General features: G+C 64.4%; 108 protein-coding genes, 1 tRNA gene, 3 pseudogenes and 1 riboswitch (2 of these 113 running past the window's edge). Of the genes and pseudogenes, 54 read left to right on the forward strand and 58 right to left on the reverse strand.

The annotated features are described in order from the left end of the window. The 5 genes from gshB to NLM15_RS01025 form a co-directional block, all read left to right on the forward strand. A protein-coding gene (gene gshB, locus NLM15_RS01005) for a glutathione synthase (RefSeq protein ID WP_254114793.1) crosses the window boundary here: on the forward strand, positions 1-48 show its end. 897 nt of this gene lie to the left of the window's left edge; the window shows 48 of its 945 coding nt (coding positions 898-945); its start codon lies off the left edge, out of view; it ends in the stop codon at positions 46-48. A 444-nt stretch (positions 49-492) separates the two neighbouring features. Beyond that, positions 493-1,308 carry a Flp pilus assembly protein CpaB gene (cpaB, locus tag NLM15_RS01010; RefSeq protein WP_254114794.1) on the forward strand — a complete coding sequence of 272 codons (816 nt, stop codon included), beginning with the start codon at positions 493-495 and terminating at the stop codon, positions 1,306-1,308. A 13-nt stretch (positions 1,309-1,321) separates the two neighbouring features. After that, a complete protein-coding gene (locus NLM15_RS01015) occupies positions 1,322-2,839 on the forward strand; it encodes a type II and III secretion system protein family protein (RefSeq protein WP_254114795.1) in 1,518 nt (505 codons plus the stop codon). Positions 2,840-2,890: 51 nt separating this feature from the next. Then, positions 2,891-3,625: a CpaD family pilus assembly protein gene (locus NLM15_RS01020; RefSeq protein ID WP_254114796.1), complete on the forward strand. Its 735-nt coding sequence runs from the start codon at positions 2,891-2,893 to the stop codon at positions 3,623-3,625. Continuing rightward, positions 3,622-4,911 carry an AAA family ATPase gene (locus tag NLM15_RS01025; protein ID WP_254114797.1) on the forward strand — a complete coding sequence of 430 codons (1,290 nt, stop codon included), beginning with the start codon at positions 3,622-3,624 and terminating at the stop codon, positions 4,909-4,911. The genes NLM15_RS01020 and NLM15_RS01025 overlap by 4 nt, the downstream gene beginning before the upstream one ends. Positions 4,912-4,926: 15 nt before the next feature. On the opposite strand, the gene NLM15_RS01030 is transcribed toward NLM15_RS01025, so the two are convergent. Together NLM15_RS01030 and NLM15_RS01035 are read right to left on the reverse strand one after the other, a co-directional pair. Next, positions 4,927-5,700 (reverse strand): tetratricopeptide repeat protein, encoded by a 774-nt coding sequence (locus NLM15_RS01030; protein WP_254114798.1) that lies wholly within the window; start codon positions 5,698-5,700, stop codon positions 4,927-4,929. 79 nt (positions 5,701-5,779) lie between these two features. Beyond that, positions 5,780-6,025 (reverse strand): PilZ domain-containing protein, encoded by a 246-nt coding sequence (locus tag NLM15_RS01035; RefSeq protein ID WP_011083489.1) that lies wholly within the window; start codon positions 6,023-6,025, stop codon positions 5,780-5,782. Between the two features lie 225 nt (positions 6,026-6,250). Between NLM15_RS01035 and NLM15_RS01040 the strand changes: the two are divergent. From NLM15_RS01040 to NLM15_RS01055, 4 genes and pseudogenes are all read left to right on the forward strand, one after another. After that, positions 6,251-6,895: pseudogene (locus tag NLM15_RS01040) on the forward strand (magnesium chelatase domain-containing protein); the annotation flags it as partial. A gap of 47 nt (positions 6,896-6,942) precedes the next feature. Beyond that, positions 6,943-7,143, forward strand: a complete 201-nt coding sequence (locus NLM15_RS01045) for a hypothetical protein (protein WP_254114799.1) — start codon at positions 6,943-6,945, stop codon at positions 7,141-7,143. Between the two features lie 9 nt (positions 7,144-7,152). After that, entirely contained in the window at positions 7,153-8,769 is a 1,617-nt protein-coding gene (locus NLM15_RS01050) for a recombinase family protein (RefSeq protein ID WP_254114800.1), read from the forward strand. Continuing rightward, entirely contained in the window at positions 8,766-9,668 is a 903-nt protein-coding gene (locus NLM15_RS01055; protein WP_254114801.1) for a ParB N-terminal domain-containing protein, read from the forward strand. Before NLM15_RS01050 ends, NLM15_RS01055 begins: the two co-directional genes overlap by 4 nt. Before the next feature lie 930 nt (positions 9,669-10,598). Here NLM15_RS01055 and NLM15_RS01060 read toward each other — a convergent pair. From NLM15_RS01060 to NLM15_RS01070, 3 genes are all read right to left on the reverse strand, one after another. After that, a complete protein-coding gene (locus tag NLM15_RS01060) occupies positions 10,599-11,279 on the reverse strand; it encodes a hypothetical protein (RefSeq protein WP_254114802.1) in 681 nt (226 codons plus the stop codon). Positions 11,280-11,755: 476 nt separating this feature from the next. Beyond that, the gene (locus NLM15_RS01065; RefSeq protein ID WP_254114803.1) at positions 11,756-12,568 is read right to left on the reverse strand and encodes a hypothetical protein; all 813 of its coding nucleotides are present in this window, start codon (positions 12,566-12,568) and stop codon (positions 11,756-11,758) included. Positions 12,569-12,908: 340 nt separating this feature from the next. Further along, a complete protein-coding gene (locus NLM15_RS01070; protein WP_254114804.1) occupies positions 12,909-13,562 on the reverse strand; it encodes a hypothetical protein in 654 nt (217 codons plus the stop codon). A 459-nt stretch (positions 13,563-14,021) separates the two neighbouring features. Between NLM15_RS01070 and NLM15_RS01075 the strand changes: the two are divergent. The 3 genes and pseudogenes from NLM15_RS01075 to NLM15_RS01085 form a co-directional block, all read left to right on the forward strand. Further along, a pseudogene (locus NLM15_RS01075) lies at positions 14,022-14,930 on the forward strand (YifB family Mg chelatase-like AAA ATPase); the annotation flags it as partial. A 120-nt stretch (positions 14,931-15,050) separates the two neighbouring features. Continuing rightward, complete coding sequence (locus tag NLM15_RS01080; RefSeq protein WP_254114805.1) at positions 15,051-15,524, forward strand: hypothetical protein; 474 nt, start codon at positions 15,051-15,053, stop codon at positions 15,522-15,524. A 125-nt stretch (positions 15,525-15,649) separates the two neighbouring features. Next, on the forward strand, positions 15,650-17,875 hold the full coding sequence (locus NLM15_RS01085; RefSeq protein WP_254114806.1) for an ATP-binding protein: 2,226 nt from the start codon (positions 15,650-15,652) through the stop codon (positions 17,873-17,875). Between the two features lie 135 nt (positions 17,876-18,010). Here NLM15_RS01085 and coaA read toward each other — a convergent pair whose 3' ends face one another. The 7 genes from coaA to hisB form a co-directional block, all read right to left on the reverse strand. Continuing rightward, the gene (gene coaA, locus NLM15_RS01090; RefSeq protein ID WP_254114807.1) at positions 18,011-18,967 is read right to left on the reverse strand and encodes a type I pantothenate kinase; all 957 of its coding nucleotides are present in this window, start codon (positions 18,965-18,967) and stop codon (positions 18,011-18,013) included. Positions 18,968-18,992: 25 nt separating this feature from the next. Beyond that, positions 18,993-19,313 (reverse strand): phosphoribosyl-ATP diphosphatase, encoded by a 321-nt coding sequence (locus tag NLM15_RS01095; protein ID WP_254114808.1) that lies wholly within the window; start codon positions 19,311-19,313, stop codon positions 18,993-18,995. 89 nt (positions 19,314-19,402) lie between these two features. Further along, positions 19,403-20,176, reverse strand: a complete 774-nt coding sequence (hisF, locus tag NLM15_RS01100) for an imidazole glycerol phosphate synthase subunit HisF (protein WP_254114809.1) — start codon at positions 20,174-20,176, stop codon at positions 19,403-19,405. 3 nt (positions 20,177-20,179) lie between these two features. Further along, positions 20,180-20,926, reverse strand: a complete 747-nt coding sequence (hisA, locus tag NLM15_RS01105; RefSeq protein ID WP_254114810.1) for a 1-(5-phosphoribosyl)-5-[(5-phosphoribosylamino)methylideneamino]imidazole-4-carboxamide isomerase — start codon at positions 20,924-20,926, stop codon at positions 20,180-20,182. Beyond that, entirely contained in the window at positions 20,914-21,564 is a 651-nt protein-coding gene (gene hisH / locus NLM15_RS01110) for an imidazole glycerol phosphate synthase subunit HisH (protein ID WP_254114811.1), read from the reverse strand. The genes hisA and hisH overlap by 13 nt, the downstream gene beginning before the upstream one ends. After that, a complete protein-coding gene (locus NLM15_RS01115) occupies positions 21,561-22,091 on the reverse strand; it encodes a DUF2628 domain-containing protein (protein WP_254114812.1) in 531 nt (176 codons plus the stop codon). Before NLM15_RS01115 ends, hisH begins: the two co-directional genes overlap by 4 nt. 63 nt (positions 22,092-22,154) lie before the next feature. Further along, positions 22,155-22,748, reverse strand: coding sequence for an imidazoleglycerol-phosphate dehydratase HisB (gene hisB, locus NLM15_RS01120; RefSeq protein WP_254114813.1), 594 nt, complete (start codon positions 22,746-22,748; stop codon positions 22,155-22,157). 191 nt (positions 22,749-22,939) lie between these two features. Here hisB and hslV point away from each other — a divergent pair, with 191 nt between their 5' ends. From hslV to NLM15_RS01145, 5 genes are all read left to right on the forward strand, one after another. Next, positions 22,940-23,500: an ATP-dependent protease subunit HslV gene (gene hslV / locus NLM15_RS01125; RefSeq protein WP_254114814.1), complete on the forward strand. Its 561-nt coding sequence runs from the start codon at positions 22,940-22,942 to the stop codon at positions 23,498-23,500. 3 nt (positions 23,501-23,503) lie between these two features. After that, a complete protein-coding gene (locus NLM15_RS01130; RefSeq protein ID WP_254114815.1) occupies positions 23,504-23,989 on the forward strand; it encodes a GNAT family N-acetyltransferase in 486 nt (161 codons plus the stop codon). After that, positions 23,986-24,618: a DUF2585 domain-containing protein gene (locus NLM15_RS01135; protein WP_254114816.1), complete on the forward strand. Its 633-nt coding sequence runs from the start codon at positions 23,986-23,988 to the stop codon at positions 24,616-24,618. The genes NLM15_RS01130 and NLM15_RS01135 overlap by 4 nt, the downstream gene beginning before the upstream one ends. 52 nt (positions 24,619-24,670) lie before the next feature. Next, positions 24,671-25,975: an ATP-dependent protease ATPase subunit HslU gene (gene hslU, locus NLM15_RS01140; protein ID WP_254114817.1), complete on the forward strand. Its 1,305-nt coding sequence runs from the start codon at positions 24,671-24,673 to the stop codon at positions 25,973-25,975. A gap of 221 nt (positions 25,976-26,196) precedes the next feature. Next, the gene (locus tag NLM15_RS01145) at positions 26,197-27,321 is read left to right on the forward strand and encodes a hypothetical protein (RefSeq protein WP_254114818.1); all 1,125 of its coding nucleotides are present in this window, start codon (positions 26,197-26,199) and stop codon (positions 27,319-27,321) included. Here the strand turns inward: NLM15_RS01145 and NLM15_RS01150 are convergent. The 3 genes from NLM15_RS01150 to NLM15_RS01160 are packed head-to-tail and all read right to left on the reverse strand — an operon-like array spanning position 27,318 to position 30,149. Next, a complete protein-coding gene (locus tag NLM15_RS01150; protein ID WP_254114819.1) occupies positions 27,318-27,908 on the reverse strand; it encodes a Smr/MutS family protein in 591 nt (196 codons plus the stop codon). The genes NLM15_RS01145 and NLM15_RS01150 overlap by 4 nt on opposite strands. After that, on the reverse strand, positions 27,905-29,464 hold the full coding sequence (locus tag NLM15_RS01155; RefSeq protein ID WP_254114820.1) for a murein transglycosylase A: 1,560 nt from the start codon (positions 29,462-29,464) through the stop codon (positions 27,905-27,907). The genes NLM15_RS01150 and NLM15_RS01155 overlap by 4 nt, the downstream gene beginning before the upstream one ends. After that, positions 29,442-30,149, reverse strand: coding sequence for a Tim44/TimA family putative adaptor protein (locus tag NLM15_RS01160; protein ID WP_254114821.1), 708 nt, complete (start codon positions 30,147-30,149; stop codon positions 29,442-29,444). The genes NLM15_RS01155 and NLM15_RS01160 overlap by 23 nt, the downstream gene beginning before the upstream one ends. Before the next feature lie 417 nt (positions 30,150-30,566). Between NLM15_RS01160 and secB the strand changes: the two genes are divergently transcribed. Continuing rightward, positions 30,567-31,055 carry a protein-export chaperone SecB gene (secB, locus tag NLM15_RS01165; protein WP_254114822.1) on the forward strand — a complete coding sequence of 163 codons (489 nt, stop codon included), beginning with the start codon at positions 30,567-30,569 and terminating at the stop codon, positions 31,053-31,055. Here the strand turns inward: secB and dnaQ are convergent. Genes dnaQ through NLM15_RS01185 form a run of 4 tightly spaced genes read right to left on the reverse strand, consistent with a single transcriptional unit; the run spans position 31,052 to position 33,877 of the window. Next, on the reverse strand, positions 31,052-31,768 hold the full coding sequence (gene dnaQ, locus NLM15_RS01170) for a DNA polymerase III subunit epsilon (protein WP_254114823.1): 717 nt from the start codon (positions 31,766-31,768) through the stop codon (positions 31,052-31,054). The two genes, secB and dnaQ, sit on opposite strands and share 4 nt — an antisense overlap. 29 nt (positions 31,769-31,797) lie before the next feature. Then, positions 31,798-32,397: a dephospho-CoA kinase gene (gene coaE / locus NLM15_RS01175; protein WP_254114824.1), complete on the reverse strand. Its 600-nt coding sequence runs from the start codon at positions 32,395-32,397 to the stop codon at positions 31,798-31,800. Positions 32,398-32,420: 23 nt separating this feature from the next. Then, entirely contained in the window at positions 32,421-33,029 is a 609-nt protein-coding gene (locus tag NLM15_RS01180; protein WP_254114825.1) for a Maf family protein, read from the reverse strand. Between the two features lie 8 nt (positions 33,030-33,037). Continuing rightward, a complete protein-coding gene (locus NLM15_RS01185; RefSeq protein ID WP_254114826.1) occupies positions 33,038-33,877 on the reverse strand; it encodes a pyruvate, water dikinase regulatory protein in 840 nt (279 codons plus the stop codon). 459 nt (positions 33,878-34,336) lie between these two features. Between NLM15_RS01185 and hemJ the strand changes: the two genes are divergently transcribed. The 7 genes from hemJ (at position 34,337) to NLM15_RS01220 (ending at position 43,154) form a co-directional block, all read left to right on the forward strand. Continuing rightward, a complete protein-coding gene (gene hemJ, locus NLM15_RS01190; RefSeq protein ID WP_254114827.1) occupies positions 34,337-34,771 on the forward strand; it encodes a protoporphyrinogen oxidase HemJ in 435 nt (144 codons plus the stop codon). Positions 34,772-35,017: 246 nt separating this feature from the next. Continuing rightward, entirely contained in the window at positions 35,018-36,283 is a 1,266-nt protein-coding gene (rho, locus tag NLM15_RS01195; protein ID WP_166811593.1) for a transcription termination factor Rho, read from the forward strand. A gap of 314 nt (positions 36,284-36,597) precedes the next feature. Further along, positions 36,598-37,953: a tRNA uridine-5-carboxymethylaminomethyl(34) synthesis GTPase MnmE gene (mnmE, locus tag NLM15_RS01200; RefSeq protein ID WP_254114828.1), complete on the forward strand. Its 1,356-nt coding sequence runs from the start codon at positions 36,598-36,600 to the stop codon at positions 37,951-37,953. 611 nt (positions 37,954-38,564) lie between these two features. Beyond that, positions 38,565-40,445: a tRNA uridine-5-carboxymethylaminomethyl(34) synthesis enzyme MnmG gene (mnmG, locus tag NLM15_RS01205; protein WP_254114829.1), complete on the forward strand. Its 1,881-nt coding sequence runs from the start codon at positions 38,565-38,567 to the stop codon at positions 40,443-40,445. A gap of 141 nt (positions 40,446-40,586) precedes the next feature. Beyond that, on the forward strand, positions 40,587-41,228 hold the full coding sequence (gene rsmG / locus NLM15_RS01210; protein WP_254124115.1) for a 16S rRNA (guanine(527)-N(7))-methyltransferase RsmG: 642 nt from the start codon (positions 40,587-40,589) through the stop codon (positions 41,226-41,228). Between the two features lie 31 nt (positions 41,229-41,259). Continuing rightward, the gene (locus NLM15_RS01215; RefSeq protein ID WP_254114830.1) at positions 41,260-42,129 is read left to right on the forward strand and encodes a ParA family protein; all 870 of its coding nucleotides are present in this window, start codon (positions 41,260-41,262) and stop codon (positions 42,127-42,129) included. 137 nt (positions 42,130-42,266) lie between these two features. Then, positions 42,267-43,154, forward strand: coding sequence for a ParB/RepB/Spo0J family partition protein (locus NLM15_RS01220; RefSeq protein ID WP_254114831.1), 888 nt, complete (start codon positions 42,267-42,269; stop codon positions 43,152-43,154). Positions 43,155-43,439: 285 nt separating this feature from the next. Here the strand turns inward: NLM15_RS01220 and holA are convergent, their stop codons facing one another. The 3 genes from holA to leuS all read right to left on the reverse strand — a co-directional run bounded on the left by holA (position 43,440) and on the right by leuS (position 47,739). Then, positions 43,440-44,468 (reverse strand): DNA polymerase III subunit delta, encoded by a 1,029-nt coding sequence (holA, locus tag NLM15_RS01225; RefSeq protein ID WP_254114832.1) that lies wholly within the window; start codon positions 44,466-44,468, stop codon positions 43,440-43,442. A gap of 108 nt (positions 44,469-44,576) precedes the next feature. Then, entirely contained in the window at positions 44,577-45,128 is a 552-nt protein-coding gene (gene lptE, locus NLM15_RS01230; RefSeq protein ID WP_254114833.1) for an LPS assembly lipoprotein LptE, read from the reverse strand. Then, the gene (gene leuS, locus NLM15_RS01235) at positions 45,115-47,739 is read right to left on the reverse strand and encodes a leucine--tRNA ligase (protein ID WP_254114834.1); all 2,625 of its coding nucleotides are present in this window, start codon (positions 47,737-47,739) and stop codon (positions 45,115-45,117) included. Before leuS ends, lptE begins: the two co-directional genes overlap by 14 nt. Before the next feature lie 191 nt (positions 47,740-47,930). Between leuS and NLM15_RS01240 the strand changes: the two genes are divergently transcribed. Beyond that, positions 47,931-48,977: a GGDEF domain-containing protein gene (locus NLM15_RS01240; RefSeq protein WP_254124116.1), complete on the forward strand. Its 1,047-nt coding sequence runs from the start codon at positions 47,931-47,933 to the stop codon at positions 48,975-48,977. Here the strand turns inward: NLM15_RS01240 and NLM15_RS01245 are convergent. Next, positions 48,974-50,677 carry a diguanylate cyclase domain-containing protein gene (locus NLM15_RS01245; protein ID WP_254114835.1) on the reverse strand — a complete coding sequence of 568 codons (1,704 nt, stop codon included), beginning with the start codon at positions 50,675-50,677 and terminating at the stop codon, positions 48,974-48,976. The genes NLM15_RS01240 and NLM15_RS01245 overlap by 4 nt on opposite strands. A gap of 109 nt (positions 50,678-50,786) precedes the next feature. Between NLM15_RS01245 and NLM15_RS01250 the strand changes: the two genes are divergently transcribed. Further along, a complete protein-coding gene (locus NLM15_RS01250) occupies positions 50,787-51,476 on the forward strand; it encodes a YggS family pyridoxal phosphate-dependent enzyme (RefSeq protein WP_254114836.1) in 690 nt (229 codons plus the stop codon). A 135-nt stretch (positions 51,477-51,611) separates the two neighbouring features. Here the strand turns inward: NLM15_RS01250 and NLM15_RS01255 are convergent, their stop codons facing one another. Continuing rightward, positions 51,612-52,397: a 2-keto-4-pentenoate hydratase gene (locus tag NLM15_RS01255; protein WP_254114837.1), complete on the reverse strand. Its 786-nt coding sequence runs from the start codon at positions 52,395-52,397 to the stop codon at positions 51,612-51,614. A 6-nt stretch (positions 52,398-52,403) separates the two neighbouring features. Then, entirely contained in the window at positions 52,404-52,973 is a 570-nt protein-coding gene (locus NLM15_RS01260) for a L,D-transpeptidase (protein ID WP_254114838.1), read from the reverse strand. A gap of 203 nt (positions 52,974-53,176) precedes the next feature. Here NLM15_RS01260 and NLM15_RS01265 point away from each other — a divergent pair, with 203 nt between their 5' ends. Both NLM15_RS01265 and NLM15_RS01270 read left to right on the forward strand, forming a co-directional pair. Then, a complete protein-coding gene (locus NLM15_RS01265; protein WP_007598630.1) occupies positions 53,177-53,863 on the forward strand; it encodes a response regulator transcription factor in 687 nt (228 codons plus the stop codon). A gap of 59 nt (positions 53,864-53,922) precedes the next feature. Continuing rightward, complete coding sequence (locus NLM15_RS01270) at positions 53,923-54,366, forward strand: cyclic nucleotide-binding domain-containing protein (RefSeq protein WP_254114839.1); 444 nt, start codon at positions 53,923-53,925, stop codon at positions 54,364-54,366. 29 nt (positions 54,367-54,395) lie between these two features. On the opposite strand, the gene xth is transcribed toward NLM15_RS01270, so the two are convergent. From xth to NLM15_RS01335, 13 genes are all read right to left on the reverse strand, one after another. After that, positions 54,396-55,211, reverse strand: a complete 816-nt coding sequence (gene xth / locus NLM15_RS01275; RefSeq protein ID WP_254114840.1) for an exodeoxyribonuclease III — start codon at positions 55,209-55,211, stop codon at positions 54,396-54,398. A gap of 178 nt (positions 55,212-55,389) precedes the next feature. After that, positions 55,390-56,145, reverse strand: coding sequence for an outer-membrane lipoprotein carrier protein LolA (locus NLM15_RS01280; RefSeq protein WP_254124117.1), 756 nt, complete (start codon positions 56,143-56,145; stop codon positions 55,390-55,392). A 152-nt stretch (positions 56,146-56,297) separates the two neighbouring features. After that, a complete protein-coding gene (locus tag NLM15_RS01285) occupies positions 56,298-58,784 on the reverse strand; it encodes a DNA translocase FtsK (protein WP_254114841.1) in 2,487 nt (828 codons plus the stop codon). Positions 58,785-58,792: 8 nt separating this feature from the next. Further along, on the reverse strand, positions 58,793-60,007 hold the full coding sequence (locus NLM15_RS01290; protein ID WP_254114842.1) for an aminotransferase class I/II-fold pyridoxal phosphate-dependent enzyme: 1,215 nt from the start codon (positions 60,005-60,007) through the stop codon (positions 58,793-58,795). Between the two features lie 272 nt (positions 60,008-60,279). Continuing rightward, positions 60,280-60,684: a GFA family protein gene (locus NLM15_RS01295; protein ID WP_234684178.1), complete on the reverse strand. Its 405-nt coding sequence runs from the start codon at positions 60,682-60,684 to the stop codon at positions 60,280-60,282. Between the two features lie 136 nt (positions 60,685-60,820). After that, positions 60,821-62,419, reverse strand: coding sequence for a caspase family protein (locus tag NLM15_RS01300; RefSeq protein WP_254114843.1), 1,599 nt, complete (start codon positions 62,417-62,419; stop codon positions 60,821-60,823). A 217-nt stretch (positions 62,420-62,636) separates the two neighbouring features. Next, complete coding sequence (locus tag NLM15_RS01305) at positions 62,637-64,085, reverse strand: ammonium transporter (protein ID WP_254114844.1); 1,449 nt, start codon at positions 64,083-64,085, stop codon at positions 62,637-62,639. 37 nt (positions 64,086-64,122) lie between these two features. Beyond that, positions 64,123-64,461 carry a P-II family nitrogen regulator gene (locus NLM15_RS01310; protein ID WP_008142813.1) on the reverse strand — a complete coding sequence of 113 codons (339 nt, stop codon included), beginning with the start codon at positions 64,459-64,461 and terminating at the stop codon, positions 64,123-64,125. 456 nt (positions 64,462-64,917) lie between these two features. Next, positions 64,918-65,520 carry an ATP-dependent Clp protease proteolytic subunit gene (locus NLM15_RS01315; protein ID WP_254114845.1) on the reverse strand — a complete coding sequence of 201 codons (603 nt, stop codon included), beginning with the start codon at positions 65,518-65,520 and terminating at the stop codon, positions 64,918-64,920. A 102-nt stretch (positions 65,521-65,622) separates the two neighbouring features. Continuing rightward, entirely contained in the window at positions 65,623-65,979 is a 357-nt protein-coding gene (locus NLM15_RS01320; protein ID WP_254114846.1) for an SRPBCC domain-containing protein, read from the reverse strand. Next, positions 65,976-66,290, reverse strand: a complete 315-nt coding sequence (locus tag NLM15_RS01325; RefSeq protein WP_254114847.1) for a helix-turn-helix transcriptional regulator — start codon at positions 66,288-66,290, stop codon at positions 65,976-65,978. Before NLM15_RS01325 ends, NLM15_RS01320 begins: the two co-directional genes overlap by 4 nt. Before the next feature lie 39 nt (positions 66,291-66,329). After that, positions 66,330-67,631 (reverse strand): ammonium transporter, encoded by a 1,302-nt coding sequence (locus NLM15_RS01330; RefSeq protein ID WP_254114848.1) that lies wholly within the window; start codon positions 67,629-67,631, stop codon positions 66,330-66,332. 135 nt (positions 67,632-67,766) lie between these two features. Further along, positions 67,767-68,105: a P-II family nitrogen regulator gene (locus NLM15_RS01335; protein ID WP_008142802.1), complete on the reverse strand. Its 339-nt coding sequence runs from the start codon at positions 68,103-68,105 to the stop codon at positions 67,767-67,769. A 251-nt stretch (positions 68,106-68,356) separates the two neighbouring features. Between NLM15_RS01335 and NLM15_RS01340 the strand changes: the two genes are divergently transcribed. Together NLM15_RS01340 and NLM15_RS01345 are read left to right on the forward strand one after the other, a co-directional pair. Beyond that, the gene (locus tag NLM15_RS01340) at positions 68,357-69,253 is read left to right on the forward strand and encodes a GYF domain-containing protein (RefSeq protein WP_254114849.1); all 897 of its coding nucleotides are present in this window, start codon (positions 68,357-68,359) and stop codon (positions 69,251-69,253) included. A 32-nt stretch (positions 69,254-69,285) separates the two neighbouring features. Continuing rightward, complete coding sequence (locus NLM15_RS01345) at positions 69,286-70,155, forward strand: DUF4339 domain-containing protein (RefSeq protein ID WP_254114850.1); 870 nt, start codon at positions 69,286-69,288, stop codon at positions 70,153-70,155. A 24-nt stretch (positions 70,156-70,179) separates the two neighbouring features. Here the strand turns inward: NLM15_RS01345 and NLM15_RS01350 are convergent, their stop codons facing one another. Then, positions 70,180-70,956: an IclR family transcriptional regulator gene (locus tag NLM15_RS01350; RefSeq protein WP_254114851.1), complete on the reverse strand. Its 777-nt coding sequence runs from the start codon at positions 70,954-70,956 to the stop codon at positions 70,180-70,182. A 174-nt stretch (positions 70,957-71,130) separates the two neighbouring features. On the opposite strand from NLM15_RS01350, the gene NLM15_RS01355 reads away from it, so the two are divergent. The 4 genes from NLM15_RS01355 to NLM15_RS01370 are packed head-to-tail and all read left to right on the forward strand — an operon-like array spanning position 71,131 to position 76,116. After that, entirely contained in the window at positions 71,131-72,693 is a 1,563-nt protein-coding gene (locus tag NLM15_RS01355) for an acyl-CoA synthetase (protein ID WP_254114852.1), read from the forward strand. A 16-nt stretch (positions 72,694-72,709) separates the two neighbouring features. Continuing rightward, entirely contained in the window at positions 72,710-73,849 is a 1,140-nt protein-coding gene (locus NLM15_RS01360; protein WP_254114853.1) for a MaoC family dehydratase N-terminal domain-containing protein, read from the forward strand. Positions 73,850-73,873: 24 nt separating this feature from the next. After that, positions 73,874-75,097 (forward strand): CaiB/BaiF CoA-transferase family protein, encoded by a 1,224-nt coding sequence (locus NLM15_RS01365; RefSeq protein WP_254114854.1) that lies wholly within the window; start codon positions 73,874-73,876, stop codon positions 75,095-75,097. Positions 75,098-75,153: 56 nt separating this feature from the next. Next, positions 75,154-76,116, forward strand: coding sequence for a tripartite tricarboxylate transporter substrate binding protein (locus NLM15_RS01370; RefSeq protein ID WP_254114855.1), 963 nt, complete (start codon positions 75,154-75,156; stop codon positions 76,114-76,116). 24 nt (positions 76,117-76,140) lie between these two features. Here NLM15_RS01370 and tesB read toward each other — a convergent pair whose 3' ends face one another. Further along, positions 76,141-77,004, reverse strand: coding sequence for an acyl-CoA thioesterase II (tesB, locus tag NLM15_RS01375; protein WP_254114856.1), 864 nt, complete (start codon positions 77,002-77,004; stop codon positions 76,141-76,143). A gap of 153 nt (positions 77,005-77,157) precedes the next feature. On the opposite strand from tesB, the gene NLM15_RS01380 reads away from it, so the two are divergent. Continuing rightward, positions 77,158-78,378, forward strand: coding sequence for a ubiquinone biosynthesis hydroxylase (locus tag NLM15_RS01380; RefSeq protein ID WP_254114857.1), 1,221 nt, complete (start codon positions 77,158-77,160; stop codon positions 78,376-78,378). 69 nt (positions 78,379-78,447) lie between these two features. Here NLM15_RS01380 and NLM15_RS01385 read toward each other — a convergent pair whose 3' ends face one another. Next, positions 78,448-78,645, reverse strand: a complete 198-nt coding sequence (locus NLM15_RS01385) for a Trm112 family protein (RefSeq protein WP_254114858.1) — start codon at positions 78,643-78,645, stop codon at positions 78,448-78,450. Positions 78,646-78,690: 45 nt separating this feature from the next. After that, entirely contained in the window at positions 78,691-79,221 is a 531-nt protein-coding gene (locus NLM15_RS01390) for a TetR/AcrR family transcriptional regulator (protein WP_254114859.1), read from the reverse strand. Positions 79,222-79,325: 104 nt separating this feature from the next. Between NLM15_RS01390 and NLM15_RS01395 the strand changes: the two genes are divergently transcribed. From NLM15_RS01395 to NLM15_RS01415, 5 genes are all read left to right on the forward strand, one after another. After that, the gene (locus NLM15_RS01395) at positions 79,326-79,676 is read left to right on the forward strand and encodes a hypothetical protein (RefSeq protein WP_254114860.1); all 351 of its coding nucleotides are present in this window, start codon (positions 79,326-79,328) and stop codon (positions 79,674-79,676) included. Between the two features lie 41 nt (positions 79,677-79,717). Further along, complete coding sequence (locus NLM15_RS01400) at positions 79,718-80,521, forward strand: crotonase/enoyl-CoA hydratase family protein (protein ID WP_254114861.1); 804 nt, start codon at positions 79,718-79,720, stop codon at positions 80,519-80,521. Further along, a complete protein-coding gene (locus NLM15_RS01405; RefSeq protein ID WP_254114862.1) occupies positions 80,518-81,330 on the forward strand; it encodes an SDR family oxidoreductase in 813 nt (270 codons plus the stop codon). The genes NLM15_RS01400 and NLM15_RS01405 overlap by 4 nt, the downstream gene beginning before the upstream one ends. A gap of 219 nt (positions 81,331-81,549) precedes the next feature. Continuing rightward, entirely contained in the window at positions 81,550-81,828 is a 279-nt protein-coding gene (locus tag NLM15_RS01410) for a PepSY domain-containing protein (protein WP_254114863.1), read from the forward strand. A gap of 44 nt (positions 81,829-81,872) precedes the next feature. After that, positions 81,873-82,466 carry a cytochrome b/b6 domain-containing protein gene (locus NLM15_RS01415; RefSeq protein ID WP_254114864.1) on the forward strand — a complete coding sequence of 198 codons (594 nt, stop codon included), beginning with the start codon at positions 81,873-81,875 and terminating at the stop codon, positions 82,464-82,466. Between the two features lie 129 nt (positions 82,467-82,595). On the opposite strand, the gene NLM15_RS01420 is transcribed toward NLM15_RS01415, so the two are convergent. Both NLM15_RS01420 and trxA read right to left on the reverse strand, forming a co-directional pair. Further along, entirely contained in the window at positions 82,596-83,273 is a 678-nt protein-coding gene (locus NLM15_RS01420; RefSeq protein WP_254114865.1) for an LON peptidase substrate-binding domain-containing protein, read from the reverse strand. 33 nt (positions 83,274-83,306) lie between these two features. After that, positions 83,307-84,230 (reverse strand): thioredoxin, encoded by a 924-nt coding sequence (gene trxA, locus NLM15_RS01425; RefSeq protein WP_254114866.1) that lies wholly within the window; start codon positions 84,228-84,230, stop codon positions 83,307-83,309. A gap of 274 nt (positions 84,231-84,504) precedes the next feature. On the opposite strand from trxA, the gene NLM15_RS01430 reads away from it, so the two are divergent. From NLM15_RS01430 to NLM15_RS01445, 4 genes are all read left to right on the forward strand, one after another. Then, positions 84,505-84,579, forward strand: a tRNA-Gly gene (locus NLM15_RS01430). A 76-nt stretch (positions 84,580-84,655) separates the two neighbouring features. Beyond that, on the forward strand, positions 84,656-85,642 hold the full coding sequence (locus tag NLM15_RS01435; protein ID WP_254114867.1) for an NAD(P)-dependent oxidoreductase: 987 nt from the start codon (positions 84,656-84,658) through the stop codon (positions 85,640-85,642). A gap of 381 nt (positions 85,643-86,023) precedes the next feature. Next, complete coding sequence (locus tag NLM15_RS01440; RefSeq protein WP_254114868.1) at positions 86,024-87,298, forward strand: sorbosone dehydrogenase family protein; 1,275 nt, start codon at positions 86,024-86,026, stop codon at positions 87,296-87,298. Between the two features lie 191 nt (positions 87,299-87,489). Beyond that, a complete protein-coding gene (locus tag NLM15_RS01445; RefSeq protein WP_254114869.1) occupies positions 87,490-88,083 on the forward strand; it encodes a c-type cytochrome in 594 nt (197 codons plus the stop codon). A gap of 192 nt (positions 88,084-88,275) precedes the next feature. Here NLM15_RS01445 and panE read toward each other — a convergent pair whose 3' ends face one another. The 4 genes from panE to NLM15_RS01465 all read right to left on the reverse strand — a co-directional run bounded on the left by panE (position 88,276) and on the right by NLM15_RS01465 (position 92,036). Then, entirely contained in the window at positions 88,276-89,199 is a 924-nt protein-coding gene (gene panE, locus NLM15_RS01450) for a 2-dehydropantoate 2-reductase (protein WP_254114870.1), read from the reverse strand. A 112-nt stretch (positions 89,200-89,311) separates the two neighbouring features. Beyond that, positions 89,312-89,920, reverse strand: coding sequence for a 2-hydroxychromene-2-carboxylate isomerase (locus NLM15_RS01455; protein WP_254114872.1), 609 nt, complete (start codon positions 89,918-89,920; stop codon positions 89,312-89,314). Positions 89,921-90,015: 95 nt separating this feature from the next. Further along, complete coding sequence (locus NLM15_RS01460; RefSeq protein WP_254114874.1) at positions 90,016-91,365, reverse strand: MATE family efflux transporter; 1,350 nt, start codon at positions 91,363-91,365, stop codon at positions 90,016-90,018. Positions 91,366-91,454: 89 nt separating this feature from the next. Beyond that, positions 91,455-92,036, reverse strand: a complete 582-nt coding sequence (locus NLM15_RS01465; protein WP_254114875.1) for a DUF2239 family protein — start codon at positions 92,034-92,036, stop codon at positions 91,455-91,457. Positions 92,037-92,202: 166 nt separating this feature from the next. On the opposite strand from NLM15_RS01465, the gene NLM15_RS01470 reads away from it, so the two are divergent. Continuing rightward, positions 92,203-92,868 carry a glutathione S-transferase family protein gene (locus NLM15_RS01470; protein ID WP_254114876.1) on the forward strand — a complete coding sequence of 222 codons (666 nt, stop codon included), beginning with the start codon at positions 92,203-92,205 and terminating at the stop codon, positions 92,866-92,868. Positions 92,869-92,900: 32 nt separating this feature from the next. Here the strand turns inward: NLM15_RS01470 and NLM15_RS01475 are convergent, their stop codons facing one another. Further along, entirely contained in the window at positions 92,901-94,196 is a 1,296-nt protein-coding gene (locus NLM15_RS01475) for an MFS transporter (RefSeq protein ID WP_254114877.1), read from the reverse strand. Positions 94,197-94,293: 97 nt separating this feature from the next. Further along, positions 94,294-96,042 (reverse strand): gamma-glutamyltransferase, encoded by a 1,749-nt coding sequence (gene ggt / locus NLM15_RS01480; protein ID WP_254114878.1) that lies wholly within the window; start codon positions 96,040-96,042, stop codon positions 94,294-94,296. A gap of 102 nt (positions 96,043-96,144) precedes the next feature. Here ggt and NLM15_RS01485 point away from each other — a divergent pair, with 102 nt between their 5' ends. Then, positions 96,145-97,530 carry an MFS transporter gene (locus NLM15_RS01485; RefSeq protein ID WP_254114879.1) on the forward strand — a complete coding sequence of 462 codons (1,386 nt, stop codon included), beginning with the start codon at positions 96,145-96,147 and terminating at the stop codon, positions 97,528-97,530. A gap of 115 nt (positions 97,531-97,645) precedes the next feature. On the opposite strand, the gene purH is transcribed toward NLM15_RS01485, so the two are convergent. From purH to NLM15_RS01500, 3 genes are all read right to left on the reverse strand, one after another. Further along, complete coding sequence (gene purH / locus NLM15_RS01490; RefSeq protein ID WP_254114880.1) at positions 97,646-99,238, reverse strand: bifunctional phosphoribosylaminoimidazolecarboxamide formyltransferase/IMP cyclohydrolase; 1,593 nt, start codon at positions 99,236-99,238, stop codon at positions 97,646-97,648. A gap of 25 nt (positions 99,239-99,263) precedes the next feature. Beyond that, a riboswitch (ZMP/ZTP riboswitch) is annotated at positions 99,264-99,345 on the reverse strand. 58 nt (positions 99,346-99,403) lie between these two features. Then, on the reverse strand, positions 99,404-101,122 hold the full coding sequence (locus NLM15_RS01495; protein WP_254124118.1) for a heparinase II/III family protein: 1,719 nt from the start codon (positions 101,120-101,122) through the stop codon (positions 99,404-99,406). 155 nt (positions 101,123-101,277) lie between these two features. Next, positions 101,278-102,624 (reverse strand): RsmB/NOP family class I SAM-dependent RNA methyltransferase, encoded by a 1,347-nt coding sequence (locus NLM15_RS01500; protein ID WP_254114882.1) that lies wholly within the window; start codon positions 102,622-102,624, stop codon positions 101,278-101,280. A gap of 188 nt (positions 102,625-102,812) precedes the next feature. Here NLM15_RS01500 and NLM15_RS01505 point away from each other — a divergent pair, with 188 nt between their 5' ends. Together NLM15_RS01505 and NLM15_RS01510 are read left to right on the forward strand one after the other, a co-directional pair. Beyond that, positions 102,813-103,013 (forward strand): DUF1674 domain-containing protein, encoded by a 201-nt coding sequence (locus tag NLM15_RS01505; protein WP_254114884.1) that lies wholly within the window; start codon positions 102,813-102,815, stop codon positions 103,011-103,013. Between the two features lie 86 nt (positions 103,014-103,099). Further along, positions 103,100-103,690, forward strand: coding sequence for a thermonuclease family protein (locus tag NLM15_RS01510; RefSeq protein WP_254114886.1), 591 nt, complete (start codon positions 103,100-103,102; stop codon positions 103,688-103,690). Positions 103,691-103,744: 54 nt separating this feature from the next. Here NLM15_RS01510 and NLM15_RS01515 read toward each other — a convergent pair whose 3' ends face one another. Then, positions 103,745-104,260 carry a L,D-transpeptidase gene (locus tag NLM15_RS01515; protein ID WP_254114888.1) on the reverse strand — a complete coding sequence of 172 codons (516 nt, stop codon included), beginning with the start codon at positions 104,258-104,260 and terminating at the stop codon, positions 103,745-103,747. A 421-nt stretch (positions 104,261-104,681) separates the two neighbouring features. On the opposite strand from NLM15_RS01515, the gene NLM15_RS01520 reads away from it, so the two are divergent. From NLM15_RS01520 to NLM15_RS01530, 3 genes and pseudogenes are all read left to right on the forward strand, one after another. Continuing rightward, the gene (locus tag NLM15_RS01520; RefSeq protein ID WP_254114890.1) at positions 104,682-105,179 is read left to right on the forward strand and encodes a hypothetical protein; all 498 of its coding nucleotides are present in this window, start codon (positions 104,682-104,684) and stop codon (positions 105,177-105,179) included. Between the two features lie 503 nt (positions 105,180-105,682). Further along, positions 105,683-106,240: pseudogene (locus tag NLM15_RS01525) on the forward strand (S8 family serine peptidase); the annotation flags it as partial. A gap of 71 nt (positions 106,241-106,311) precedes the next feature. Then, a complete protein-coding gene (locus NLM15_RS01530; protein WP_254114892.1) occupies positions 106,312-106,971 on the forward strand; it encodes a S8 family serine peptidase in 660 nt (219 codons plus the stop codon). A gap of 60 nt (positions 106,972-107,031) precedes the next feature. Here the strand turns inward: NLM15_RS01530 and acs are convergent, their stop codons facing one another. Beyond that, positions 107,032-108,981, reverse strand: coding sequence for an acetate--CoA ligase (gene acs, locus NLM15_RS01535; RefSeq protein ID WP_254114894.1), 1,950 nt, complete (start codon positions 108,979-108,981; stop codon positions 107,032-107,034). Between the two features lie 399 nt (positions 108,982-109,380). Between acs and NLM15_RS01540 the strand changes: the two genes are divergently transcribed. Further along, the gene (locus tag NLM15_RS01540) at positions 109,381-110,550 is read left to right on the forward strand and encodes a DNA topoisomerase IB (RefSeq protein ID WP_254114895.1); all 1,170 of its coding nucleotides are present in this window, start codon (positions 109,381-109,383) and stop codon (positions 110,548-110,550) included. A gap of 12 nt (positions 110,551-110,562) precedes the next feature. Here NLM15_RS01540 and NLM15_RS01545 read toward each other — a convergent pair whose 3' ends face one another. Beyond that, positions 110,563-111,018: an SRPBCC domain-containing protein gene (locus tag NLM15_RS01545; RefSeq protein ID WP_254114897.1), complete on the reverse strand. Its 456-nt coding sequence runs from the start codon at positions 111,016-111,018 to the stop codon at positions 110,563-110,565. 99 nt (positions 111,019-111,117) lie between these two features. On the opposite strand from NLM15_RS01545, the gene NLM15_RS01550 reads away from it, so the two are divergent. Continuing rightward, positions 111,118-112,212, forward strand: a complete 1,095-nt coding sequence (locus tag NLM15_RS01550) for an adenylate/guanylate cyclase domain-containing protein (RefSeq protein ID WP_254124119.1) — start codon at positions 111,118-111,120, stop codon at positions 112,210-112,212. Between the two features lie 76 nt (positions 112,213-112,288). On the opposite strand, the gene NLM15_RS01555 is transcribed toward NLM15_RS01550, so the two are convergent. Both NLM15_RS01555 and NLM15_RS01560 read right to left on the reverse strand, forming a co-directional pair. Beyond that, entirely contained in the window at positions 112,289-112,702 is a 414-nt protein-coding gene (locus NLM15_RS01555) for an EVE domain-containing protein (RefSeq protein WP_212484862.1), read from the reverse strand. 2 nt (positions 112,703-112,704) lie between these two features. Continuing rightward, positions 112,705-112,814, reverse strand: partial view of an NAD(P)H-dependent glycerol-3-phosphate dehydrogenase gene (locus NLM15_RS01560; protein ID WP_254114899.1) — the 3' portion only. It continues 871 nt past the right edge of the window; 110 of the gene's 981 nt are visible here — the last part of the coding sequence; the start codon falls outside the window, past its right edge — the gene reads right to left on this strand; the stop codon is at positions 112,705-112,707.

Consider the following 112,814-nt stretch of genomic DNA (forward strand, 5'->3'; position numbering starts at 1 on the left):
GTTGCGGCGAAGCTCTGGGACGTGATCGAGCAGAAGCGGAAGAAGTAGCAGCTGTCGTTACGCACGCTGTCTCTCCAACGTCGTCCCCGCGAACGCGGGGACCCATACCGCGGAATCCATCGATTGCGAACGGTCGGAGTACCGAACAACGGGTCTTCGCCAAATTTCTCCCTGGGGTTATGGGTCCCTGCGTTCGCAGGGACGACATCGGTTATGTGTTGCTTTGTTTCCGTCTCACCGCGATCGCGCATCACTAACCACCCATTCACCATGACGCCGCGCGCGTCATTCGAACGAACGAGCGACCACGCGTGATTCTACGGGGTCATTGGCCGACCGGATAACGCGACGTTCACCATCTGCCCAGAACGCGCATCGTCACGGGCCATCACACTCGGCCTCGCAACACCCCTTATACTTTTACTCCCTACTCATCGACGCCGGGGAACCCGCCACGTGCGGTTCGAGTGCCCTGCGTAAGAGTAGAAGCGTATGAACACCGCACGCATTGTCGTTCTCGTCATCGCGCTGGGCGCCGGCGGCGTCGCTGCGTATCTGGCGAGCGGCTTCGACAACAAGCCCGCGCCCGCCCTTCCCGTCGCCGAAAAGCTGCCGACGGTCGAGGTCCTGATCGCGAAGAACGACATCCAGCTCGGCCAGGCCGTCAAGCCCGAGGATCTGCAATGGCAGTCCTGGCCGGCGGCGACCGCGAGCAACGCCTTCATCCGCCGCGACAGCAGGCCCGAAGCCCAGACCCAGATCGCAGGCTCGATCGCGCGCGTGCCGTTGATGCAGGGCGAGCCGATCCGCGAGCAGAAGCTGGTGAGGGCCGAGGGCTCGGGCTTCATGGCCGCGATCCTGCCCTCCGGCATGCGGGCCGTCTCCACCGAGATTTCAGCCGAGACCGGCGCCGGCGGCTTCATCCTGCCGAACGACCGCGTCGACATCGTCCTGACGCGGCGCCTGAAGAATCCCGACGGCGCCAACGGCGCGACCGGCGGCAACGACCTGATCCTGTCCGAGGTCATCCTGAGCAACATCCGTGTGCTCGCGATCGACCAGGCGCCGAAAGAGAAAGACGGCCAGAACGCCGTGCTCGGCAAGACCGTCACGCTCGAGCTCAAGCCGGAGCAGGTCGCAACGCTTTCGGCCTCGCGCCAGGGCGGCACGCTGACGCTCGCGCTGCGCAGCATCGCCGATGCCAACGCCGTCGACGGCACGCCCGACGACCAGGCGACCAAGCGTCCGGGCGGCGTGAACGTAATCCGTTACGGGGTGCAGGCACGGCAACTGACGTCACAGAAGTGATGATGGGGATACCATGAACTACGGGGATGATCGGACGGGCATGCGCATTCGGGGGAAGCGCGCACGCTCGTTCTGGACGGGGGCGGTGCTGATGCTGGGGCTGGTCGCAGCTCCTGGCTGGGTCAGCGCCGCGGATGCGCCGGTCGGAGACCAGGCGCCAATGCAGGCACCAGATCTCGGCGTGTCGCCGGTTGCGACCGTCGCTCCGGCGCGAACGCGCTCGCTGTCGCTCGGCGTCGGCAAATCGGTCGTCATCGACCTGCCGCGCGAGGTCAAGGACGTGCTGGTGGCCGATCCCAAGATCGCCAATGCGGTGATCCGCTCGTCGCAGCGCGCCTATATCATCGGCGGCCAGGTCGGCCAGACCAATGTCGTGTTCTTCACCGCCGACGGCCAGCAGGTCGCCTCCTACGACATCGCGGTGAAGCGCGACCTCAACGGCATGCGTACGGCGCTGCGCCAGTCGCTGCCGGGCGTTCAGATCGAAGGCGTCGGCGAAAGCGTGATGCTGACCGGCTCGGTGTCGAGCCCGATCGAGGCCCAGCAGGCCGGCGACGTCGCCGCGAAGCTGGTCGGCGGCTCCGACAAGGTCGTCAACAACATCGTCGTGCGCGGCCGCGACCAGGTGATGCTCAAGGTCGTCGTCGGCGAAGTCCGCCGCGACATCGTCAAGCAGCTGGGTGTCGACCTCAGCGCCAGCCTGAATGCCGGCACCGCGGTCGTGAACTTCAACAATTCCAACCCGTTCTCGGTCAGCGGCGGACCGCTCGTCAGCAGCAACGGGCTTGGGGTCAGCGGCCTCGCCAAGGGCGTGGCCACCGTCAACGCCACGATGCGCGCGATGGAAAGCGCCGGTGTGATGCGAACCCTCGCCGAACCGAGCCTGACGGCGATCTCGGGTGAATCGGCGACCTTCATCGCCGGTGGCGAATTTCCGATCCCCGCAGGCTATTCCTGCGATCCGGTCACCCACGTCTGTACCACCCAGATCACCTACAAGAAGTTCGGCATCTCCCTGAACTTCACCCCGGTCGTGCTCAGCGAAGGCCGCATCAGCCTGCGGGTGATGACCGAGGTTTCGGAGCTGTCGAACCAGAACGCCATCTCCGTGACCCAGGCGGTGTCCTCGACCTCGACCAGCTCGATCACCATCCCGTCGATCCAGACCCGCCGCGCCGAAACCACGCTGGAGATTCCCTCCGGCGGCTCAATGGCGATGGCCGGCCTGATCCAGCAGCAGACCAAGCAGGCGATCAACGGCCTGCCCGGCGTCGACCAGGTGCCGATCATCGGCGCGCTGTTCCGCAGCCAGGACTTCGTCAACAACGAGACCGAGCTGATGGTGATCGTGACGCCCTATGTGGTGCGCGCGGTCGCCCAGAAGGAATTGTCGCGGCCCGACGACGGCTTCGCGCCGGCGTCGGACGCCCAGACGGCGCTGCTCGGCCGCATGAACCGCCTCTATGGCATCGCGCGCCGCGTCGATCCGATCGACGGCAATCGCGGCGATTTCGGCTTCATCATCGACTGAGACGAACGGTTTGGGGACCGGGCAAGAAACGGGGCAAGAGGGGACAAAGCGATGACGAAGACGATCGCCGATCGACGTCGCAACCTACGGATCGCGCTCGCGCTGACGGGGCTCTCCGTCATGCTCGGCGCCTGCAACACCACCGGTGAGATCGTCACCCAGACGGTGCCGACCGACTATCGCCAGCGCCACCCGATCGCGGTGCAGGAAGCCAAGAAGTCGATCGTGATCTTCGTCGGCAAGGCCAGAGGCGGCCTCTCCGCCGCGCAGCACGCGGACGTCGCGGGCATCGCCCGGGACTGGGTGAGCGAAGGCACCGGTTCCGTCGTCGTCGACGTGCCGATCGACAGTGCGAATTCGCGCGCCGCGGCGGCGACCTATCGTGAAATCCGTTCGGTGCTCGCATCCGGCGGCGTGCCGTCGCGCGCCATCGTCCAGCATCCCTATCGCCCCGAGGATCCCGGCCTGCTGCCGACCATCCGCCTGAGCTATTCCAGGATCGCCGCGGTCGCCGGCCCCTGCGGGCTCTGGCCGGAAGACGTCGGCCCGTCCATCCTCGACCCCGGCTACAACGAGAACAGGCCGTACTTCAATCTGGGCTGCGCCACTCAGCGCAACCTCGCGGCAATGATCGACAACCCGGCCGACCTCGAGCAGCCGCGCGCCGAGACGCCGGTCTATACCGCACGTCGCGACATCGCCTTCGAGCGCTACCGCAAGGGCTCGACGACCGCGACCCCCTATCCCGAGGCCGACAAGGCCAAACTCAGCGACACCGGCAGATGACAGGCATCCACGACGAAGAAGCGGACGATCCGCGGCACCCCGAGGAACATATTGCACCGGTTCCTCGCATCTCGGTGCAAGCCTTCTGCGAGACCGAGCAGACGCTCAACGCCATGATGGCGGCCGGCGAAGACCGCCGCCTCGCCAAGGCACATCTCACCGCCAAGGGCGGCGGCCTTGCCGCGGCGATCGAAGTCTATGAGACGATGCCGACGCCGAACGTCATCGTGATCGAATCCGACGGCACACGCGATATCCTCGAAGGCCTCGACGATCTCGCCGGCGTCTGCGATCCCGGCACCCGCGTGGTCGTGATCGGCAACCCCAACGACACCGCGCCCTATCGCGAGCTGGTGCGCCGCGGCGTCAACGACTACGTGATGGGACCGGTCGAGACCCTCGACGTGGTGCGCTCGATCTGCAGCCTGTTCTCGGCGTCGGAAGCCATCATCACCGGCCGCGTCATCGCGGTGGTCGGCGCCAAGGGCGGCGTCGGCGCGTCCACGGTCGCACATAACGTGGCCTGGACCATCGCGCGCGACCTCGCGCTCGATTCCGTCGTGATCGATCTCGACCTTGCCTTCGGCACCGCGGGCCTCGACTACAACCAGGATCCGGCACAGGGCATCGCCAACGCGGTGCTGTCGCAAGACCGGCCTGACACGGCGCTGATGGAGCGCCTGCTCGCCAAGTGCACCGAGCGCCTCAGCCTCCTCGCCGCGCCTGCCACCCTTGACCGCGTCTACGATTTCGGCGCCGAAGCTTTCGACGCGATCTTCGACACGCTGCGCATGTCCACGCCCTGCATCGTGCTCGACGTTCCCCACCAATGGTCGGGCTGGACGCGCCGCGCGCTCGTGAACGCCGACGACATCGTGATCGTGGCCGAGCCCGATCTGGCCAATTTGCGCAACACCAAGAACATGCTCAGCGTGCTCAAGGCGGCACGACCGAACGACCGGCCCCCGCTGTACTGCATCAACCAGGTCGGCATGCACAAGCGGGCGGAGATCGAGGTCAAGGCATTCGCCAAGACCATGGAGAGCCAGCCGATCGCCGTGATCCCGTTCGATTCGAAACTGTTCTCGACCGCGGCCAATAACGGCCAGATGATCGCGGAGGTCTCCAAGAGCCACCGCACCACGCTGCTGTTCCAGAACATGGCGAACCGCCTCGCCGGTCGCGGCGAGGTGAAGAAGCCGAAGCGCTCGCTGCTCGGACCGCTGCTCAGGAAGCTCAAGGGCAGGTCAAGCCGCGGGTCGGCCCCGCATCGCAAGGCGTCTTAGAAAATACAGGGCGGACTATCTGTCCGCCCGTTGCTGCTTCTTCGCCAGCAACTGCCGCAGCGCCGTGACCTTCGCCGCGGCCTGATCCGGCGGCAGGTCACCTTTCACGATGGTCTCGGCCTCGGCCTGCTTGCCTTGCAATCCTACGACGAGCGCGAGATTGGCGCGCACGCGGGCATCGGCGGGATTTCGCGCATTGGCGCGGCGCAGCGTTTCCTCGGCCCGCGGCAGATTGTTCTGGAGCATGTAGGACAGGCCGAGATTGGACAAAACCTGCGGCTCCTCGGGCACGATTTTCAGCGCGGTCGCATAATATTGCTGCGCCTCTTCGTTGCGGCCGAGCTGGTCGAGCGCCGCGCCCTGCGCCGACAGGATGCGCCAGTCCGGATCCTCAGGCGTATGCGCGCGGCTGAGCACATCGAAAGCCTGCTGGAAATTGCCGCTGTCGGCGAGCGCGCGGCCATAGCCGGCGAGCAGCGCCTTGTTGCTGGGATGATTGAGCACGGCCTGCTCCATCACCGCGACGGCCTGGGCGCGCTGGCCGGTCTCGCGCAGCGCCTTGCCGTATTCGAGGGCAACGTTGGGATCGCTCGGCTTGGCGCGATAGCGCTCGCGAAGGGCGTCCATGTCCGGCTTGGGGTCGGCCGTGGCGGCAGTTTCCGGCTTGCCGCCCAGGGCGCCGGTGACGTCCTCCAGACTCGTGGTCTGGCAGCCGCCGAGGGCGAGCACCAGAAGCGCGGAGAACAGATATCTCGCCGGGGGAGAGGCAAGGGACGAACGCTTGGGCATACTCTGATCACTCGGCGATTGATCAGAGATGCTTACCGATTAACGCTAAAGTCCCGTTAAGGACGCGGCCGCGACGGCCTTAGTCGGTGAACTCGGCGCCGAATTCGCAGCCGATGCGCCAGCGCAGGCGGCATTGGCGGGAATAATCGGGCGCGAAGATGATCGTGAATTGCGGCGGCACTTCCAGAAACTCCGCCACGACTTTCACGCCGCCATCCGAGATATCCGTGATCGTGCAGTCCCGCGGCAGCGATCCCGCGCCAAAGTGAATCTTGGCGAGCCGGCTGCACACCCGACGTTCGCTTCTCCGGCGATTTGCAAGCATTTGAATTGTTCACCCGTTAGACCACGGCCCATCCCGCACCCTAGGAGTAGCGAACATTCGTTGGGATGTGCTGATGAGAGCCGCTCGCATTCGAGGCGTAGTGTCTGCGTGATGTTTACGACTGGTTAGGGATTTCCGGGCCCTTGAATCGTTCCCGTATTGTTCTTGCAGAAAAGGCCGCGCTCTGCTACCCCTAATTGCACAAGAGGGCAGGCTGGTTCGGGCATGGTTCAGCGGGTTTCTACCGTCGCCTTTGAGGGGATCGAGGCCCGCGCGGTCGACGTGCAGGTGCAGGTCGCGCCGGGGCTGCCGGCCTTTGCCATCGTCGGCCTGCCGGACAAGGCGGTGTCGGAGGCCCGGGAACGGGTCCGGTCGGCGCTGATCGCCTCGGGGCTGGCGCTGCCGGCGCGGCGGATCATCGTCAATCTCGCGCCCGCCGACCTGCCGAAGGAGGGCAGCCATTACGACCTGCCGATCGCGCTCGGGCTGATGGCTGCGATCGGCGCGATTCCGCCGGATGCGCTGACCGGTTTTACTGTTCTCGGCGAGCTCGGTCTCGACGGCTCGATCGCGCCGGTGGCCGGCGTCTTGCCCGCCGCGATCGGCGCCAATGTGCGCGAGGAAGGCTTGATCTGTCCGGCAGCCTGCGGCTCGGAAGCCGCGTGGGCGAGCCCGGACATCCAGATCATTGCCGCAACTTCGCTGATCCAGATCGCCAACCATTTCAAGGGCACGCAGGTGCTGTCGCGGCCCACGCCGAAAGTGCACGAGACGGTCACCTCCCCGCTCGATCTGCGCGACATCAAGGGCCAGGAAAGCGCCAAGCGCGCGCTGGAGATCGCAGCCGCCGGCGGACATCATCTGCTCATGTGATCTTCCCAATGCCCATGAGGGGCGGCGTTAGGGAAGACGGAACCATGAAACAATTTACGGCAGTGGCGTGTCGCCACATCCTCACCGCATTGATCAAGTGGAGCTGGGCTGTTCAGGCCTCAGGGGAGCGCAAGCAAGCCCGAGGGGAACGTATGGAGGCGTTGGCTCACGACCTCGCCGTCCGCTGCCGCTGTGTTGATGATGTGCTTGCCACCATCACCAGCGATGCCCTGAGCAGCCGCTGAGAGCACCCGATGGACACGATCAACACCGAGCGGCCCGCGAGGGCGTACAGCTACGTTCGGTTCAGCACACCTGAGCAGGCCAAAGGCCATTCACTCCAGCGTCAGACCGAGGCGGCGCAGGCGTGGGCTGCAGCCAATGGCGTGGTGTTGGATGATGAACTGACATTCGAAGACAAGGGGGTCTCGGGGTTCCACGGCGCAAACCGAGAGACAGGCGCATTGGGCGTGTTTCTTGAGCGCGTTCGAGACGGCACCATTCCTCCCGGCTCATGGCTTCTCGTGGAAAACCTCGACCGCATCAGTAGGCAGGTGGCACGAAAGGCCGTGCGTGCCATTGAGGACATTGTTGAGGCGGGGATAACCGTTGTCGACATGTCTGATGGGGGCCGGGAGTACAACGCCGCTGCGCTCGACAGCGACCCAGTGCTGTTCCTCATGATGGTGCTTCGCTTCATCCGCGCCAACGAAGAGAGCGCCACTAAGGGCGTGCGTGTGGCCAAGGCGCACGCTGCCAGACGACAGAAGTTCGCCGGGCACGAGAAGCTCACAAAGCCATACACCCGTAGGCTACCTGCGTGGATACGATGGAGCGACGAAGCGTCGGCGTATGAGCTGATCGAAGAACGAGCCGCACTGCTGCGGTGGATGTTCGAAATGGCTGACGATGGCATGGGAGAATACAGTATCGCTGCGCACCTCAATGCCACCAAGGTGGACACTTGGGGCGCAGGCAAGTGGAAGGCAGCTCATTGGCACCGCAGCTACATTCGCAAGCTCCTGACCAACAAGGCCGCCATCGGAGTATTCGTGCCGCACCGGGTGCAGAAGGTCGACGGCAAGCGCACCAAGCAGCGTGTTCCACTGGAGCCAATCGCCCACAGGTTCCCCGCAGCAGTCGAGCGGGAACTGTTCGAGCGCGTGAATGCGCGGCTGAGCACCACCGAAGCACGCGGTAAGAACGCCCACGCCGCCGCGCGGTCCATCTTCGCCGGCGTGATGAGATGCCAGCACTGCGACGGCACCGTCACACGAGTGAACAAGGGCGACCATGTGTATCTCGTGTGCTCGGCAGCGCATGCGAAGGCAGGCACACACCGCTATGAGAGCGTGCCATACCTTCAGGCGGTGAGAGCGTTCAAACATAGTCTGAGGTTGACGCTCGACACCGCGCCTCGCGGCAACGACACCGGAGAGATTGAGGGCAAGATTGAGCAGTTGAAGGTTGAAGTCGATGCCGGAGAAGAGCGGGTGAATGAGTTGCTGGAACTCACCATCAGCGACAGGAGCAGGGCTGCTAAACACGCGTTACAGAGAGCCGAGCAAGACCTTGAGGCAACGCAAGAGGCCCTTAGGAAAGCATCAGAGCGGCTCGACACGCTCACAAGCACCAACGTCAAGAAGCGATTGGCTGCTGTAGAGACGGCACTCACGAAGGAACCGATGGACACCGAGGAGGCCAACAAGGCGATCCGGGGAGCCGTGCGCAAGATGGTCATGCGCCCACAGGAGGGACGCTTGGACATCCTATGGCATCACGCAGAGGAGCCTCAGGAGACGCTGTTCATGACGCGCCGTTTCGACTGGGACGCCCATCAGCTTGAAGACCAAGAGCAAGAAGACAAATGAGCCGGAAGAAGACTAAGCGAGCACGCCGGACCCTCACGCGAGGAAACGTGGCGAGGCCGAGCGACACCCGAGAAACCGTCGAGGACTTGGAAGCAAGGCTATCGACCGCGGGGGCACCTACCCTGCCTGTGGAAGCGGGCGCGATTGTTCAAGTCGACCGCAAGCACCTCAAGGTGGCCGAGAAGGTGTTCCAGTGGAGGGTACAGGGACGCAATCAGATACCGAGCGATGACCACATCTTGCAACTGGCGCAGGTGATCCAGCGCGGGGAGCAAATGCCGCCCATCCTCGTGTTTCCCGTGGGGCAGGACTACTACGTAATGGACGGTCACCATCGGCTTGCGGCTTACGACATGGCGAGCTGGGGCAAACCTATACCTGCTCGGGTATTCACTGGGAATCTTAGGGAAGCCGAACGCGCCGCCCTTCGTGCCAATAACAAGAACAAGCTCCCGTTCAATCGGGATGATCGAACTGCGGCGGCTTGGCGGCTGGTGCGGCAGAAGGACCCCCACGACAGCATCAGGAGCATCATGGAGGACACCGGTGTAGGCAAAGGCACCGTGAACAACATGCGCGACGTGCTTAAAAAGCTGGAGACGGCCGGCTATTCGCCAGAGGAAATCAGAGCGTCTTCCTGGAACAGAGCGAGGCAGGTGGCGAGCCGCAGCCCCGAGGGCCAAGAGCACGAAGACTGGATCGAGGCAGAAGCACAGAAGCTGGTGGACGCCATACGCAACGCCAAGCTGGGGGCGAGGCTCCTCAAGTACACCGACATCACGGCGCTCGCCTTAGCCAAGCTAAGCCCTGACCTGCCTGATGCTCTCATAGCAGAGTGGGCGCCGGAGCCAGAGATTGACCTCAACGCGCCTCTGACGCCCGAAGAGGAGGATTTCTGAACAGAGTCGGCCTCCCCGTCTACCCAAACACTGGGGGTGCCCATTTGGGTAGCGAGTGGCAGCGGGAGAGCGCGGTCGAAGGCTTCCTATTTGCTTTTTTGATCGCCATTTCAATGACTTAGAGCGGTCGACGGTATTATCAGTTTATAACTACTTGGTGGAACGGCCCCGTCCACCAGCACCCCGGGCATTATCCCCGTGAGAACATCCGTAGAACTTTTCCCCAGATGATGGGATTCCGAGGGATAAATCCGGGAAAATGGCTGGACGCAGCCGGAATCACTGTAAATTGGGACCAGCAGACCACGAATCGCGGCCTCTCCGCCCGATGCCCTTGGAGCCCTGATACGGCCGGGGCGCCGGTGCGCTTCGGGGCAGCGGGGACCTACCCCGCAGGAGAAAGCCAATGCTTTCGTGTTCGCTGCCGCGGCCGGTCTATGTCCGGTCGTACTTCCGTACCCGTAAGGGACGGCTTGAGTTCGTTACGGAGCACTGCCGCGGGAGGCCCGGCTCACGCCGAGGCCACACCGCGACCGCGTCTTCCTAACGTCTCGTCCAAGACTTGGCCCCTGCTCTCACCGGCAGGGGTCCTTTTTTCTCCACCGTCGAGGGCGGAGAACACGAATCCGAAGCGACCGATCAGGTCGTATCGGAAATGCCCCAAAATCGTTTATGTTTCACACGTGTTTGCTGAGATGCCTGCTCGGCATTCCACCGAATCGCTTTCATTAAAGCCTTCGGCCGCCTCAAGAATTCCCCCGACCATTCCGAGTAGGAAGAATCCTATTATTCCAATTCGCAGAACGCAAACGTTTCACGTGGCGTGAAACAGCGTTTCACAGCGTTTTCCCCTGTGCTCGTGCGGGTTCCCAGTGTGCCCTCTTCAACGTTTCACGCAACCGCGGCCTCTCAGCAGCTCCGTGCTGAGGCTCAGACCTTGCTGGATTCGGACGTTGGCACCCCCGTGGGCGGCACGGGCGCGGAAGGCACAGCCGCGGGGCTGGGGGGCACAGCCGAACCAGCGGGCAACGGGAATGTGAACGGCGCAGCAGGAGGCGCCATGGGTGTCGGAGGAGGCGAAGGGTCGGCGGGCCTCAAGCTGATGTCGCCCAGCTCAATTGCCCGAGCAACCAACGCGTTGTACTTGTCCTCGCGCATACCGCGGGTTTTGCGCTCATGGTGCTTCTGGATCACCTTGTAGGGATTCAGGATCAGCGCATAGCTTGCGGGACCAGAAGCACCGCTTTGCAAGTTGATGAACTCCAAATTGTGGAGAATCTTGAGGCGGTCTTTCCAGGTGCGTTCGGCGCGCTCGCTCGAAAACCCCGAATGGAAGGCGATTTCGCGCGCTTTGGCCAAAGTCGCAAATCCTTCGTCAAAACTCCGATTCCAAAGCTCCAGATAAGTCGACGACACGGGCTTATTCTTGGAGAGGTCATCCATGATGCTCATGATGAGCGCCATCGTGCTTGGGATGGTGCTGAAGCCGTCGTGCGTATGGCGAGACCAGAGGTCCCCTTCGTTCAAATCCGGCCAAAGTTGCGCCCTCAGTTCTAATTGGCGCTTCGCAATTTTCTTCGGCGGTTTCAGAAACGACGGCATGCGGGCCATTGGCGACAGTCCTTCAAATGGAGGGTGGGCGAGGTTTGGACCCCCGCCCTTGCTGTTCCTCATCAAGGGAGCTTAGGTTGACTGGGTTTGGACCCCAGAGAAGCCGAAAGCAACAACGATGAAAATTCTAGATTAAAATGTAATAGTTTCAAGGACTTAAACGGAGCTACTGGGGAGGGTGCGTGACACAAAATGCGCATCACAGGGGGGCTGGCGCCCGCATTGTATCACAGTTGCCGGTACGAGTAGGGAGCCGGACTGTTTTTAATCATTTTGGTATCAAAGACTTAGTCGTGTTTTGCGATGCTTACATGATTGGATGATTCGGTGATTGTGGATGCTTGCGATGCTTGGACTTCTACCGGGGCACCTGAGGGGCGGATTCAGCCCATCACAACGGCCCGAGAAGGACCCTCAGAACGAACAGCGCCAGTTCCGCGGAGCCCTGATTTAGGACCGTAAGAACCCGATGCGGATCAGGGGGCCAGCATGAGCATTACCGCGGCAGTAACAAGGAAGGTTGCCGCCCCAGCAATGTAGCCGATCGAGCGCAGGGGATGGGCGTCCCCTTGAACAAAGAACCACTGTGAGAACTTCCCTGCCGCGCGAAGAGAGTTGAGCACTTTCGCCACTATCACGCCAAGCGCAAAGAGAGGGAGCCAGAGATGCACCAGAAACGCGGGCGCCAAGAAGGCCCATCGAAAGGTCTGGTTCGCGATGAAGCGCTTCCATTGGTAAAAATCGTCAATGAAGTAGCGCCATTCGAACGTCTGGGTCTGGAGCGAAAAGCGGGCTACGTCCGTGACTGCATAGGAGAACGCAACGATAAGCCCGCCGAGTAGTGGAGCCGTAATCAGAGCGAACAACGGCCGCGGTCCCGCGAGAATAAGCCATCGCCTGATGAGGAACAGGGACAGGTAGTCAGCGACAGCGTTTTGCAGCATTTGGCCAAACGCGCTTAGGCCTATCACGCTGGGGGCGTGCCGGATAAATAGAAAAGCGGGCGGGAAGATTTGAAATGAAACGACGCAAGTGACCACCGCCGAGACGGCAAACGACCTCAGAACGGCTTGCCAGCCCAACAGGGGCGCCGTGTAGAACCGATCGAAGACGTACAAGACAGCATCAGCAACGTCCCGCTCGTTGTATTGGCGCCCGCTGAACCACGCGGAGATTGCCTTGCGGGCTCTTGGGGCGGCATTGCGATCCAACAGCCAAAACAACGAAAACACGGCGAAGCCATAGACAAGAGGCGGCCAGAAGCCGAGCAGCTTGAGCAGCGAAGCCATAGTTTCCCAACCCACAGTTGACCTGAAGATTAGTGAATACCGCGACGTTCTCCAACAGATTGAATCCTTTGCTGGTGCGGATGCCGGACCGCATTAAACCTGGATTTGGAAGGCCCGGGGTGAGCCCGTACTGCAAATAGGGTCCGGTGCGAGAAGCGAGGCTCATTCCTGACAAGGCACCGCGTCGGAACACGCGGCTTGTGCTCCTTCAGGACACCAAGGTCATGCGATGGCACTCGCATGCTGCACGATAGCCGCCCCAAGCATCAGTCGGAGAATGGCTCTTGCGGAGGGAAACAGCAGCGCATGCACCCAGAGAGCCCGCGGAAGCAACGCAGGGTCACGAGCGCTCAGCAGGCGCTGGGGCGACCGCAGGCCCCACCAAGACGTAACGGATCCCCCGGCCGAACAGCCAAACAGCACCTGCCGCCAACAAGAGTGCCCATCCAAGGACAGGCTCACCACCGTTGATCCAGATCATGACGGCAGGCGCCGCGCAGACGAGAGCGACAGCCGTAAAGAGCCAACCAAGGAAGACACCGAGGCGGCCCAGCATTCCAAGCTCAGGACCCGGCAACGGCGTACTCGCTTTGGGCGAAGGCCGCGGCGCTGGCGCGGCGCCCGCTGGGGCATTGGGCGGCACCACAGGAACCCCTGAGGACTTCGCGGGAGGCTTCGCAGGGGACGGAACGCGCTCCAGTCGCTCTTTAATCGGCGACATCAGCGCTACGCAGATCAGCACGACGAAGGCGGTCTCGACATCGAACAGAACGTAGTGGATTAGGCGATCCACGATGACCCAGTGCGTCGGTGCGAAGTCCGTGGGGACATCAAGTTGAGAGCCGAGCGTATAGGAGGGCCATTTACCAGTCTGCACCCACTGAACGGCTTGGTAGCCGAGCCCGATCGCAGCACCAAGCGCAACTACCTCGCCAAGCACTGCGAACGCACCAAAGAACATCACGGCATAGATTGCGAAAGTCACCCAGTCCACGGCGGTCGTCCCCAAATCAGTGTTCATGCCGACCGTAGCGGACGCTTGCAGACTGGCTCAACACAACGTTGGTGCAACAACGCCCCGGACAACTACGGACACTGCGGCCATGAGTCAGGCAGAGGCTGACCCTTAAGCCGGCTATTTTGAAGCCGGGATGGCGGGGCTTTCCAAAATAGGGTCCGGTGTTCGAGAGAGGACCCATGAAATCCAAGAAGGAAGCTGAACAAGTGAGACTGGAATGACCGACCAACGCTTCATAACAAAGTACATCCCCGCGCTGCTCAAGAATCGGCGACGAGCATGGAGGGCCACGGGCGCATCATTGAGCACGTCCTCAACGAAGACCCTGCTCTGAAGAGTTACGAGTTCCAAGCAAGCCTTCTGGTCAGACAACGGAATGCTGGTGATCTTCCAGAAGCGGGAATGACTGTTCAACTACCGCTTTGCCATTGACGAAATCATTTGCTGATGATCGGTGCGCCCGGTGCCGGCAAGTCGATGCTGGCGGCGCGCCTGCCCTCGATCTTGCCGCCGCTGTCGCCGGGCGAACTGCTCGAAGTCTCGATGATCGCCTCCGTGGCCGGCGAGATCGAGGGCGGTGCGCTGACCGCGCGACGGCCGTTCCGCTCGCCGCATCACTCTGCGAGCATGGCCGCGCTCACCGGCGGCGGCATGCGCGCCAAGCCCGGCGAGATCTCGCTCGCGCATCAGGGTGTGCTGTTTCTCGACGAGCTGCCGGAATTCGATCCGCGCGTGCTGGATTCGCTGCGCCAGCCGCTGGAGAACGGCGAGGTCTCCGTCTCCCGCGCCAATCATCGCGTGACATATCCTGCGCGCTTCATGCTGGTCGCGGCGATGAATCCCTGCCGCTGCGGCAACGCGTTCGAACCCGGCTATGCCTGCAAGCGCGGCCGCATCGACCGCTGCACCGGCGATTACCAGGCGCGCATCTCCGGTCCGCTGATGGACCGCATCGATTTGCGCATCGAGGTGCCCGCGGTGACCGCGGCCGACCTGATCCTGCCGCCGCCGGCGGAAGGCTCGGCCGAAGTCGCCGCGCGCGTGGCGGCGGCGCGCGACATCCAGCTCGCGCGTTACGCGGATGCGGGCCTGCCGCAGATCCGCACCAATGCCGAGGCGCCGGCCTCGGTGTTGGAAGAGATCGCAAGGCCGGATGCGCAGGGCCAGAAATTGCTGCGCGATGCCGCCGAGACCATGCGGCTGTCAGCGCGCGGCTATCACCGCGTGCTGCGGGTGGCGCGCACGCTGGCCGATCTCGACGGCGCCGACAAGATCGGCCGGCTGCATCTCGCCGAAGCGCTGTCCTACCGCGCACTCGCGGAGGATGTGCGCCAGTTGGCGTGACCGCTTCGCGCGTCAACCCGGCGGTAACGAGTTTCCTTTACGCTCTGCAAACCATACGGCCCAAGAGCTCGTAAGCGAGTTCCCAAGAGCAGTTCACTCGGGCGTGGCGAGTAGCGTGTCATGTTGCGTTTCAAGATCCTGGCTTCGGTTGTTCCCCTGCTCGCGGCCGCGGTGTTCGCGCGCGGCGAGATCGGATCGGTCTCGCATCCCTGCATCGCGCTGGGCGACACCTCGGTCGAGCTCACATCCCTGTTCTGGACCGCCGGCGTCCATGTCGCCTTCACCGACGATCCGTCGCGGGCCACGGTGCGGGTCCGGATCACCGACGATGCCGACGAGGCAGACTTCGCGGTCGTGGACGACGGTCTCGGCTCCGAGCCCGACTCCTGCCAGGCCAATCCGGCGACGCGCCTCATCACGATTGCCGCGCAGCCGGTCGACGGCGGCCCGGTCATTTATCTTTCCACCGACGGCCCGGCCGATTATCGCATCTATGTGCGCTCGAAGACGTTCTCGCAGCGCGAAGCGGCCGCGCTGATCGTCGGCGCCCATGGCGGCCACCGCCCGCTCCCGCTCCAGGCCGCCTCGCTCTGACGCATTAAGACCTCGCTAACCCTGTTTGGAGGCCGAACCAAAGCCTCAAGCTGTTCGCAAGGTCGGCGAGACATCGTCGCACGCAGCGGCGGTGGGGTTTCGGACAAGAATCGGGGTCGGTGGCGATGGGTCGGACGTTCCGGATCAAGGTGCGCATGCGCCGCTTCAGGCGACAGCATCCCCGCATCGCCTTCGCGATCCGCTCCTTCATGATCTTCTCGGCGACGTTCGGCGCCGCCTATGGTTTCGTCTCGGGCAGCCGGTCCGAGAATTCCGGCTACGATCCCAACGCATTCGCAATCGGCGCGAGCTTCCTGTTCGCGCTCGCCTGCCTCGGCCTCGCCACGCTCAGTATGCGGCTGCGCTTCGTCAACAAGCGGATGCGCACGCTGGCCGCCCACAACGAAGCGCTGATCGACCGCAATTGGGAGCTGAAGGAAGCGGAAGAACGCGCCCGCAGCCTGTTCGAACAGCAGGGCGATTTGATCGTGCTGCGCGACCATCAGGGCCGCATCAACTTCGCCAACGACGCCTATTGCGCACTCGCAGGACAGGCGCGCGGCGCGTTGGTCGGCACGCGCTTCGATTTCGACGTGCTGGAACAGGGCGACGGCGCCCGCGAAAGCAGCGGCACGCGCGTCCACGACCAGAAGATCGCAACCCCGCTCGGCGCGCGCTGGATCGCCTGGCGCGAAGGTTATGTCCGGCTCGATGCCGGCCAGCCCGCCGAATTGCAGAGCGTCGGACGCGACGTCACCGACCGCACCGAGACCGAGCGCGCGCTGTCGGACGCGCGCGACCAGGCCGATGCCGCCAACCGTGCCAAGTCGCGCTTCCTGGCGATGGCCTCGCACGAGATCCGCACGCCGCTCAACGGCATCATCGGCATGGGCGGCCTCTTGCTCGACACCACGCTGACGCCGGAGCAGACGACCTATGCCAGGGCGGTGAAAACCTCCGGCGAGGCACTGATGGCACTGATCGAGGAGCTGCTCGACTATTCCAAGATCGAAGCCGGCAAGCTCGATCTCGAGCAGCGCCCCTTCGCGCTCTCGACCCTGATCGAGGAGATCACCGAGCTGCTCGCGCCGCGGGCGCAGGCAAAGAAGCTGGAGATCGCCGCCTATGTCGACGAGCGCCTGCCGCTCGAGGTGGTCGGCGATGCCGCGCGGCTGCGCCAGGTGCTGCTCAACCTCGCCGGCAACGCCATCAAGTTCACCGCGAGCGGCGGCGTCGCGCTGATCGTCGAACCCGGCATCTGGCCGAACGAGATCAGCTTCCTCGTCCGCGACACCGGCATCGGCATCGCAGCCGAAGCGCGGACACGCATCTTCCGCGAGTTCGAGCAGGCCGACGAACGCATCGCCCGTACCTATGGCGGCACCGGGCTCGGCCTTCCGATCAGCGAACGCATCGTCAAGCGCATGGGCGGCCGCATCACCCTGGAGAGCGAGCCGGGTAAGGGCTCGACCTTCGAGGTCGCGCTCCCGCTTGCACCATCGCAAACCGGCGCGGGACAGACGGCGTTCCCAAGCCCCGATCTCACCGGCAAGTCGATCCTCCTGATCGCCGACGGCATCGAGGCCTCGCTGATCGCGCGGCGCCTGGAGCGCTGGGGCGGCCAGGCCTGCATGGTCGCGGATGCGGCCGTCGCCGAAGCGCTGCTGCCGGAACGCTCATGGCATGCCGTGCTGATCGATCGTGCGATCGGTCCTGCCATTGCCGACCATCTCGGCGAGACGGCCCGCACGCATGCGCTGCAGCGGCTCGTGCTGCTGACGTCGAGCTCGCGCCATGAGAAGCTTTCGCCGACCTTTACCGGCTTCCTGGTGAAGCCGCTGCGCGCGGCCTCGCTCGCCGCACGCCTCGCGCAGACCCCGGAGGTCGCCTCGCCCGAGCTCGCGCCGGAGCCGCCGGCTGACTCCGCCAGCGCGGTACCGGTGAAAGGCCTGTCGATCCTCGTTGCGGAGGATAATGAGATCAACGCGCTGCTGATGCGCTCGCTGCTGACCAAACTGGGGCACCGCGTCGTTATCGCCGTCCAGGGCGCGGCCGCACTGGAATCCTGGCTTGCGGCATCATCGGCCGGCACGCCCTATGACCTCGTGCTGATGGACATCCAGATGCCGCAGCTCGACGGCATCGAGGCGACCAAACGCATCCGCGCCCATGAGGCCGCCACCGGCGGCCACCACACGCCGATCCTGGCGCTCACCGCCAACACGCTGGTGGAGGATCGCTATGCCTGTTTCGAGGCCGGCATGAACGGATTTCTGATCAAGCCGCTCGATCGCGAGAAGCTGGACGAGGCACTGGCCGGGCTCGCGGCGTCACGGCATCTGGCGGTGTAGCTGCAATCGACGCTGCCGTAGGGTGGATTAGCGAAGCGTAATCCACCAACTTCGCTCCGCAATTGCGGAAGCATGGTGGGTTACGCCGTGCGAACTGCGCTTTGCGCAGTCGCAGGGCTAACCCACCCTACGAAGCTACAGCCTTCGCAGCGCCACGCTCGCCACAGTATGGTCCGCGCCCTTCTTAAGGATCAGTGTCGCGCGGGGGCGGGTCGGCAGGATGTTGTCCTCGAGATTGGCGAGGTTGGTGCGCTCCCAGATCGCGATCGCGGTGGCGGTGGCTTCCTCGTCCGACAACAGCGCATAGCGGTTGAAGTAGGATTTTGGATTGGTGAACGCGGTGTCACGCAGCGCCAGGAAGCGCTTGATGTACCATTGCCGCAGCGCCGCCTCGTCGGCGTCGATATAGACCGAGAAATCGAAGAAGTCGGAGACGACGGGGACCGCCTTGCCGTCGCGCGGCAGCTTGCCGGTTTGCAGCACGTTGACGCCCTCGACGATCAGGATGTCGGGCTGGTCGACCTCGGCCCACTGGTTTGGCACGATGTCGTAGGTCAGATGCGAATAGACCGGCGCGCGCACATGACGGCGGCCGGACTTGATGTCGGAGAGAAAGCCGAGCAGCAGCGGCAGATCATAGCTCTCGGGAAAACCCTTCTTCTGCATGATGCCCTGCCGCTCGAGCACGGCGTTGGGATACAGAAATCCGTCCGTGGTGATCAGCTCGACCTTCGGGCGCGGCGACCAGCGCGCCAGCAGCGCCTGGAGCACGCGGGCGGTGGTCGATTTTCCGACCGCGACCGAGCCGGCGACGCCGATGATGTAGGGCACCTTGCGATCGCGGATGTCGAGGAACTGGCGCTCCGCGTAATACAGGCGCTGCATCGCATCGACATAGATCGAGAGGAGGCGCGACAGCGGCAGATAAATGTCCTCGACCTCCTGCAAGTCCAGGCGATCGTGCAGTGAGCGCAGCCGGTCGAACTCGCCCGGCTCCAAGGTCATTGGCGTGTCGTCACGCAGTCGCGACCATTGCTCGCGCGTATAGACGCGGTACGGATTATACTGCTGCTCGGGTGCGCGGATATCCATGACGCGACCTTTCCGTTGGGGCGTACTAGCCCTTACGCGAAGCTTTCTCTTCCAACCCTGACATCGAGGTCCGCTTGTCCAGCGCGGCCTCGACCTCTTCCAGCTTTACGCCTCGCGCCTTGAGCAGCACAAGGAAGTGGTAGAGCAGGTCGGCACTCTCGGCGATCAGATGCGCGCGATCGTTTTCGACTGCTGCGATTACGGTTTCGACTGCTTCCTCACCGAACTTCTTGGCGCAATGCTCGGCGCCCTTGTCCAGGAGCTTGCGGGTATAGGACGCTTCACCGCCGGCCGCCGCGCGGGCGTCGATGGTCTCGGCCAGATCGTGGATCGTGAAACGCGGCATCGGAATTACTCAGAAACACGCTTGGCAGCACTTTGGCCACGGAGGCCATTCCCCGTCAGCCTGTGTAGCATTTTTATGATCGGGAGTCGTCAGGCATCGAGGCGCATGGCCAGTCCGCGCCGGGCCATGTGCTCCTTGGCTTCGCGGATGGTGAATTCGCCGAAATGGAAGATCGAGGCGGCGAGCACGGCCGTGGCGTGGCCGTCGCGGATGCCGTCGACGAGATGATCGAGATTGCCGACGCCGCCCGAGGCGATCACGGGGACGGGAACGCTGTCGGCGATCGCCCGGGTCAGCGGGATGTCAAAGCCCTGCCGGGTCCCGTCGCGGTCCATGGAGGTGAGCAGAATTTCACCAGCGCCAAGCGAGACCACTTCCTGGGCATATTCGATGGCATCGATGCCGGTCGAGTTGCGTCCGCCATGGGTGAATATCTCCCAGCGGTCGCCGCCCGGCCGCTTCACCCGCTTGGCGTCGATCGCGACCACCACGCACTGCTCGCCGAACTTCTCGGCGGCTTCCTTGACGAACTCGCGCCGCGACACCGCGGCGCTGTTGATCGAGACCTTGTCGGCGCCGGCACGCAGGAGCGTCTTGATGTCTTCAACCTTGCGCACGCCGCCGCCGACGGTCACGGGCATGAAGCAGGCCTCCGCCGTGCGCCGGACCACGTCCAGCATGATGCCGCGGTTCTCATGGGTCGCGGTGATGTCGAGGAAGGTGAGCTCGTCGGCACCGGCCGCGTCATAGGCGATCGCCGCCTCGACGGGATCGCCGGCGTCGCGCAGATCCACGAAGTTGACGCCCTTGACGACCCGTCCGTCCTTGACGTCGAGGCAGGGGATCACGCGCACCTTGAACATCTGTCAGCTCCTGCGCGCGTCGCGGATCAAGGTGAGGGCGGCGGCCGGATCGAGCCGGCCGTCATACAGCGCACGGCCCGCGATCGCGCCGGCGAGCTTTTTCGCCCGCGGCGTCAGCATCGCCTTGACGTCGTCGATCGAGGCGAGGCCGCCGGAGGCGATCACGGGAATGGAGATGCTGTCTGCCAGCGCAATGGTCGCGTCGAGATTCAGTCCCTTCAGCAGGCCGTCGCGCGCGATGTCGGTGAAGATGATGGCGGCGACGCCGGCATCCTCGAAACGCTGTGCGATCTCGAGCACCGTCACCTGCGAGGTCTCGGCCCAGCCTTCGACGGCGACCTTGCCGTCGCGCGCGTCGAGCCCGACCGCGACGCGGCCGGGAAATTTCCTTGCAGCTGCCTTCACCAGTTCAGGGTCGCGCACCGCGGCGGTGCCGATGATGACGCGGCTGATGCCCTTGTCGAGCCAGGCTTCGACGGTGGCGAGATCGCGAATGCCGCCGCCGAGCTGCACCGGGATCTTGATCGTCTTGAGCATCGCCTCGACCGCCTGCGCATTCACCGGCTTGCCGGCAAAGGCGCCGTCGAGATCGACGACGTGGAGATATTCAAAGCCCTGCTCGACGAAGCTCTGCGCCTGCGCCGCGGGATTGAGGTTGAACACGGTCGCGCGCGCCATGTCGCCTTGCTCGAGGCGCACGCACTGGCCGTTCTTGAGGTCGATCGCCGGAAAGAGAATCACGGTTTCCATCGCAAAAAGTTCGAGATCAGGGCCAGGCCGAAACGCTGGCTCTTCTCGGGGTGGAATTGGGTGCCGATGGCGGTGTCCTTCGCGACGATCGCGGTGACGGGCCCGCCGTAGTCGGCACGCGCGAGCACGTCCGCCTCGTTGGCAGCGTTGAGGTGGTAGGAGTGCACGAAATAAGCGTGCTGGCCCCTGGGGCCGAGCGGCAGCTTGTTCAGCACCGGATGCTCGCGCAGCATGTCGAGCGTGTTCCAGCCCATGTGCGGGATCTTCAGGCTCTCGTCGCGCGGCGTGATCTTCTCGACGTCGCCGCCGATCCAGTTCAGGCCGTCCGTCGTGACATGCTCCTTGCCGCGGCTCGCCATCAGCTGCATGCCGACGCAGATACCAAAGAAGGGCCGCGCCTTGACGCGCACCGCTTCGGTGATCGCCTCGACCATGCCATTGACGGCGTCGAGACCGCGCCGGCAATCGGCAAAGGCGCCGACGCCCGGCAGCACCAGACGGTCGGCGCTGTACGCCTGATCCGGATCGCTGGTGACGAAGACCTTCTGCGCAGTCTCCAGGCTGCGCGCGGCGCGCTCGAACGCCTTGGCGGCGGAATGCAGATTACCGGAACCGTAATCGATGATGGCGACGCTCACCTTGACCCTCCCGGTTCCGGAAACAATCCAATGATGCCGCCGGCCGGCAATGGCGGCGGGTTCGAGAATTGCTGACCCGGCACGCTGCGGGTCGGCGGCGGACCACCGCGATCGACGGCCCATTGATCGTTGACGATGCCTTGCTGCTTCTGGCTCCAGCGCTCGAAGAAGCGGCGCTCGGCGGTATCCTCGTCGTCCGCGACGACGACATCGAGCTGCCGCCATTTTCCGCGCGACAGCGTCCAACGGCGGAGGCTCGAGGCCTCAAAGCCCATCAAGAGCGCGACGATCATGTTGGCAAAGAAGATCGCACTACGGCCAACGCCGAGGCTGTGCAGCCCCGCATCGAACGCAGCGAGGAAAATCAGCCAGCCGATCAGCGCCAGCCAGAGCCTGTTCCAGAGCAGCCAGAACGGGCCGAAGATCATCGCCCAGAAATGGAAGCCGTCGCGCACGAAAACGAACTTGTCGGTCGCGCGCAGATCGGCTCCAGCAGGGGAGGGAGCGTGAACTGTGTAGACAGGCATGGTGATGCCCCGTTCTCTAAATTCAGTGATACCGCAAGCGGCGCGTGCCGCCGGGTCGAGACGTCAGCCGCCGAGCGAGCCCTTGGTGGACGGGATCTCACCCGCCGCCTTAGGGTCGATCGCGACGGCGGTGCGCAGCGCCCGCGCCAATCCCTTGAAGCAGGACTCGGCGATATGGTGGCTGTTATCGCCATATAAGGTCTCGACGTGGAGAGTCACGCCGGCGTTCATGGCGAAGGCCTGGAACCATTCGCGCACCAGCTCGGTGTCGAACTCGCCGATCTTGTCGCGGGGAAAGTCGGCCTTGAACACCAGGAACGGGCGGCCCGAGATGTCGATGACCACGCGCGACAGCGTCTCGTCCATGGGCATGTGCACGCCGGCATAGCGGGTGATGCCCGCCATGTTGCCGAGCGCCTGCTTGACCGCCTGGCCAAGCGCGATGCCGGTGTCTTCGGTGGTATGGTGATAATCAATGTGCAGGTCGCCAACCGCCTTGACCGTGAGGTCGATGCGGGAATGGCGGGCGAGGAGATCGAGCATATGGTCGAAAAAGCCGATGCCGGTCGCGATATTGGCCACGCCGGTACCATCGAGGTTCACGGTGACCTCGATGTCGGTTTCCTTGGTCTTGCGCTTGATCGTCGCGGTGCGCATTGAAATCTGGCTTCCATCCTAGCTTGGGGCCGAAAACGCCGGTCTTTTAACAGCCAAATGACGCCTTCGCTACTGCGGGAACGGCTGGCCGGGCCTCTACTTCTGCCTATGGTGAGCGAAATTGGGCCCGGAGCGGCCCGTTGTACGGTCGGCCCCGACCGCCTAAATCAGGCCTGACAACGAGGTATTTGATGCAGGATTCCCAGAACAGCGCGCCGGGCTGGCACGGCACCACGATTTTGACGGTCCGCAAGGGCGGCAAGGTGGTGGTCGGCGGCGACGGCCAGGTCTCGATCGGCCAGACCGTGATCAAGTCCAACGCCAAGAAGGTGCGAAAGCTCGGCAGGGGCGACGTCATCGGCGGCTTTGCCGGCGCCACGGCCGACGCCTTCACGCTCTTTGAGCGGTTGGAGTCCAAACTCGAGCAATATCCGGGGCAATTGACCCGGGCCGCGGTCGAGCTGGCCAAGGACTGGCGGACCGACCGTTATCTGCGGCGGCTGGAGGCCATGATGATCGTGGCCGACAAGGATGTCTCCCTGGTGCTGACAGGCACCGGCGACGTGCTGGAGCCCGAGGCCGGGGTCATGGCGATCGGCTCCGGCGGCAATTACGCGCTGGCGGCCGCGCGGGCCCTGCTCGACACCGACAAGGATGCCGAGACCATCGTCCGCCGCTCCCTCGACATCGCCGCCGACATCTGCGTCTACACCAACCGCAACCTGACCATCGAGAGCCTGGCGAGCGGCTAGGCCATGGCGCCCGACTACGCCTTCCGCCCGATGACTGCGGCCGATTTGCCGCTGGTGCGGCGGTGGCTGGGCGAAGCGCAGGTGCAGGAATGGTGGGGCGATCCCGACGAGCAGTTTGCGCTCGTCAGCGGCGATCTCGTTGAGCCCGCGATGGACCAGTTCATCGTGTTGGCCGGCACCCGGCCGTTCGGTTATCTTCAATGCTATCGCCTGACAGCCTGGAATACCGGCTTTGGGCCGCAACCGGAGGGCACCCGTGGGATCGACCAGTTCATCGGCGAAAGCGACATGATCGCGCGCGGCCACGGCTCCGCGTTCATCCGCCAGTTCGTCGGCGAGCGGTTGCGGCAGGGCCTGCCGCGCATCGTCACCGATCCGGATCCGCTCAACGCACGTGCCGTGCGCGCCTATGAGAAGGCCGGCTTCGTCCGCGACCGCATGGTCGAGACGCCGGACGGGCCTGCGCTGCTGATGGTGCGCGAGCCGTGACGCTGACAAGCACGCACGAGAGCAAGGTCGCCGTACCGCCGCTCGCCTGGGTCGGCATTGCGCTGCTGCTGCTGGCGCTGCAGGCCTCGATCCTGCTGGCGATGGGCCGCGTGCCGATCTGCACCTGCGGCACCATCAAGCTGTGGCACGGCGTGGTGAACAGCTCGGAGAATTCGCAGCACATCGCCGACTGGTACACCTTCTCGCACGTCCTGCACGGCTTCCTGTTCTACGGATTGACCTGGCTGCTATTCGCGCGCCTGCCGTTCCTGCGGTTGCCTCTTCCAAGCTTGTCCTGGCCGGCGCGGCTGATCATCGCGATGCTGATCGAAGGCGCCTGGGAGATCGTCGAGAACTCGCCGTTCATCATCGAGCGCTACCGCGCGGGCACGATCTCGCTGGATTATTACGGCGACAGCATCGTCAATTCGGTCTCGGACACGCTGTTCATGATGCTGGGGTTCCTCGCTGCGCGCGTGCTGCCCGTAACATTGACCGTCGTGCTCGGGCTCGCCTTCGAAATCATGCTGGCGCTCCACATTCGCGACAATCTGACGCTCAATATCCTGATGCTGATCCATCCGATCGACGCCGTGAAACAATGGCAATCCGGACCGCCGATCATCTGACGGCAAAAAAACCGGCTTGTCCCGACCCGCATCTGACCCTAGCTAAGGTCCCATGACAGACTTCTCTCCCCGCGAAATCGTCTCCGAACTCGACCGTTTCATCGTCGGCCAGGCCGACGCCAAGCGCGCCGTCTCGATCGCGCTGCGCAACCGCTGGCGCCGGCAGCAGCTCTCCGGCTCCCTGCGCGAAGAAGTGCTGCCGAAGAATATCTTGATGATCGGCCCCACCGGGGTGGGCAAGACGGAAATTGCGCGACGATTGGCAAAACTCGCCAATGCGCCGTTCCTGAAGGTGGAAGCGACGAAATTCACCGAGGTCGGCTATGTCGGCCGCGACGTCGAGCAGATCGTGCGCGATCTCGTCGAGGTCGCGATCGCCCAGGTGCGTGAGCGCAAGCGCAAGGACGTGCAGGCGCGCGCGCAGCTCGCTGCCGAGGAGCGCGTGCTCGACGCGCTGGTCGGCGCCAATTCCAGCCAGGCAACGCGCGAATCGTTCCGCAAGAAGCTGCGCGCCGGCGAGCTCAACGACAAGGAAATCGAGATCGAGACGCAGTCCTCGGGCGGCGGCATGCCGATGTTCGAGATCCCGGGCATGCCCGGCGCGCAGATGGGTGCGGTCTCGATCGGTGACATCTTCGGCAAGCTGGGTGGCCGCAGCAAGACGCGGCGACTGACGGTGGAGAGCTCGCACGAGATCCTCGTCAACGAGGAATCCGACAAGCTGCTGGATACCGAGCAGCTCACGCTGGAGGCGATCAACGCGGTCGAGAACAACGGCATCGTGTTCCTGGACGAGATCGACAAGATCTGCGCCCGCGACGGCCGGGTCGGCGGCGACGTCTCGCGCGAGGGCGTGCAGCGCGATCTGCTGCCGCTGATCGAGGGCACCACGGTCTCGACCAAGCACGGCGCGGTGAAGACCGACCACATCCTGTTCATCGCCTCCGGCGCCTTCCATGTCGCAAAGCCGTCCGACCTGTTGCCGGAATTGCAGGGCCGCCTGCCGATCCGCGTCGAGTTGCAGGCGCTGACCCGCGACGACATGCGCCGCATCCTGACCGAGCCCGAAGCCTCGCTGATCAAGCAATATGTCGCCCTGATGCAGACCGAGGGCGTGACGCTCGACATCACCGACAGCGCCGTCGACGCGCTGGCCGACGTCGCGGTCGCCGTCAATTCCACCGTCGAGAACATCGGCGCGCGGCGGCTCCAGACCGTGATGGAGCGGGTGCTGGACGAGATCTCCTTCACCGCACCCGACCGCAGCGGCGAGACCGTCCGGGTCGATGCGGACTTCGTGCAGAAGCACGTCGGTGACCTCGCCAAGAACGCGGATTTGAGCCGGTTCATTTTGTAATTCAGCCGGGGTCAGCTATCTAGCGGGCCGGCGTTCCCGCCTGGTGCGCAATTGCGCACGGGCGCGGGGACCCATAACCACCAGCGGTCCTTGTTGAAACAGATGGCGGCTCTGATCCCGACTCAAACAACTTCCTGTGGTTATGGGTCCCGGATCTGCGCTCGCTGTGCTCGCTTGTCCGGGACGACGGCGGAGATAGATCGCGCCAGCTCGGGTGTGGCGTGATCGCTCGAATCCAGAAGAATCCCTGGCGCATCCTGCTCGCGATCAACGCGGCGGTCATCGTCGGCGTGCTCGTTCACAAGATCCAGCTGCCGCCTTACGTCCCCTACATCCACCTTCTCGTCGACTACCATTTCGGCTTCATCAAGCGCGCGCTGATCGGGGCGATCATAGCGCTGTTCACGAACAAGGTGCCGGTCTGGTTCGTGTTCGCGCTCGGCGGGGCGGCGTGGCTGGTGACGCTGGGGCTGTTCGTCAGGCTGTTCCAAAAAACGTTCGGCTTCACCGCAAAGACGTTGCCGCTGTTCGTCTTCATCGCGGGCTCGCCGTTCTTCCTCAAGAACTTCATGCACACGCTCGGCCATTTCGACATCTATGGCTGCGCACTCGCGCTCGTCCTGCTGCTGATGCCGGCCGGCTCGTTGCTGTTCGTGGCTTTGGCCGCGCTGTTCTCGATCGTCCTCGTGCTGATCCACCACATTCATCTGCTGATGTACGTGCCGACGATCATCACCATCGTCGTGATCCGGCACTACCTCGCCTGCGGCATGACCAGAACGAACGCCGCGTTCGGTTTGGCCGCGCTGCTGTGCGTGAGCGCGTTGTTCTTCGCCGCGCAATTTTGGGGAACGATGCCGATCCCCGAAGCGGATTTCGTGGCCTACCTGAAGACCCGGATGGCAGATCCGGCGCGGACCGATCTGCTGCAATTCGCCTACATCTGGTACCAGCCGCTGGCGAAGGAAGTTTCCGACACCTGGGGCCGCCTGCCGCACAACATCCTCGGCGTGCCGGTGTTTGCCCTGCTGATCTGGCTGCACACGCCGCTCTGGCGCTATTTCGCTGGCCTGATCGGCGCGCTCGCAAACGACATGCACCGGCGCCTCGTCGTCGCCGCGCTGATCGGCGTCAGCCTGGCCTATCTCGTGATGTTCGCGATGGTGTTCGACTATTCGCGCTGGATCTCGAACTGGGCGGTCTGCATGTTCCTGATCCTGCATGCGGTCAAGATGCTCCCCGCCGCGCGGGACATGCCGCTGATCCCGGCGGAAGATCAGAAGACAAACATCTTCGGCCTGATCATCACCTTGATCCCACGCGTCGGAATCGTCCGGCCGTTTTAAAATCTCGCCCGGCGAATCCGGACATAAAGCGCGCCCTCGCCGCCATGGCCGATGGCGGCCTCCTCGAAGCCGACGACGAAGGTGCGGAATTCCGGCAGGCTCAGCCATTCCGGCACCTGGCGACGCAGCACGCCGCTTTCGCCGCCGCTGCGGCCCTTGCCGGTGATGACGAGCACGAAGGTCAGGCCGTCGTGATGAGCCCGGTGCAGGAAGCCGGTGAGCGCGCGATGGGCGCGCATCTGGGTCATGCCGTGCAGATCGAGCCGCGCCTCGATCTCGCTACGGCCGCGCGACAATTTTGTGCGCTCGCGCTTGCCGAGCGGCGCCAGGGGCGGCATCGCCGGTTTTGCAGCGCGTGGCGCCGGCGCAGCGGCAATCGGACGGGACGAGGGCGCAGGTCGCGGCGCTGGTACGGCGGGTGAAGGCTCGGCGCGCGGCAAGGCATGCGCTTTTGCCACGCGATGCTTCCTCAGCGGCTTCACTTGTTTTGCGACGAGGTCCCACAACTCGCGCTCTTCCTCGGTCAGCGCGCGGCGGCGCGGCGAGGGACGAGGCTCCAGCACGGGCGGGCGGGACGATCGCTTCATTGCTGGTCGGAACGACGATTCACGCGCTTGCGCTGTTCGCGGTCGGGCTTGATGTTGGGACGCGGCTCCGGCAACGGCACCGGGCTTGCCACCGCAACGGTGGCGTCGTTGGCTTGTGGCACGGCGGGCGGAGCCGCGCCAGCCTTGCCGGATTCAGCTGGCTTCGCCGCAGCGTTCTTCGCGGGATCGGTCTGCGGAAACAGTTTTGCGATTTTTTCCGAGGGACGCGGATCAGGCACCGGCAGCCTTGCGCCGCGCACGGAGGGATCAAGGCCCTTCGGCACCAGCATGACAAAGTGCATGGGATGGCGCAGCCGCCCGGACACGCGGCCGGCATCCGCGCCGGCGCCGAAATAGAGATCGGCGCGCGCGGGCCCGATGATGGCCGAACCGGTGTCCTGCGCGATCATCAGCCGGTGGAACGGCGTCTTCGAGCGCTCGGAATCGATCGGCAGCTCGCCCTCGATGAAGAACGGCGTGCCGTACACATGCAGCGACTTGTCGACCGCGATCGAGCGGCCGGCCGTCAGCGGAATGCCTTGCGCGCCCACCGCCTCGTCCTTGTCGGAGAGATTGACCTCGCGGAAGAAGATGTAGGAGCGGTTCTGGCGCCGCAGGTCCTTGGCGCCGTCAGGATTCTGCGCCATCCACTCCCTGATCTTCTGCATCGACATCTCTTCCTTCGGAATGATGCCGCGCTCGATCAGGACGCGACCGACGGCGGTGTAGGGATAGCCGTTATAGGCATCGTAATTGAGCCGGACCGTGCCGCCGTCCTCGAACTTGATCCGCGCCGAGCCCTGGATCTGGGCGAACAGCAGATCGGTCGGGTCCTTCAGCCAGGCGATCTCCAGTCCCCGGCCGGCGATCTTGCCGTCCTCGATCTCGCCGCGGTCATAATAAGGCACGAGCTTGCGGCGGCCGATCTTGCGGTAGACCGGGCCCTTGTTGGGCAGGCTGACCGAGTCCTGCTTGTAACCGCGCACAAACAGGTTCGAGGGCCGGCGATAGACCGGCACATTGAAGACCTCGGTCTGCGTGCGCGATCCCTCCAGCACCGGCTCGTAATAGCCCGTGACGAAACCGTCGGGCTCGCCGAGACGCGAGATTCGCAGCGGCGCGAAATTCTCCTCGAAGAACGTCCTGGCCTTGGCGTCGTCGGTGAGCTCGAGCGACTTGGCGGCGCGGCAGGGTTCGTTCAGCGAGGCGCCAAGCGCTTTCGGCTCAGGCGCCCCGGTCTGCGCGTTGATCGTCCGGCAACTGGCGCGGAACGTCTTGTAGGCGGCGAGATGATTGTCGTCGCTCCAGCCCTTCACGTCCGCCCAGGCCAGCGGCAGATATTGCGCACCGGGGACCTCGAACGGCAGGGGAAGCTGCGGATAGGGCAACGCCCGCGGCGGTGCGGCGGGCAGTTCCGGGCGATGATGGTGATGGCTGCGATAGTGACGCCGCGCCGCCTCGGCGCCGAGCGAAAACGACGACAGCACGACGACACCTGCGCAAAGCGCCGTCGCGCTGTTCTTGAGGAAAATCTTAATTCGCGCTTCCGGTGCCAACCAGCTTCCAGTTTGGATCGCGAGAGGTGATGTCGCGGGCGAACGTCCAGATGTCGGTGATGTCGGCCACCGTGTCGGCGCTGCCGTCGACGATGTTACCGGTCTTGTCGCGGGTGGCCGAGATCATCTGCGAGACGAAGCGGATGGTGAGCTGGGCCGTGCGGTCGCGCAGCTCGGCGCCGACGAGCTCGGCCTTGTCGATCGAGACGAAGCGCGTCTCGGTCTTCTGCTCGTTCTTCTCGCGTTCCTTGATGGCAGCGTCGAAGCTCTCATAGACCTCCGACGACAGCAGGTCGCGCAGCGCACGGCGATCGCCATTGGCAAAGGCCAGCACGATCATCTCATAGGCGCCGCGGGCCCCCGAGATGAAATGGCGCGGGTCGAAGGTGGAATCTTTATCGACGATGGCGTCGAGACCCTGGGCGAGCGCGGAGCCCGGCTCGGTCAGGCCCTTCCAGCGATCGGAGGGCGGGGTCGGGTCAGCCGTCGGCGCCAGCGGGGCCTGGTCGATCACCTTGCCTGGCATGGTCACGACGTTCTTGTCCTGGGCACCCCCCAGCGCATTGCGGGCGGCGGTGCGGTCGAACGGCGGCCGCTCGTTGCCCGTCCGCTGCCCCAGCACGCTGCGAAGCCTCAGAAAGATAAAGACCGCCAGCGCCAGGAAGATGATGGTGTAGATGTCCACGTCGAATTCGCTTTCTGGTCTTCTCTATAAGGGGTCGTCTCGAAGAGGTCGTCGCCGGGAAAATCAATCCGGCCAGCAGACCGTTCCATACGGGAACGGCAAGTCTACATCACCATTTTTGGATCCGCGGGTCTGGTCCGTGGGATGTAGGCACGAAATCTTGCCCGGCCAATGGCGCCTTTTGGCACAGCGCCGAGTGTAGCGCGTTTTATGCTTAAGGGGAAACCCGATCCTGGCCGGAAATCGCGCATCTTCAATCGTTTAACGTGTGATTTCGCCAGGGGGCCGGATTGAACGTCACAATTGTGGGCGTGGTCCGGATCCCCGTCCGGGACCGTTCGTCCTTGTGGAACGAGGCGGCCCTATGTTAGCCAACCGCCGCGAAATTCAGCCCCAATCGGGTAAGGAGAGACTTCGATGACCAACGGTAACGGCACCCCTCCCGAGGCGGCCCAGGCTCCCCAGCTCAACGTGCTGGCGCAGTACACCAAGGACCTTTCGTTCGAAAATCCGAACGCGCCCAGCTCGCTCCAGCAGCAGGGCCAGCCGCCCCAGATCAACATCCAGATCAATGTCAGCGCCAACAACCTCAGTGATACCGAGTTCGAGGTGACGCTGTCGGTCGAGGGCAAGGCCGAGACCGCTGGCAAGATCATGTTCTCGTTCGAGCTCGCTTATGCCGGCGTGTTCCGCATCACCAACGTGCCGAAGGAGAATCTGCATCCGCTGGTCATGATCGAATGCCCGCGCCTGCTGTTCCCGTTCGCCCGTGAGATCATCGCGACGGCGGTGCGCGACGGTGGGTTCCCGCCGCTGATGCTGGACCCGGTCGACTTCGTCGGTCTCTATCGTCAGAACATGGAGCGGCAAATGGCCGCCCAGGGCGGACAGACCGGTCAGGCCTAACCAGCCGGAGGGGCGACTGGAGCGGGCAGGAACTCGTTCCAGATCGCCTTGTCGCCGAGCGTCGCGATGAAGGCCCGGTGGGCCTCGCGCTCGGCATCGGAAATCCGCGGCGCGAGCGGCACGGTCCGCTGCCGCCGCGGCGTATCGCCAGCAGCAGTGACTCTGATGTCCTCGGCATCCGACGCCAAGAGCAGCTGCGACTGCCGTGCCCCGACCAGATCGACATAGACTTCGGCGAGCAGCTCGGCGTCGAGCAGCGCGCCGTGCTTGGTGCGGTGTGAATTGTCGATCGAATAGCGCGAGCAGAGATCGTCGAGCCGGTTCGACACGCCGGGATGCTTGCGCCGCGCCAGCAGCAGGGTGTCGACCAGCCGCTCACGCGGGACCGCCGCGCGCTTGATCTTGTCGAGCTCGGCATTGATGAAGCCGATATCGAACGAAGCGTTGTGGATCACCAGCGGCGCATCGCCGATGAACTCCAGAAACGCATCGGCGACCTCGTGGAACAGCGGCTTGGTCGACAGGAATTCCGCCGACAGCCCGTGCACCGCAAAGGCTTCCGCCGGCATGTCGCGTTCGGGGTTGATATAGACGTGATACGTCTGACCCGTCGGCATGCGGTTGAAAATCTCGACGCAGCCGATTTCGACCAGCCGATCGCCGCGGAGCGGATCGAGGCCGGTGGTTTCGGTGTCGAGAACGATTTCACGCATGATTGGGGACGCCGTGTGGGAGCGGCGAATCAGGCTCGCCGCTGCGGCATCTTAACGACCTCGGCCAGGATGTGCGTGATTTGGGCGCGCACCGGTTCAAGTCCGTGTGACGTATCCACTACGAAATCGGCCCGCTTGCGCTTCTCGGCATCCGGCGTCTGCTTGGCGATGATGGCATCGAGCTTGGCCTCATCCATCGTGCCACGTTCCAGAACACGCTTGCGCTGGAGTTCCGGCGAGGTCGACACCACGACCACGGCATCGACCCGCTTCTCGCCGCCGGTTTCGAACAGCAGCGGGATATCCAGGACCACGACGGGCGCCTCGGCTGCTTCCGCATCGGCGAAGAATTTTTGCCGGGAGGCGCCGAGCATCGGATGGACAATCTGCTCGAGCTGCTTGATGGCCGCCGGGTCATGCACGACGCGCGCGGACAGTTTTGGCCGATCGACCTTGCCGTTCGCGGTGGTGCCGGGGAAGGCGGCCTCGATCGCGGGCGCGGCCTCGCCCTCGTAGAGCTGGTGAACGGCAGCATCGGCGTCGTAGACGGGAACGCCGGCCTCCGCGAACAATTTCGCGGTGGTGGATTTTCCCATGCCGATCGAGCCGGTCAGTCCAAGGATCCGCATCAGCGCCCAGCCATCTCTGTCATTTACACCGCAACTAGCCGTTCGCGCCGCAGGAACGCAAGCAGCGGCAGCAGCGGCAGTCCGAGAATGGTGAAATGGTCACCTTCGATGCGCTCGAACAGATGGCTGCCGAGACCTTCGAGCTGATAGGCGCCGACGCTAGTCGTCACCGCATCGCCGGCGGCGTCGAGATAGGCTGAAAGCTCCGTCTCGGTCATCGGCCGCATGGTCATGCGGGCCACCGAAACATGCTCGAAAACAATTTCGCCGTCTCGCGCCACGGCGACCGCGGAATTCAGCTCGTGGCTTTTGCCGGCAAGGTCGCGCAATTGCGCCATCGCCTGTGCGCGGCCCGCGGGCTTGTTGAAAAGACGCTCGCCCAGAGCCAGCGTCTGGTCGGCACCGATCACATAGCTTCCCGGATGCCCCGCCGAGACTGCCCTGGCCTTTTCACGCGCCAGCAGCAGGGCGATGTCATGCGGACCCGAAAGATTTGAGGCGGCCTGAATGCCACGCTCGTCGATATCGGCCGTGATCGCCTTGAACTCCAGTCCGGCACTGGCCAGCAGCATCTTTCGCGCGCTGCTCTGCGAGGCCAGGATCAACGGAGTTTCGCCGCGCCAGAGAGACATCGCCGAAACTATTCCGCGGGCCGGTTGCGCTGGCGATCACTGTAGAGCTTCATGATCGCCGCGGCGGTTTCCTCGATCGATCGCCGCGTGACGTCGAGCAGCGGCCAATCGTGCTTGGCGCTCAGCTTGCGCGCGAACGCGACCTCGTCGGCGACCGCTTGCCTGTCGGTATAGGTGTCGCTGCTGGAGTCGGCACCCATCGAGAGCAGGCGGTTCTGGCGCACCTGGATCAGGCGTTCCGGCGTCGCATGCAGGCTCACCACGAGCGGCCGCGTCAGAGTCTCCAATTGCGCCGGCACCGGAATGCCTGGAACCAGCGGCACGTTGGCGGTGCGGATGCCGCGATTGGCCAGGTAAATCGACGTTGGTGTCTTGGAGGTGCGTGAGACGCCGACGAGCACCACGTCGGCATCGTCGAGGCCTTCGACATGCTGGCCGTCGTCATGGATCATCGTGTAGTTCAGCGCGTCGATGCGCTTGAAATATTCTGCATTGAGGACATGCTGGGCGCCGACGCGGCCGGTGGTCGCAGCGCCGAGATACGCCTCGAACAACTGCATCACCGGGCCGATGATCGACAGGCTCGGAACATTGATCTCCTTGCACTTGTCCTCGAGCCTGGAGACCAGATCCTTCTCCAGCAGCGTGAACAGCACGATTCCCGGCGCTTCCTCGATCTCGTCGAGGACGCGGTCGAGCTGCTTCTGGCTGCGCACCAGCGGATAGACATGCTCGACCGGGGTTACGTTGGCGTACTGCGCGGCGACGGCGCGTGCGACCGTGATCAGCGTCTCACCGGTGGAGTCGGAGACGAGGTGCAGATGGAAATAATTGTTCGAGGTCGGCACAAAAGCCCTTTGTATGAAGGCGGGGTGGTTTGTGGATTTCTGTGGACCTTAACCCCTCGGAAAGGGATGTGCGACACCAGGGGCGGGACAAGTGCCGATTTTCTTCACACCGCTGCCCGTCAGAACAAGTCCGGCCGCCCGCCGGGAGGGAAGCGGGATTGCGCGGACAACCGCCTTGATAAGCTGCCGACAGAAACGCGCAAGCCTTTGAAGCTGGCCGATTTATCGGAAATCGCCAGATCGGTCGGGATTATGTTGATGGATGTGTACAAGCGCGCGTCAACGTGCGGACGGAATTGCGTGAGTCCAATCCACGGTCACATAGACTCAAACCTTAAGAATCTAAGATTCTAGATTTGAGGAAGGCACTACGGACGGATATGTGTGCAGGGTAAGACCTTAACGAGTTCTTACTATCCCCAGCGTTCCCCGCGCTGGGCGGAAATCCGGACGCAGGAAATGTTCGAAGACGTCTATCTCTGGATCAAGGCGCTGCATGTGATCGCCGTCATCTCCTGGATGGCGGGCATGCTCTATCTGCCACGACTGTTCGTTTATCACTCCGAGGCCGAAATCGGCTCAAAACAGTCGGAAACGTTCAAGGTGATGGAACGCCGGCTGCTCAAGGCGATCATCAACCCCGCCATGATCGTCACATGGCTCGCCGGGCTCTATCTTGCCTGGGCCGGTCACTGGTTCTCTTTCGGCTGGCTGCACGCAAAACTGGCACTGGTCCTGGCGATGTCCGCGGTCCACGGCTTTTTTGCACGCTGGCTCAAGGACTTTGCGGCCGACCGACGCCCCCGGAGCCAGAAATTCTATCGGATTATCAATGAGGTGCCGACTGTTCTGATGATTTTCATCGTCATCATGGTGATCGTGAAGCCGTTCTAGGCAAGGCCCGCGATGAATCGCTCAGCGCTTCGGCTTGCGGAGTGGGAAGCGATTTTCTATATTGGCGACATCCCACCCAACGCAGGCGGATGTGGTTTTGTCTGAGCTTTCCAGAGGCCGGACACCGCATCAGGTTTAAGCCTCACCGGCGCTCACCTTGCCAGACCTGCGGACCTTACCTTCTCACGTCCGCATTTCAGAGCCTCCTCGCACCCCCTCCCAAGGTTACCCCACAGGACCACCCCAATGCGGGAAATTAAACTCCAGGACCTCAAGTCGAAGACGCCGGCCGAGCTCGTCTCGTTCGCGGAAGAGAATGGGGTCGAGAATGCCAGCACCATGCGCAAGCAGGAGCTGTTGTTTGCCATCCTGAAGCAGCTTGCGCTCGCCGAGACCGACATCGTCGGTGAAGGCGTCGTCGAAGTGCTCTCCGACGGTTTCGGCTTCCTCCGCTCGCCCGATGCGAATTATCTGCCGGGCCCGGACGACATCTACGTTTCGCCCTCGCAGATCCGCCGTTTCGGCCTGCGCACCGGCGACACCATCGAAGGCCACATTCGCAGCCCGAAAGAGGGCGAGCGCTACTTCGCGCTGCTGAAGGTCAACACGCTCAATTTCGAGGACCCGGAAAAGGCCAAGCACAAGGTCAATTTCGACAACCTCACGCCGCTGTTTCCGAATCAGCGATTCCGCATGGAAATCGACGATCCGACGCGGAAAGACCTTTCTGCAAGGGTGATCGACATCGTCGCCCCGATCGGCAAGGGCCAGCGAGCGCTGATCGTCGCGCCGCCGCGGACCGGTAAAACCGTGCTGATGCAGAACATCGCGCACTCGATCACGCACAATCATCCCGAATGCTATCTGATCGTGCTTCTGATCGACGAGCGTCCGGAAGAAGTCACGGACATGCAGCGCTCGGTGAAGGGCGAGGTCGTGTCGTCGACCTTCGACGAGCCGGCGGTGCGTCACGTCCAGGTCGCCGAGATGGTGATCGAGAAAGCCAAGCGCTTGGTCGAGCATGGCCGCGACGTCGTGATCCTGCTCGATTCGATCACGCGCCTCGGCCGCGCCTACAACACCGTGGTGCCGTCATCCGGCAAGGTGCTCACCGGCGGTGTCGACGCCAACGCGCTCCAGCGTCCCAAGCGCTTCTTCGGTGCCGCCCGCAACATCGAGGAGGGCGGCTCGCTGACCATCATCGCGACCGCGCTGGTCGATACCGGCAGCCGCATGGACGAAGTCATCTTCGAAGAGTTCAAGGGCACCGGTAACTCGGAACTGATCCTGGACCGCAAGGTCTCGGACAAGCGCACCTTCCCGGCGATCGACATCTCGCGCTCCGGCACCCGCAAGGAGGAGCTCATCACCGATCCGCAGGTGCTCAAGAAGATGTACGTGCTCCGCCGCATCCTCAACCCGATGGGCACGATGGACGCGATCGACTTCCTGCTCGACAAGCTGCGCTCGACCAAGAGCAATTCGGAGTTCTTCGACTCGATGAACACCTGAGTGTGTTGCAGCAAACGATCAGAGGGCGCCTTCGGGCGCCCTTTTTCGTTTGTGCAGCTTTGCTGCAGCCATAGTGCAGCATGGGAGCCTGCTGGCAGCGCGGATCCTGATATCCCTCAAGCCTCTGACCTGCTTACGTAAAACCCGATATGGGTTGCGCCGATAGGTTATCGGCGGGGGAATTTTGCAGCAAAATTCTGCAAGTATGTTGCAACGCAATATAGGCCTTGCCGCGGGCTCCAACGCAACAAATTGGGATCTCCGTCTGAAAACCGGGGTGTTTGCCTTTTCGCCCGCAGCCGGACAAATAGGCCATGCATCCGCGAGACCAGACCATCTTCGCGCTGTCGTCGGGCCGTGCGCCAAGCGCGATCGCGGTGGTGCGCGTGTCCGGGTCGCAGGCCGGACTGGCGTTGGCGACGCTCGCAGGCGAGCGCCCGGCGCCGAGACAGGCCAGCCGCCGGCTGCTCCGCGATAGTGCGAACCAGCCGCTCGATGACGCGGTGGTGCTCTGGTTTCCGGGGCCGGCAAGCGCCACCGGTGAGGACGTCGCCGAATTCCATGTCCATGGTGGCCGCGCGGTACTGGCGGCGCTCCTCGCCGCTATTTCGCAAATTCCGAATACGCGCGCGGCCGAGCCCGGCGAGTTCACGCGGCGGGCGTTCGAGAACGGCAAGCTCGACCTCACCGAAGCCGAAGGCCTCGACGATCTCATTCACGCCGACACCGATCGCCAGCGCCGCCAGGCGCTCCGCCAGTTGCAGGGCTTGCTCGGCAATCGCGCGCGCGACTGGCGCGAGCGCATCATCGAAGCCTCGGCCTTGATCGAGGCCGGCATCGATTTTTCGGACGAGGGCGATGTGCCCGCGGAATTGATGGCGCCTGCGGTCAAGGCGATCAAGGCGCTGCACGATGAAATTACAAAAGTCCTTGCGGCACAGGGACATTCTGAACGCCTCCGCGACGGCCTCGTGGTTGCGATTGCGGGGGAGCCGAATGTCGGCAAGTCCACGCTGATCAATCAGCTGGCGCGCCGCGATGTCGCGATTGTCTCGCCACACGCCGGCACGACGCGTGACGTCATCGAAGTGCAGCTCGATCTCGATGGCTATCCGGTTACGATCATCGACACCGCCGGCATTCGCGAGACCGACGATCCCGTGGAGCAGGAGGGGGTGCGCCGGGCGCGGGCGCGAGCCGAAGACGCGGACCTCGTGCTGTGGCTGGTCGACGCGGAGCAAGCGACCGATCCGGACGCGCTGCAGTCACTTCGGAAATTCGGCGACCGCGTCGGGTCCATTGGCCAGGTCTGGATTGTGCGCAACAAGATCGACCTTGGCGGGGCCGGGGGTTCCGGTTCGCACGGCGAGTTCGGGATCTCGGCGAGCCGGGGCGATGGCATCGCCGAGCTGGTCGAGGCTCTCGTGACATTCGCCGCCGAATTTTTTGGAGCCAGCGAAGGCGCCGTGGTGACCCGGGCTCGCCAGCGCGATCTGTTGAGCCGCGCGGCAGGCAGTTTGCGCCGGAGTCTGGACCTTGTAGAAGAGGGCGAAGAGCTCGCCGCCGAAGAGCTGCGTGCTGCCGCTTATGCCCTGGGCCGGTTGCTCGGCCGGGTGGACGTCGAGGACGTCCTTGGCGCCATCTTCCAGAAATTCTGCATCGGAAAGTAGCTTCAATGTAGAACTAGCGCTTGTTCCAATCCTTGCTGCTTCACGTGAAACGGGGAACCGGGGTTCCATCTTGTTTCACGTGAAACAGATTCGATCCCTCCTAGCCCGGATGGAGCGAAGCGTAATCCGGGTCCGCTTGCGCCGACCTGACGGGCCCGCGGATTTCGCTTCGCTCCATCCGGGCTCCGCATTGGCGCACCGGAGCAGTAGGGGATTTAGAGGAGCGCCCAAGCCCCAAACTCGTCATTGCGAAGAGCTCTTACCGCGAAGCGATCCAGACTGTCGCCCGGGTGGGATGCTGAATTGCTTCGCTCCGCTCCAATGACTAGGTGAGGCTCCGCCACGTTCGATCCCTCGCTATGGTGGACGCTACACCAAGAGCGGAGCCTCTTGCCTCTTCGCGTCGACCTACACTGTTTCACGTGAAACGCAGCCTGTGCGCCCACTTTGCTCCCCCGGGAAACAGCAGCTTCTTCAACTCTCTTCCTACTGTGCATGGGGTTGTTTTCGCGGAAATGCGTTCTAGGCCCCACCTCGCCCCGTTTCACGTGAAACACCCGCCTCCCAGTTTCCACTTCCGGCTTTACCGCCGCTGAGATAGAAGTCCGCTCATGCGAACAGAGCGCGAGAGTTTTGACGTCATCGTCATTGGCGGCGGCCACGCCGGCTGTGAGGCCGCGGCTGCGTCTGCCCGCATGGGCGCGACGACTGCTCTGGTGACGCACCGCTTCTCCACCATCGGCGCGATGTCCTGCAACCCCGCTATCGGAGGTCTCGGCAAGGGTCATCTGGTCCGTGAAGTTGATGCTCTCGACGGTCTGATGGGCCGGGTTGGTGATGCCGGTGGCATCCAGTTTCGTGTCCTCAACCGCCGGAAGGGGCCTGCTGTGCGCGGTCCGCGCGCCCAAGCCGATCGGAAGCTTTATGCAGCGGCGATGCAGGCAGCGATCACCGCGACCGAAGGTCTTTCCGTCATTGAAGGCGAGGCCGACGAGCTGATCGTTGTCGAGGGAAGGGTGACCGGACTGCGCCTGGCCGGCGGCCGGGAGCTTTGGGCAGGGGCCGTTGTCATCACCACCGGTACCTTTCTCCGCGGTTTGATCCATCTCGGAGAGAAGAATTGGCCCGCCGGCCGGGTCGGTGAGGCCCCCGCGATGGGCCTTTCCAGCTCCTTTGAACGTGCCGGCTTCACTCTTGGTCGGCTCAAGACCGGCACGCCGCCCCGTCTGGATGGCACCACGATCGACTGGTCCGCGGTCGAGATGCAGCCCGGAGACGAGCCGCCGGAGCCGTTCTCGGTGATGACCGAGCGGATCACGACCCCGCAGATCCAGTGCGGGATCACCCGCACCACGCCCGCCACCCACGAGGTGATCCGGGCCAACGTCCATCGCTCCCCGATGTACTCCGGCCAGATCAAGAGCTCCGGGCCGCGCTATTGCCCCTCTATCGAGGACAAGATCGTCCGGTTCGGCGACCGCGACGGCCATCAGATCTTCCTGGAGCCGGAAGGGCTCGACGACAGCACGGTCTATCCCAACGGTATCTCGACCTCGCTGCCGGAGGAGGTCCAGCTTGCCATCCTCGCCAGCATCCCCGGCCTTGAGCGGGTGAAGATGGTCCGCCCGGGCTATGCCATCGAGTACGACCACATCGATCCCCGTGAGCTTGATCCGACCCTCCAGACCAAGCGTCTGCGCGGTCTGTTCCTGGCCGGGCAGATCAATGGCACGACGGGATATGAGGAAGCGGCCGGTCAGGGCATCGTGGCCGGTCTGAATGCTGCGCTGGCGGCAAGCGGCGCCGCGCTGACCGTGTTCGACCGTGCGGACGGCTATCTCGGGGTGATGATCGACGATCTCGTCACCCGCGGCATCAGCGAGCCCTATCGGATGTTCACCTCCAGGGCCGAGTACCGGCTGACGCTTCGGGCCGACAACGCCGACCAGCGTCTGACCGAGAAGGGCATCGCTTTGGGGTGTGTCGGGACCGCCCGAACCCGGCATCACCGGGCTAAGATGGATGCCCTGAACGCGGCCCGGGTACTCTCGAAGTCCCTCACCATCACCCCGAACGAGGCGATCAAGCACGGACTGTCACTGAACCGGGATGGTCAGCGCCGGTCGGCGTTCGAGCTGATGGCCTATCCGGACATCGGCTGGGACCAGGTCCGTGCGATCTGGCCGGAGCTGTCCGCCATTGATCCTGTGATCGCGACCCATCTCGAGATCGATGCCAAGTACGACGTCTATCTGGAGCGCCAGAGCGCCGACGTCGAAGCCTTCAGGCGGGACGAGGGCATGGTGCTTTCCGAAGTCGACTACCAGCTCGTGCCGGGTCTCTCCAATGAGGTGCGGGCGAAGCTGGAGAAGGCGCGCCCGTTCACGGTCGGCCAGGCCGGCCGGATCGATGGAATGACGCCGGCAGCGCTCGGCATTCTCGCGGCCTATCTCCGCCGCGAAGCTCGAAAGACCTCCAAGGCAATCGCATAGGCGTTTCACGTGAAACAGCGCGGATCGGGCGGGGATAGACCGCTATCGCGACGACCCGGAGCGGGTAAGGGCGCCGCTCGGCGAACCGAGCAGCCGCCGGCCGGGCCGAAGTTCGACAAGGCCAGCGCCAACGATCAGGCGCTGGATTCGATCATCGCCGCGGACAAGGTCGCGGCCCTCAAGCTCGCGCCCGTTTCACGTGAAACCGAAGCCCGGCTTGATCACTACATCACGCTGCTCAGGGCGTGGCAGGCCAAGACCAATTTGGTCGCGCCCTCGACCTTGCCTCATCTCTGGACCCGGCACATCGCCGACTCGCTCCAGCTCGTGGCTCTCGCGCCTTCGGCCAAACGCTGGGCTGACCTCGGCAGCGGTGGCGGCTTTCCCGGCGTCGTGCTCGCCTGCGCCATGGCCGAGACGCCTGATACCAGCGTCCATCTCGTCGAGCGAATCGCCAAGAAAGCCGCCTTTCTGCGCGAAGCGATCCGCGTCACCACATCTCCGGGAGTCGTACATCTGGCTGAGATCGGGGATAATGTGGATAGAATCACCGGCCCCGTCGATTGCGTCACCGCGCGCGCGCTCGCTCCGCTACATCAACTCATCGGCTTTGCGGAGCCGCTGATGCGCCAGGGCGCAAAAGCGTTGTTTCTGAAGGGTCAAGATGTAGAGGCTGAATTGACCGAAGCCGCTAAATATTGGAGTATTCAGCCGCAGCTTCACCAGAGTCGGACAGGTGACGGTTGGATCGTCGAGCTGACGTCCGTCGAACGGCGCGGGTGAGTCGTTCCAGGGGTTGATTGGGGAATTTGCGATGAGCGTGATTGACGAGCCGCAGCAAGAACAGACCGCCCAGGAACAGACCGCTGAGGTCCCGCAGGGCCACCCGCGCATCTTGGCGCTGGCGAATCAGAAGGGCGGCGTGGGAAAAACAACCACGGCGATTAATCTTGGCACGGCACTCGCTGCGATCGGCGAGCGCGTCCTGATCGTCGATCTCGATCCGCAGGGCAACGCCTCGACCGGCCTCGGCATCGATCGCCGCAACCGCTCCTGCTCGACCTACGACGTGCTGATCGGTGAAGCCCCGCTGCGCGAGGCAGTTGTTTCGACCGCGGTGCCGCGGCTGCACATCGCGCCCTCGACCATGGATCTCTCCGGCCTCGAGCTCGAGCTCGGCACCACGCCCGGTCGCGCGTTCAAGCTGCGCGACGCCATCGGCGCGCTCAACAACAACGTCTCGCCGGATGCCGATTACACCTATGTGCTGATCGACTGCCCGCCCTCGCTAAACCTGCTCACGGTGAACGCGATGGCCGCCTCCGACGCGATCCTGGTGCCGCTGCAGTGCGAGTTCTTCGCGCTCGAAGGTCTGTCGCAATTGCTCCAGACCGTGGAGCAGGTGCGCTCGACGCTCAATCCGAACCTGTCGATCCACGGCATCGTGCTGACCATGTTCGACTCGCGCAACAACCTCTCGAACCAGGTCGTCGCCGACGTCCGTCAGTTCATGGGCGAGAAGGTCTACAAGACCATGATCCCGCGCAACGTGCGCATCTCGGAAGCGCCGTCCTACGGCAAGCCGGTCCTGGTCTACGATCTCAAATGCGTCGGCAGCGAAGCTTACTTGCGGCTCGCCACCGAAGTGATCCAGCGCGAGCGCGAGCTGCGCGTCACGCATTGACGATGCCGTAGGGTGGGCAAAGGCGTCTTCGCCGTGCCCACCATCTTCCGCACAAAACTGGTGGGCACGCTACGCTTTGCCCACCCTACGACAATTCAGTTCTGGAGTGCTGCACCGTGAATCCAAGGGAGCTGGCGATGGCCGACGAAGCGCGTTCGCGACTGGGCCGGGGTCTTGCGAGTCTGATCGGCGATGTCGGCGGCGAGGCTCAGCACGTCGATCGTCCGCGCGCGCAGCGCAAGGTGCCGATCGAATTCATCAAGCCCAATCCGCGCAACCCGCGCCGCACGTTTTCGGAGACCGAGCTCAAGGAGCTCTCCGATTCGATCAGGCAGCACGGCGTGATCCAGCCGATCGTGGTGCGTCCGGTGAAGGGCGCGCAGGATCGCTACGAGATCATCGCCGGCGAACGGCGTTGGCGCGCCTCGCAGATGGCCGGCCTGCATGAGGTACCGATCGTCCCGGTCGACATCAGCGACAGCGATGCGCTGGAATTCGCGATCGTCGAGAACGTTCAGCGCGAAGACCTCAACCCGATGGAAGAGGCGCTGGGCTATCACGCACTCGCCAACGAGTTCAAACGCAGCCAGGACGACATCGCAAAAGTCGTCGGCAAGAGCCGCAGCCACATCGCCAACATGATGCGGCTGACGAAACTGCCGGCCGAGGTGCAGGCCTTGATCACGAGCGGCGAGCTGTCGGCCGGTCACGCCCGTGCGCTGATCGGCGTGCCCGATCCGCTCGCGGCCGCCAAGCGCATCGTCGAGGAGGGCCTCAACGTCCGCCAGGCCGAGGCGCTGGCACATGAAGAGGGCGTGCCGGAGCGCAAGCCGCAGAAGGCGCGCGCCACTGCCGGCAAGGAAAAGGACCCCGACACGATCGATCTGGAGAAGCGTGTCAGCGATGCGCTCGGGCTCAAGGTCACCGTCAATCACCGCGACCCCGGCGGCTCCGTCCAGATCAACTACCGCAACCTCGATCAGCTCGACGAGGTGATGAAGCGGCTGGCGAAGGGCGTGCTCTAGTCCTCACTCGCACTGTCTCACCCTCACCCTAAGGAGCCGCGAAGCGGCGTCTCGAAGGTCGAGGGCCCGGGCCTTCATCCTTCGAGACGCGCGCTAGAGCGCGCTCCTCAGGATGAGGAACTATAGCCGTCATTGCGACGCGCTTCTGCTTCCACATCGTCATTGCGAGCGCAGCGAAGCAATCCAGAATCTTTCCGCGGAGAGACTCTGGATTGCTTCGTCGCTTGCGCTCCTCGCAATGACGAGGGGAGAGGGGCATGCCCCACGACGTGGGAGAGTCCGAGCTTAACCCCGCCGCTTCGCATTCGCGGCGATTGCCATCAGCGTGCGCTGGGCGATGGCGGCGGCGAGGGTGGATTGCTTGCGGGTGTCGAGCGCGGCGGTGGCGAGCTGCTCGATGATGGCGGCGAGCCGCGGCACGCTGAAATTTCGCAGCGCCGTTTCGACCGCGGGCTTTCGTGAAAAATGCAGGCGGGGAAAGCCGCCGTCGAGCACGGCGGAGGCCGGCGTGCCATCGGCAATCGCGAGAGCGGATTTGTGCAGCCATGCCGCCTGGCGCTGCGCGGCCGAGATGATCACACCGGGGTAGGTGCCGGCGATCATGGCCTTTGCGAACTCGGTCTCGACGATGTCGGGCCGGCCGGCGAAGGCGCCATCGACGATCGGATCCAGCTTCAGCTCGGACGCGTCCGCGACCACGGACATCACATCGTCCAGCGTGATCTCGCCTTTGCCATGGGCATAGAGCGTCAGCTTGCGCAGCTCGTTGCGCGAGGCCTGGCGGTCGCCGCCGAGGAACGACATCAGCGCCGCGCGGGCATCCTGCGTGATGCGCAAATTGGCGATGCGGAGCTCGTCCTCCATCAGCCTGGCAAGGTCGCGCTCGGTGTCGGGATAGCAGCCGATCGCGACGGCCGTCTTGGCCTTCTCGCAGGCCTTGCGCAGCGGCGATTCCGGACGCAGCTCGCCGGCCTCGATCACGATGCGGCAATCCTTCACGTTCATCTCCGCCAGGGTGTCGACCCCGCTGGCAAAGCTGCGCGAGCCGGCACGGATACGGATGGCGCGGCGGCCGCCGAACAACGGCACCGTCATGGCCTCGTCGACGAGCCGCGACGGCTCGGCGGAGAGCTCGTCGCCGTCGAGCTTCACGAGCGAGAAGGGATCATTGGGGTCGTCGACGGCGGAGGCAATCAGTGCATCGGCGCGCTCGCGCACGAGGCCGGCATCGGGACCGTAGAGCAGGATGATCGGTCGGCCCCCGTCGGGACGGGCGAGGAAGGCGTCGATCTCTTTTCCGCGCAGCGCGACCATCGGGCCTGATTGTCATTCCGGGGCGCGCGCAGCGCGAACCCGGAATCTGAAGATTATGGATCGAGATTCCGGGTTCACGCTTCGCGTGCCCCGGAATGACAGAGGTAGTTACGTGCCGGCGGTGAAGAACGAGGCGAGCCGGGTCGTGATGTTCTCGGCGATCTCGTTGGCGGCACGGTCCTCAGCATCGCGCAAGGCGCGGTTGCGGGAGAAGCGCTGGTAGGAGCCGGGCATGTCATAGGACACGCGCGAGAAGGTGGTGCCGGTCATCACCGACTTGCCGCTGACGACCTCGACCAGATTGTACTGGGCGTCGATGCCGTAATTCTCGCTGGTCGGCAGGCCGGTATTGGGATCGACGATCAGCGACGACTTGTTGCTCGTGAAGCGAATCTCGAGGCGGTGCGTCGGCGGCATGCCGGTCGCCGTGCCGTAAAGCTTGAAGGCCAGGGCATTGCGGACCTCGACGCCGACGCGGGCTTCGCGGGAGGCATTCGCCTTGGAGATCGGCGGGAGGTCGACCCCCATCAGCTTCTCGCGCAGGCCGGGGGTACCGTCGGTACGCTCGGCATACATCGGCTGGAAGCAGCCAGCCGTCAGCGCCGCCAATGCGGCAACCGCCAGCAAGCGGGCTGCGATGCGGATCCTAGCCGACAACATTCACGATCCTCTTGGGGACGATAATCACCTTGCGGACGGGCTTACCGTCCAGGGCCAGTTTTACCGCATCGAGGGCCAAAACGGCAGCCTCGATTTCCGGATTCTGGGCCGCTGTTGCAACTGTGACCTCGCCCCGTTTCTTGCCATTGACCTGAACCACCAAGGTCACGCTGTCTTCAACCAGCAAATCGCGTTCGATTTGGGGCCAATTGGCCTCCGAAACCAGCCCGGAGTGCCCCAGAACCTGCCAGCACTCCTCGGCCAGATGCGGCATCATCGGGGAGAACAGCTGGACCAGGATCTGGCTGGCCTCCCGGATCGCCCAGGCCAAGTCGGCGGCCGGCTGGCCGGGGCGCTGGAGCACCTCCGAAAACGCGTTGGCGAATTCGCGGATGTGGGCGAGGCAGACGTTGAAGTGCAGCCGCTCGACGCCGGTGGTGACCTTGTCCAGCGCGCCATGGGCCGCCTTGCGCAAAGCCGTGGCATCCGGACCGAAAGAGGCCGGCCGGGCCGCCGGCGCGGTCTTGCCGAGTTCCACCGCATCGTTCACCAGCCGCCATAGCCGCTGCACGAAGCGCGAGGCGCCCTGGACGCGCTCGTCGCTCCAGATCACGTCGCGGTCGGGTGGGGAGTCCGACAGCATGAACCAGCGGGCGACGTCGGCACCATAAGTCTCGATGATGTCGTCGGGATCGACCGTGTTCTTCTTCGACTTCGACATCTTCTCGATCGGACCGATCTGGATGTCTTCGCCTGACGTCAGCAGCGTCGCGCGCCTGCCATTGCCGCCGATTTCGATCTTCACCTCGGCCGGCTGCACATAGGTGCCGTCGGCCTTCTGGTAGGTCTCGTGCACCACCATGCCCTGGGTGAACATGCCGGCGAACGGCTCGTCCAGCGCAATGTGGCCGGTCGCCTTCATCGCGCGGGTGAAGAAGCGGCTGTAAAGCAGATGCAGGATCGCGTGCTCGACGCCGCCGATATACTGGTCGACCGGCAGCATCCGGTTGGCGACGGCAGGCGTCGTCGGCGCGCTCTCGTTCCAGGGGTCGGTGAAGCGCGCAAAATACCAGGACGAATCCACGAAGGTATCCATGGTGTCGGTTTCGCGCTGCGCCTTGCCGCCGCATTTCGGGCAGGTGACGTGCTTCCAGGTCGGGTGATGGTCGAGCGCGTTGCCCGGCTTGTCGAAGGTCGCATCATCAGGCAGCGTCACCGGCAGGTCCGCATCCGGCACCGGCACCACATCGCATTTCGGGCAGTGGATGACGGGAATCGGGCAGCCCCAATAGCGCTGGCGCGAAATGCCCCAGTCGCGCAGGCGGAAATTGACCTGACGCTCGCCGACCGGCGCGTTGCCGCGCAGCTCGTTTTCCAGGCGTTTTGCGACCTCGTCCTTGGCCTGCTCGATGGTCATGCCGTCGAGGAAGCGCGAATTGATCATGCGGCCGTCACCGTCATAGGCGGTGTCGGTGATCACGAAGGTCTTTGGATCCTGGCCCTCGGGGCACACCACCGGCGTGTTGCCGAGATTGTACTTGTTGACGAAGTCGAGGTCGCGCTGGTCGTGCGCGGGGCAGCCGAAGATCGCGCCGGTGCCGTATTCCATCAGCACGAAGTTGGCGACATAGACCGGCAGCTTCCAGCTCGGGTCGAACGGATGCACAGCGCGGATGCCGGTGTCGAAGCCCTGCTTCTCCGCGGTATCGATGATCTCCTGCGCGGTGCCGATCTTCTTGATGTCGGCGATGAACTTCGCGAGCTCAGGGTTCTTCGCGGCGGCCGCTTGCGCCAGCGGATGATCCGACGAGATCGCCATGAACTTCGCGCCGAACAGCGTATCGGGACGCGTCGTGAAAATCTTCAGCTCGCTCTCGCCGGCCGGCGTGGTCGCCTGATCCAGCGCGAAGCGGACCAGCAGGCCCTCGGAGCGGCCGATCCAGTTGCGCTGCATCAGCCGAACCTTGTCGGGCCAGCGATCCAGCGTATCCAGCGCCGACAGCAGCTCCTGCGAGTACTTCGTGATCTTGAAGACCCACTGGCTCATCTCGCGCTGTTCGACGATCGCACCCGAACGCCAGCCGCGGCCGTCGATCACCTGCTCGTTGGCGAGCACGGTCATGTCGACCGGATCCCAGTTGAGCTTGCGCTTCTCGCGCTCGGCGAGGCCCGCGCCGAGCATGTCCAGAAACATCTTCTGCTGATGCTTGTAATAGCTGGGATCGCAGGTCGCGAATTCGCGTGACCAGTCCAGCGACAGCCCGATCGAGCGGAGCTGCTTCTTCATCGCGGCGATGTTGTCGTAGGTCCAGGCCTTCGGCGCGACCTTGCGCTCGATGGCGGCGTTCTCGGCCGGCAGGCCGAACGCGTCCCAGCCCATCGGGTGCAGGACGTTGAACCCCTTGGCGCGCATGAAGCGGGCCAGCACGTCGCCGAGCGTGTAATTGCGGACATGGCCGATATGGATGCGCCCGGACGGGTAGGGGAACATCTCCAGGACGTAGTATTTCGGCCGCGAGTCGTCGTTCTTCGAGACGAAGATCGCCTGTTGGTCCCAGGTAGCCTGCCAGCGCGGTTCGGCGTCGCGGGCGTTGTAGCGTTCGGAGGTCATGGAATCGTTGGGTTTTCGTGGATTCGGCCGTCTAAAGACGGCGGACTAGGCCATAGAAGTCCTTAAGGGGTCAATGGGTTGCCGCTCGCGGCGGCGCCCCGCAATGCTGCTCCGCAAAAGTACGGAGCGGCCTATTGGGATCGGGTTAAGGGGTCGGTGCGAGGTTGGCCGCCAACAGCACCCGCCAGGCGATGGATTCAGGCTTCGACGATCTCGATTACGACTATGCCGCGTCCATCGCCGGACGGGCGGTGCGGAGCATGGCCGAGCAGCGAATTCCGCCGACGCCGACCAATTTTGCGGTCTGGTTCCACTATTTCGCCGGCACCCATGACGACCTGCGCAACGCGATTGACCTCCTGATCGACCACAGCCGTCCCTTCGACGCCAGGATCAATCAGGATCTGTTCGAGACCTATGTCGCGCCCCGGGCGGGCGTCGTCGCCTCCAAGACGTCCGAGCGGCTGCATGCCCTCATGGGGGTGGCGAAGGAGTTTCTGGCGACGGCGATCGCCGACAATCATTTCCAGATGCAGGCGATCAGCGAGGTCGCCGATCAGGGCAAGGCCGGCGTCGATCCGAAGGTGCTGGTCGCCCAGCTCATGAATGAATTGAGCCGTGCCGCCACACGGGCGACCCGGCTCGAGGCGGGCTTTTTGGAAAAGACCCGCGAGCTCGACGTGATCCGCGACTCGCTGTCCAAGTCCGAGGAGAGCGCCCGGACCGATACGCTGACGGGCCTCGCCAACCGGCGGGCGCTCGATGAATTCCTGCGCAAGGCGCAGGCGACCGCGGATTGGGGCGAGCCGCTCAGCGTGCTCTTGCTCGACATCGACCACTTCAAGACCTTCAACGACAATTTCGGCCATGGCGTCGGCGACCAGGTGCTGCGGTTGATGGCAAAAGTGTTGCGCGAAAAAGTTCGCGAGCAGGATCTGCCGGCCCGCTATGGCGGCGAGGAGCTTATCGCCGTGCTGCCGGATGCCGATCTCGCCACGTGCGCCGGGATCGCCGAGCGCATCAGGTACGCGATCGCCGAATGCACGATCACGCGCCGCTCGACCGGCGAGACCCTGCCCGGCATCAGCGTGTCGATCGGCGTGGCGCAGTACCGTGCGGGCGAGGCGATCACCGATCTCATCGAGCGTTGCGACCGCGCGCTCTATCTCGCCAAGGGCGGTGGCCGAAATCGTGTTGTGACGGAAGTCGAGCTCGATCGTGCCGGAGCTGCGGGCTAGGCGCTAGCCGCCATCATCATGTCGGCCGAGCCGCTCTCGATCGCCTGCACGCCGTGCTCGACGACGTTGTTGCGGCCGCGGTGTTTTGCGGCGTAGAGCGCGGCGTCGGCGGCTTCGATGAGATCGCCGGGACGCAGCGTCTCGTTGGGCCGCGCCGCGGCGACGCCGATCGAGACGGTGACGATCATGTGGGCCGAGGTGATGTGCGGCAGGCACAGCTTCAGCACGGCCGCGCGCACCTGCTCGCCGATCTCGACGGCGCGGTTCACATCGGTGTTCGGCAGCAACAGGCAGAACTCCTCGCCGCCATAGCGCGCCGCAAAGCCCATCGTGTCGGCGGCGATGCCGGACAACGATTCGCCGAGCCTGGTCAGGCAGGAATCACCCTCGAGATGGCCATAGGTGTCGTTGAAGAGCTTGAAGTGATCGACGTCGATCATCAGCAGCGCGAGATCGCTGCCATATTGCTGCGCGCGCATCCATTCGAAGTCGAGCCGGCTCTGGAAGCCGCGGCGATTGGCGAGGCCCGACAGCATGTCGATCGAGGCCATCACGGTCAGGCGGTCGTTGCTCGCGATCAGCTCGCGCTCGCGCTGGCTGAGCTGCGCGGCCATGGCGTTGAACGCGCGGGCCAGCGGCACGAACTCGGCCGGCAGGCGGTTGCGCGCGGCGCGCGCCGAGAGGTCGCCCTCGCCGAGGCGCTTGGCCATGTCGGCCAGCATCTCGATCGGCTTGATCACGAGCTTCTCGGCAGCGATCAACGCGCCGAGCAGGACGAACAGGACGACGAAAGCGAGCTGGAGATAGGCGGTGCGAATGTCGCGGCTGACCGCCGCGGACACCTTGTCCTCGTCGATACTGGCGATCAGGCGGGCATTGGTGCCGGCGATGCGGATATAGCTGACCGCGCGGCGCGAGCCGTCAGCGGCTAGGAAAGAGAGCGAGCCCTCGTCCTGGTCCGAACGCAGCGCCCTGTCGGCGATCGCGGACATCAGCGGCATGTTGTCGAGCGGGCGGCCGATCGTGCTGTGCTGGTCAGCCGGTGCGGCCAGCACCGTGCCGGCGCTGTCGACCAGCACGGCGGTGATGCCGGCGCGGCCGCCGAGATTGCTCATGACCTTCGACATCCAGTCGAGGTTCACGGTGGCGAGCACGACGGCATCCGGCACACCGCTGAACGCGGACACTGGATAAACGGCCATCACGGTCGGTGACGGCACCGGCCGCGACAGGATGAAGTCGCTCAGCACAAAGCGGCCGGTTTCCTGCGCCTGCTGGAAGTAAGGCCGGTCGCTGAGGTCGAGGCCGACATACATGTTGTTGGTGGCGCACTGGATGCGTCCGTCCTGGCCGGCGATCAACAGCGTGCGGATCCAGGGAAGGTTCGACGGCAGGCTCGCGCGCAGCACGTCGCAGCTCTTGCTGATGCCGCCGGCGGAGGCGCGGATGAAGGCTTCAGATTTGAGGATGGTCTCGACCGACGAGATCACTTCGCGCTGCGCATCGGCGCTGTGTCTTGCAATGGTGGTGAATTCAGTCGCGGCCTGCGCGATCTGCCGTGCGCGCGTGTCCTCGAGCGAACGGATGCGCTCGAACATCAAGGGCGTCACCAGAATCACCGCGAGCAACGCAAGCCGTGCCCGGATACCGAGAACCTGCTTGAGTTTCGCTCGTTTGCGGTTGAAACTGACGTTTGCCATCTTCGCTGCCCACCCCATGGGCCAAGGTAAAGCGAAGGGTTCAAAAACTCTTTCTTGAACTCGGTAAAATTAGAACTAGCTCCGCAACAATCCGGTCCGATCCGACGTCATGACAGAAAACAACGCCGTGCCGGTAACCGGCGATTCACCAAACGCGCTCGCCGCGGTCGAAGCCGAAATTGCTCGCGCCTGCAAGGAAGCCCGGCGCGATCGCGCCTCCGTGACGCTGATCGCGGTGTCCAAGACTTTTGCCGCGGATGCAATTATGCCGGTAATCATCGCCGGACAGCGCGTATTCGGCGAAAACCGCGTGCAGGAGGCCAAAGGCAAGTGGCCGGCGTTAACGTCCGCTTATTCCGGCATCGCGCTGCATCTGATCGGGCCGCTGCAATCCAACAAGGCGAAGGAGGCGGTTGCACTGTTCGATGCCATCCATTCGGTCGACCGCCCGAGCATTTGCCAAGCGTTAGCCAAGGAAATCGAATCCCAGAACAAGCACCCGGAACTGTTCGTCCAGATCAATGTCGGCGAGGAGCCGCAGAAGGCCGGTATCGCTCCCGGCGAGGCCGATGCCTTCATTGCCAGTTGCCGCGACACCTATGGACTGACGATCTCCGGGCTGATGTGCATCCCGCCGGTCGACGAGCCGCCGGCGGCGCATTTCGCGCTGACGGCCAAGATCGCGGAGCGCAATGGTTTGAAGAAGCTTTCGATGGGCATGAGCGCGGATTTCGCGAACGCCATCATGCTCGGAGCCACGCATGTCCGCGTGGGGAGCGCGATCTTCGGGCATCGGTGAAGCCGCTGGCGAAGGCTGAGCCGCACGAAGGCTCTCGAATTCGTCATTGCGAGCGTAGCGAAGCAATCCAGAATCCTTCCGCGGAGGCAGTCTGGATTGCTTCGTCGCAAGGGCTCCTCGCAATGACGGCGGTGGCTAAGCGAACCCCACCGACACCTTCCCCAGCGCGCCAAAATCCACCGCAAAGTGATCGCCGGCCTGGATCGGCAGCGGCGGATGGCACGTGCCCGTTGTCACCACCTCCCCTGCCCGCAACGTGATGCCGAGCCCGCGCAGCTCGTTGGCAAGCCAGGCCAGGGCAACACGGGGATCGCCGAGCACGTTCTTGCCGTGGCCGAGATAGTGCTGGCCGCGCAGCATGATCTGCGGCCGCTCCTCGACGAGATCAATGGCGCGCCAGTCCGCAGTCGTCGCGGCACCTAGCACGAACAGATGCGCGCAGGCATTGTCGGCGATGAGCTGCGCCTCGCCGGCGCCGGCGAAATCGACAAAGCGCGAATCGGGAATCTCGATTGCGGGATGGAAAGTGTCGACGGCGGCGAGGACCTCCTCAACGCTGTAAGGCGCGGACCGCGGCGGCAGATCGCGCCCCATGCGGAACGCGAATTCGGGCTCGCCGACGCGCATCGCGATGCCTTTCATCGGGGCCGTGCCGCCATCGGCGATCACGGTGTCGCTCATGATGCGACCGGCCAGCGGTCCCGTGACGTTGATATGCTTCTGTCCGGACTCGCTCGTTGCCGCGATCTTCCAGCCGAACAATTGTCCGAGCGCTTGCGTTTCGAGCGCGGCCTGGATCGCATAGCCCTCGGTGCGGCTCTGCGGCCGCAACCGCGGCTCCAGCGCATCAAACTTGCTGCCGTCGCGCCAATGTTTGACGAAGACCTGCGAAGCGGCGGCGATCCGATCCTTGTCGAGCATGTGCCCTCACCCGATGATGATTCTTGTTCGTGGTCCAAGCCGCCGCAGCAATTGCAGCATGGCTGCCTTGGTCATGGAGACGCAGCCTGCGGTCGGCCCGAAATTGTCGCGCGCCAGATGCAGGAACACCGCGCTGCCGCGGCCGGCGATGCGCGGCCGGGTGTTGTGGTCGATTTCGATGATGAAGTCATAGAGATGGTCGGCCCGCTTGAGCCGGTCACCGCCCTGCTCCGGCCCGAGCCGGATCGCCTGATTGTAGTGGCGATCTCCCGGGTCCTCGCACCAGGCGTCCGTGTCGCCGATGGTCCGGGCCGGAAGAAAGGTCTGCGGGCGGCTGTGGCGGTCGCCCCGCCACCATAATTGCCTGGGGCGGAAGCTGCCCCTCGGGGTGCCGCCATCGCCCTCGCGCTTGTTCGCCAGGATTCCGCCCCGCCCCAGCGCCACCGGAATCGTCAGGGCGCCGGCCGTCAGCCAGCCCCGGCGCGGATTCCCGGCCGCAGGCTTAACGTGGATCGCTCGGAGCGGTCCGGAGCCACGATTCCTGGTGTAACTAACTGATGCAGCTTTGTTTTTCATCTGAACGTGCGATGTCGAATTCATTACAGGACATTCATCAAAACGCCCTGCAATTTTGAGTTAGAGTGGTTCTGGCTTGTGAATCGGTAACAGCCCACTACTTCATCACGAACAACAATAATAACAGCGACCCCCCTAAACTTCCCTCTCGGCTGGGTGCAGCATGGATGCGCGCCGCGCCGGACCCAAAAGGATGATCCCCTATGGCCAATGCCCGCAAGATCCTGATCGTGGATGACGATACCGATCTGCGCGATACGTTGGTGGAGCAATTATCGCTGCACGAAGAATTTGAAGCCTCCGCGGTCGATACCGGCGCCAAGGGCGCGAGCGCCGCGAAGGCCAATGCCCCCGATCTCGTCCTGATGGATGTCGGCCTGCCCGACACTGATGGCCGCGAGGTGGTCCGTTCCCTGCGCAAGGGCGGCTTCAAGGCCCCGATCATCATGCTCACCGGGCACGACACCGATTCCGACACCATTTTGGGACTTGAATCCGGCGCCAACGACTACGTCGCAAAACCGTTCCGCTTCGCCGTGCTGCTGGCCCGCATCCGCGCCCAGCTCCGCCAGCACGAGGCGAGCGAGGACGCCGTGTTCTCGGTCGGCCCCTACTCCTTCCGCCCGGGCTCGAAGATGCTGACCGCGGCCAATGCGCGCAAGGTCCGCCTCACCGAGAAGGAGACCGCCATCCTTCGCTTCCTCTACCGGGCCGGCCAGATGCCGGTCTCGCGCGAGACCCTGCTCCAGGAAGTCTGGGGCTATAATTCCGGCGTCACCACCCACACGCTGGAAACCCACATCTACCGCCTGCGCCAGAAGATCGAGAAGGACGCCGCCAACCCGGAGATCCTGGTCACGGAAGCCGGTGGCTACAAGCTGGTGCCGTGATACGCTTCATGGGCGTGCGAATCGTTTTAGATCGCGTGCCTTTCGAGCCCCGGACCTGAATGTCAATCGACGACGACGTAGCGCTTCTCGAGCGTGTCCCCACACTGCGCCTGTTGGGAGACGCTTCGTTGCGCATGCTGGCGATCGGCTCCGAGCAGCGTAACTTCGTCCGCGGCGACGTCCTGTTCAATCTCGGCGACGAGGCCGATGCCGGCTACGTGGTCCAGCGCGGCGCCTTTCGGGTTGACGACGGCGCCGGCGCGGAGATGATCGCAGGTCCCGGTGCGTTGATCGGCGAGCTTGCGCTGGTGGTGCCGATGAAGCGGCCGTCGAGCGCGATCGCGCTGGAGCACGCCTCCGTCATTCGCGTCGCGCGCAGCCTGTTCCAGCGCGTGCTTGAGAGCGACCCTGCCGCCGCCGTTCGCCTGCGCGACGAATTCGCCGTGCGCTCCAGCCAGATTGCGAGCGATATTTTGATGGCGGGCGCGAAGCTGACGTCCTGAGAGATCGTTCGTAACAGGGCTTCCCGAGATCAGATGTCCAGCGTCACCGTGACGGGCACATGGTCCGACGGCCGCTCCCAGCTCCGCGCGTCGCGCAGGATCTTGAAATCGCTGACCGCGTCCTTCAGTGCGCGCGAGACCCAGATGTGGTCGAGCCTGCGGCCGCGGTCGCCGACGGTCCAGTCGGCGGAGCGATAGCTCCACCACGTGTAGACCTTCTCCGACATCGGGATGCGCTCCCGCGCGACGTCGACCCATTCACCGGCCGTCAGCGCCGCTTGCAGCTTCTCGGTTTCTACAGGCGTGTGCGAGACCACCTTCAGAAGCTGCTTGTGCGACCACACGTCGTTCTCGTGCGGCGCGACGTTGAGATCGCCGACCAGGATGTGGCGATCCTCGCCGCGCGGATGCAGCGGCTCGCAGGCCTTCATCTCGTCGAGGAAGCGAAGCTTGTGGTCGAATTTTTCGTTCAGCGCCGGATCGGGAATGTCGCCGCCGGCAGGCACGTAGAAATTATGCAGCACCAGCGGCTTTGCGATGCTGGCCTTTTCGCCGAACGACACCGAGATGTGGCGCGAATCCACCTTGTCGCAGAAGGTGCGGATGTCCTTCGATTCAAATGGGATCTTCGAGACGATGGCGACGCCGTGATAGCCCTTCTGCCCGTTCAGCGCGACATGCTCATAGCCGAGCCGCTTGAAACGCTTCAGCGGAAAGGCATCGTCGATGCATTTTGTCTCCTGGAGGCACAGCACGTCCGGCCGCGCGCTCTTGAGAAACTTCGCGACCAGGTCGATGCGAAGCCGCACCGAATTGATGTTCCAGGTTGTCAGGGAAAGACGCATGAGGGATGCGTCTTAGCATGGAATGGCGTGGGCGAAATGCTTGTCCACAGGCGCGGTTTCGTAGGGTGGGTTAGCTCGGGCTGCGCGAAGCGCAGTCCCTTGGCGTAACCCACCTCTTTGATTTCCGCGGTGGCAGAAGTGGTGGGTTACGCCTTCGGCTAACCCACCCTACGCGCCGTCAACCCGGCGACGGGCCGTAATTGGTGAAGTCGATCTTGAACATGCCGGGATCGAGCTTCTTGTTCGAGTCCAGATTGTAGACCGCGATCGTGGTGTCGTAGCCCTGCGGGTCGGTGACGGTCCACTGCTTCAACTGGCCATCCTTGGCGCCGAACATCAGCAAGAGACGGCTGGTGCCGACCAGCGCCTGCTTCTCTTCGATGGTGACGCTGACGAAGACGTCGTCGGCCGAAACGTTGACGACGTTGGTGTCCTTCATCAGGTCGATGCGATCGGACAGCAGGAAGCGCAGCGGCGTCTGCGACAGCGGATAGACGTCCTGGGTCGCGAGCTTGCGGTCGCGCACCACGAGCGAGGATCCGTCGGCGACGATGTCGATCGGGCTCGGCGCGTCATATTCGAAGCGCACCTTGCCCGGCTTCTGAATGTAGAAGTCGCCCTGCGTCTTGCTGCCGTCGGGACCGACCTGGACGAAATTCCCGACCAGCGTCGAAAGCGACGACAGATACGCGCTGACCTTGGCCGCCTGCGCCTTCTGGTTGGCATCGAAGGTCTGGAAGATGCTGCTCGGCACGTTGCGGCGCGGATCCGGAATGACCGGGTTGGGCGGCGTCTGGGTCGCGCCGGTGACAGCGGGCCCTCCCCCCGCCGGACCGCCGTCGCGGCCCTTCGGCGCGGGCTTCGGCACGGGGACGTTCTGCGCGAACGACGCCCCGGTGACCATCGCGGCGGTGACCAGAAGCACGCCCGCCACGCGCGCGCTTCGCGCAGCGATGGTGGCGGCAAATCGAATGTCCGGATGTCTGATCAACGCGTCGTCCTGTATGGCTGGGCGCCCTTTTACCGTGATTTTGGGCAAAAGCAGATATCGATTTTGCGTGAAATGATGCCTTGAGGCGGCTTGCCTCACATATGGCTGTCTTCTTCCTCGACCAGAATCTCGCGCTTGCCGGCGTGGTTGGCGGGTCCGACGATGCCTTCGAGTTCCATGCGCTCCATCAGCGATGCGGCACGATTATAGCCGATTTGCAGGCGGCGCTGGATGTAGCTGGTCGAGGCCTTGCGGTCGCGTTTGACGATCGCAACGGCCTGCGCGAACAGGTCGCCGCCGCCATCCGCACCCATGCCGCTGGCGTCGAACACGGCGCCGCCGTCCTCGTCCTCGGTGGGCTCTTCGGCGGTAACGGCTTCGAGATATTCCGGCTGGCCCTGCGTCTTGAGGTGACGCACCACCTTTTCAACTTCCTCGTCCGAAGCGAAAGGTCCGTGCACGCGGCTGATGCGGCCGCCGCCTGCCATGTAGAGCATGTCGCCCTGGCCGAGCAGCTGCTCGGCGCCCATTTCGCCAAGGATGGTGCGGCTGTCGATCTTGGACGTCACCTGGAAGGCGATGCGGGTCGGGAAGTTCGCCTTGATGGTGCCGGTGATGACGTCGACCGACGGGCGTTGCGTCGCCAGGATCACATGCAGGCCGGCGGCGCGCGCCATCTGCGCGAGACGCTGCACCGCGCCTTCGATGTCCTTGCCGGCGACCATCATCAGGTCGGCCATTTCGTCGACGATGATGACGATGTAGGGCAGCGGGTCGAGCGAGAGCTTCTCTTCCTCGTAGATCGCCTTGCCGGTCTCCTTGTCGAAGCCGGTGTGCACCGTGCGCGTCGGTTCCTCACCCTTGGCTTTCAACTCGAGCAGGCGCGTGTTGTAGCCGTCGATGTTGCGCACACCGAGCTTGGCCATGTTCTTGTAGCGCTCTTCCATCTCGCGCACGGCCCATTTCAGCGCGACCACCGCCTTCTTCGGGTCGGTCACGACGGGCGTGAGCAGATGGGGAATGCCGTCATAGACGGACAGTTCGAGCATCTTCGGATCGACCATGATCAGGCGGCACTGGTCCGGGCGCAGCCGATAGACCAGGCTGAGGATCATGGTGTTGATGGCGACCGACTTGCCGGAGCCGGTGGTGCCGGCGATCAGCATGTGCGGCGTGCGCGCGAGGTCGATGATCACGGGGTCGCCGCCGATGGTCTTGCCGAGGCAGAGCGGCAGCTTTGCAACCGTGTCGGTCGCTTCCTTCGCGATCAGCAGCTCGCGCAGATAGACCTTTTCGCGATGCGCGTTCGGCAGTTCGATGCCGATGGCGTTGCGGCCGGGCACGACCGCGACGCGCGCCGACAGCGCGCTCATCGAGCGGGCGATGTCGTCGGCGAGCCCGATCACGCGCGACGACTTGATGCCGGGCGCCGGCTCCAGCTCGTACAGCGTGACCACGGGACCCGGATTGGCTTTCACGATTTCGCCGCGCACGCCGAAATCCTGCAGCACGCCTTCGAGCGAGCGAGAATTGGCTTCCAGCTCGGCCTTGCTGAGCGGCTGGCGATCGCCGGCCTTGGGCGCGGCCAACACGGAGACGGATGGAAGCTCGAACTTGTCGGAGGACTTCTTGGAAGCGGCCTTCGATGCAGCCTTCTTGCGCGGGGCGCGCGCGGCCGGCTCCTCCTCCTCCTCTTCCTCCTCTTCTTCGTCCGCTTCCTCGTGCTCGTCCTCGTAGTCCTCGTCTTCGGATTGGGGCGAGATCGACGGTGCGGCGCGGCCGCCGCCGAGATTCGGCTCCTGGCGACTGAACGCAACGGCTTTGGTCTTCGGTCCGCTCGACACCAGCGAGCGGTAAGCAGCGCCGAACAGCCAGATCAGCCGTGCCTTCGTGCTCATCAATGCGTGGAACAGCCAGCCCAGCGACACCGAGCCGCGATCGCTCTCCTCGTCGTCATCGAGCGGCTTGTCGTCGTTCTCGATCTCTGCGAGCTCGTCATCATGCTCGCGAGCGCCGAGACCGCAGGCGATCAGGAAGGTCGCGGCCATCGCGGCGAACAGGATCGTGCCCAGGATCATGCGATAGATCGTGCCGGGCGGTCCGAAAATCACCGCGGGCGCGCGCACCAGGGCATCGCCGACCACGCCGCCGAGGCCGGTCGGCAGCGGCCAGGCGCCACCATGCGGCCAGCAGCTGACAAAGCCCGCGGCGATCACGGTGCAGAGAATCCAGGAGCCGAGCCGCAGCGCCTCGCGGTCGAACGGGCGATGGGTCATCATGCGCCAGCCCCAGACCGCGACCGTCAGGACCAGCATGATCGCGCCGAGCCCGAGGATCTGCATCGCAAGGTCGGCGCCGATCGCGCCGGCATAGCCGAGAATGTTGCGGATCGGCCGCGAGGTCGCGTGGCTGAGGCTGGGATCCTGCACCGACCAGGTCATCAGCGCCGCCGAAGCGACGCCCGACAACCCGATCAGCCCGAGGCCGGTGAGCTCGCGCATGCGCCGCGCCAGCCCCTCGCGGATCGAGGGCGGCAGATGGCCGACCAGTGGAATGACACGTTCGATTGCCGACATGCTCATGGGCCCGCCTAACCCAGAGTTTCGACCAGCCGGTGCAGCGCCTGCGCCGTGGTCTCACTATCCTGCACCAGTGCCAGGCGAATGTAGCCGGCACCGGGATTGAAGCCGTCGGGCTGACGCCGCGCCAGAAAGGAACCGGGCACCACGCGCACGCCGGCTTCCTTGAAAAGCCTGAGAGTCACGGAGACATCGTCGCCGATCTCGGACGTATTGAGCCAGACGCAGAAGCCCGCGTCGGGCCGGCGATAGCCGTAACGATCGCCGATGATCTGGTCGGCGAGATCGAACTTGATCCGGTAGAGCCTGCGGTTCTCCTCGACATGCGCCTCATCGCCATAGGCAACGGTCGCGACATGCTGGAGCGGCACCGGCACCTGCGGCGCCGCGATGTTGCGCAGCTCCAGGAATATGCCGATGAGTTTCTTGTCGCCGGCGGCGAAGCCGACACGCAGGCCCGGCAGGTTGGAACGCTTCGACAGCGACTGGAACGCAACCACGCGGGTGAAATCGGGGCCGGCGCATTCCAGCGCGCTGCCCGGGGCTTCGCGGGTGTAGATCTCGGAATAGCACTCGTCGCTGAGGATCACGAAGCCGTGGCGGTCGGCAAGCTGCTTCAGCCGCCTGAAATAGTCGGGCTTGGCGACCGAGCCTTGCGGATTGGCGGGCGAGGCCAGGTAGAACGCGACGGTGCGCGCCAGCGTCGCTTCGTCGATGGCGTCGAGATCGGGCAGGAACCCGTTTTCGACCGTGGTCGGCAGATAAACCTGTTCGCAGGCCGCGGCGCCGGCGCCGGCGCCATAGACCGGATAGAACGGGTTCGGCATCAGGATGGCGGGCTTGCCGGGACGCGGGCCGACATAGCGCGCTGCCGCGATCGCGGCGAGGAACAGCCCCTCTCGGCTGCCATTGAGGACGAGAATCTCGGCCTTGGGGTCGAGCGGCCGCGGCAGCTTGAAGCGCGACGACAACCAGGCGCTCGCCGCCTGGCGGAATGGCTCGGTGCCCTGGTTCATCGGGTAACGGCCGAAATCGGCGATATGCTTGGCCAGCACCGGACCGACGAAATCGGGCACCGGATGCTGCGGTTCGCCGACTGCGAGCGAAATCAAGGGTTTGCCGGGCTGATGCGGCGCCAATAGCTCGTTCAGCCGGACAAAGGGCGAGCGTTCGTTGTCGGAGCTTCCACTGGCCTGCGGCGCACGGGATGAGGCGGTCATGACCATTCTGGGCGCCAGTACTCTCGGAACGGCCGGTCGCGCGCGGGCGCCGGCGGGAAAGCGGTTCAGTTCACCATAGATAGGGCGAGGTTAAGACGCGATTAACCATCGGCCGGCCGGCCCGTCCAGAGTGGAATAATTGGGCCGAATAACAACGGGATGCGGGGCTTGTTCGCAACGTTGCGGGTTCCAGCATCGCGAAACTCAGGCCGCCCCGGCGCCCTTTGCGGGGCGCCGAATCTTGCGCATCACCGTCGTGCAAATTGCATCGCCGGCGCCTAGTGCCCCGGCAGCTTCTCGAATGTCGCCATGCCCGCGGGAATCGCATGGAACTCCTGCTTGTCGCAGGTGTAGATCGCCATCTGCGGATGGAACTGCTTTGGCTCGTCCAGCGTGCCGACCTTCAGGATCGCGGCCGGCAGGCCCGGAACCTTGGTCACCAGATGGGTGCCGCATTCGGCGCAGAATTCGCGCGTCACGGCGCGCTCGAGGTCCTTGCGCGTGAACTGCTTGGGCTGCCCTGTGATGTAGCTGAAGCCGGTCGCCGGCATCGCGATGAAGGTGTTGGGCGCGCCGCCCGAGATGTACTGGCACTCGCGGCAATGACACTGAGCCTGCATCATCGGATCGCCTTCGGCCACGTAGCGCACTTCGCCGCAATAGCATCCGCCTTCCAAACGCATGACGACCTCCCGATTTGTTGTTCGTTGTGGCCGGTATTTCTGCGCCGGCAATCTGGAATGGCAATCCTTTTCTTCTGCGCGCGGTCAAAAAGAGTGCGGCCCGATCGATGGTCAGGCCATGGATATTGCCTTGCGCCTATCGCCTGGCGAGGCCGCAGCCGTTGAATGCTCGACTTCTCCAGCATCCGCTGCTCATGCATTCCGCTTCCTGTCGCACGCAAAAGGTTGAGCCGCAATTCGGCTGGCCGCCAAAGTTGACGCAAGCCACCGCGCAATTTCTGCGCATGATAGAACAACTCATCCCGTTGCCGCCTGGCGTGGCCTGTCCGCCCTCGCGCCGATCGGAAGGTGCAGCAGCCGCATTGTCATTACGCTTTGCGGCGCGCTTCGGGTCGGGCTGCCTCCGATCGGCTTCTCCGCTCGGCGCGGATACCTTCGAAAAGTCGTAACGACACGGCCAATAGGTTTCGGTGCGGACGCCAGCCCCTTTGGAATCCTTTAGTTCGATCACGACCTTGTACTGATAGGACGATCCGCGAGTGCGGTTCAGCGGATCCTTGTCGCCAACGATACCGTTGACCGAGACGGTACTGCTGCCGTCCGGTTCGATCTTGCCGTCATAGGTCACGGAGCCGGGCTGGCCTGCGTCCCCTAACACGGTGTGCAGCACTCCGTCCTTGATGCGAAACACATATTGGCGACGCGATTCTGGAAAAGGCGGCTTGCTTTCGCAGCTTTCGTTGGCGATCCAGGCTCCGTCGAAAGTGGTCGGGCGCTTCGCGCTTTCGATGGGCTTCGACAACAGCTCGATGCGATATTTCGCCAGGTCTGCGAAGGCACAGGACGGGAAGCGAAGCAGATGATCCCTGAACGCCGTGACGGTCCCGAGCGCATCCGCACCGCGCCAATGGTCGGCGGCCTCTGCGCAAGGGTCAGTCCGAGGTGACGATGGTGTCAGCGCTGCGGTTTCGGCTTTGCCATTGAGGTAAAGCTCGCCGAAGAACGACAGCGACAGCTCCGGGACCTGTGATCCCTTGGTGCGCCGGTAGACGCTGGCGCCGATCGTCTGGAACACCGCGTTGATGTTGTCTCTGTCGCTGATGTGCTCAAGAAACGCACTGGTATAAGGACTGTTGCGGCCGTTGCCGTCGTCGGCGGTGCGACCGGCCTGGGTCGCATAGGAGATGATGGTGCCTTCCGGGCTCTCCATCTTGGCCAGCCCGCGGCCGATGGCCACGCCGCGACTCTGTCCGATGTTGCGCCGAAGCTCGTCAGCGAATGGATTGTCGCGGCAGGCGTCGAGCACGAGGATGCGCAGGTTCTTGGCCTGCTGGAGATCCGCCAGAATCTCGTCGGCGCGGACCAGGCGCCGCAGATCGACCTCGTCGCGCACGACAGCATCGATGGGCACCAGATAGTTGACGCCTGCGAATTGAAGTGCGTGTCCGCTGTAATAGAACAGGGCCACGTCGGCGCCGCGGGCCGCGCGCGCAAAGCGAAGAACGGCTTCCTGCATGGCGGCCTGATCGAGATCGGTCACGACCAGAGGTTCGAATCCCGATCGCTTCAGGGCCGCGCCGACGTCGGCCGCATCATTGGTCGGATTGGCAAGGGTGGGAACGTTCCGGTAGGCGCCGTTGCCGATTACCAGCGCGACGCGCTTGTCAGCCTTGGCGTCGAGGGCAGACAAGGCGAGCAACAGCAAACACAAGGTCACGTAACGCAACAGGCGCATGAAACCGTGCTCCGGGCGGGAGCATGATATTCACCAGTCTTGGGACAATGCAATTTGGGCTTGATGCAGGCCCAGCTGCTGCGACGATGCGGCGCGCCAAAAAGAAAGGGGCTCCAGCTTGCGCTGGAGCCCCTCAACGGTCGGGACATTGCCGGGTATGTGCCCCAAACCGTAGTTCTGGGTGCGGCCCCCGGAGGGGCCGCGCCCGGGAGGAGACTTACATGTTGTAGGCGCGCTCGGTGTGCTCGGTGATGTCGAGGCCTTCACGCTCGCTCTCGACATTGGCGCGGAGGCCAACGATCACATCGACGACCTTGTAGAGGATCGCCGAGCCGATGCCCGACCACACCAGCGTGGTGCCGACGCCCCACACTTGCGAGAGCATCTGCGCCGCGAAGTCGTAATCGGCGACCTTCGGCGGGATCGCGGTGTAGTCGATGATGCCCGCACCACCCAGCGCCGGATTGACGAGGATGCCGGTGCCGAGGGCGCCGACGATGCCGCCGACGCAGTGCACGCCGAACACGTCGAGGCTGTCATCGTAGCCGAGCGCGTTCTTCACGACGGTGCAGAAGAACAGGCAGACCACGCCGACGACGAGGCCGAGCACGATCGCGCCCATCACGCCGGAGAAGCCGGCCGCAGGCGTGACCGCCACGAGGCCCGCGACAGCGCCGGAGATGACGCCGAGCACCGACGGGTGACCCTTGATGATCCACTCCGCGAACATCCACGACAGCGCGGCGGCTGCGGTGGCGACGAAGGAGTTGGTCATGGCGAGGGCAGCGCCGCCGTTGGCCTCGAGGTTGGAGCCGGCGTTGAAGCCGAACCAGCCGACCCAGAGCAGCGAGGCGCCGATCATCGACATGGTCAGCGAGTGCGGAGCCATCAGCTCCTTGCCGTAGCCGACGCGCTTGCCGATCAGGAGAGCGCCGACGAGACCTGCGATGCCGGCGTTGATGTGCACCACGGTGCCGCCCGCGAAGTCGATCGCGCCCTTCTTGAAGATCCAGCCTGCGTCGGCGTTGATCTCGTCGAGCTTGGCCTGCGCCGCGGTCTTTGCCGCCGCGTCAGTGGCAGCAGCGAGAGCCTTGGCAGCGTCCTGGATCATGTCCGGGCCGGGCCAGTACCAGACCATGTGCGCGATCGGGAAATAGATCAGCGTGACCCAGAGCGGGATGAACAGCGCGATCGCCGCGAACTTCATGCGCTCGGCGAAGGCGCCGACGATGAGGGCGGGCGTGATCGCCGCGAAGGTCATCTGGAAGCACATGTAGATGAGTTCCGAGATGTTGGCGTCGACCGAGAAGGTCGCGGCCTTCGAGTCGGTGGTGACGCCCATCATGAAGGCCTTGGAGAAGCCGCCGATGAAGTCGGAACCGCCGGTGAAGGCGAGGCTGTAGCCGTAGACGGCCCAGATCACGGTGACGACGCAGACGGTGTAGAACACCTGCATCAGGACGGAGAGCATGTTCTTGGAACGGACGAGGCCGCCGTAGAACAGCGCGAGGCCGGGGATCGTCATCAACAGCACGAGCACTGTCGATGTCAGCATCCAGGCGTTGTCTCCCTTGTTGACCGTTGGCTCGGCATAGGCCGCGGTCGCAGCGAACATGCCGACTGCGAGAGCCGCCAATCCCGCGCCATAGGGACGCTTAAACGTCATTTTATTCACTCCTGATTGGTAAAGGTTGAGCGCGAAATCAAAGGGCCGCGGCATCGGCCTCGCCGGTGCGGATGCGAACCGCATGGTCGAGGTTGATGACGAAGATCTTGCCGTCGCCGATCTGCCCGGTTTTCGCGGCGGACGTGATGGCGTCGATGGTCTTGTCGACCTGGTCGGAGGCGACAGCGACTTCGATCTTGATCTTGGGCAGGAAGCTCACGGCGTATTCAGCACCGCGATAGATTTCCGTATGGCCCTTCTGGCGGCCATATCCCTTGACTTCCGTCACCGTGAGACCGTGAACGCCGATGGCGGTCAGGGCGTCACGGACTTCTTCCAGCTTGAATGGCTTGATAATCGCCATAACAATTTTCATGGGTCCTATCCCCGCTTGGCCCGGTCCGGACGTGGCCGGGCGTTTCTCGACTGGTTCGCCACGAGGGAGAAGTTCACTACGCGGGCACAGCCAGGACCCTTAGAATCAAATGCCGTGCCAGATCGGGCACGTTGCCTAACGGACTATGAAAACGGGTGTTTTCGCCTTTGACGCGTAGTGGGGTGCAGTGCGCTATTACGTCGCGCTTAAAACATGATCATATCTGCTCAAAAGACGAGCACGACAGGCTGCCGACACAATGTTGCACAGGCACCGAGCAGTTAGAAGGTATCTAATTACGGGGAGGCTCGCCGAGCAGCCTAACCGCGCTGCGAAATATCGAGCTCTTCGACTTCGTGCTCACGGGATATGCGCAGCGGATCAGCCAGCTTGAGCAGGATGGAGCGTGCCGGATGATGCCGGACGGTCCCTTGGATGAAGGTCCATGTCGGACCGTCAGGCGGCCTCGCGCTCCGAAAAAACCCGATCGACCAAGCCCCACTCGACCCCTTGCTGCGCGGTCATGAAGTGGTCGCGGTCCAGGGTCCGTTCCACCTCTTCCTCGGTGCGTCCGCAATGCTGCGCGTAGAGCCGGGTGATGCGCCGCTTGGTTTCCTGCATTTCGTTGGCATGGATCAGGATATCGGACGCCTGGCCCTGGAAGCCGCCGAGCGGCTGATGCACGTGAAGGCTCGCATTGGGCAGCGCGGCGCGGTGGCCTGGCTCGCCGGCCATCAGCAGAAACGAGCCCATCGAGCGCGCGGTGCCCATGCACAGCGTGTGAACCGGCGCCTTGATGAACTGCATGGTGTCGTACATGGCGAGACCAGAGGTGACCACGCCGCCATAGGAGTTGATGTAGAGATTGATCGGCCTGTTCGGATTCTCCGCCTCCAGGAACAGCAATTGCGCGCAGACGAGGCCCGACATCGCATCATTGACCTCGCCGTTGAGGAAGATGATGCGCTCGCGCAGGAGCCGCGAGTAGATGTCGAAGGATCGCTCGCCGCGGGCGGATTGTTCGACGACCATAGGGACGAGCTGAAGCATGTCGCGCATCGGCGACCTCCATGTCTGCAGGTGATGAAGTCTGTTTGGGTGGTGCTCTTAGTGGAGCATGATCTTCTCGGAAAACCGCTTCACACTTTTCCGGATCATGCTCTAGGCCGCCGCGCGCATCAGGCAGCAATTGCTGTTGGCCGGCTGCGGCAGCTTCGTTCGATCGTCGCAGACCCGCTGGATGATGCTGATGCGGGTGCCGCCGTCCTCATTCGGCTCGATCCGGAAGATGACGTGGCTTTCGCGAAATGGCGGCTCGGAATCGCGCAGCCGGTAGCGCACTTCTTCGCCTGCGATCGATGATTCCGGCTCGGCGCCGGCAAGGTCGCAATCCGGCAGCCAGCGTTCGCGCAAGGCCGGAATGGTCACGGCGCGCCAGACTTTTGCCGGTGGCGCATCGAATTCGTATTCGAGCACCAGGGCTGTGTCGGGATGATCGGGCTTCGCGGCGTCGCTCATTGATCCATCTCCTTCAAGAGATCGGCGAGCGCTTCCATGCGCTTCGGCCAGTAGGCGCGGTAGCGTGCGAGCCATGTCCCGATGGTGGCAATGCCGTTCGGATCGACCTCGTAGTTCACGAAGCGGCCCTGTCGCTCTTCGCGCACCAGGCCTGCCGCGCGCAACACGGCGAGATGCTGCGACATCGCCGGCTGGCTGATCTCCAGGCCGTCGCGCAAAGCGCTGGCGTTCAGGCTTCCGCCTGCAAGCTTCTCAAAGACCTTTCGGCGCGTCGGGTCGGCAAGCGCCTTGAAGATGTCGGCTTCGATCATGGCAACACATAAGCACGCGCTTATGTGTTGCGCAAGCCCTTACTGCAAGGCCTCGCCGTGCTGCGAAATATCCAGCCCCTCCAGCTCGTGCTCACGGGATACGCGCAGCGGCACGAACAGGGCGACCAGCTTGAGCAGGATGAAGCTCACGCCCGCCGACCAGACGAAGGTGACGGCGACCCCGTAGAGCTGGATCAGCAATTGCTGCGGATGGCCCTCGATCAGGCCGGCGGTGCCGCCGATCGCGCTGGTCGCGAACACGCCGGCCAGCAGTGTGCCGGTCAGGCCCCCGATGCCGTGGACGCCGAACACGTCGAGGGAGTCGTCGTAATTGAAGCGGTGCTTGAGCCAGGTGCAGGCCCAGTAGCAGACCGCCCCCGCAATCACGCCGATGACGATGCCATGCCATGGCGCGACGAAGCCCGAGGCCGGCGTGATCGTGCCGAGCCCGGCAACCGCGCCGGAGATCATGCCGAGCACCGACGGCTTGCGCCGGGTCGACCATTCGATCGCGCCCCAGGTCAGCGCGCCGGAGCAGGCGGCAAGATGCGTCGCGATGATCGCCAGCACCGCGCGCGAATTGGCTGCGCCCGCCGAGCCGCCGTTGAAGCCGAACCAGCCCACCCACAACAGGCCGGTGCCCATCACCGCGAGCGACAGATCGAACGGCGACAGATTTTCAGTGCCGTAGCCGTGGCGGCGCCCCATCACCTTGGCGGCGACGAGGCCGGCGGTGCCGGCCGACAGGTGCACGACGAGACCGCCGGCAAAATCCAGCACGCCCATGCTGGCAAGGAAGCCGCCGCCCCAGACCCAATGCGCCAGCGGAATGTAGACGAAGATGAACCAGGCGACCGAGAACACGAGATAGGCGGAGAAGCGCATCCGGTCGGCGACCGAGCCCGCGACCAGCGCCACCGTGATGATGGCGAAGGTCATCTGGTAGAGCATGAACAGCGCTTCCGGGATCGTCTTCGCCGCCGGGTTGACGCTGTCCATCGTCATGCCCGCGAGGAACCAGCGGTCGAGCGTGCCGATCCACGGCCCGTCGCCGACGAAGCAGAGCGAATAGCCAAATGCCACCCAGAGAATCGAGATCATCGTCACCGCGGCAAGGCTCTGCGCCATGGTGGCGAGCACGTTCTTCTTGCGCACCATGCCGGAGTAGAACAGCGCGAGCCCCGGAATCGTCATCATCAGCACCAGCGCGGTGGCGACGATCATCCAGGCGGTGTCGGCGGTGTTGATCTCGGAGGCCGCGGCATGCGCGGGCGCGGCAGTGATCGACATCAATCCGACCGGCGCAGCCATGACGGCCGCGCGGCGCAACAATCCCGCCATGTCATTTCCCCCAGCATAGAAATTGCGTCGCACGCTATGGCGTCGTTGCCCGGTGCGATCGAAGAAGACGTATCAGAGCGTTTTCGAGCGAAGCGGATACCGGTTCGCGGAAAGAAAACGCGTCAAAACCAAGATCTAGAGCGCGTCGCTGTCGGTTTCGCCGGTGCGGATGCGCAGCGCGTGGTCGATCGGCGTGACGAAGATCTTGCCGTCGCCGATCTGCCCGGTGCGCGCCGTCGCGGTGATCACGGCGACCGCCTTGTCGGCGACGTCGGAGGCGACAGCGATCTCGATTCTCAGCTTCGGCAGGAAGTTCACGACATATTCCGCGCCGCGATAGATCTCGGTATGGCCCTTCTGGCGGCCATAACCTTTCACCTCGGTCACGGTCATGCCGTGGACGCCGATCGCGGTCAGCGCCTGGCGGACTTCATCGAGCTTGAAGGGTTTGATGATCGCGACGACGAGTTTCATGGTCAGGCCTATTCCCCGGGGATGCGCCGCGCCGTATGTCCCCGGCGCCGCGTCAATCTGGCATCTTTCCGGGCAAATGGCATAAAAAACTTGCAGACTGAAGCGGAAAAACGTTTGGCCATGTGAACGCCCGCCTCTGTACAGGGCATCCGTTCATCCTTCACAATGCGTTTTTGGCATGGATGCGGTGAACCGAAGCGGTGAACCTAAGCGTCCCGGCCGGTACAAAAGTATGTTTGAGGGGGCGCTTCATGGCGAGTTGGTTCTACGCATCCGAGGGCAAGCAACAGGGGCCCTATCCGGAGGGGCAGTTCCGCGACCTCGTCGCGCAAGGGATTGTACGCCCGGATACGCTGGTGTGGTCGGAGGGCATGGCCGGCTGGCAGAAGGCCGCCGAAATCCCCGGCCTGATCGGCGGCGGCGGTGTGCCTCCGATGATGCCGGCCGGCGGCCCGCCGATGATGGGCGGCGGCGGATATGCTGGCGGCGGCGCCAGCGGAGGATCGCTGGCGGTCGATTTCGGCATCCTCGAGTTCACCTGGCGCAGCATCGTGATGCTGATCGGCATGTGCTTCATCATCCCGATTCCGTGGGTGTTCGTCTGGTACACGAAATGGATCGTGTCCTGCGTGAAGGTGCCCGGCCGGCCCAATCTCAGCTTCACCGGCAATGCGATGACGCTGGTGCCCTGGTTCTTCGGCTTCATCGTTCTGGCGATCGTGATCGGCTTCATCGGCAGTGCGCTGCTGAGCAATCTGCTGTTCATCGTGCAGCTCGCGCTCTACTGGCTGCTGGCCAGATGGATGGTGGCCAATCTTGCCTCCAACGGGCAGCCGCTCGGGCTCAGCTTCACGGGCTCGGTCTGGGCCTATATCGGCTGGAACCTGCTGTTCGCGATCTCGATGATTACGATCATTGGCTGGGCCTGGGTCGCCGCGGCGCAGATGCGCTGGTTCTGCCGCAGCATCGAAGGCACGCGCCGCGAGATCGTGTTCAAGGGGAGCGGTCTCGGGATCCTCTGGCGCGGAATCGTGGCCGCGATCCTGTTCAGCCTGATCATCCCGATCCCGTGGGTGTATCGCTGGATCATGAACTGGTTCGCATCGCAGACCGAGCTCGCTCCGCGCGGTGCGCAGGCTCGCATGTAGCGGCTGCTGGCGTCGGGTAGCGAACAGACAAGATGTCGAGCCGAATCTGGTTTCACGCATCCGGCGGCCAGCAGAAAGGTCCGTTTCCCGAGGCGCAGTTTCGCGACCTCATAGCCCAGGGCATCGTGCGCGCCGATACGCTGGTCTGGGCGGAAGGGATGGCGGGCTGGCAGAAGGCCGGCGAGGTGCCGGGTCTCGTCCCCGGCGCCGCGTCGCCGCCCTCCTTGCCGATCGATGGCAGCTCGAGCGGCCATAGCGGCGGTCCGCTGTCCGTGGACCTGCCGCTCTGGTCGTTCCTGGGATGGTGGATCCTCCTGGTGATCGGCAACCTGCTGGTGATCCCGGCGCCGTGGACCGCGACAGGCTATTATCGCTGGCTCTTCCCGCGCGTTCACGTTCCGCAGCGACCGAACATCACTTTCACCGGCCAGGTCGGAGATATCTGGTACGTCTTCGTCGCGATGGGGCTGGTCGGCTACGCAGGTTATGTCGACAGCATCCTTCAGATTCTGGCGATGCCGGTCCAGGCAGTCCTGTCCTGGATGATCATGCGCTGGGTGGTCGCCAATCTCAGCTCGAATGGTCAGCCGATTCCGATGACCTACACCGGCAGCGTCTGGGGCTTCATCGGCTGGCAGATCGTGATGTTCCTCGCCGTGTTCACGATCATCGGCTGGGCCTGGGTCATGGCCGCGTGGATGCGGTGGATATGTCGTGGCATCATTGGGACGCGCCGCGAGATGGTCTTCACCGCCACCGGCTTCCAGCTGCTCTGGCGCACCCTGGCATTCGGGTTCGGATGTCTCTTCCTGATTCCGATTCCGTGGCTGCTGCGCTGGTATTTCGCCTGGACCATGTCGCAATTCGCGCTCGTTGAACGCGGTGCAGGCGCGAACGCCTAGGCCTTTCCGTTCGAGCGCAATGTATCAGGCGTGAATCGCCAGTTGCGTGGCGATCGCTTCGGCGACGGCGCGCATGTCCCGTGCAAGCGCCAGCGAATTTGCGCGGTCGAGCTGGCTGCCGAGGCCGACGGCCGCGACGGTGTGCGAGATCGTCCCCTTTGCGTTCAGGACGGGCACGGCGACGATCGTCACGCCGGCAATGTAATTGCCGCGATCGATGCTGAACCCCTGCTTGCGGACCTGATCGACTTCCTTACGCCAGGCATCATAGGTCGGCGCGTTGTGCCAGCGCAGAAGACGGAAGCGCTTCTCGATCTCCTTCTCCGGCTGGCCGCTGAAGGCGGCGACGCAGCGGCCCGTGGCGCTGATCAAGGCGGGAAAACGGCTTCCGATGTCGACGTGAAGCCGCACCGGCGCCTGGCTCCGCGCCAGTGCGACGACGATCATGTTGTCGAGATCCGGCACCTCGACGCCGATCGCCGTGACGCCGTAGCGGCCTGATATCTCCTCGAGCTTCGGCCGCATCAGGCTGGGAAAGTCGGCATTCTCGAGCACGGCGCGCGCCAGCGGCAGCATGCCGACGCCGAGACTGTAGCGTTTGGTCTGCGGATCGACCTGCACCAAATCCTCCGCCAGCAGCGCCCGCACGATGTGCAGCGCCGTGCTCGGCACCAGATCGAGAGTCTCCGCAATCGCCTTGAGACCCTGCGGCGTGGGGCTGCGGCTGAGCAGGCGGAGGATGGCGACGGCACGCGTGACCGCAGGCACGGCGCGGACACGGGGTGATCGGGGATTCGGCATGATCGTATCGGTACAACAGCGGTCGGAGCGCAACAACACCATCTCATCGCTGCAGCGCCGGCACGGCTCGATCTTCCGGCCGCGCAGCCGGTTTCGTTTTGCTTCAGGGTAATTGTACATATACAATTAATAGTGCTATTTGACAATTAGCTTCGCTTGAGTATCGTGCCGGTCATGAACAAGCTGACCGACTACACGAGCTACGCGGACGCGCAGTCCAACTTCTCCTCCGAGAAGCTCTGGGAATTGTTCGAGGGGAATCGTGCGCGCCTGAACATCGCGCATGAATGCATCGACCGGCACGCCGGCCGCTCCGACCCGGCCGTGATCGTCGTTCGCGCGGATGGGCCGGACGAGGTGCTGGGCTTTGGCGAGCTCGCGGAGGCCTCCTCGCGCTTCGCGCATTACCTGGTGAGCCAGGGCGTCAAGCCCGGTGATCGCGTGGCGGTCATGCTCGAGCCCTCGCGCGCCTTCTACGTGTCGGTGTTCGGCACCATGAAGGCCGGCGCCATTGCGGTGCCGCTGTTCACGCTGTTCGGACCCGACGGCGTCAAGCTGCGTGTCGACGACTGCAAGCCGCGGCTGATCGTGACGAACGCGGAGAAGGCGCCGCTTCTCGCCGGGATCGGCACGGAGGTCGTGGTCGCCGACGACGCTTTCCTGAACGGCCTGCTGCGCTTTGCGCCGCACTTCACCACCGATACGGCGGCCGATGCGATGGCCCTGTTTCAATACACCTCGGGCACGACGCGCGAATTGCCCGAAGCGGTCAAGCACACGCATCGCTCGATCGTGACGCTGATGGTGGCGGCGTTGTACGGCACCGGTTTGCGCCCGGGCGATCGCTTCATATGCCCGTCATCGCCGGCATGGGGGCATGGGCTCTGGCACGGTACGCTTGCGCCGCTGGCCCTCGGCATCACCATCGGCGCCTATGCCGGCAAGTTCAATCCGGAGCGGCTGCTGGCTGCGCTCGAGCAGTATCAGTTCACCAACATCTCCGCGGCCGCCACGCATTATCGCATGCTGCGGAACTCGGGTGCCGCGCCGCGCTATAGTTACGCGCTCGAGAAATTGTCGTTCACGGGCGAGCCGATCGACAGCGAGACGGCCGCCTTCGTCAACGACACCTTCGGCCGCCAGGTTTGCAGCATGTACGGCACCACCGAGATCGGCGTGATCCTGGTGAGCTATCCCGGCGCGGACGATTTCGCCGTCAAGCCGGGATCGCTCGGCAAGCCGATCCCAGGCGGGCGCGTCGACGTGCAGGATGCCGAGGGGCGGTCGTGCGCACCTGGCGTCGCCGGCGAGCTGAAAGTCTGGCGCCGCGGCGAGTGGATCGCGACCAAGGACCTCGGGCGTATCGACGAGGACGGGTACTTCTATCACGGCGGCCGGGCCGACGATGTCATCATCTCCGCCGGCTGGACCATGAGCGCGGTCGAGATCGAGGATGCGATCCTGAAGCATCCGCACGTGCGCGAGGCCGCGGCCATCGGCGTGCCCGATCCGTTGCGTGGGCAGGTGGTGAAGGCTTTCGTCGTCGCCGACCGGCCGGGCGATGCGTCCTTCGAGCACGAGATCCAGGACGTCGTGCGCCAGCGCCTCAGCCATCACGAATATCCGCGTCTCCTCAGCTTCGTCACGGAGCTGCCCAAGACGCCGGCCGGCAAGGTCAACCGCAAGGTGCTGCGTGACCGCGAGCAGGCCGTCAAACAATCAGAAGCCGCGAATTAGAGAAAGGGAACGTCACATGCTGGACAAGATCGAAACCAGATTTCCGAAGATCACCGAAGAGGGCCTCGACGATCTGCGCAAGCGCATCGGCGTCACGATAGGCGTCACCGCCGAACCCTGGTGCTACGAGGCAACGCGCGACAACATCCGTCACTACGCCCACGGCATCGGCGACGACAACCCGCTCTGGTGCGATCCGGAATACGCCGCCAAGTCGAGCTATGGCGGCATCGTCGCGCTGCCGAGCTTCCTGTTCTCGACCAGCCGCATCGTGTCGGGCTATGTCGGAGGGATGCCCGGCGTCCACGCCATGTGGTCGGGCGCGGACTGGACCTGGCACAAGGCCGTCAGGCGCAACGACGTCATTTCGACCGAGGCAAAGCTGAAGGACCTCGTCGAGCATCAGACGCGCTTCGCCGGCCGCGCCATCCAGCAAACCTATCATGTCGATTTCTTCAACCAGCAGGGCGACCTCGTCGCCGAAGCGGATAGCTGGTGCTTCAGGACCGAGCGCGACCACGCGCGCGACCAAGGCACCAAGTACAGCGAGGTCAAGGCCCGCGCGCCGCGCCGCTACAGCGACGAGGAGCTGGCCGCGGCCTACAAGCACTACGCCGAGGAGCGCATTCAGGGCTCGCGTCCGCGCTACTGGCAGGACGTCACCGAAGGCGAGGCGCTGCCCGTGATGCTGAAGGGCCCGATGACGGTCACCGGCTTCATCGCCTATGCGCAAGGCTGGGGCGGTCTCTACATTCGCGCCAACAAGCTCGCCTGGAGGCTGCAGGACGCCCACCGTGGCCTCGGCATCCCGAACCGCTTCAATATCCCCGACTGTCCGGAGCGCGTGCACTGGGAAGAGGAATTCGCGCTCGAGGTCGGCGCGCCCGGCGCCTATGATTACGGCCCGGAGCGTTGCTCCTGGCTCACCCATCACCTCACCAACTGGATGGGCGATGACGGCTTCCTGCGCCGCGCGACCTGCAAGATCCGCCGGCACAATCCCGAAGGCGACATCCTGTTCATCAAGGGCAAGGTGAAGCGCAAATTCGTCGAGAACGGCCGTCACCTCGTCGAGATCGAGCAGGAGGCGCGCAACCAGGACGATGAACTGTCTGTTCTCGGAACCGGCATCGTGGAATTGCCGAGCCGCACCTGACAACAACCAACTGGGCGAATGAGCATGCCCGCACCTGATCTCGCGCGCGGAGCGGTGACCGGCCTCAAGGTCATCGATCTGTCGCGCGTGCTGGCGGGGCCGCTGTGCACGCAGATGCTGGCCGATCATGGCGCCGAAATCGTCAAGATCGAGCCACCATCGGGCGATGAGACCCGCGGTCTCGGGCCACCCTTCGATGCGGCCGGACAAGCCGCGTATTTCGGCGCCGTCAACCGCGGCAAGCGCGGCATGGCGCTCGACCTGTCGCGCGCTGAGGGACGCGCGGTGCTCGAAGCCCTGCTGCAGGACGCGGACGTGCTGGTGGAGAATTTCCTGCCCGGCACCATGGAGCGCTGGGGCCTCGGATACGAGGCTCATTTGTCCGCGCGCTTTCCGCGCTTGATCTACTGCGCCATCTCCGGCTTCGGCGCAGACGGGCCGCTCGGCGGACTTCCCGGCTACGATGCGGTGCTCCAGGCTATGTGCGGCCTGATGAGCATCAACGGGACGCAGGATTCGGGCGCCACGCGCGTCGGCGTTCCCATCGTCGACTACGTCACCGGCTACAATGCGCTCACGGGTGTACTCCTCGCGCTCGCGGCACGCGAACGGACCGGACAGGGGCAGCGCGTCGAGGTGACGTTGTTCGACACCGCGCTCGGCCTTCTGGTTCCGCACGCGGCGAACTGGATCTGCTCGGGGAACGCACCCGGTCGTCTCGGCAGCGCCCATCCCAACATCGCGCCCTACGACAAGTTCGCGGCGGCCGACGGCGAGATATTCCTCGGCATCCTCAATGATGGTCAGTTTCGCCGCTTCTGCCAGAAGGTGGGACGCGGTGACCTCCTGGATGATCCGCGCTTTCGGACCAATGCCGACCGGCTCACCCACGTCGCAGCGCTGCGCACCGAGCTGGAACGCACGCTGGCCGGCTTCAAATCGGAGACGCTTTGCCGTGAATTGATGCAGGCCGGCGTTCCCGCGGGCGCCGTCAACACCGTGCCGCAGGCGTTCGCGCAACCCCATGCCGCCCATCGCGACATGCTGGTCGAAAGCGAGGGCCATCGTGCACCCGGCATTCCCGTGAAGCTCGCGCAGACGCCCGGTCGCACCGGGCGGCGGCCGCCCCGCTTCGGCGAGCATACCCGTGAAATTCTGGCGGAAGCCGGTCTTGACGACGCGATGATCGACCGCCTGCTCGATGCAGGCATCGTCGCGCCGCAACGGAAGGACCCCGCCCAACGATAAGAAGGCGACCAGGACAACAATCAAAACAAATATAAATATAACGAGAGGAAACGAGCATGCTGAAATCCGCGAGATGGGCCGTGGGATGGCTGGCCCTGCTATGGAGTTGCGCAAGCTTCGCGCAAACCTATCCGACGAGGCCGGTCAGGATCATCGTTCCCTATCAGGCGGGCCAGGGCACCGACGTCGTGGCGCGATACCTCGCCGACCATCTGTCGCGCACGCTGGGCCAGCGCTTCTATGTCGAGAACAAGCCCGGTGCCGGCGGCAATATCGGTGCCGAGCAGGCGGCGCACGCCGAGCCCGACGGCTACACGCTGCTGATGGGCACCAACGCCACCCAGACCATGAACGAGTTCATGTATCCTTCGCTGGGCTTCGTGCCGGACAAGGATTTCGCCCCGATCATCCTGGTGGGCAAGCTGCCGCTGGTGATCACGGCCAGTCCGTCGTTCGCCGGAAACAACGTGGCCGACCTGATCGCCGCAGCCAAGTCGAAGCCTGACAAGATCGACATCGCCCTGCCGAGCACGACGGCGCGTGTCATCTTCGAGTTTCTCAAGGAGATGACCGGTGCCCCGGTGTTCGGCGTTCCCTACAAGGGATCGGCGACGGCGATGACCGACGTGCTCGGCGGACAGGTGCCGCTGCTGATCGATACGGTGACGGCGGTGCGCACTCAGATCGACGACGGCAAGTTGAAGGCGCTCGGCATCACCGTGCTGAAGCCGAGCGAGCTTCTGCCGGGCGTGAAGCCCGTTGCCGAGCAGGGCGTGCCTGATTTCGAGATGGCGGGATGGAATGCCTTTTACGCGCCGCGCGACACGCCAAAGGCCGTCATCGAGCTGTTGAACGGCGAGTTCGCCAGGGCGCTGGCCCTGCCCGAGACGCGGAAGCGGCTGCAGGAGCTTGGATTTGATCCGGCCGGCGGAACGCCGACGGACCTTGCCCGGTTCGAGACGCGGGAGCGGCTCAAATGGGGGCCGGTGATCAAGGCCACGGGTCTACAGGGCGGCTGACGTCGGCCGCCGTGAGATCATGCTTCAGGCTTTGCGCTCGCGCACGGAGCCTTCCTGCGCGACGGAAGCCACCAGCGTTCCATCAGGCTTGAAGATGAGGCCGCGCGACAGGCCGCGGCCGCCGCGCGCGTTCGGCGAATCCTGGGCGTAAAGCAGCCATTCGTCGGCGCGGAACGGGCGGTGAAACCACATCGCGTGATCGAGGCTCGCCGGCATCATGCGCTTGTCGAACAGCGTGCGGCCGTAGCGCGCCATGATCGCGTCGAGCAGCGAGAAGTCCGACGCGTAGGCGAGCGCGCACAGATGCAGCGCCGGATCATCAGGGAGTTTCGCGGCCGTACGGATCCAGATGTGAATGCGGCCGTCGTCGACCTTCTGGCCGAAATAGCGGCCGATCTCGACCGGGCGCAATTCGATCGGCCGATCCATTTCATAGTAGCGCCGGATGAACTCCGGCATCTCCTTGAACATCGGCTGTTTTGCAACTTCCTCTGCGGTCAGCTTTTCCGGCGGCGGCACATCAGGCATCCTGTCCTGGTGATCGAAGGCGCTGTCCTCCTCGGCATGGAACGAGACCATGATCGAGAAGATCGCGTTGCCATGCTGGATCGCGGTGACGCGGCGCGTCGAATAGCTCTTGCCGTCGCGCAGGCGCTCGACCTGGTAGATGATCGGAACCTTCGGGTCGCCGGGCAGGATGAAATAGCAATGCAGCGAATGCGGCAGGCGCCCCTCGACGGTCCGGCAGGCCGCGACCATGGCCTGCCCGATCACCTGGCCGCCAAAGACCCGCTGCCAGTCCGTCTTCGGGCTGTTGCCGCGGAACAGGTTTACCTCGAGCTGTTCGAGGTCGAGGATCGAAATCAGGTCGAACAGGCTCTTGGACATGAAATTCAGCTTTCGCCTCGTCACTCCCGGGCCGACTGCTCCGGAATGACACAATGGGGGCTCGCGGCCCTTGTTTCACCTCACTGTTTCGCCCAGCTATAGTCTGCTAGCAAGACCAAGAATTGACTGGGATTTTGGCAGGAAAACTTGGGTATGTCGGTACAGGGTAGCATTGTCATTGGCGGCGGCGCGTTTGCAGGGCTGGCGCTGGCCCTGGCGTTGCGCCAGGGGCTCGGGCCCGAGATTCCCGTCATCGTCGCCGACCCGGCGCTCAGCACGCGTCCGAGCCGTGACCCGCGCGCGACCGCGATCGTGGCCGCCTGCCGCCGCCTGTTCGAGGCGATCGGCGCCTGGGACGACGTCAGGGCCGAGGCGCAGCCGATCCTCGACATGGTCGTCACCGATTCCAGGCTGGAGGACGCCACCCGTCCGGTGTTCCTCAACTTTGCCGGCGATGTCGCGCCGGGCGAGCCGTTCGCCCATATGGTCGAGAACCGCCGCCTGATCGATGCGCTGGTGGTGCGGGCCGAGGCCGAGGGCATCGATCTCCGCGCCACCACCGTGGCGTCCTACGATTCGCGTTCCGAAGGCATCGACGTGACTCTCGGCGACGGCAGCGTGATTGCGGCCAGCCTCCTGGTCGCCGCCGATGGCGCGCGGTCGAAGCTGCGCGAACGCGCGGGCATCGCCACCCATGGCTGGGAATACGATCAGTCCGGCATCGTCGTCACCGTCGGCCATGAGCGCGATCACGAAGGCCGCGCCGAAGAGCACTTCCTGCCCGCAGGTCCGTTCGCGATCCTGCCGCTATCCGGCAAGCGATCGTCGCTGGTGTGGACCGAGCGCCGAGCTGAGGCCGCGCGCATCATTGCGCTGAGCGAGGAGGAGTTTCACGGCGAGCTCGAGCGCCGCTTCGGCCTGCATCTCGGCGAGGTCAAGGCGCTCGACAAGCCGCGCGCGTTCCCGCTGTCCTATTTCGTGGCGCGCTCCTTCATCGCCGAGCGCCTCGCGCTGGTCGGCGATTCCGCGCATGTGATTCACCCGATCGCGGGCCAGGGTCTCAACATGGGCCTGAAGGATGTTGCCGCGCTGGCCGAGGTCGTGGTCGATGCCGCACGGCTCGGCATGGATCTTGGCGGGGCCGACGTGCTCGAACGCTACCAGCGCTGGCGCCGCTTCGACACCATGGCGATGGGCGTTGCCACCAACTCGCTGAACTTCCTGTTCTCCAATCAGTCGACGCTGCTGCGCACCGTGCGCGACATCGGCCTCGGCCTCGTCGACCGCGCCCCGCCGCTGAAGAACCTCTTCATCCGCCAGGCAGCCGGGCTGACAGGCGAGGTGCCGAGGTTGTTGAAGGGCGAGGCGTTGTAAGGGGGCGAATGTTGAGTAGCGAATAGCGAGTAGGCCCATTCGCTACTCGCCATTCCCTATTCGCCACCCTCAATCGATCTTCCGCGCCTCTTCCGGCAGCATGATCGGGATGCCGTCGCGGATCGGGTAGGCGAGCTTTGCGGAACGCGAAATCAGCTCCTGCTTTGCGGAGTCGAACTCCAGTGGGCCCTTGGTCAGCGGGCAGACCAGGATCTCCAGCAATTTGGGATCGACGCTGTTTTCGGGGCGTTCGGCGGTCGCGTTCATTGGTGTCTCCGGCAATTGATTGCCTCTAGCACAGAAAATCGCGGTCTAGGCGGAAACCATCCGCATAATTTCGTCGAGCTGGCCCTGGAGCCGCGCCGCCGGCACCGGCGTGCCCGACAGGGCAAAGCCGAGGAACGTCCAGTACAGGATCTGCGCGCGCGCCTGCGCCTTCCCCGGCTCAAGCCCCCGCTTCGCCAGCAGCGTTTCGATATAGTCGATCCTGCGCCGGTCGATCGCGCGGACCGCGCCTTGCGCAGCGGCATCGAACGCCGCCCAGTTGCGCACGGCGCGCTCAAGCTCGAGCCGGGCGCCGAAGGATCTCCGCAGCAGCGCCTTCAGCGGATCGTCGCTGCCGGCCTCGACGTCGGCGATGATCTGCTCCGCCGCGATCTCGCGCCAGCGCTTCAGGACAGCGGCGTGGAACGCGCCGAGATCGGCGAAATGCCAATAGAAGCTGCCGCGCGAGACGCCCATTGACCTTGCGAGCGGATCGGCCTTCAGGGCCGTGAAGCCGCTCTTGGCCAGCGCCTTCAGGCCCTCTTTGATCCAGTCGTCGGCGGAGAGTTGTTCGGTCATGTGGGGTTCCGGAACTGCGCCATACACTAGTGTATTGACAGACGGCGCACCAGCGCCTATCTCACCATACACAACTGTATGGCCGAATGTAGGGAGCCCTGCCGATGCGTGATCTCCTGCTCCAGTGCGCCGGCGTCGTGACCATCGCCGTGGCCCTCATCCATGGCATCCTTGGCGAGACCAAGGTCTTCGCCCGCGCCCGTATCGAGCCGGAGCGGCTCCGTACCCTGATCCGCCTGGTCTGGCAGGCCTCGACGGTCGCCTGGATCGGCGGCGGCGTGCTGCTGATCGCGGCGCCCTGGATGGCATCGGAGCCGGCGCGTCACTGGATCGTCGTGACCATGGCCTGCGTGTTCGGTTTCTCTGCTCTCGCCAACGCATGGGCGACGCGCGGCCGGCATTTCGGCTGGATGGCCCTCAGCGCCGTCGTCGCGATGGCGATCGCCGGCTACTGAGCGTCAAGACGACGAGCCAGCCATTCAAGCGGAGCGACATCATGGAAAATCGTGTCCGGCTGACCGTCGAGGATGGCGTGGCCCATCTCCGGCTCAATCGTCCCGACAAGATGAATGCGCTCGATCCGGCGATGTTCGAAGCGATCATCGAAGCCGGCACGCAGCTTGGTGCGCGCAGGGAGATCCGCACCGTCGTCCTCTCCGGTGAAGGGCGCGCATTCTGCGCGGGTCTCGACCTGGACCGACTTATCGCCACGTCGAACGGCGATCCGCTGATTCCATCCGTCGACCTGACGCGACGGAGCCATGGCATCGCCAACTATGCCCAGCATCTCGTCTGGCTCTGGCGCGAGCTGCCGGTGCCCGTGATTGCCGCCGTCCATGGCGTTGCCTTCGGCGGCGGTTTCCAGCTCGCGCTCGGTGCCGACCTCCGTTTTCTCGCGCCCGGAACCAAGCTCGCGGTCATCGAGACCAAATGGGGCCTCGTGCCGGATATGTGCGGCACGCAGCTGATGCGTCATCTCGCGCGCGAGGATGTCGTGCGTGAACTGACCTACACCGGCCGTGTCTTCTCGGCTGAAGAAGCGCTCGCCTACGGCTTCGCGACGCGGCTTGCCGATGATCCCGTGGCGGCCGCCCTCGCCACGGCGCGCGAAATTGCAGGCCGCAGCCCCGATGCGATCCGCGCGGCCAAGCGCTTGCTCAATCTGTCTGCGACTTGCGATCTGGCGACCGGCCTCGCCGCGGAGACCGCCGAACAGGCGACGCTGCTTGGCGCGCCCAATCATGGCGAAGCGGTCAGAAGCAATCTCGAAAATCGCGCGCCGCGATGGAGCCTCGCATGACACTGACACTGGTCACCGGGGGTACAGGTCATCTCGGCCGGGATATCGTCGATCGCCTCGTCCGCGACGGACGTCGCGTCCGGGTGCTTGCGCGATCGCCGGGCCTGCGATCTGACGTCGAGTGGGCCACAGGTGATCTCGCCACCGGCGCCGGGCTGCGGGAAGCGCTGCATGATGTCGACACGGTGATCAATGCGGCGACTTACTCGCCTATCGCGCGGCGCGGCGGCATTCGCCCGATCGACTTCTTCAGGTCGCCTTCCGCCGTGGATGTTGAGGGCACGGAGCGGCTGCTGTCGCTCAGCGGGGCGGCCGAGGTGCGGCACTTCCTCCACGTCTCGATCGTCGGTCTCGACGAAGCGACCCTGCCCTATGCAAGGGTCAAGCTCGCCGGCGAGCGGCTGGTGCGTGCATCCGCTCTGTCCTGGTCCCTCGTTCGCGCAATGCCGTTCTACTATCTGCTCGACAGGCTGCTTTCGGGCCTCGGCTGGCTTCCGGTGTGGCCGGTGCCGACGACGCTGTTCAATCCCGTCGACACCTCCGATGTTGCCGATCACGTCGTGACTTGCGCTTTCGACGGGCAGCGCGGCGAGCGCGCGGACATCGGCGGCCCCGAAGATCTCGATCTCGTCACCCTTGCCCGCCAATATCAGGACGCGAGGAGGTTGCACCGAAAAATCCTGCCGGTCGGCCTTTCGGAGGCGAAGGCGCGCGGCATGGGGTTTGTCGTCAGCCGTGGTGTGCGCGGGCGCCTCACCTGGGCGGACTGGCTGCAGCACCACGATTTGGCAACGCGAAGTGCGGCCTAGTGCAACCGGCTCGATCGCAGCCATTCCGAACCGTGAGGCGTAAGGCCGCAGCCGCCCTTCAAACACATGCTGCTCACGGGGAGCGCTGATCTTTTTAGCACTGTTAGAATAACTCTAAAGATGTCCCGCCCCGAACCGGATTGACTTCATCATCTCCTTTGCTTCCTTCAGTCCCGCTTCGCGGCTTCAGGCCGCGCCACGACAGAGGAGGAGACGTTCGTGAAAGTCATTCGTGTTGCTGCCATTGCACTGACGATCGGGATTGGCATGGGATCGGCGGCGATGGCCGACGGTTTCAAGGACTGCACCAAGCTCGACAAGGCGTCGTGGAAGCCGGCGAGCGAAGCCGAAGCCAAGGCCAAGGCGCTCGGCTACGAGGTGCGGCGCTCCAAGATCGAAGGCTCGTGCTATGAGGTCTACGGCGTCAAGGAAGGCAAGCTCTACGAGCTGTTCTACAGCCCCGAAGATCTGAGCCTGAAGCACACGATCGCCAAGTGATCGGCGCTACTGATCGGCGCCGAGTGACCTCTTAGGATGCTGGCTTGATCGAAGAAGCGGTGCCAGAAGCGCGCGGGGTGTCCGGCAGGACCCCCGCGGATCAAACCGCCTCGCGGACGATTTCGGTCTGGGATCTTCCGCTGCGCCTCTGGCACTGGGTCCTGGCGGCCAGCGTTCTGGCCGCCTGGTTCACCCCGACCGTCTATGACGGGCTTCACCGCATCCTCGGCTATACGGTGCTCGGACTCCTGGCCTTCCGTTTGGCCTGGGGTTTTCTGGGAAGCCGCTATTCGCGCTTCCGCATGGTCGGCGTCAGGCTTCGTGCCGCGCCAGGCTATCTCTGGAATCTGCGCCGCGGCATGACCGGGCGCTATATCGGTCTCAACCCCGCCGGTACGTTGATGCTGGTGGCGCTGCTGTTGTCGCTCGCCGTCTCGACCATCACCGGCGCGATGTCGGTGACCGTGACCTTCTTCGGCGTTTGGTGGGTCGAGGACACCCACCACTATTCATCCGACGCGGTCATTGTCCTGGTCGTGCTGCACGTGGTGGGCGTGGTCCTGATGGGGATCCTCCAGCGCGAGAACCTGATCCGCGCGATGATCACGGGACGCAAGCGCATCCGCAGTCATCAGTAGCGCGGAGTACTATTCCTCGTCATGCCCGGGATTGTCCCGGGCATCCACGTTCTTCGTGCGGCCAGTAAGACGTGGACGGCCGTGTCAAGCCCGGCCATCACGGACCTTGCGACGTGGCAACGTCGCTTCTCACTGCAGCGGCGGATCGCCGCTGGTGCGCTTCTTGGCGAGGTCCATCTCGGTGACGGCGATCAGGATCTCGGCGCGGGTCTTCAAATCCGGCGCTTCCAGCATGGCCTGCTTCTCCGCGGGGCCATAGGGCGACATCATCGCCAGCGCATTGACGAGTGCCTCGTTGGGCGCGCTCTCGACGCCCTCCCAGTCGACCTTGAGATTGTTGGCCTTCAGGAAGTCCGCCAGGACCGCGAGCAGCGCCTCGCGATCGACCTCGTCCTCGCCCATGCGCGCGGTGAAGTCGTCGACGAAGGCGAAGAAGTCCACCTTGCACTGGCGATAGGCGGTCAGCACTTCGAGCTCATCGACCACCTTGAAGCGCGAGACGCCGGTGAGCTCGAGGATGTAGCGGCCGTCGCCGGATTCGGCGAGCTGGGTGATGCGGCCGACGCAGCCGACGCGGAACAGCGCCGGCCTGTCGGAATTCTTCGGCGAGTGTGCGACGTCGGGCTGGATCATGCCGATCAGGCGGTGGCCGTCGCGGAAGGAATCGTCGACCATCGAAAGGTAGCGCGGCTCGAAGATGTTGAGCGGCATTTGGCCGCGCGGCAGCAAAAGCGCGCCCGGCAGCGGAAACACCGGAACGATCTCCGGGAGGTCGGCGGGGCCGCGATATTCGATGTTGATCGGCATCTGCCTGGTCCCCGCTAGCCTCGCGAGCTCGCCCTACGAAAACAGGATCGTCGACAAGCGCTTTCGTCCCTCGACTGTTGCATCATCCGTGCCGCCCCAGGCTTCGAAGAACTGCACCAGCTGCTTGCGGGCGCCGTCGTCGTTCCATTTGCGGTCGCGCTTGACGATCGCCAGCAGCTGCTCGGTAGCCGCCGCCCGGTTGCCTTGCGCATTCAGCGCGGTCGCAAGGTCGAAGCGGGCCTGATGATCGAGCGGGTTTGCGGCGACTTTCTGTTCCAGCTCGGCCACCGGCCCCAGCTGCTCCGCCTGCTCGGCGAGATCGATCGTGGTCTGCACGGCTTTCACCGCGGGGTCGTTGCGCTTGGATTCCGGCACCATGGCCAGCGTCTGCTTGGCCTGCTCCATCGCGCCGGAGACGGCGTAGCATTTCGCAAGTCCGGCAAGGGCCGCGATGTTGGTCGAATCATGCTGGAGCACTTCGGCATAGATTTGGGCGGCCGCAGCGGCATCGCCCTCGGCGAGCACGGCCTCGGCCTCCTGAAGAATCTCGGCGATGTTGACCTCGCCGGGCGCGGTGACGCCCTTGGTCAGTTTTTCGATGAAGGCGTTGACCTGGCTCTCCGGCACAGCGCCCATGAAGCCGTCGGCCGGCTGGCCGTTGACGAAGGCGATCACGGCCGGGATCGACTGGATGCCCATCTGGCCCGGGATCGCCGGATGCTGGTCGATGTTCATCTTGACCAGCTTGACCTTGCCCTTGGCCGCCTTGACCGCCTTTTCCAGCACGGGGGTGAGCTGCTTGCAGGGACCGCACCACTCCGCCCAGAAGTCGATCAGCACCGGCTGGCGCTTCGATTCCTCGATGACGTCCTTCACGAAGGTCTGGGTGGTGGTGTCCTTGATCAGATCGGCCGCAGCCGGGCCCGCCGCTCCGTTACCCTGGTCGATGATCGTCACGGGATCCCCTCGTCTGATGTCTGGAATGGCGGGTCTTTAGCACGTCGCCAATTCCATTGCTTCGTTGTCGGGCCTAAAATTGGGCCGGGACGGCCGAATTTCAATCCATGGCAGCCGATTCGGCAGTTCCAGGGCGTTTTTGGCTGATCTGACCGGAATCGGGGTCCATATGGGGGCAGAAGATGCCAATCTTGCTGCCGGTAGCTGTTGCATTCGCCGCCCGCTTTTGGCATACGACAGCCGTTGCCGGCGCGTCACGCGACCGACACAGGATGCGGGTGTAGCTCAGTGGTAGAGCACGACCTTGCCAAGGTCGGGGTCGAGGGTTCGAGCCCCTTCGCCCGCTCCAATTTTCTCCCAAGCATCCAGCCAAACCGGGTCGGGACGTGGTTTTCCACGCCGCTGGCGGCTGTATCGGGTCTCAAATGACAATTCTGGTTACGGGCAGCGCAGGCCACCTCGGGGAGGCCATCGTCCGAACGCTCCGCAGGCGGGGCTCGCGAGTGCGCGGGGTTGACCTGAAGACATCGCCCTTCACCGATGCCGTCGGCTCGATCGTCGATCCCGACTTCGTGCGGCGCCAGATGGACGGCATCACCGCCGTGATCCACACGGCGACGCTGCACAAGCCGCATGTGGCGACCCACAGCAAGCAAGACTTCATCGACACCAACGTCACCGGCACGCTCAATCTGCTCGAAGCCGCCGTGGCGGCGGGCGTGCGCAGCTTCGTCTTCACCAGCACCACCAGCGCGTTCGGCTCGCAGCTCCGGCCCGAGGCGGGACAGGCCGCGGTGTGGGTCACCGAGGATCTGCCGCCGGTGCTCAAGAACATCTACGGCACGTCGAAGCTGATGGCTGAGTCTCTTTGCGAGCTGTTCTTTCGCGAGCGCGGTCTGCCGATCGTCGTCCTGCGGACCTCGCGCTTCTTTCCGGAGGATGACGACGATCCCGCGATGCGGTCTGCCTACCCGCTGGACAACGCGCAGGCCAACGAGCTGCTGTATCGCCGGCTCGACATCGCGGATGCGGTGAGCGCCCATCTGCTCGCCGCCGAGCGTGCGCCGAAGATCGGCTTTGCCCGTTACATCGTGTCGGCCACGAGCCCGTTCGAGCCCCGCCATCTCGCGGCGCTCGCGCGCGACGCGGCCGGCGTGGTGCGCGCGCTCTACCCGGATTGCGCGGAGCTCTATGTGGCGCGTGGCTGGCGGCTATTCCCCGAAATCGACCGCGTCTACGTCAACGACCGTGCGCGGCACGAACTAGGTTGGCGGCCCGAATTCGACTTCGCGCATGTCCTGAACAGCCTGCGCGAGGGGACGGAGTTTCGCAGCACGCTGGCACGCGAGATCGGGTCGAAAGGCTATCATGACGCGATATTCGATGACGGGCCCTACCCCGTCGCCTCGTAATCGCCGCGTTTGCTGTTTTGCTCGACGCATCAAACATCTGTCCGGCGTCACCGGGAGCGAGATGGCCTCAGCCTTTCTACTGTGCATGGGGTTGTTTTCGCGCTTTTTGTTTGGCGCCTCTTTTGGCGGCACGCGCATGCGCTGCGCGTTCGGTTGATTCCGCGTTGCAGCGAGGGCTTTGTTGTCGCGCGCCTCGCGTCGAGAGAAAAACCGTCTCAATTTTTATTGAGCGCAACTGCAGCACACGCAGCGCGCTTCTCACTGCCGTCAGATGTGCTAACCTTTTTGTGTCTGCCGCTCGGCAGACTTCAAACTTCGCCTCTCGACTAGCCATAACAAAATAATGCGCGGCCTTGACGGCTGCCTTAGGGGAGTGACGCGATGACATCGATGTTCCATCGATCCGTGTTGGCGCTTGCAGCCGTGGCCCTTCTTGCAGGGACCAGTGCCGGCAATGCGCAGCAGCAGGACAAGAACCGGGCACTGAAGAAATACGAATCCGGTACCAAGGAGTTCTGGACCCATCCGCCGGATGACTGGTTCCTCGGCGACGAGACCGAGGCGCAGAAGGGCCTCGCGCCGCCCTCGGGCCCGCCGACCGGCGCGTCCGAGGCCGAGCTTGCGGCGATGATGAAGAAGATCAAGCTGCCGGCGGGCTTCAAGATCGAGGTCTATGCGCCCGGCGTTCTCGCGGCGCGGCAGATGGCCTGGGGTGACAAGGGCACGCTGTTCGTCGGCTCGTTCGGCCTCGGCAACGTCTATGCCATCAAGGACAACAACGGCAAGAAGGAGGTCAAGACCATCCTGAAGGGGCTGAACATGCCCACGGGTCTCGCCTTCAAGGACGGCGCGCTCTACGTCATCGCCGTCGACAAGCTGATCCGCTACGACAATGCGGAAGCCAATCTCGACAAGCTGGGCGACGGCAAGGTCGTCTATGACGACATGCCCTCCTATGCCGCGCATGGCTGGAAGTACATCGCGGTCGACAAGGAAGGCTGGTTCTACCTGCCGTTCGGACCGCCCTTCAACGTCGGCATCCCGCCGACCAGCGTCTCGCAGATCCGCCGCGTCGATCCCAAGACCGGCAACGCCGAAATCTATGCGCTCGGCGTTCGCAACTCGGTCGGCGGCGACGTCGATCCGCGGACCGGCAAGTTCTGGTTCACTGAGAACGCCCGCGACTGGATCAGCGATGATCTGCCCTCAGACAAGCTGAACATGATCAACAAGATCGGCGAGCATTTCGGCTATCCCTACTGCCACCAGGGCAACCTGCCCGATGACAAGTTCGCGATGGGCCACAAATGCTCCGAGTTCACGCCGCCCGTGCTGAACCTCGGCGCCCACGTCGCTCCGCTCGGCATGAAGTTCTATACCGGCGATCAATTCCCCGCCGAGTATAAGAACAACATTTTGATCGCCGAGCACGGCTCCTGGAATCGCCACAAGTACCAGGGCGGCCGCATCGTGCGCGTGATCGTCGGGCCCGACGGCAAGAACGCCAAGCAGGAGGTCTTCGCCTCCGGCTGGATCGAGGGCGACCAGGGCTATCTCGGCCGTCCCAACGACATCATCCTCGCCAAGGATGGCTCGATCCTCGTCGCCGACGATTGGGCCGGCGCGATCTACCGCATCAGCTACAGCAAGAAGTAGCGCGATAACGGAAGGAGGCTGCGGTGTCCGGGAGGTGCCGCAGCCTCATTCATTTCGAGGCCCCACAGAGTCGTTCCGGATTGCGCGGCTCGCGGCAAGTCCGGAACCCATATCCACGAACGGAAGTTATGGATTTCGGGCTCGCGTCACGCGCCCCGATATCACGAGCTCGATAGATCGGAATCCCCATCATGCGCCGCCAGTTTTCTTCGTATGTCATCGGCGCGCTTTCGCTCGCAGCGCTTGCATTGGTCCCGGCCCAGGCCGCCGACAATGCCGCGATCAAGGAGAAGGCCGCGGTCTGCTCCGGCTGTCACGGCGAGAATGGCATTTCACAGACCGAGAATATCCCTTCGCTGGCCGGCCAGCCCGATCAATTCATCCAATGGCAGCTCGTGTTCTTCCGCGCTGGTTCGCGCAAGAACGACCAGATGCAGCCGATCGTCGAGGAAATCACCAACGAGGACATCCGCAATTTCGGAGCCTATTTCGCACAGATGACGCCGCCGAAGGGCGAGGAGGACAAAGACCCGGACCTGTCGAAAAAGGGCGCGCAAGTCGCCGTCGGCCGCCGCTGCGCCTCATGCCACACAGATAGTTTTGCCGGCACCAAGGCCGTCGCCCGGCTCGCGGGACAGCGCGAGGAATATCTGGTCAAGGCGCTGCACGACTATAAGACGGGCCAGCGCGTCGGCGGCGGCGTCGCCGCGATGGCCGATGTCGCCTATCACATGAGCGACGAGGAAATCACAGCTGTTTCGCACTATCTGGCGTATTTCAAGTAGTGAGCGGTGTAACCGTCAACACAGCTCGTCGTCCCGGGGCGCGCAAAGCGCGAACCCGGGACCCATAACCACAGGATCGCGTTTGGTGAAGACTCGTGGTGACCAGCTCGTGCCATAACCACTCCCTGTGGTTATGGGTCCCGGATCTGCGCTTCGCTTGTCCGGGACGACAGCAGAGTGTGTGGCTGCTACCTAGCCCGCCCGCTGCTTCTCATACGCCTTCAGATGCGTGTACGCGATGCGCAGCTTCGGCACCGGCACCTTGGCGGCATCTGCGCGCGCGATCAGATCGCCGATGACGTGATCGGCCTCGACCGGCAGGCCCGCCTTGACGTCGCGGAACATGGATGCCGTCATCGGCGATCCCTCGGTGGTGAGGTTGCCCTTCACGCGCTCGAAGAACGGGCCGCCCGGGGTGTAGCCTGATGCGGTGGCGATCGCGCTGGTCTCGTCCAGCATGCCGAGCAAAAAGTCCTGGCCGCCGGGGGCGGCGAGGATGTTGCCGACGGAGGTGCGCATCAGGCTGGTGCTTGCGGCGAGCGAGGACAAAAACACCCACTTCTCCCACATGTCCTGCATGATGTTCTGGCTGGCGGTGGCGCCATTGATGCCGGCTTTGAAGGCCTCGTCGATCGCCTTGACGCGATCCGACAGCTTGCCGTCGCGCTCGCCGTAACTGAGCGACTGCATCGGCTGGAGCTGCACCACCTCGCGCTTCTCGTTCAGGGTCGCGGCAATCGCGCAGAGGCCGCCGAGCACGCGCTCCTTGCCGAATTTCTGGTCGAGCGTGTCGAGGTGCTTCATGCCGTTTAGCATCGGAATGATCGCGGTGTTCGGTCCGACCGCCGCGGCAAATGACTTGATGGCGTCATCGAGGTCGAACGCCTTGCAGCTGAGCAGCACGACGTCGAACTTGTCCTTGAGCGCGTCGGCCTGCACGGTCGGCGGATTCTTCAAGGTCACGTCGCCGTTCGGGCTCTTGATGACGAGGCCGTCGTTCGCGAGCTCGGAGGCGCGCCGCGGGCGCACCAGAAAGGTGACGTCGCGGCCGGCCTGCAACAGCCTGCCACCAAAATAGCCGCCGATGGCGCCGGCGCCGACCACGAGGATACGCATGGGATTGTCCTTATTGTTGCTATTGGCGGTCTATCTATAGTCGCCCTTGCGCGCGAAGCGAAGCAACCCAGAATGTCACCGCGATCACATTCTGTCGCTGAGGATGCGGAGACTACTTCTCCAGCACCATCTCCTCGACCTCGCGCAACTGCTCCTTGCCGAAGAACATCTCGTTGCCGACGAAGAAGGTCGGTGAGCCGAACGCGCCGCGGGCAACCGCGTCCTCGGTGTTCTTGATCAGCTTGCCCTTGATTTCGGGCTCCTGGGCGCGGGCAAACAGCTTTTGGGCATCGAGACCGGAGGACGCGAGCGCCTTCGCCGCGACCTCGGGGTCGTCCATCTTCTTCGGCTCGCGCCACATGTGGTGGAAGGCGGCCTCGACGTATTTCTCGAACACGCCCTCGGCCTGCGCCGCGATCGCCGTGCGCATCAGGTTCAGCGTGTTCACGGGGAAGCTGGGATTGAAGACGTAAGGCTGGACCTTGAAGCGCCTGACGAAGCGCTCGGTCTCGATTGCCTGGAATTCGCGCTTGTTCTTGATGCCGGCGAGTGTCTCGGCCGGCGACTTGTTGTTGGTCGATTTGAAGATGCCGCCGAGCAGGATCGGCACGTACTCGAACTTGACGCCGATGCGCTGCTCGATCGCGGGGATCGCGAGGTGGCTGAGATAGGCGTTCGGGCTGCCGAAATCGAACAGGAATTGCGGGGCTGTGCGGGTCAAAATCGTTCTCCCTGACGTCGCTTTTCACGCATTGTGGCGCAGCGCGCGCCACAGGTCCACCGTTTAATGATGGTCATAATATCTTGATGACCCGATCAGATCAGACGCCGGATCGCGCGCTTGCGCCACACCGTGAGGTAATAACCCATCTGCAAAACGAACATGGCGCAGAACACGATCGGATAGGCGGCCCACACGCCCTCGAGGCCGATCGCGCGGCTCAGGATCACCGCGGCCGGCAGCTCGATCGCGAGAATGGCGAAAATCGAGAGCAGCATCGGCGTCAAGGCGACGCCGGCCGCGCGCATTGCACCTGAAAATACGGTGGCGAGGCCAAACGGCACCGAGCTCCACAAGGCGATATGGAGCAGTCCTTTCGCCAGATCGAGCACGGCGCCGTCGGTGATGAAGATGCCAAGCACCGCGCGCGGCGCCAGGTAAATGAGCGCGACCAGCCCGCCGGTCAGCACGAGGTTGAATGCGAGACCGCTGCGCACGATGCTGTCGAACCGGGCTCTGTCGCCGCCGCCGATCGCCTGCGCGCCGAGAATAGAGACCGCGATCGAAATCGACATCGCCGTGAACTGCGTGTAGCCCATCACCTGGTTGACGGCGCCATAGGCCGCCGTGCCCTCGGACCCGTAGCCGTTGACGAGGCCGAGCAGCACCAGCTCGGCGATGGCCATCACCACCATGCCGATTGCGCTCGGCAGCCCGATGCCCAGGATTTTTCCAAGCACGGCGCGGTCGAGCCGCAGATGACGCAGCAACGCAGCATCAGGTGCGAGCGCATGCTTCTTTCGCAGCAGATAGCGGGCCAGTGCAATCAACGTTACCGCGTTGGAGATCGCGGCCGCCCATGCCGGACTGGAGATGCCGGCCGCCGGCAATCCGAACGAGCCGCGGATCAGCATCGGCGTCAGGATCAGTCCGATGGTGGTCGACAAGGCCAGCGCCAGCAGCGGCGTCACGGCGTCGCCGACGCCGCGGATCATCGCCGTCATCAGCAGGAAGACGAAGCCGAGCGGCATCGTCAGCAGCATGATGCGGGCGTAGGCGCTGGCCTGGTCGAGGATGTCCGCGGGTGTCGCGAGCATCATCATCAATTGCCGGCTGAAAATGCCGCCGACCAGCGCAACCGAGATCGACAGCAGCAGGCCGACCGCGAGCGTCGTGCCCACGACGCTCCTGATCTTGTCGTGCTCACCCGCACCAAACGCTTGGCCGATCAGCACGGTGGCGCCGGTGCTCAGGCCCATGACGAAGGCGAACAGGAAGAACATCACCGGGAAGAACACTGAGACCGCCGCGAGCGCGTCGACGCCGATCATCTGGCCGAGATAGACGTTGCTGACGGTGCCGAACAGCGATTGCAGCGCGTTGCTCAGCATCAGCGGCGCGAGGAAGCGAAGAAACGTCGTCCAGAGCGGTTTCGGAGCGGACATGGATTGGCCTTTCATTAGGGCGCGCGAAGCCGCAGCCCGCGCGCAGCACGCGGGCCCGGCCGTCGATGGGGTGTGAGAAGCGTTGCGCCTTAAGCGCGGTCGCTGTAGGCGAGCTTGACGATGTGGTCGCGGATGTCGGTCGGCCAGTCCGCGATCAGTCCGGTGAAGCGCCGCCGGTCATCTGCGAACAGCGCACGCGAGGCTTCCTCGAACTGCGGCAGGTTGCCTGCCATCGTCGACATGAAGTGATAGGCCGCGTCGCGCGCCTGGCGCTCGCGGTCCTTGTCGCCGCTCGCGCGCCTTGCCTCGTCGACGAGCTTTCGCAGCGCGACCGAGGCGCCGCCCGGCTGTGCGCCGAGCCACTCCCAGTGCCGCGGCAGCAGCGTCACCTCGCGTGCGACCACGCCGAGTTTCGGCCGGCCGCGCCCGCGTGGCTCGGTCGGGGGAGCGGTGTCCTCGACCGGCGGCGGGACAAGCTTCGCCAAACGCGTCAGCACCTCGCGATCACCGCCGCGCAGATCGAAGTCGATCGAGCGGCCGGTGCCGTCCTCGAAGATGATGATGGGCTCGTCCGGCCGTGGTGCCATCCGCTTGACGACCAGCGCGACCTCTCCTGCCGGTCCGGACACCAGGCGACGCGGCCCCTGGAAGGCGGTGAATGTCTTTTGCATTGGAATCACTGCCAAATTGATGACGTTGAGGTTCTTTAATATCCGGGTAAATTACCAAGGTCAATATACCCGGGTGAAAATATCCGTCCGGATGGCTCGACATTGCGTTCCCGGGCTGGCAGGTACGCGGCCGACCGACCACGCCTAGCCCCGGGGGGACCACGCGATGCTGACCGTTCATCACCTCAACAACTCCCGCTCGCAGCGCGTGCTGTGGCTGCTCGAAGAGTTGGGCGTGCCCTACGAGATCGTGCGCTACCAGCGCCAGCCGGATATGCGCGCGCCGAAGGAGTTGCGGGCGATCCATCCGCTCGGCAAGTCGCCCGTCATCACCGACAACGGCAACACCGTCGCCGAGTCGGGCGCGATCATCGAATACATCATCGCGACCTACGGCAACGGCCGGCTGATCCCGCCGCCGAACACGCCGGAGCGGCTGCGCTTCACCTATTGGCTGCACTATGCGGAAGGCTCCGCGATGTCGCCGCTGCTCCTCAAGTTGCTGTTCACGCTGATGCCGAAGCGCGCGCCCGCGCTGCTTCGTCCGCTGGTGCGCAAGGTCTCGAACCAGGCGCTCACCGCACTGGTCAATCCGCAGCTCAAGCAGCACATGGATTATTGGGAAGGCGAGCTCGGCAAGAGCGAGTGGTTCGCCGGCAACGAGTTCAGCGCCGCCGATATCCAAATGAGCTTTCCGCTCGAAGCAGCTCAAGCGCGCGGCGGGCTGGAGCAGGGCCATCCCAAGGCGATGGCGTTCCTGGAGCGCATCCACGCACGGCCGGCCTATGCCCGCGCGCTGGAGAAGGGCGGGCCGTACCAGGTGGGGCGGTAAGTTTCCTCACCGCCCCGGGATGACAGTGGCCGCTAGTCCGCGTGCAGCACGCGCCCGCGCGTCTCCGGCAGCGCGAAGGCGGCGATGAAGAACACCGCGTAAGCCACCACTGCAAACATCGCGATCGCATTCGCGAGCGACGTCGTCGCCGACAGCGCGCCGACGAGGAACGGAAACAGCGCGCCGATGCCACGACCGAAATTGTAGCAGAAGCCCTGGCCGGAGCCGCGCAGCCGAGTCGGATAGAGCTCGGTCAGGAACGCGCCGATTCCCGAGAAATAGCCCGAGGCGAAGAAGCCCAGCGGGAAACCGAGCACCCACAGGATCTCGTTGGTGAGCGGCAGCTGCGTGTACAGCAGCACCACGGCCATGGCGCCGATCGAGAAGATCAGGAACAGGTTGCGCCTGCCGATCCGATCCGCGAGCCAGGCGCCAACGAGATAGCCGATGAAGGAGCCGATGATCAGCGTCGAGAGATAACCGGTCGAACCGACGATCGACAGGTGCCGCTCCTTGGTCAGGAACTGCGGCACCCAGAAAGTGACGGCGTAGTAGCCGCCCTGGCAGCCCGTCGCCATCAGCGAGGCGAGGATTGTGGTCTTCAGGATCGGGCCGGAGAAGATTTCCCAGAGCGCCGGACGATCGCCGCTCGCAGCCTGCTTTGCGCGGGCTTCGGCGGCGATCTCGGGTTCGGTGACGGAGCGTCGGATGTAGAACACCAGCAACGCCGGCAGCGCGCCGATCACGAACATCCAGCGCCACGCCGTCTCCGGCGGCAAAGCCGAGAACAGGATTGCCTGCGACAGCACCGCGAGACCCCAGCCGACCGCCCAGCCCGACTGCACCGAGCCGACCGCGCGTCCGCGATATTGCGGCCGGATCGCCTCGCCCATCAGCACGGCGCCTGCCGCCCACTCCCCGCCGAAGCCGAGGCCGAGCACGGCGCGTGCGATCAGGAGCTGGTCGAAATTCTGCACGACCGCGCAGACCAGCGAGAAGAACGAGAACCAGATGATGGTGATCTGCAGCGTCCTGACACGTCCGATATGATCGGAGAGATAGCCGCCGAGCCAGCCGCCGATCGCGGAGGCCAGCAGCGTCACGGTGCCGGCGAGCCCCGCCGAGGCCGCATCGACCTTCCACAGCGCGATGATGGTGCCGATCACCAGCGGATAGATCATGAAGTCCATGCCGTCGAGCGCCCAGCCCGCCGCGCAGGCCCAGAACGTTCGACGCTCCGGCGCGTTCATGTCGCGGTAGAAGGCAAGAAGGCTGGTGTCTTCGATCTCGGCGCGCTCGATGCGCCCGGTCGGATCGGCTGTGCTCATGTGCGTTTCCCGGCAATCCTTTTGAAGCTGCGCGGTGGTAGCACGCGGGGCAGCCAGAGCAAGCAGGCGCGCGCTCCCGTGCCATGCAACGGTAAGGCTACTGTCCCGCGGCCTCCGCGCCGCGGGTACGCGGATCGGGCGCACCGAGCGGCCCGTTCGGCGTCACCAGAATCGAATTGGCCGAAGTCTGTCCCATCGGCTCGACGATGAGGTGATCCATCGCCTTCAGCTCGAACAGCACATCGTCGGGAAAGCCGCTCTCGATGCGCACCTCGTCCGGCAGCCATTGATGGTGCAGCCGCGGGGCCGCCACCGCGGCGGCCACGTCCATCCTGTAGTCGAGCACGTTGACGATGACCTGAAGCACGGTCGAGATGATGCGGCTGCCGCCGGGCGAGCCGGTCACCAGCACCGGCTTGCCGTCCTTGAGCACGATGGTCGGGGACATGGAGGACAACGGCCGCTTGCCGGGTCCGGGCAGATTGGCCTCGTAGCCGACGAGGCCATAGGCATTGGAAGCGCCGACCGCCGCGGTGAAATCGTCGAGCTCGTTGTTGAGCAGCACGCCGGTGCCATCGGCAACGAGGCCGACGCCGTAGCTGAAATTCAGCGTGGTGGTGTTGCTGACCGCATTGCCGCCGGCGTCGACGACGGAAAAGTGCGTGGTGTTGGTGCCCTCGCGCGGCGCGGGCGGGGCGGAGACGAGCTGCTTCGACGGCGTCGCGCGATCGGAGGAGATGCCGGCGCGCAGCCTGGCGGCGTAGTCCTTTGCGGTCAGCGACGCGATCGGTGCATTGACGAAGGCGGGATCGCCGAGATAGCGCGCACGGTCCGCATAGGCGCGCTTCATGGCTTCGATCAGCAGATGCAGCGATGCCGGCGACCCCTGTTTCAGATCGGCGAGCTGAAAGCCCTCGAGAATGTTGAGCGTCTCCACCAGCACCACGCCGCCGGAGGAAGGCAGCGGCATCGAGACGATGTCGTAGCCGCGATAGGTGCCGCGCACCGGGGCCCGGATCACCGCCTGATAGGATGTCAGGTCGGCCGGCGTCATGATGCCGCCCGCGTCGGTCACTGCCTTGGCGAGCTTGTCCGCGACCGGCCCCTCATAGAAGCCGCGCGGCCCCTGTGCGGCGACGGCCGACAGCGTTTCGGCAAGATCGCTCTGCACCAGCCTGTCGCCTTCGCCGAGCGGCGTGCCGTCGGGGCGCGAGAAGATCCTGGCCGACGAGGGCCAGCGCGCAAGCCTCCGGTGCCAGCCCGGCAGTGTGTCGGCAATGTCGTCGGTGACGACAAAACCGTCGCGGGCTAGCGTAATGGCGGGCTCGAGCAACTGTGCCAGCGTGAACCGGCCCGAGCCATATTTCTCCAGGGCCAGCGCAAGACCTGCGACGGTGCCGGGCACGCCGACGCCGAGCGCGGAATCCCGTGACTTCGCCGCATCGGGCTTGCCGTCGGCGCCGAGGAAGATCTGCGGCGTCGTCGCAGCGGGCGCGGTCTCGCGATAGTCGATCGTGACGTCCTCGTTGCGCTCGGCCGAGTGGATCACCATGAATCCGCCGCCGCCGATATTGCCGGCGCGCGGATAGGTCACGGCCATCGCAAAGCCGGTGGCGACCGCGGCGTCGACCGCATTGCCGCCGCGGCGCAGGATGTCGGCGCCGACTTGCGCGGAGATCCTCTCCTGCGCCACCACCATGCCGTGTTCGGACGGAACGGCGCGCACCGTGCCGGGCGCGGGGGGGAGATAGGTCCGCCGCGCATCCTGCGCGGCCGCAGGCGCAAGACCAAACGCCAGAGTGGCAACAAAGGCGAAAAATGTCCGCCGTGTCGAATATGACGACATCTCTAACTTCCGCCGTGGCTTTGGGGCAGTTCACACGCGCCGCCGCAATGCTATACGGTCTGCGCCAAGAGAGGCAAAACTGTTCGTGATGGGGACTGGACGATGACGACGATCGCCTCGGATGCGCGCGTAGGGGCGCAGCGGACCTATCCGCCGCGCGCCGCCGTCATCAGCTGGATTTTCTTCGATTGGGCCGCGCAGCCTTATTTCACGCTGATCACGACCTTTGTCTTCGCGCCCTATTTCGCCACCAGCATCGCGCCAAATCCCGCCACCGGCCAGTCATTGTGGGGCTTTGCGATGGCGGCTGCGGGCCTCGCGATCGCGCTGCTGTCGCCGGTGCTCGGCGCCATTGCCGACGCCTCAGGCCGCAGGAAGCCGTGGATCGCAGGATTCGGCGCGCTGCTGGTGCTGGCGGCCTGCACGCTGTGGATCGGCAAGCCCGGCGATCCCGCCGTCATTCCGCCGCTGCTCACCGCGGTCGCGCTCGCCAGCGTCGGTGCGGAATTCGCCACCGTCTTCAACAACGCGATGATGCCGACCCTGGTGCCGCCGGAGCGGATCGGCCGGCTCTCCGGCACCGGCTGGGCCACCGGCTATATCGGCGGGATCGTCAGCCTGATCATCGTGCTCGGATTCCTCGCCGCCAATCCCGAGACCGGCCGCACGCTGCTCGGCTTCGAGCCGCTGTTCGGGCTCGATCCGGTCAGCCATCAGGGCGATCGCATCGTCGGACCGCTGACCGGGCTGTGGTTCATCATCTTCGTGACGCCATTGTTCCTGTTCACGCCGGATTATCCGGCGAAGCGCCCGGTGCGCGAGGCGCTGCACGAAGGGCTGTCGGAGCTGAAGCAATCGATCAAGGGGCTGCCGCAGCGGAAATCGCTCGCGGCGTTCCTGCTTGCCAACATGATCTATACCGATGGCCTGGTGTCGCTGTTCGCGTTCGGCGGCATCTATGCCGCTGGCACCTTCGGCTGGCACACGATCCAGATCGGCACCTTTGGCATCATGCTCGCGATTGCCGGCACCTTTGGCGCATGGCTCGGCGGCAAGCTCGACGATCGCCTCGGGCCGAGGCGCGTCATCGCCGGCAGCCTGCTGATCCTGCTGCTGTCGGTGGCGGCGATCCTTCTGGTCGACAGGGACAGCGTGCTGTTCGTCAGGGTCGCGCCGCCGCAGCCGGGCGCGCCCCTGTTCTCGAGCGCGGCCGAGCGCGCCTACCTCGTGCTGGGCTGTCTCATCGGCGCTGCAGGCGGCCCGCTCCAGGCCGCCTCACGCACCCTGCTGATCCGTCTCGCGCCGAAGGACCGCATCGCGCAGTATTTCGGCCTCTTTGCGTTGACTGGAAAAGTCACGTCCTTCATCGGCCCGCTGCTGATCGGCATGATCACCGCGGTGACGGCGAGCCAGAAGGCCGGCATGGCCGTGCTGGTGGTGTTCTTCGTCGCGGGACTGGGGCTGTTGATGCGGGTGCGGGAGAAGTAACTCCCGCCGTCGTCCCGTAGCCCGGATGGAGCGAAGCGTAATCCGGGACGGTCTATCCGCGAGGACATAACCCGGATTTCGCTACGCTCCATCCGGGCTACGCTCGTGGTGAGGCTCAGTGCCTGAAGTGCCGCGTGCCGGTGAACACCATGGCGATGCCGTGCTCGTCGGCGGCCTTGATCACCTCGTCGTCGCGCATCGAGCCGCCGGGCTGCACCACGGCGGTGGCGCCGGCCTCGATGCAGGCGAGCATTCCGTCTGCGAACGGGAAGAACGCATCCGATGCCACGACCGAGCCCTTGGTCAGCGGCTCGGCGAGCTTGAGCTCGTTCGCCGCATCCTGCGCCTTGCGCGCCGCGATTCGCGCTGAATCCACCCGGCTCATCTGGCCCGCGCCGATGCCGACGGTGGCGAGATCCTTGGCATAGATGATCGTGTTGGACTTGACGTGCTTTGCGACCCGGAACGCGAATTTGAGGTCGCGCATCTCGGCGTCCGTCGGTGCACGCTTGGTCACGACCTTGAAGGTCATGTCGTCGACCACGGCGTTGTCGCGGCTCTGCACGAGGAGACCGCCGGCCACCGTCTTGGCGGTGAGGCCGGGCGCGCGGGGATCGGGCAGGCTGCCTGCGAGCAGCAGGCGCAGATTCTTCTTCCCGCCGATGATGGCGATCGCTTCTTCGCTCGCGTCGGGCGCGATGATCACCTCGGTGAAGATCTTGGTGATCTCGCGCGCGGTGTCGGCGTCGAGCGCGCGGTTCATCGCGATGATGCCGCCGAACGCCGATGTGGAGTCGCAAGCCAGTGCTCTGCGATAGGCCTCGACGAGGTTCGAACCTTCCGCGACGCCGCAGGGATTGGCGTGCTTGACGATGACGCAAGCCGCGGTGCGCTGGGCGTCGAACTCGCCGATGCATTCATAGGCCGCATCGGTGTCGTTGATGTTGTTGTAGGAGAGCTCCTTGCCCTGGAGCTGCCGCGCGGTGGAGACGCCCGGGCGCTTGTCGGGCGTCGCATAGAACGCCGCGGTCTGGTGCGGATTCTCGCCGTAGCGCAGCGACTGAATCAGCTTGCCGCCGAAGGCGCGGAAGTCGGGCGCATCGATTTCGAGCTGGCGGTTGAACCAGTTCGAGATCGCGGCGTCATAGGCGCCGGTTCGCGCATAGGCCTTTGCGGCAAGCCGCCGGCGCAGTTTTAGCGTGGTCGCGCCGTTGTTGGCGGCGAGCTCGTCGAGCACGGCCTTGTAGTCTTCCGCCTCGACCACGACGGCGACGTCATCATGGTTCTTCGCGGCGGCGCGGATCATCGCGGGGCCGCCGATGTCGATGTTCTCGATGCAATCCTCGAAGCCGGCACCTCTGTCGACGGTCGCCTCGAACGGGTAGAGGTTGACGACGAGCAGGTCGATCGGCGCGATGCCGTGCGCCTTCATCGCTTCCGCGTGCTCCTTGTTGTCGCGGATCGCGAGCAGGCCGCCATGCACCTTCGGATGCAGCGTCTTGACGCGGCCGTCCATCATCTCGGGGAAGCCGGTGAGGTCGGACACGTCCTTCACCTTGAGGCCGGCCGCGGCGATCGCCTTGGCGGTGCCGCCGGTCGAGACCAGCTCGACATCGTGCGCGGCCAGCGCCTTTGCGAACTCGATCAGGCCGGTCTTGTCGGAAACGGAGAGAAGGGCGCGGGTGACGCGGCGGGGATGGTCAGTCATGAGCAAGATCCTCTGTCTTAAGGAGTGTCTATGCCCAGGCGCGCGGCAGCTAAATCCCGCGCTTCCCGATGGTGCTCCATCCAAGGTCGCCAGTCGCGCGAGCGAGGGCTCGATAGCAGTTTTCAGTCGTTTTCACAACGCCAGACAGGACTGGCAGACGCGCGTTTACAGCGGGAGTTCCGGCTCCCGTCGCGCGTTGCGCCGGGCATTGGTCACGGTCGGTGAGGCCGTGGATCGCACAAAACTCCAGCGGACCGAGGGCGCCTGTCGCGCATCCTGCCGGATCACGATCTGCGCGGTGCGGCGCGGGCCGTCATTGCCGGCCAGGAACACGCTGTCCTCGAGGTCGACCTTGTCGTCGAGCGCCTCGAAGGTCCAGACGTCGCGGTTCGGCAGCACCAGCATGACGCCGCGGGCGTCCGACAACCGGCTCGCCTTTACCGCGGGATGCAGATGGAAGCGCACCGCGAAGTCGGCGTCGGCGCCCTTGAAGCGTCCGCCCTGCGGCGGCGACAGCGTGTCCTCGCCGTCGATGCGCGCGCCGTCATTGGCGATCATCAGCACGCGGCGATGGATCGCGCCGAATTTGGAAAGATAACCGTCATGCGAGGTCGTGAGCAGCGTGCCGTTCTGCACGATTTCGCGATAGCTCTCGACCTCGACGGGTCCGCTGGTGACGGGCGCGCCGTGCAGGAGGCGCTTCATCGCCGACATCTCCACGAACTGGCATGAGGACGTCTCGTGATAGGTCAGCGTCGAATGCGCCGCGGTGCCGCGCGCGAACGGCCGCCAATTGTCGCGGCCCGTCGTCGGCATGCCGCAATTGGTGACGATGCGGCTGATGCCGGAAGACAATTCGAACGACAGGCAGCCGGCATGGGCGTCGTGGCTGACGCCGGCCGGCGGCGGCGGACCGGTGTCGATGATCAGCGTGGTCTGGCCGGCATCGAGGCGCTGGAAGCCGGTATGCGGCATGTTCGCCATGGGCGCGCCGTGGGTGTCGTCATAGGCCAGCAGCGTCGCGAGCAGGTCCGAGGACGTCGCGCTCATGCCGTTGAACAGCGCGAAATTGCCGTCGCCGTGCCGGAAGAAGCGCAGCATCGGCATCATGCGGTCGATCGCGTTGAGCAGTGCCGGGGGCGGCGCGATGTTGCGCGCGGCAAAGGTCTGCCGCAGCGGCAACAGGTCGATCAGGAGTTCGATCAGGGCGCCTGGATTGCGGGAGATGTGGCCGCCGTCGGGCAGGATCTGCCGCTGCAACTCGTCCGAGAGCTTTTTCGAGGCGCTGCGAATGTGCCGCGCCTGGTTGGCAAGGCACAGCGACGCGTAGCACAGCGCGATCAGCACCTGGAGCTTCGGCACCCCGTCGGGAATGTTGACCATGGTGTAGCGCAGGAAGCGGATCTCCCGCGCCAGCGCTCGCAGATAGCGGCGGTAGAATTTGTTGTCGGTGTCGTTGAGCACCAAGGGCGCCTGCGACAGCAGCGAGATCACGCGCCGTGCCAGCACGTCGGCGCGGCGCGCGACGGGGCGGCGCTTGTTGGCGGGGTTGGCGATCCAGTCCTCGACCAGCGCGCGCGCATTGGCCCGCGTCAGCGCGGTGTCGGCGGCGCGCAGATGGCGCAGCCAGCCGAATCCGAGCAGCGCGACCTCCCAGTCTTCCGACGGGGGCTCGAGATCGAAGATCGAGCGGCCGTGGCAATTGACGATCTTGCCGGCGAAGACGAAGCGGCCGGCATAGATCTCGGCAGCACGCGTCGCATCGGCCGTGCGCAGGTCATGCGGCGCGATGATCAGCCGGTCGGTGCGTCCGGGCCAGACGCGCGACACCGCCACGGAACCGCCGCTCGCGCGCGCGAGCACGTTCCGCGCGAAGCGGCTCATCACCAGCGTCGAGATACGTCTGCGTTGAGCGACCGACACGCCTTGCCTTGAAGGGGGAGAGGATTAACGACGAATCCTTCTTAATCCCAAATTCGGCCGGCTAACACCATCTTGAAGCTCCGCGAATCGGCCCCGTCGCAAAAACCGGTGCAAAATCAGGATTTAACGAGCCGGGCCGCGTAGAATCCATCGAGCCCGCCGAGCTTGGGATCGGCGTTCGGAAGGTGGCTGGGCAGGGTGCGCAGGTCACCCTCGCTGGTGATGATCTCGCTCAGCCCGGAGACCTCGGACGCTTCGATCGGCACACGGCGCAGGCCAGTCTCCGCGGCCAGCAGCGCCGCGATCGCCTGCTCGCCCTCTTCGGGTTCCAGCGAACAGGTGCAATAGACCAGCGTGCCGCCCGGTTTAAGCAGCGAGACGGATTTCTTCAGCAGCCGCTGCTGGAGCGCGGTCAGGGCGGCGATGTCGGATTCCTGCCGGAGCCAGGCGACGTCGGGGTGGCGGCGAATCGTTCCGGTCGATGTGCAGGGCGCATCGATCAGGATACCGTCGAAACCGTCGGCCGGACCGGCCCATTCGACGGCGTCGGCGACGACAGTCTCGGCCTGGAGCGACAGCCGCGTGAGGTTCTCGCGCAAACGTGCCACCCGGGCGGGTGAGCGGTCGATCGCGGTGACATGCGCGCCGGCTTGCGCCAATTGCGCGGTCTTGCCGCCGGGGGCGGCACAGAGATCGGCAATCGCCTTGCCCTTGATGTCGCCGAACAGGCGCGCCGGCAGCGCGGCGGCGGCGTCCTGCACCCACCATTGTCCTTCGGCAAAGCCCGGCAGCACCGTCACCGAGCCGTGCAGCAGCATCCGCACCGTCCCGGTCGGCAGTGTCTCGCCATGCAGGCGGCTCGCCCATTGCGCGGCATCCGACTTCACGGTGAGATCGAGCGAGGGTTCGTGGCCGAGTGCCAGCGCCATATCCCTTGCGGTCGCCTCGCCGTAATGTGCGCTCCAGCGCGCGAGCAGCCAGGGCGGCAGGTCCAGCGATTGCGAGGACACCTCTTCGACCAGCGCCTGGCCCTCACGCGCGCAGCGGCGCAGCACGGCATTGACGAGGCCGGCATAGCGCGCGGCGCGCCGGTCGGATTGCACGAGGCGAACCGAGAGATCGACCGCGGCGTGATCGGGCACGTCCATCCAGAGGATCTGGGCGGCGCCGATCAGCAGCGCGCTCTGTGCGCGGGGCGCGTCGGAGGGAATGCCCTTGTCGAGCAGCCGAGAAAGAACATGGCCGAGCGTGCCGAGCCGGCGCAGCACGGTCGCAACCAGGCGGCGCATCAGGGCGCGGTCGCGGTCGGCGAGCGTCTTCAATCCGGGATGGGCACCGCCGCCGTCGAGCTGGTCGTCAAGCGTGCGGTGCTTGTGCAGCACGCCGTCGACGATGTCGGCGGCAATCCGCCGTGCCGCGAGACCAGGCACTTCGGACGGAGGGGCAAAACGTTGAGATGGCATGCGGAAGCAAGGTTCTGAGCGAGCGGCAGTTCCGCCGCAATGGGCGCATGCCTCGAGAAACCGATCTCTGGCACGCGAATATGCCAAATGTAAGAATGGTCTCTCGCGTTTACAGCCCGCGATGACCATTTCAGCAATGCGATATTGGACCTCGCACGTCCCGTGATCCTGCGCTAGGAACCACCGAGATGAGTGACCAGCCCTCCGTTCCCGATCGCAAGCCGCTGTCGTCGGCCGCCCAGCGCGCTTTGGCGGAAGCGGAGGCGCGCCGGCAGGCTGCGGCCGCCGCGCATGCTGAAGCTGCGCCCAGGGAATTGCAGGGACCGAAGGGGCCCGAGCCCACCCGATACGGCGATTGGGAGCGCAAAGGTATCGCCTCGGATTTTTGAGGCACCGGCTTTACGCACTCTCCTTTTAAGTTTTAAGTTTTTAAGCCGGCTTGCCGGTTCAGCCGACTCAGCCCTAGCGTGCGCGGATGCCGCGCTTCGATCCCAGCCATCCATACCGGCCCTCATATCGCGGCTCACCGTTCGGCCGCCGCTTCTCCGGATTGTTGCCGTGGATGTTCGTGGTCGGCGTCGTGGTCGCGGCCGTGCTCATCTTCCGTCACGGGACGAACTGGCCCCTTCCGCACGCGGATGACGGCCAAGCGCGTGATGCCGAGATCATCCTGCAGCAGTCCGGCAATTCCGACATGCGTCAAGCGGTTGATGTTATCAGGACCGTCGATGGTGATACTTTCCTTGCGCGCGTGCATCAGCCCAACGGCCGCGATCTCGTCGCGCGTGTCCGTCTTCGCGGCATCGATGCGCCAGAGATGAAAGCATCCTGCCAAGCTGAGCTGGACAAGGCCGAAGCCGCCAGCGACGCGCTGCGCGCCCTGCTCGGCCAGGGCGGCGTGACGATCTATAATCTTGGCCAGGACAAATACGGCCGCGTTCTCGCCGACGTGGCGACCAAGCGCACCGCCAACGTCTCGGCGGCACTGCTCGCGGGCGGTCATGTGCGCAGCTACAATGGCGGCCACCGCGACGGCTGGTGCGCGCGGGGCTGGCGCTTCTGGTAACAAAAAAAGCCGCGTCGACGGACGCGGCTTTGTCGTCTTGCCTCGATCCGGAGATCAGCGCGTCACGACCACCTTGGTGCCGACGGAGACGCGGCTGTAGAGATCGGTGATGTCGTCGTTGAGCATGCGGATGCAGCCATAGGAGACGAAGCCGCCGACCGAGCCGGGCACGTTGGTGCCGTGGATCGCATATTCGCCGCCGGCCAGCGTCATCGCCGCAACGCCCATCGGGTTGCGCGGCGAGCCGCCCGGAATGACGTCGGGGATGCTGGGCTTGTCGCGCTTCACTTCCGCAGGCGGTGACCAGGCCGGGTTGAGATATTTGCCGTCGATGCGGGTGGTGCCGGCCCATTGCTTGCCGGACTTGCCGACGCCGACCGGATAGCGCATGGCGTGGCCGTTATCGAGGATGAGATAGAGCCGCCGCTCGTTGGTTTTGACCACGATGGTGCCCGGCGAATAGTCGGCCAGGTGCGCCCCCACCATTTCCGGCCGCGCCTGCGCCGCCGTCGACATCGAGACCCCAGCAATGATGGTGGCGGTCAGCGCCACAGCAATCCTCATGGACATCAATTTTCCCCTTGCCCCGAACGGGCCGTCCAAATCTACGCAAAACCGGCAATCGCCGGCTCTCCAGGTCCTTGTCAGGGGACATTCTTAACCGCGCCCGTTAACCGGATGGTTTCCACGCACGGCCACCGAGGGCCAGCCAGCAGGGGGAACAAAGGAAATGTTCGAAATAAAGTAAATAACCTGGAAACAACACCCGGCCGGAAAGATGCGGACCTGCCGCCGCGTGTCCTGACAAGTCCGTGAGGGTGTGAACGGCTGTTATTTCAGGGGGCGCCGTCGGTCTCGCGTCCCCGGCCGCGGGCTACCTGCCGGCCGCTTACTTTCCGCGCCGGATGGGATAATTTTGCCGCGCAACTATCGAAAAGCGGTCGCCGCCCTATATTCTGGGTGCCGCTCTCGCCTTAAGCCCGAGGTGTCCATGACAAGCGACGGCTCGCGTACCCCAAGCGGGGGAATCGTCATCATCGGGTCGCTCTCGCCCGAGATTCAGGAACAGCTTGCGAAGGTCGCCGACGGCAAGATCGCAACCGTCTCTGGCGTACCGCAAACCCATGTCCTGGAAACGACCGGGGAGGATCTCCGCCGGTTGTCCGAACGCGTCAACAAGGTCGTCGGTACGGAGGGGGTGGTGGCCCCGATCCTCGCCGACGACGAAGGCAACCGGTTGCTGCCTACCGGCCGGATGCAGGTTCGGTTCAAGGAAGCGCCAACGGACAAGGTTTTGCAGTCCTTTGCCAAGAGGCACAAGGTCGCGCCCGGCCAGCGCAACAAATGGTCGCCCCAGCAGGCCGAATTCGCCGTGCGCACGGACGACACGCGCTATTTCCCTGATGTCGCCGCGGAGATGGAAAAGGACAGCAAGGTTGCGACAGCATGGCCGGATGTCCGAGCGGCGTTCCGGCGCGAAAGCACGTGACTATCGAAAGTCGCGAGCTATGATCCCCTCAACCGTCGGTCAGTCGGGAGGGGTCCATGAAATTGCGATTTGGAAAGGACGATTGGCTCGAGCTGGAGCCGGTGTCGCTGGATTCGCATGTTCAACGCGGCATGCGAACGTTCTCGCTCGGGCCGCAGGTGGCGATGGCATCGCCGACGGAGCGCGCGGCCGCGAGCCGTGCCGCCGTGGTTGCCAATCGTGTCGTGCAACAGGTCTTTCAAAAGAGCGTCCCCGCTTATGCCTCGCCGGCTCAACGCGCGGCGGCCGACCTGGACAAGGTCGAGACCGCCGTATTCTCCGATCCGCGCGGCACGCTGCGCGTGGTCTATCGCGAAGTCGTGCTCAGGTTCGAGCCGAACGTCGCGGAGGCGAAACAGAAAGCGGTACTCGACAAATACGGGCTCCAGGTCCGCGTCCGCAACGCGTTCCAGTCGGATCAGTTGATCGCCTTCGATCCGACGCGCAAGTACATTGCCGAAAAGATGGTCGAGCTCGCCAACGAGCTGACTGAAACCGACGAAGTCGTGTTTGCCTTTCCGAACTTCGTTTCCGAGTTCAAGCGCGGATTGCAAGCCCCCAAGCCAATCGCTGCGCAATGGCATCTCGCCACGGTCAACGCACGCAGGGCCTGGAGCAAATCGCAAGGAGGCGGCATCGTGATCGCCGTCCTCGACGATGGTGTCGACGTCGACCATCCGAATCTCGCGTCCAACATCAGGCGCAGGCCCGACCCCAACGAGCCGCGCGACCGGTTCGGGCGCGACTTCTTCGTCGGAGAGGACGCGCCCGATCATTTCGATCCGACGCCAAAACGGTTTCGCGCACCGTTCGACATGATGGCGGGGAATGACATTCACGGGACCTGCTGTGCCGGTGTCGCGGCGGCATCAGGCAGGAAGGGCGTTTTCGGAATCGCGCCGAGAGCAAGCATCCTTCCAGTCAAGATTTTCCACGCGGATGATCTCGCCACGGAATCGCAAGTCGCGAATGCCATCCGGTATGCTTCGCGTTTTGCCGACATCCTGTCCTGCTCGTGGAGTGGACCGGCATCGCCCGATATCCGGTTCGCGCTCGAAGAGGCAGGTGCGGGCCGCGGGGAAAGGGCTGTCCCGTGTTTTGCGCGACCGGCAATGATTTTCGGGATCAGGTCGGATTTCCGGCCCAGTCGCCCTTCTCGATCGGTGTCGGCGCATCGACCGACCAGGGAGACCTTGCGGACTATTCCAACCGGGGCCCCCAAGTCTCCGTGGTCGCGCCGTCAAGCGGCGGCGCGCAAGGAATCTTCACGACCGACGTGAGCAAACCCGGCCGCGGATTCAATATCGGCAGCGCCGCGGCCGGCGGCACCGACGGACTCAACACCAACGTCTTCGGCGGGACCTCGTCGGCAACGCCCCTGGCGGCAGGGGTCGCGGCCCTCGTCCTGGCGGCGAATTCTAGTCTCAGCCGCGACGATGTTCGCAATATTCTCCAGAGCACCGCGCAGAAGATCGGGCCGGCCGCGTCTTACGACGCCAACGGCCATAGCGATCGTTTCGGCTTTGGCCAGGTCGATGCCGCGGCCGCCGTTGATGCGGCGCTGGCCGCCGCGGCTGCCGCCAGAGTGGCGCCAGACGGGCCGAAGCCGGCCAAGAAGGCCGCAAAAAAGAAAGTCCCGAACAAGGCGAAGAAAAAAGCGCCCGCCAAAAAGGGCGGCCGCAAGACCGCCAGGAAGACGGCCAAGAAAACGACCAAGAAAACGGTCAAGAAGAAGGCGAAAAAATCCGGATAGACGTCTGCTCTACACCGCGTGCGGCCGACAGCTTGGCTATCGGCCGCTTGCTGCGCGCGGTCAGGCGCCCTTCGTCCGGTTCTGCCGGTTCTTGACGAGGTCGTCGACTACGGCGGGATCGGCCAGTGTCGAGGTGTCGCCGAGGCTGCCCGGCTCGTCCTCGGCGATCTTGCGCAGGATGCGGCGCATGATCTTGCCGGAGCGGGTCTTTGGCAGGCCCGGCGCGAACTGGATCTGGTCCGGGGATGCGATCGGGCCGATCTCCTTGCGCACCCAGGTGACGAGCTCCTTGCGCAGATCCTCGGTCGGTTCGACGCCGGCCATCAGGGTGACATAGGCGTAGATGCCCTGCCCCTTGATGTCGTGCGGGAAGCCGACGACGGCCGCTTCCGAGACCTTCTCATGCGCGACCAGCGCGCTCTCGACTTCCGCGGTGCCCATGCGGTGGCCGGAGACGTTGATGACGTCGTCGACGCGGCCGGTGATCCAGTAATAGCCGTCGGCGTCGCGGCGGCAGCCGTCACCGGTGAAGTATTTGCCCTTGTAGGTCGAGAAATAGGTCTGCTCGAAGCGGGCGTGGTCGCCATAGACCGTGCGCATCTGGCCCGGCCATGACCGCGTCAGGCAGAGATTGCCCGTGGTCTCGCCGTCCAGCACCTTGCCGTCGGCGTCGACGATTTCAGGGACCACGCCGAAGAACGGCTGTGTCGCCGAGCCCGGCTTCAGTTTTGTGGCGCCCGGCAGCGGGGTGATCAGAATGCCGCCGGTCTCGGTCTGCCACCAGGTGTCGACGATCGGGCAGCGGTCGTCGCCGACGACGCGGTGATACCACTCCCAGGCCTCGGGATTGATGGGCTCGCCGACCGAGCCGAGCAGCCGGAGGCTTGCACGCGAGGTCTTCTTCACGGGCTCGTCGCCGCTCTGCATCAACGCGCGGATCGCGGTCGGCGCGGTGTAGAAGATGTTGACCTTATGCTTGTCGATCACGTTCCAGAAACGGGAATTGTCCGGATAGTTCGGCACGCCCTCGAACATCAGCGTGGTCGCGCCGTTCGCCAGCGGCCCGTAGAGGATGTAGCTGTGGCCGGTGACCCAGCCGACGTCGGCGGTGCACCAGTAGATGTCGCCGTCGTGGTAGTCGAACACGTATTGATGCGTCATCGACGCGAACACGAGATAGCCGCCCGAGGTGTGCAGCACGCCCTTGGGCTGGCCGGTCGAGCCTGACGTATAGAGGATGAACAGCGGATCCTCGGCGTGCATGTGCTCGGCCGGGCATTCCGTCGTCACCATCTTGGCGGCGTCGTGATACCAGAGGTCGCGCGTCGGGTTCATGTCGACCGTGCCGCCGGTGCGCTTGACCACGACGACCCAGTCGACACCGTCGGCCTTGGCGAGCGCAGCATCGACATTGGCCTTCAGCGGCACCTTCTTGCCGCCGCGCAGGCCTTCGTCCGCGGTGATGATCACCTTGGATTGGCAGTCGTTGATGCGCTGGGCGAGGCTGTCGGGCGAGAAGCCCGCGAACACCACGGAATGGACCGCGCCGATCCGCGCGCAGGCCAGCATCGCGTAGGCCGCTTCGGGAATCATCGGCAGGTAGATGGTGACGCGGTCGCCCTTCTTGACGTTGCGGGTGCGCAGGATGTTGGCCATCCGGCAGACCTCGTCGTGCAGCTCCTTGTAGGTGATGTGCCTGGATTGCGAGGGATCGTCGCCCTCCCAGATGATCGCGGTCTGGTTGGCGCGCTTGTGCAGATGCCGGTCGATGCAGTTATGGGCGACGTTGAGGACGCCGTCCTCGAACCATTTGATCGAGATGTTGCCGGGCGCGAAGGAGACGTTCTCGATCCTGGTCGGCGCCTTCATCCAGTCGATACGCTTGGCCTGTTCCGCCCAGAACGCGTTCGGGTCCGAGATCGAGCGGGCGTACATGTCCTTGTACTTGGCCTGGTCGATCCAGGCGCGCTTGGCCCATTCCGCGGGGACGTCGTAGATCTTCTCGGACATGCTTCCCTCCAGATACGGCAAGCCGAGCCAGGCGACTGGCGAGCCGACGTCATCGTTGAACCGATTATGCGTCGGGCTAACCGGACCCGACAAGGAGCACAAGCTGGACCTTCGACGAGCGGCCGGCCATGCGGACGATCAAGTCCACTTGGAGCGACTGTCGCAGATCTGAAACAGGCCGGGGCGGCTTTCCAGGTCTTTACCAAAACCCCCGGAACGGGCCCGCGCAGGGCCCCATGCATCCCACGGAGGTATTTAGGAACCGCTCCTCACTGATTCGGGACTCGCAATAGGGTTCGGAACACCCTAAATGGCCAACCCGGGGTCCAACGAGGCCTCTGGAACAAAAATTAGAACAATTGCATTGACCGATAACAGGCAGGGCTAAGGCATAAGACTATGATGGATCAGCAGAATCTCGGGACGATGCGGCCCGCTTCAGCCGATCCTGCAGCCGTTGCGCTGGCCAAAGCCCTCGGACAATGGCCGAAACCGGCCGCTTTCGGGCGCGCGAGCCCGAAAAGGGTCTTCGACACGGCGCCTGCGGCGACGGTCGAGGCGCTCGCCAAGGAGCTGGGCCTGCGGCTCGGCGACCAGAACGAGCTCACGATCCGCCGCATCAGGCGTGGCAAGGGCTATTCCTTCGTCCGTCCCAATGGCGCCCATATCCGTGACGCGCGCACCATCCGCCGGCTGCACGCCATGGCGGTGCCGCCGGCCTACCGCGAGGTGCGTTACTCGGCCGATCCGAGCTCGCATCTCCAGGCGGTGGGACGCGATGCCGCGGGCCGGCTGCAATATCGCTATCACGCCGACTGGGAAAAGGTGCGCGAGCACCGCAAGGCGCACCGGCTGGAAAAGCTCGTCGGCGCACTGCCAAAGATCCGGCGCAAGGTCTCGGCGTTCCTGTCGGGCGACGAGCCGACGCGTGAATTCGCGCTCTCGGCCGTGATCGAGCTGATCGCGCGCACCGCGATCCGTCCCGGCAACGAATCCTATGCCCGCCTCAACGGCACTCGCGGCGCCACCACGCTGCTGAAATCCAACGTCACGCTGGAAGACGACTGTTTCGTGCTGACCTTCAAGGCCAAGGGCGGCAAAGCGGTGCGCAAGGAGTGCGACGCAGCCAAGCTGGTGCGTGCCATCGGCATTTTGCAGGGTGTCCCCGGCAAGCGCATGTTCCAGTATCGCGACGCCTACGGCATCGTGCGCGCGGTCAGCACCACGCAGGTGAACGCGTTCTTGCGCGAGATCGCCGGCATCAAGATTTCACTGAAGGATTTCCGCACGCTGATGGCGTCCGCCGTCGTGGTGGAATCATTGTCGCGGATCACGCCGGCGACCAGCCAGCGCGGCCGCAAGAAGCAGGTGCTGGACGCGATCCGCGCCGCGGCCGACAAGCTCTCCAACACGCCGGCGATCTGCCGCAAGAGCTACGTCCACGACACCATCGTCACGGCCTTCGAGGACGGTATCCTCGAACGCTTCGCCGCGACCATGAAGGGCCAGCGCTCGCAGGCCCGGCGCGAGCAACTTTTGCAGCAGGTGGTGGCGACCGCGGCGGTGTGACCAGCCGTATCGCTACGTCTTGTCTGAAACACCCTTGTCCGGCCCGGGATCGCTGCCCGCGGCCGCGATGGTGAGCCGTTCCAGATAGTGCCCCCACCCTTTTGCGTGCGCAGCCGCCTGTTCCTCGGTCGGCAGTCCGCTATGGGTCATGCGCAGCAGCGTTCCGCCGTCGCGCTCGATCAGGTCGATCTCGATCAGGCTCGAGCCGGGCGGCACTTCCTGGCCGCCTTCCCAGCCGAACGTGTAGGCCAGACGATGCACCGGCACGACCTCACGAAAGGCGCCGCGAGCGACTCCGCCGCGTGGGCCGATGCCCTTGAGGAGATAGAGCCCGCCGGGATGCGGTTCCGTGGTCGCGTCGGAGCCCATCCAGCTCAGGATTTTCTCGGGGTCGGTCAAATAGGCGAAGACGGTGGCGCGCGGGGCGGCGATCTGGGTCTCGCGTCGCACTACGAACGGCTCGGTCATCGCGATCATCCCTGGCTGACATTGGCACATGGCGGCGCCAAGGCGGGCCGTCAAGGATTGCCCGTGACAAAGACGGTCCACCTTCGCCATCATCTCCACATGCAGCTCTCCTCGACCCTCGCCTGGCTCGTCGATGTCGCCTCGGAATGTCCCGGGGCCGACCGGCTGCTCGCGGAACTCGGTGCACATCTGGTTGCCGACGGCGTGCCGCTTGCGGCAGGAAGCCTGACGCTGGAGGTGCCGCATCCGCTGATCGCGAAGCGGACCTGGCTGTGGCGTGCGGAGAACGGCCGGGTCATCGAAGCGCTCGGTTTCGCGCCAAGTGGGCTGGCGCCCGACCCGCCTGATGATGCCGGTCGCCGCTGGCTACGCGACATCGCGCGCGGCGAGGTGCACGAAGAGGTCGTCGGGCGGCAGGATGGGCCGCAGCTCGGCTGGATCGGGCCGCGTCCGTTCACCGCGGTCGAGACCGAGCAATTGCGCCAGGCTGCGCGTTTCGCCGCGACGCCGCTGGCGGTGCTCGCTGCGCGCGCCACGTTGCGCGCGACGCTCGATGCCTATCTCGGCAAGCGCAGCGCGGAGCGGGTGCTGGCGGCACCGCTGCGGCGCGATCTCGGCGAGACCATTCAAGCCGCGTTGCTCTATGCCGACTTGCGCAACTTCACGACTTTGTCGGACACCACACCGCCCGCCCAGGTCATCGCAGCGCTCGACGCCTGGTTCGATCGCATCGCCGGTGCGGTTCACGCCTTCGGCGGCGAGGTGCTGAAATTCATCGGCGACGGTGTGCTCGCGATCTTCCCGGTGATCGAGGCGTCACCGCGGCGCGCGTGCGATGCCGCCCTGCGCGCCGCAAGTGCAGCCGAAGCCGGCATGGCCTATCTCAACGGGGAGCGCAGGGCCCAGGAGCTTCCGCCGCTCGCGTTCGGCGCAGCCCTCCATCTCGGCGACATGCTCTGGGGCAACATCGGCGCCGCCAACAGGCTCGATTTTACGGCGATCGGTCCTGCCGTCAATCTCGCCAGCCGCCTCGAAGGATTGTGCAAGCAACTTGACAGGACAGTGCTGGTGTCGGGCGCGCTCGCAGCCGAGACGGACATGCCACTCGTCGCGCTTGGATCGCATTCGCTGCGCGGCATCGCTCTGCCGTGCGAGGTGTTTGCGCTGCCCGAGCCGCAAGTTCGGGAGTCGTAGCCCGCATGAGCGAAGCGATATGCGGGGCCAGCGGTCCCGGATGTCGCTTCGCTCATCCGGGCTACAGCGCCTACACCTAAACCCCGCCCATCTTGCAGACGAGCTTCCACTCCTCCGCCGTCACCGGCTGCACGGACAGGCGCGAATATTTCACCAGCGCCATGTCGGCGAGCTTCTTCTCGGCCTTGATCGCGGCCATCGTCACCGGCGTCTTCAAGGGCTTGTCGGCCTTGATGTCGACGCAGACGAATTTTTCGGTCTTGTCGGTGGGATCGGGGTAGGCCTCCTTGATGATCTCGGCGATGCCGACGATCTCCTTGCCCTCGTTGGAATGATAGAAGAACGCCTTGTCGCCCTTCTTCATGTTCACGAGGTTTATGCGTGCGGTGTAATTGCGCACGCCGGTCCAGGCCTCGCCCTTGGCGCCCTTCGCCACCTGCTGGTCCCAGGACCACACCGACGGTTCGGATTTCACCAGCCAGTACGCCATGTTCATTCCTCTGCCTTGAAGGGGCGCGTCAACAGCCCCGAGATCGCGGCGTCGATCGTGCTCCGGCCGCTCAGGATCGAAGCGACCGCTTCTGATACCGGGATCTCGATGT

The sequence above is a fragment of the Bradyrhizobium sp. CCGB20 genome (genome assembly GCF_024199855.1).
In the GTDB taxonomy this organism is placed as follows: domain Bacteria; phylum Pseudomonadota; class Alphaproteobacteria; order Rhizobiales; family Xanthobacteraceae; genus Bradyrhizobium.

Bases quoted from the DNA above. Each gene is read 5' to 3' on its own strand.
- cpaB (WP_254114794.1), top strand. From the start codon at position 493: ATGAACACCGCACGCATTGTCGTTCTCGTCATCGCGCTGGGCGCCGGC.
- NLM15_RS01015 (WP_254114795.1), top strand. From the start codon at position 1,322: ATGAACTACGGGGATGATCGGACGGGCATGCGCATTCGGGGGAAGCGC.
- NLM15_RS01020 (WP_254114796.1), top strand. From the start codon at position 2,891: ATGACGAAGACGATCGCCGATCGACGTCGCAACCTACGGATCGCGCTC.
- NLM15_RS01025 (WP_254114797.1), top strand. From the start codon at position 3,622: ATGACAGGCATCCACGACGAAGAAGCGGACGATCCGCGGCACCCCGAG.
- NLM15_RS01030 (WP_254114798.1), bottom strand. From the start codon at position 5,700: ATGCCCAAGCGTTCGTCCCTTGCCTCTCCCCCGGCGAGATATCTGTTC.
- NLM15_RS01035 (WP_011083489.1), bottom strand. From the start codon at position 6,025: ATGCTTGCAAATCGCCGGAGAAGCGAACGTCGGGTGTGCAGCCGGCTC.
- NLM15_RS01045 (WP_254114799.1), top strand. From the start codon at position 6,943: ATGAAACAATTTACGGCAGTGGCGTGTCGCCACATCCTCACCGCATTG.
- NLM15_RS01050 (WP_254114800.1), top strand. From the start codon at position 7,153: ATGGACACGATCAACACCGAGCGGCCCGCGAGGGCGTACAGCTACGTT.
- NLM15_RS01055 (WP_254114801.1), top strand. From the start codon at position 8,766: ATGAGCCGGAAGAAGACTAAGCGAGCACGCCGGACCCTCACGCGAGGA.
- NLM15_RS01060 (WP_254114802.1), bottom strand. From the start codon at position 11,279: ATGGCCCGCATGCCGTCGTTTCTGAAACCGCCGAAGAAAATTGCGAAG.
- NLM15_RS01065 (WP_254114803.1), bottom strand. From the start codon at position 12,568: ATGGCTTCGCTGCTCAAGCTGCTCGGCTTCTGGCCGCCTCTTGTCTAT.
- NLM15_RS01080 (WP_254114805.1), top strand. From the start codon at position 15,051: ATGTTGCGTTTCAAGATCCTGGCTTCGGTTGTTCCCCTGCTCGCGGCC.
- NLM15_RS01085 (WP_254114806.1), top strand. From the start codon at position 15,650: ATGGGTCGGACGTTCCGGATCAAGGTGCGCATGCGCCGCTTCAGGCGA.
- coaA (WP_254114807.1), bottom strand. From the start codon at position 18,967: ATGGATATCCGCGCACCCGAGCAGCAGTATAATCCGTACCGCGTCTAT.
- NLM15_RS01095 (WP_254114808.1), bottom strand. From the start codon at position 19,313: ATGCCGCGTTTCACGATCCACGATCTGGCCGAGACCATCGACGCCCGC.
- hisF (WP_254114809.1), bottom strand. From the start codon at position 20,176: ATGTTCAAGGTGCGCGTGATCCCCTGCCTCGACGTCAAGGACGGACGG.
- hisA (WP_254114810.1), bottom strand. From the start codon at position 20,926: ATGGAAACCGTGATTCTCTTTCCGGCGATCGACCTCAAGAACGGCCAG.
- NLM15_RS01115 (WP_254114812.1), bottom strand. From the start codon at position 22,091: ATGCCTGTCTACACAGTTCACGCTCCCTCCCCTGCTGGAGCCGATCTG.
- hisB (WP_254114813.1), bottom strand. From the start codon at position 22,748: ATGCGCACCGCGACGATCAAGCGCAAGACCAAGGAAACCGACATCGAG.
- hslV (WP_254114814.1), top strand. From the start codon at position 22,940: ATGCAGGATTCCCAGAACAGCGCGCCGGGCTGGCACGGCACCACGATT.
- NLM15_RS01130 (WP_254114815.1), top strand. From the start codon at position 23,504: ATGGCGCCCGACTACGCCTTCCGCCCGATGACTGCGGCCGATTTGCCG.
- hslU (WP_254114817.1), top strand. From the start codon at position 24,671: ATGACAGACTTCTCTCCCCGCGAAATCGTCTCCGAACTCGACCGTTTC.
- NLM15_RS01150 (WP_254114819.1), bottom strand. From the start codon at position 27,908: ATGAAGCGATCGTCCCGCCCGCCCGTGCTGGAGCCTCGTCCCTCGCCG.
- secB (WP_254114822.1), top strand. From the start codon at position 30,567: ATGACCAACGGTAACGGCACCCCTCCCGAGGCGGCCCAGGCTCCCCAG.
- dnaQ (WP_254114823.1), bottom strand. From the start codon at position 31,768: ATGCGTGAAATCGTTCTCGACACCGAAACCACCGGCCTCGATCCGCTC.
- coaE (WP_254114824.1), bottom strand. From the start codon at position 32,397: ATGCGGATCCTTGGACTGACCGGCTCGATCGGCATGGGAAAATCCACC.
- NLM15_RS01180 (WP_254114825.1), bottom strand. From the start codon at position 33,029: ATGTCTCTCTGGCGCGGCGAAACTCCGTTGATCCTGGCCTCGCAGAGC.
- hemJ (WP_254114827.1), top strand. From the start codon at position 34,337: ATGTTCGAAGACGTCTATCTCTGGATCAAGGCGCTGCATGTGATCGCC.
- rho (WP_166811593.1), top strand. From the start codon at position 35,018: ATGCGGGAAATTAAACTCCAGGACCTCAAGTCGAAGACGCCGGCCGAG.
- mnmE (WP_254114828.1), top strand. From the start codon at position 36,598: ATGCATCCGCGAGACCAGACCATCTTCGCGCTGTCGTCGGGCCGTGCG.
- mnmG (WP_254114829.1), top strand. From the start codon at position 38,565: ATGCGAACAGAGCGCGAGAGTTTTGACGTCATCGTCATTGGCGGCGGC.
- NLM15_RS01215 (WP_254114830.1), top strand. From the start codon at position 41,260: ATGAGCGTGATTGACGAGCCGCAGCAAGAACAGACCGCCCAGGAACAG.
- NLM15_RS01220 (WP_254114831.1), top strand. From the start codon at position 42,267: ATGGCCGACGAAGCGCGTTCGCGACTGGGCCGGGGTCTTGCGAGTCTG.
- holA (WP_254114832.1), bottom strand. From the start codon at position 44,468: ATGGTCGCGCTGCGCGGAAAAGAGATCGACGCCTTCCTCGCCCGTCCC.
- lptE (WP_254114833.1), bottom strand. From the start codon at position 45,128: ATGTTGTCGGCTAGGATCCGCATCGCAGCCCGCTTGCTGGCGGTTGCC.
- leuS (WP_254114834.1), bottom strand. From the start codon at position 47,739: ATGACCTCCGAACGCTACAACGCCCGCGACGCCGAACCGCGCTGGCAG.
- NLM15_RS01240 (WP_254124116.1), top strand. From the start codon at position 47,931: ATGGATTCAGGCTTCGACGATCTCGATTACGACTATGCCGCGTCCATC.
- NLM15_RS01245 (WP_254114835.1), bottom strand. From the start codon at position 50,677: ATGGCAAACGTCAGTTTCAACCGCAAACGAGCGAAACTCAAGCAGGTT.
- NLM15_RS01250 (WP_254114836.1), top strand. From the start codon at position 50,787: ATGACAGAAAACAACGCCGTGCCGGTAACCGGCGATTCACCAAACGCG.
- NLM15_RS01255 (WP_254114837.1), bottom strand. From the start codon at position 52,397: ATGCTCGACAAGGATCGGATCGCCGCCGCTTCGCAGGTCTTCGTCAAA.
- NLM15_RS01260 (WP_254114838.1), bottom strand. From the start codon at position 52,973: ATGAAAAACAAAGCTGCATCAGTTAGTTACACCAGGAATCGTGGCTCC.
- NLM15_RS01265 (WP_007598630.1), top strand. From the start codon at position 53,177: ATGGCCAATGCCCGCAAGATCCTGATCGTGGATGACGATACCGATCTG.
- NLM15_RS01270 (WP_254114839.1), top strand. From the start codon at position 53,923: ATGTCAATCGACGACGACGTAGCGCTTCTCGAGCGTGTCCCCACACTG.
- xth (WP_254114840.1), bottom strand. From the start codon at position 55,211: ATGCGTCTTTCCCTGACAACCTGGAACATCAATTCGGTGCGGCTTCGC.
- NLM15_RS01285 (WP_254114841.1), bottom strand. From the start codon at position 58,784: ATGAGCATGTCGGCAATCGAACGTGTCATTCCACTGGTCGGCCATCTG.
- NLM15_RS01290 (WP_254114842.1), bottom strand. From the start codon at position 60,007: ATGGTCATGACCGCCTCATCCCGTGCGCCGCAGGCCAGTGGAAGCTCC.
- NLM15_RS01295 (WP_234684178.1), bottom strand. From the start codon at position 60,684: ATGCGTTTGGAAGGCGGATGCTATTGCGGCGAAGTGCGCTACGTGGCC.
- NLM15_RS01300 (WP_254114843.1), bottom strand. From the start codon at position 62,419: ATGCGCCTGTTGCGTTACGTGACCTTGTGTTTGCTGTTGCTCGCCTTG.
- NLM15_RS01305 (WP_254114844.1), bottom strand. From the start codon at position 64,085: ATGACGTTTAAGCGTCCCTATGGCGCGGGATTGGCGGCTCTCGCAGTC.
- NLM15_RS01310 (WP_008142813.1), bottom strand. From the start codon at position 64,461: ATGAAAATTGTTATGGCGATTATCAAGCCATTCAAGCTGGAAGAAGTC.
- NLM15_RS01315 (WP_254114845.1), bottom strand. From the start codon at position 65,520: ATGCGCGACATGCTTCAGCTCGTCCCTATGGTCGTCGAACAATCCGCC.
- NLM15_RS01320 (WP_254114846.1), bottom strand. From the start codon at position 65,979: ATGAGCGACGCCGCGAAGCCCGATCATCCCGACACAGCCCTGGTGCTC.
- NLM15_RS01325 (WP_254114847.1), bottom strand. From the start codon at position 66,290: ATGATCGAAGCCGACATCTTCAAGGCGCTTGCCGACCCGACGCGCCGA.
- NLM15_RS01330 (WP_254114848.1), bottom strand. From the start codon at position 67,631: ATGGCGGGATTGTTGCGCCGCGCGGCCGTCATGGCTGCGCCGGTCGGA.
- NLM15_RS01335 (WP_008142802.1), bottom strand. From the start codon at position 68,105: ATGAAACTCGTCGTCGCGATCATCAAACCCTTCAAGCTCGATGAAGTC.
- NLM15_RS01340 (WP_254114849.1), top strand. From the start codon at position 68,357: ATGGCGAGTTGGTTCTACGCATCCGAGGGCAAGCAACAGGGGCCCTAT.
- NLM15_RS01345 (WP_254114850.1), top strand. From the start codon at position 69,286: ATGTCGAGCCGAATCTGGTTTCACGCATCCGGCGGCCAGCAGAAAGGT.
- NLM15_RS01350 (WP_254114851.1), bottom strand. From the start codon at position 70,956: ATGCCGAATCCCCGATCACCCCGTGTCCGCGCCGTGCCTGCGGTCACG.
- NLM15_RS01355 (WP_254114852.1), top strand. From the start codon at position 71,131: ATGAACAAGCTGACCGACTACACGAGCTACGCGGACGCGCAGTCCAAC.
- NLM15_RS01360 (WP_254114853.1), top strand. From the start codon at position 72,710: ATGCTGGACAAGATCGAAACCAGATTTCCGAAGATCACCGAAGAGGGC.
- NLM15_RS01365 (WP_254114854.1), top strand. From the start codon at position 73,874: ATGCCCGCACCTGATCTCGCGCGCGGAGCGGTGACCGGCCTCAAGGTC.
- NLM15_RS01370 (WP_254114855.1), top strand. From the start codon at position 75,154: ATGCTGAAATCCGCGAGATGGGCCGTGGGATGGCTGGCCCTGCTATGG.
- tesB (WP_254114856.1), bottom strand. From the start codon at position 77,004: ATGTCCAAGAGCCTGTTCGACCTGATTTCGATCCTCGACCTCGAACAG.
- NLM15_RS01380 (WP_254114857.1), top strand. From the start codon at position 77,158: ATGTCGGTACAGGGTAGCATTGTCATTGGCGGCGGCGCGTTTGCAGGG.
- NLM15_RS01385 (WP_254114858.1), bottom strand. From the start codon at position 78,645: ATGAACGCGACCGCCGAACGCCCCGAAAACAGCGTCGATCCCAAATTG.
- NLM15_RS01390 (WP_254114859.1), bottom strand. From the start codon at position 79,221: ATGACCGAACAACTCTCCGCCGACGACTGGATCAAAGAGGGCCTGAAG.
- NLM15_RS01395 (WP_254114860.1), top strand. From the start codon at position 79,326: ATGCGTGATCTCCTGCTCCAGTGCGCCGGCGTCGTGACCATCGCCGTG.
- NLM15_RS01400 (WP_254114861.1), top strand. From the start codon at position 79,718: ATGGAAAATCGTGTCCGGCTGACCGTCGAGGATGGCGTGGCCCATCTC.
- NLM15_RS01405 (WP_254114862.1), top strand. From the start codon at position 80,518: ATGACACTGACACTGGTCACCGGGGGTACAGGTCATCTCGGCCGGGAT.
- NLM15_RS01420 (WP_254114865.1), bottom strand. From the start codon at position 83,273: ATGCCGATCAACATCGAATATCGCGGCCCCGCCGACCTCCCGGAGATC.
- NLM15_RS01435 (WP_254114867.1), top strand. From the start codon at position 84,656: ATGACAATTCTGGTTACGGGCAGCGCAGGCCACCTCGGGGAGGCCATC.
- NLM15_RS01440 (WP_254114868.1), top strand. From the start codon at position 86,024: ATGACATCGATGTTCCATCGATCCGTGTTGGCGCTTGCAGCCGTGGCC.
- NLM15_RS01445 (WP_254114869.1), top strand. From the start codon at position 87,490: ATGCGCCGCCAGTTTTCTTCGTATGTCATCGGCGCGCTTTCGCTCGCA.
- panE (WP_254114870.1), bottom strand. From the start codon at position 89,199: ATGCGTATCCTCGTGGTCGGCGCCGGCGCCATCGGCGGCTATTTTGGT.
- NLM15_RS01460 (WP_254114874.1), bottom strand. From the start codon at position 91,365: ATGTCCGCTCCGAAACCGCTCTGGACGACGTTTCTTCGCTTCCTCGCG.
- NLM15_RS01465 (WP_254114875.1), bottom strand. From the start codon at position 92,036: ATGCAAAAGACATTCACCGCCTTCCAGGGGCCGCGTCGCCTGGTGTCC.
- NLM15_RS01470 (WP_254114876.1), top strand. From the start codon at position 92,203: ATGCTGACCGTTCATCACCTCAACAACTCCCGCTCGCAGCGCGTGCTG.
- NLM15_RS01475 (WP_254114877.1), bottom strand. From the start codon at position 94,196: ATGAGCACAGCCGATCCGACCGGGCGCATCGAGCGCGCCGAGATCGAA.
- ggt (WP_254114878.1), bottom strand. From the start codon at position 96,042: ATGTCGTCATATTCGACACGGCGGACATTTTTCGCCTTTGTTGCCACT.
- NLM15_RS01485 (WP_254114879.1), top strand. From the start codon at position 96,145: ATGACGACGATCGCCTCGGATGCGCGCGTAGGGGCGCAGCGGACCTAT.
- purH (WP_254114880.1), bottom strand. From the start codon at position 99,238: ATGACTGACCATCCCCGCCGCGTCACCCGCGCCCTTCTCTCCGTTTCC.
- NLM15_RS01495 (WP_254124118.1), bottom strand. From the start codon at position 101,122: ATGAGCCGCTTCGCGCGGAACGTGCTCGCGCGCGCGAGCGGCGGTTCC.
- NLM15_RS01500 (WP_254114882.1), bottom strand. From the start codon at position 102,624: ATGCCATCTCAACGTTTTGCCCCTCCGTCCGAAGTGCCTGGTCTCGCG.
- NLM15_RS01505 (WP_254114884.1), top strand. From the start codon at position 102,813: ATGAGTGACCAGCCCTCCGTTCCCGATCGCAAGCCGCTGTCGTCGGCC.
- NLM15_RS01510 (WP_254114886.1), top strand. From the start codon at position 103,100: ATGCCGCGCTTCGATCCCAGCCATCCATACCGGCCCTCATATCGCGGC.
- NLM15_RS01515 (WP_254114888.1), bottom strand. From the start codon at position 104,260: ATGTCCATGAGGATTGCTGTGGCGCTGACCGCCACCATCATTGCTGGG.
- NLM15_RS01520 (WP_254114890.1), top strand. From the start codon at position 104,682: ATGACAAGCGACGGCTCGCGTACCCCAAGCGGGGGAATCGTCATCATC.
- acs (WP_254114894.1), bottom strand. From the start codon at position 108,981: ATGTCCGAGAAGATCTACGACGTCCCCGCGGAATGGGCCAAGCGCGCC.
- NLM15_RS01540 (WP_254114895.1), top strand. From the start codon at position 109,381: ATGATGGATCAGCAGAATCTCGGGACGATGCGGCCCGCTTCAGCCGAT.
- NLM15_RS01545 (WP_254114897.1), bottom strand. From the start codon at position 111,018: ATGACCGAGCCGTTCGTAGTGCGACGCGAGACCCAGATCGCCGCCCCG.
- NLM15_RS01550 (WP_254124119.1), top strand. From the start codon at position 111,118: ATGCAGCTCTCCTCGACCCTCGCCTGGCTCGTCGATGTCGCCTCGGAA.
- NLM15_RS01555 (WP_212484862.1), bottom strand. From the start codon at position 112,702: ATGGCGTACTGGCTGGTGAAATCCGAACCGTCGGTGTGGTCCTGGGAC.